Source organism: Mucilaginibacter sabulilitoris, assembly GCF_034262375.1.
Lineage (GTDB): Bacteria > Bacteroidota > Bacteroidia > Sphingobacteriales > Sphingobacteriaceae > Mucilaginibacter > Mucilaginibacter sabulilitoris.
Genome location: NZ_CP139558.1, coordinates 2,595,218 through 2,710,560 on the forward strand (window position 1 = coordinate 2,595,218; position 115,343 = coordinate 2,710,560).

85 protein-coding genes and 4 tRNA genes (2 of these 89 running past the window's edge) are annotated in these 115,343 nt (G+C 42.1%); 58 read left to right on the forward strand and 31 right to left on the reverse strand.

Translation table 11 applies throughout. The features are described from left to right. Nucleotides 1-395 carry the end of an aldose epimerase family protein gene (locus tag SNE25_RS11195; protein WP_321565189.1) on the forward strand. 667 nt of this gene lie to the left of the window's left edge, so only the last 395 of its 1,062 coding nucleotides appear in the window; its start codon lies off the left edge, out of view; it ends in the stop codon at nt 393-395. A gap of 183 nt (nt 396-578) precedes the next feature. Here the strand turns inward: SNE25_RS11195 and SNE25_RS11200 are convergent, their stop codons facing one another. Both SNE25_RS11200 and SNE25_RS11205 read right to left on the reverse strand, forming a co-directional pair. Continuing rightward, complete coding sequence (locus SNE25_RS11200; RefSeq protein WP_321565190.1) at nt 579-1,652, reverse strand: phosphotransferase enzyme family protein; 1,074 nt, start codon at nt 1,650-1,652, stop codon at nt 579-581. A gap of 156 nt (nt 1,653-1,808) precedes the next feature. Further along, nucleotides 1,809-2,846 (reverse strand): LacI family DNA-binding transcriptional regulator, encoded by a 1,038-nt coding sequence (locus SNE25_RS11205; RefSeq protein WP_321565191.1) that lies wholly within the window; start codon nt 2,844-2,846, stop codon nt 1,809-1,811. Between the two features lie 199 nt (nt 2,847-3,045). On the opposite strand from SNE25_RS11205, the gene SNE25_RS11210 reads away from it, so the two are divergent. After that, the gene (locus SNE25_RS11210) at nt 3,046-3,378 is read left to right on the forward strand and encodes a YegP family protein (protein WP_321565192.1); all 333 of its coding nucleotides are present in this window, start codon (nt 3,046-3,048) and stop codon (nt 3,376-3,378) included. A gap of 80 nt (nt 3,379-3,458) precedes the next feature. Here SNE25_RS11210 and SNE25_RS11215 read toward each other — a convergent pair whose 3' ends face one another. From SNE25_RS11215 to SNE25_RS11245, 7 genes are all read right to left on the reverse strand, one after another. After that, a complete protein-coding gene (locus SNE25_RS11215) occupies nt 3,459-4,379 on the reverse strand; it encodes a helix-turn-helix domain-containing protein (RefSeq protein WP_321565193.1) in 921 nt (306 codons plus the stop codon). 21 nt (nt 4,380-4,400) lie between these two features. Then, nucleotides 4,401-5,282 carry an NmrA family NAD(P)-binding protein gene (locus tag SNE25_RS11220; RefSeq protein WP_321565194.1) on the reverse strand — a complete coding sequence of 294 codons (882 nt, stop codon included), beginning with the start codon at nt 5,280-5,282 and terminating at the stop codon, nt 4,401-4,403. Between the two features lie 131 nt (nt 5,283-5,413). Beyond that, entirely contained in the window at nt 5,414-6,196 is a 783-nt protein-coding gene (locus SNE25_RS11225; protein ID WP_321565195.1) for a DUF2182 domain-containing protein, read from the reverse strand. Nucleotides 6,197-6,236: 40 nt separating this feature from the next. Beyond that, complete coding sequence (locus SNE25_RS11230; protein WP_321565196.1) at nt 6,237-7,076, reverse strand: DUF899 domain-containing protein; 840 nt, start codon at nt 7,074-7,076, stop codon at nt 6,237-6,239. A gap of 315 nt (nt 7,077-7,391) precedes the next feature. After that, nucleotides 7,392-7,796 carry a DUF2147 domain-containing protein gene (locus SNE25_RS11235; RefSeq protein WP_321565197.1) on the reverse strand — a complete coding sequence of 135 codons (405 nt, stop codon included), beginning with the start codon at nt 7,794-7,796 and terminating at the stop codon, nt 7,392-7,394. Nucleotides 7,797-8,052: 256 nt separating this feature from the next. Further along, nucleotides 8,053-8,751 carry a LytR/AlgR family response regulator transcription factor gene (locus SNE25_RS11240; protein ID WP_321565198.1) on the reverse strand — a complete coding sequence of 233 codons (699 nt, stop codon included), beginning with the start codon at nt 8,749-8,751 and terminating at the stop codon, nt 8,053-8,055. Then, nucleotides 8,748-10,346 carry a histidine kinase gene (locus tag SNE25_RS11245; RefSeq protein WP_321565199.1) on the reverse strand — a complete coding sequence of 533 codons (1,599 nt, stop codon included), beginning with the start codon at nt 10,344-10,346 and terminating at the stop codon, nt 8,748-8,750. The genes SNE25_RS11240 and SNE25_RS11245 overlap by 4 nt, the downstream gene beginning before the upstream one ends. Before the next feature lie 110 nt (nt 10,347-10,456). On the opposite strand from SNE25_RS11245, the gene SNE25_RS11250 reads away from it, so the two are divergent. From SNE25_RS11250 to SNE25_RS11350, 21 genes are all read left to right on the forward strand, one after another. Then, nucleotides 10,457-11,152, forward strand: a complete 696-nt coding sequence (locus tag SNE25_RS11250) for a TonB-dependent receptor (RefSeq protein WP_321565200.1) — start codon at nt 10,457-10,459, stop codon at nt 11,150-11,152. Nucleotides 11,153-11,241: 89 nt separating this feature from the next. Further along, entirely contained in the window at nt 11,242-12,804 is a 1,563-nt protein-coding gene (locus tag SNE25_RS11255) for an outer membrane beta-barrel family protein (protein ID WP_321565201.1), read from the forward strand. A gap of 511 nt (nt 12,805-13,315) precedes the next feature. After that, nucleotides 13,316-15,328, forward strand: coding sequence for an alpha-L-arabinofuranosidase C-terminal domain-containing protein (locus SNE25_RS11260; protein ID WP_321565202.1), 2,013 nt, complete (start codon nt 13,316-13,318; stop codon nt 15,326-15,328). 636 nt (nt 15,329-15,964) lie between these two features. Next, nucleotides 15,965-17,218, forward strand: a complete 1,254-nt coding sequence (locus SNE25_RS11265; RefSeq protein ID WP_321565203.1) for a glycoside hydrolase family 88 protein — start codon at nt 15,965-15,967, stop codon at nt 17,216-17,218. Then, a complete protein-coding gene (locus tag SNE25_RS11270) occupies nt 17,219-19,117 on the forward strand; it encodes a glycoside hydrolase family 97 protein (protein ID WP_321565204.1) in 1,899 nt (632 codons plus the stop codon). Between the two features lie 12 nt (nt 19,118-19,129). Then, nucleotides 19,130-20,071, forward strand: coding sequence for an ROK family protein (locus tag SNE25_RS11275; protein ID WP_321565205.1), 942 nt, complete (start codon nt 19,130-19,132; stop codon nt 20,069-20,071). Next, complete coding sequence (gene fucP / locus SNE25_RS11280; protein ID WP_321565206.1) at nt 20,068-21,303, forward strand: L-fucose:H+ symporter permease; 1,236 nt, start codon at nt 20,068-20,070, stop codon at nt 21,301-21,303. Before SNE25_RS11275 ends, fucP begins: the two co-directional genes overlap by 4 nt. Further along, nucleotides 21,303-22,409: a serine hydrolase domain-containing protein gene (locus SNE25_RS11285; protein ID WP_321565207.1), complete on the forward strand. Its 1,107-nt coding sequence runs from the start codon at nt 21,303-21,305 to the stop codon at nt 22,407-22,409. The genes fucP and SNE25_RS11285 overlap by 1 nt, the downstream gene beginning before the upstream one ends. 131 nt (nt 22,410-22,540) lie before the next feature. Further along, nucleotides 22,541-25,390 (forward strand): heparinase II/III domain-containing protein, encoded by a 2,850-nt coding sequence (locus SNE25_RS11290; RefSeq protein WP_321565208.1) that lies wholly within the window; start codon nt 22,541-22,543, stop codon nt 25,388-25,390. Between the two features lie 189 nt (nt 25,391-25,579). After that, nucleotides 25,580-26,653, forward strand: coding sequence for a LacI family DNA-binding transcriptional regulator (locus SNE25_RS11295; RefSeq protein WP_321565209.1), 1,074 nt, complete (start codon nt 25,580-25,582; stop codon nt 26,651-26,653). 280 nt (nt 26,654-26,933) lie between these two features. Continuing rightward, a complete protein-coding gene (locus SNE25_RS11300) occupies nt 26,934-30,251 on the forward strand; it encodes a SusC/RagA family TonB-linked outer membrane protein (protein WP_321565210.1) in 3,318 nt (1,105 codons plus the stop codon). 18 nt (nt 30,252-30,269) lie between these two features. After that, nucleotides 30,270-32,105 (forward strand): RagB/SusD family nutrient uptake outer membrane protein, encoded by a 1,836-nt coding sequence (locus SNE25_RS11305; protein WP_321565211.1) that lies wholly within the window; start codon nt 30,270-30,272, stop codon nt 32,103-32,105. A 260-nt stretch (nt 32,106-32,365) separates the two neighbouring features. Continuing rightward, the gene (locus tag SNE25_RS11310) at nt 32,366-36,481 is read left to right on the forward strand and encodes a hybrid sensor histidine kinase/response regulator (protein ID WP_321565212.1); all 4,116 of its coding nucleotides are present in this window, start codon (nt 32,366-32,368) and stop codon (nt 36,479-36,481) included. Between the two features lie 218 nt (nt 36,482-36,699). Then, on the forward strand, nt 36,700-38,208 hold the full coding sequence (locus SNE25_RS11315; RefSeq protein WP_321565213.1) for a glycosyl hydrolase family 28 protein: 1,509 nt from the start codon (nt 36,700-36,702) through the stop codon (nt 38,206-38,208). Next, nucleotides 38,205-39,875, forward strand: coding sequence for a hypothetical protein (locus SNE25_RS11320; protein WP_321565214.1), 1,671 nt, complete (start codon nt 38,205-38,207; stop codon nt 39,873-39,875). Before SNE25_RS11315 ends, SNE25_RS11320 begins: the two co-directional genes overlap by 4 nt. Nucleotides 39,876-40,127: 252 nt before the next feature. Next, nucleotides 40,128-40,709: an RNA polymerase sigma factor gene (locus SNE25_RS11325; protein ID WP_321565215.1), complete on the forward strand. Its 582-nt coding sequence runs from the start codon at nt 40,128-40,130 to the stop codon at nt 40,707-40,709. Nucleotides 40,710-40,789: 80 nt separating this feature from the next. Further along, complete coding sequence (locus SNE25_RS11330; RefSeq protein WP_321565216.1) at nt 40,790-41,947, forward strand: FecR family protein; 1,158 nt, start codon at nt 40,790-40,792, stop codon at nt 41,945-41,947. Between the two features lie 229 nt (nt 41,948-42,176). Next, nucleotides 42,177-45,683, forward strand: a complete 3,507-nt coding sequence (locus SNE25_RS11335) for a TonB-dependent receptor (RefSeq protein ID WP_321565217.1) — start codon at nt 42,177-42,179, stop codon at nt 45,681-45,683. A gap of 29 nt (nt 45,684-45,712) precedes the next feature. After that, a complete protein-coding gene (locus SNE25_RS11340) occupies nt 45,713-47,371 on the forward strand; it encodes a RagB/SusD family nutrient uptake outer membrane protein (protein ID WP_321565218.1) in 1,659 nt (552 codons plus the stop codon). Nucleotides 47,372-47,636: 265 nt separating this feature from the next. Continuing rightward, nucleotides 47,637-50,822 (forward strand): glycoside hydrolase family 2 TIM barrel-domain containing protein, encoded by a 3,186-nt coding sequence (locus SNE25_RS11345; RefSeq protein WP_321565219.1) that lies wholly within the window; start codon nt 47,637-47,639, stop codon nt 50,820-50,822. A 41-nt stretch (nt 50,823-50,863) separates the two neighbouring features. Continuing rightward, nucleotides 50,864-52,327: an alpha-L-fucosidase gene (locus SNE25_RS11350; RefSeq protein WP_321565220.1), complete on the forward strand. Its 1,464-nt coding sequence runs from the start codon at nt 50,864-50,866 to the stop codon at nt 52,325-52,327. A gap of 157 nt (nt 52,328-52,484) precedes the next feature. Here SNE25_RS11350 and SNE25_RS11355 read toward each other — a convergent pair. After that, nucleotides 52,485-52,569 (reverse strand) — tRNA-Leu (locus tag SNE25_RS11355). A gap of 52 nt (nt 52,570-52,621) precedes the next feature. Further along, a tRNA-Gly gene (locus SNE25_RS11360) sits at nt 52,622-52,694 on the reverse strand. A gap of 160 nt (nt 52,695-52,854) precedes the next feature. On the opposite strand from SNE25_RS11360, the gene SNE25_RS11365 reads away from it, so the two are divergent. Together SNE25_RS11365 and SNE25_RS11370 are read left to right on the forward strand one after the other, a co-directional pair. Beyond that, nucleotides 52,855-55,266: a TonB-dependent receptor gene (locus tag SNE25_RS11365; protein ID WP_321565221.1), complete on the forward strand. Its 2,412-nt coding sequence runs from the start codon at nt 52,855-52,857 to the stop codon at nt 55,264-55,266. 243 nt (nt 55,267-55,509) lie between these two features. Next, nucleotides 55,510-57,891 carry an ABC transporter permease gene (locus SNE25_RS11370; protein ID WP_321565222.1) on the forward strand — a complete coding sequence of 794 codons (2,382 nt, stop codon included), beginning with the start codon at nt 55,510-55,512 and terminating at the stop codon, nt 57,889-57,891. A 48-nt stretch (nt 57,892-57,939) separates the two neighbouring features. Here SNE25_RS11370 and SNE25_RS11375 read toward each other — a convergent pair whose 3' ends face one another. Further along, nucleotides 57,940-59,061 (reverse strand): Gfo/Idh/MocA family protein, encoded by a 1,122-nt coding sequence (locus SNE25_RS11375; RefSeq protein ID WP_321565223.1) that lies wholly within the window; start codon nt 59,059-59,061, stop codon nt 57,940-57,942. A 257-nt stretch (nt 59,062-59,318) separates the two neighbouring features. Between SNE25_RS11375 and SNE25_RS11380 the strand changes: the two genes are divergently transcribed. Then, nucleotides 59,319-61,685: an ABC transporter permease gene (locus SNE25_RS11380; protein ID WP_321565224.1), complete on the forward strand. Its 2,367-nt coding sequence runs from the start codon at nt 59,319-59,321 to the stop codon at nt 61,683-61,685. Between the two features lie 66 nt (nt 61,686-61,751). Here SNE25_RS11380 and SNE25_RS11385 read toward each other — a convergent pair whose 3' ends face one another. Next, entirely contained in the window at nt 61,752-62,213 is a 462-nt protein-coding gene (locus tag SNE25_RS11385; RefSeq protein WP_321565225.1) for an SRPBCC family protein, read from the reverse strand. A 196-nt stretch (nt 62,214-62,409) separates the two neighbouring features. Here SNE25_RS11385 and SNE25_RS11390 point away from each other — a divergent pair, with 196 nt between their 5' ends. Next, entirely contained in the window at nt 62,410-63,696 is a 1,287-nt protein-coding gene (locus tag SNE25_RS11390) for an epoxide hydrolase family protein (RefSeq protein ID WP_321565226.1), read from the forward strand. A 168-nt stretch (nt 63,697-63,864) separates the two neighbouring features. Beyond that, a complete protein-coding gene (locus SNE25_RS11395) occupies nt 63,865-64,344 on the forward strand; it encodes an organic hydroperoxide resistance protein (RefSeq protein ID WP_321565227.1) in 480 nt (159 codons plus the stop codon). Nucleotides 64,345-64,484: 140 nt separating this feature from the next. On the opposite strand, the gene SNE25_RS11400 is transcribed toward SNE25_RS11395, so the two are convergent. Together SNE25_RS11400 and SNE25_RS11405 are read right to left on the reverse strand one after the other, a co-directional pair. Continuing rightward, nucleotides 64,485-64,883, reverse strand: coding sequence for a hypothetical protein (locus tag SNE25_RS11400; protein WP_321565228.1), 399 nt, complete (start codon nt 64,881-64,883; stop codon nt 64,485-64,487). A 17-nt stretch (nt 64,884-64,900) separates the two neighbouring features. Further along, nucleotides 64,901-65,089, reverse strand: a complete 189-nt coding sequence (locus tag SNE25_RS11405; protein WP_321565229.1) for a hypothetical protein — start codon at nt 65,087-65,089, stop codon at nt 64,901-64,903. Nucleotides 65,090-65,232: 143 nt separating this feature from the next. Here SNE25_RS11405 and SNE25_RS11410 point away from each other — a divergent pair, with 143 nt between their 5' ends. The 7 genes from SNE25_RS11410 (at nt 65,233) to SNE25_RS11440 (ending at nt 70,150) form a co-directional block, all read left to right on the forward strand. Continuing rightward, nucleotides 65,233-65,820, forward strand: coding sequence for a Crp/Fnr family transcriptional regulator (locus tag SNE25_RS11410; RefSeq protein WP_321565230.1), 588 nt, complete (start codon nt 65,233-65,235; stop codon nt 65,818-65,820). Then, nucleotides 65,817-66,389, forward strand: coding sequence for a Crp/Fnr family transcriptional regulator (locus SNE25_RS11415; RefSeq protein ID WP_321565231.1), 573 nt, complete (start codon nt 65,817-65,819; stop codon nt 66,387-66,389). Before SNE25_RS11410 ends, SNE25_RS11415 begins: the two co-directional genes overlap by 4 nt. A 73-nt stretch (nt 66,390-66,462) precedes the next feature. Further along, complete coding sequence (locus SNE25_RS11420; RefSeq protein ID WP_321565232.1) at nt 66,463-67,218, forward strand: SDR family oxidoreductase; 756 nt, start codon at nt 66,463-66,465, stop codon at nt 67,216-67,218. A 210-nt stretch (nt 67,219-67,428) separates the two neighbouring features. Further along, nucleotides 67,429-67,950, forward strand: a complete 522-nt coding sequence (locus SNE25_RS11425; protein WP_321565233.1) for a dihydrofolate reductase family protein — start codon at nt 67,429-67,431, stop codon at nt 67,948-67,950. 224 nt (nt 67,951-68,174) lie between these two features. After that, nucleotides 68,175-68,675, forward strand: a complete 501-nt coding sequence (locus SNE25_RS11430; protein WP_321565234.1) for a hypothetical protein — start codon at nt 68,175-68,177, stop codon at nt 68,673-68,675. 218 nt (nt 68,676-68,893) lie between these two features. Beyond that, nucleotides 68,894-69,403 carry a VOC family protein gene (locus SNE25_RS11435; protein ID WP_321565235.1) on the forward strand — a complete coding sequence of 170 codons (510 nt, stop codon included), beginning with the start codon at nt 68,894-68,896 and terminating at the stop codon, nt 69,401-69,403. Between the two features lie 219 nt (nt 69,404-69,622). Continuing rightward, nucleotides 69,623-70,150 carry a DinB family protein gene (locus SNE25_RS11440; RefSeq protein ID WP_321565236.1) on the forward strand — a complete coding sequence of 176 codons (528 nt, stop codon included), beginning with the start codon at nt 69,623-69,625 and terminating at the stop codon, nt 70,148-70,150. Nucleotides 70,151-70,287: 137 nt separating this feature from the next. Here the strand turns inward: SNE25_RS11440 and SNE25_RS11445 are convergent, their stop codons facing one another. Together SNE25_RS11445 and SNE25_RS11450 are read right to left on the reverse strand one after the other, a co-directional pair. Continuing rightward, nucleotides 70,288-70,854, reverse strand: a complete 567-nt coding sequence (locus tag SNE25_RS11445) for a dihydrofolate reductase family protein (RefSeq protein WP_321565237.1) — start codon at nt 70,852-70,854, stop codon at nt 70,288-70,290. Between the two features lie 159 nt (nt 70,855-71,013). Further along, a complete protein-coding gene (locus SNE25_RS11450; RefSeq protein ID WP_321565238.1) occupies nt 71,014-72,828 on the reverse strand; it encodes a glycoside hydrolase family 2 protein in 1,815 nt (604 codons plus the stop codon). Between the two features lie 503 nt (nt 72,829-73,331). Here SNE25_RS11450 and SNE25_RS11455 point away from each other — a divergent pair. Next, the gene (locus tag SNE25_RS11455) at nt 73,332-74,333 is read left to right on the forward strand and encodes a nitrilase-related carbon-nitrogen hydrolase (protein WP_321565239.1); all 1,002 of its coding nucleotides are present in this window, start codon (nt 73,332-73,334) and stop codon (nt 74,331-74,333) included. 115 nt (nt 74,334-74,448) lie between these two features. On the opposite strand, the gene SNE25_RS11460 is transcribed toward SNE25_RS11455, so the two are convergent. From SNE25_RS11460 to SNE25_RS11475, 4 genes are all read right to left on the reverse strand, one after another. Then, nucleotides 74,449-75,096: an HD domain-containing protein gene (locus SNE25_RS11460; RefSeq protein ID WP_321565240.1), complete on the reverse strand. Its 648-nt coding sequence runs from the start codon at nt 75,094-75,096 to the stop codon at nt 74,449-74,451. A gap of 31 nt (nt 75,097-75,127) precedes the next feature. Continuing rightward, nucleotides 75,128-75,577: a carboxymuconolactone decarboxylase family protein gene (locus SNE25_RS11465; RefSeq protein ID WP_321565241.1), complete on the reverse strand. Its 450-nt coding sequence runs from the start codon at nt 75,575-75,577 to the stop codon at nt 75,128-75,130. A gap of 60 nt (nt 75,578-75,637) precedes the next feature. Next, nucleotides 75,638-76,222: a Crp/Fnr family transcriptional regulator gene (locus SNE25_RS11470; protein WP_321565242.1), complete on the reverse strand. Its 585-nt coding sequence runs from the start codon at nt 76,220-76,222 to the stop codon at nt 75,638-75,640. 157 nt (nt 76,223-76,379) lie between these two features. Continuing rightward, nucleotides 76,380-77,213, reverse strand: a complete 834-nt coding sequence (locus SNE25_RS11475; RefSeq protein ID WP_321565243.1) for a CPBP family intramembrane glutamic endopeptidase — start codon at nt 77,211-77,213, stop codon at nt 76,380-76,382. Between the two features lie 91 nt (nt 77,214-77,304). Between SNE25_RS11475 and SNE25_RS11480 the strand changes: the two genes are divergently transcribed. The 16 genes from SNE25_RS11480 to SNE25_RS11555 all read left to right on the forward strand — a co-directional run bounded on the left by SNE25_RS11480 (nt 77,305) and on the right by SNE25_RS11555 (nt 97,921). Next, entirely contained in the window at nt 77,305-77,712 is a 408-nt protein-coding gene (locus SNE25_RS11480; protein ID WP_321565244.1) for a helix-turn-helix domain-containing protein, read from the forward strand. 94 nt (nt 77,713-77,806) lie between these two features. After that, nucleotides 77,807-78,397, forward strand: a complete 591-nt coding sequence (locus SNE25_RS11485) for a Crp/Fnr family transcriptional regulator (RefSeq protein ID WP_321565245.1) — start codon at nt 77,807-77,809, stop codon at nt 78,395-78,397. Between the two features lie 85 nt (nt 78,398-78,482). Further along, a complete protein-coding gene (locus tag SNE25_RS11490; RefSeq protein WP_321565246.1) occupies nt 78,483-78,896 on the forward strand; it encodes a ferredoxin reductase domain-containing protein in 414 nt (137 codons plus the stop codon). 14 nt (nt 78,897-78,910) lie between these two features. After that, nucleotides 78,911-79,945, forward strand: a complete 1,035-nt coding sequence (locus SNE25_RS11495) for an efflux RND transporter periplasmic adaptor subunit (RefSeq protein ID WP_321565247.1) — start codon at nt 78,911-78,913, stop codon at nt 79,943-79,945. Nucleotides 79,946-79,957: 12 nt separating this feature from the next. After that, on the forward strand, nt 79,958-83,068 hold the full coding sequence (locus SNE25_RS11500; RefSeq protein ID WP_321565248.1) for an efflux RND transporter permease subunit: 3,111 nt from the start codon (nt 79,958-79,960) through the stop codon (nt 83,066-83,068). Nucleotides 83,069-83,072: 4 nt separating this feature from the next. Then, nucleotides 83,073-84,392 (forward strand): TolC family protein, encoded by a 1,320-nt coding sequence (locus tag SNE25_RS11505; protein ID WP_321565249.1) that lies wholly within the window; start codon nt 83,073-83,075, stop codon nt 84,390-84,392. Nucleotides 84,393-84,703: 311 nt separating this feature from the next. Next, nucleotides 84,704-85,792 carry a nickel-binding protein gene (locus tag SNE25_RS11510; protein WP_321565250.1) on the forward strand — a complete coding sequence of 363 codons (1,089 nt, stop codon included), beginning with the start codon at nt 84,704-84,706 and terminating at the stop codon, nt 85,790-85,792. 215 nt (nt 85,793-86,007) lie between these two features. Beyond that, nucleotides 86,008-87,405 (forward strand): FAD-binding oxidoreductase, encoded by a 1,398-nt coding sequence (locus SNE25_RS11515; protein ID WP_321565251.1) that lies wholly within the window; start codon nt 86,008-86,010, stop codon nt 87,403-87,405. 236 nt (nt 87,406-87,641) lie between these two features. Continuing rightward, nucleotides 87,642-88,040, forward strand: a complete 399-nt coding sequence (locus SNE25_RS11520; protein ID WP_321565252.1) for a hypothetical protein — start codon at nt 87,642-87,644, stop codon at nt 88,038-88,040. Between the two features lie 54 nt (nt 88,041-88,094). Continuing rightward, complete coding sequence (locus tag SNE25_RS11525; RefSeq protein WP_321565253.1) at nt 88,095-88,961, forward strand: helix-turn-helix domain-containing protein; 867 nt, start codon at nt 88,095-88,097, stop codon at nt 88,959-88,961. 92 nt (nt 88,962-89,053) lie between these two features. Continuing rightward, on the forward strand, nt 89,054-89,485 hold the full coding sequence (locus SNE25_RS11530; RefSeq protein ID WP_321565254.1) for a nuclear transport factor 2 family protein: 432 nt from the start codon (nt 89,054-89,056) through the stop codon (nt 89,483-89,485). A gap of 364 nt (nt 89,486-89,849) precedes the next feature. After that, on the forward strand, nt 89,850-90,920 hold the full coding sequence (locus SNE25_RS11535) for a glycoside hydrolase family 43 protein (protein ID WP_321565255.1): 1,071 nt from the start codon (nt 89,850-89,852) through the stop codon (nt 90,918-90,920). 241 nt (nt 90,921-91,161) lie between these two features. After that, entirely contained in the window at nt 91,162-91,731 is a 570-nt protein-coding gene (locus SNE25_RS11540; RefSeq protein ID WP_321565256.1) for a dihydrofolate reductase family protein, read from the forward strand. Between the two features lie 280 nt (nt 91,732-92,011). Beyond that, nucleotides 92,012-92,887: an alpha/beta fold hydrolase gene (locus SNE25_RS11545; protein ID WP_321565257.1), complete on the forward strand. Its 876-nt coding sequence runs from the start codon at nt 92,012-92,014 to the stop codon at nt 92,885-92,887. A 290-nt stretch (nt 92,888-93,177) separates the two neighbouring features. Continuing rightward, nucleotides 93,178-94,284, forward strand: coding sequence for an acyltransferase family protein (locus tag SNE25_RS11550; RefSeq protein WP_321565258.1), 1,107 nt, complete (start codon nt 93,178-93,180; stop codon nt 94,282-94,284). Between the two features lie 235 nt (nt 94,285-94,519). Next, a complete protein-coding gene (locus tag SNE25_RS11555) occupies nt 94,520-97,921 on the forward strand; it encodes an ABC transporter permease (protein WP_321565259.1) in 3,402 nt (1,133 codons plus the stop codon). A gap of 138 nt (nt 97,922-98,059) precedes the next feature. Here SNE25_RS11555 and SNE25_RS11560 read toward each other — a convergent pair whose 3' ends face one another. Then, a complete protein-coding gene (locus SNE25_RS11560) occupies nt 98,060-99,178 on the reverse strand; it encodes an alpha/beta hydrolase (RefSeq protein WP_321565260.1) in 1,119 nt (372 codons plus the stop codon). A 247-nt stretch (nt 99,179-99,425) separates the two neighbouring features. Here SNE25_RS11560 and SNE25_RS11565 point away from each other — a divergent pair, with 247 nt between their 5' ends. The 3 genes from SNE25_RS11565 to SNE25_RS11575 all read left to right on the forward strand — a co-directional run bounded on the left by SNE25_RS11565 (nt 99,426) and on the right by SNE25_RS11575 (nt 102,806). Next, on the forward strand, nt 99,426-101,060 hold the full coding sequence (locus SNE25_RS11565) for an ABC-F family ATP-binding cassette domain-containing protein (RefSeq protein WP_321565261.1): 1,635 nt from the start codon (nt 99,426-99,428) through the stop codon (nt 101,058-101,060). 413 nt (nt 101,061-101,473) lie between these two features. Further along, the gene (locus SNE25_RS11570) at nt 101,474-101,830 is read left to right on the forward strand and encodes an ISAon1 family transposase N-terminal region protein (protein WP_321560325.1); all 357 of its coding nucleotides are present in this window, start codon (nt 101,474-101,476) and stop codon (nt 101,828-101,830) included. Beyond that, nucleotides 101,823-102,806 (forward strand): ISAon1 family transposase, encoded by a 984-nt coding sequence (locus tag SNE25_RS11575; RefSeq protein ID WP_407667009.1) that lies wholly within the window; start codon nt 101,823-101,825, stop codon nt 102,804-102,806. The genes SNE25_RS11570 and SNE25_RS11575 overlap by 8 nt, the downstream gene beginning before the upstream one ends. A 106-nt stretch (nt 102,807-102,912) precedes the next feature. On the opposite strand, the gene SNE25_RS11580 is transcribed toward SNE25_RS11575, so the two are convergent. The 3 genes from SNE25_RS11580 to SNE25_RS11590 all read right to left on the reverse strand — a co-directional run bounded on the left by SNE25_RS11580 (nt 102,913) and on the right by SNE25_RS11590 (nt 103,673). After that, nucleotides 102,913-102,997: transfer RNA gene (locus SNE25_RS11580), tRNA-Leu, on the reverse strand. 52 nt (nt 102,998-103,049) lie between these two features. Then, nucleotides 103,050-103,122: transfer RNA gene (locus tag SNE25_RS11585), tRNA-Gly, on the reverse strand. Between the two features lie 68 nt (nt 103,123-103,190). Next, nucleotides 103,191-103,673, reverse strand: coding sequence for a regulatory protein RecX (locus SNE25_RS11590; RefSeq protein ID WP_321565262.1), 483 nt, complete (start codon nt 103,671-103,673; stop codon nt 103,191-103,193). Between the two features lie 59 nt (nt 103,674-103,732). Between SNE25_RS11590 and SNE25_RS11595 the strand changes: the two genes are divergently transcribed. Both SNE25_RS11595 and SNE25_RS11600 read left to right on the forward strand, forming a co-directional pair. After that, complete coding sequence (locus tag SNE25_RS11595) at nt 103,733-106,195, forward strand: bifunctional UDP-N-acetylmuramoyl-tripeptide:D-alanyl-D-alanine ligase/alanine racemase (RefSeq protein WP_321565263.1); 2,463 nt, start codon at nt 103,733-103,735, stop codon at nt 106,193-106,195. 109 nt (nt 106,196-106,304) lie between these two features. Further along, nucleotides 106,305-106,919: a DUF502 domain-containing protein gene (locus tag SNE25_RS11600; RefSeq protein WP_321565264.1), complete on the forward strand. Its 615-nt coding sequence runs from the start codon at nt 106,305-106,307 to the stop codon at nt 106,917-106,919. Here SNE25_RS11600 and SNE25_RS11605 read toward each other — a convergent pair. From SNE25_RS11605 to SNE25_RS11620, 4 genes are read right to left on the reverse strand one after another with little or no spacing between them, the layout of a single operon-like run. Next, a complete protein-coding gene (locus tag SNE25_RS11605) occupies nt 106,910-108,187 on the reverse strand; it encodes a TCR/Tet family MFS transporter (protein WP_321565265.1) in 1,278 nt (425 codons plus the stop codon). The two genes, SNE25_RS11600 and SNE25_RS11605, sit on opposite strands and share 10 nt — an antisense overlap. A 53-nt stretch (nt 108,188-108,240) precedes the next feature. Further along, nucleotides 108,241-109,461 (reverse strand): TCR/Tet family MFS transporter, encoded by a 1,221-nt coding sequence (locus tag SNE25_RS11610; protein WP_321565266.1) that lies wholly within the window; start codon nt 109,459-109,461, stop codon nt 108,241-108,243. A gap of 39 nt (nt 109,462-109,500) precedes the next feature. Beyond that, nucleotides 109,501-110,208: an LOG family protein gene (locus tag SNE25_RS11615; protein ID WP_321565267.1), complete on the reverse strand. Its 708-nt coding sequence runs from the start codon at nt 110,206-110,208 to the stop codon at nt 109,501-109,503. A gap of 22 nt (nt 110,209-110,230) precedes the next feature. Continuing rightward, complete coding sequence (locus SNE25_RS11620; protein WP_321565268.1) at nt 110,231-111,715, reverse strand: sodium:solute symporter; 1,485 nt, start codon at nt 111,713-111,715, stop codon at nt 110,231-110,233. Between the two features lie 304 nt (nt 111,716-112,019). Between SNE25_RS11620 and SNE25_RS11625 the strand changes: the two genes are divergently transcribed. Beyond that, nucleotides 112,020-113,450, forward strand: coding sequence for a glycoside hydrolase family 76 protein (locus tag SNE25_RS11625; protein ID WP_321565269.1), 1,431 nt, complete (start codon nt 112,020-112,022; stop codon nt 113,448-113,450). Between the two features lie 222 nt (nt 113,451-113,672). Here SNE25_RS11625 and SNE25_RS11630 read toward each other — a convergent pair whose 3' ends face one another. Together SNE25_RS11630 and SNE25_RS11635 are read right to left on the reverse strand one after the other, a co-directional pair. Next, nucleotides 113,673-114,680, reverse strand: coding sequence for an IS110 family RNA-guided transposase (locus tag SNE25_RS11630; RefSeq protein WP_321565270.1), 1,008 nt, complete (start codon nt 114,678-114,680; stop codon nt 113,673-113,675). 358 nt (nt 114,681-115,038) lie between these two features. Next, nucleotides 115,039-115,343, reverse strand: the final stretch of a protein-coding gene (locus tag SNE25_RS11635; RefSeq protein WP_321565271.1) for a hypothetical protein. Its footprint extends 409 nt past the window's final position; only the last 305 of its 714 coding nucleotides appear in the window; its start codon lies off the right edge, out of view; it ends in the stop codon at nt 115,039-115,041.

Here is a 115,343-nt window from a genome sequence, read left to right on the forward strand (position 1 = left end):
GTTCCCCGTTTGACTTTAGTGATCCAAAGCAAATAGGGCGTGATATTGACGCTGATGATGAACAAGTTGCTTTAGGATCAGGGTATGATCATTCCTGGGTATTAAAAAACAAGCGTTCTCCTGAACTACTGCTCGCTGCACAGGCAACCGAAAGTACCAGCGGACGTAAACTCACAGTATATACCACAGAACCGGCTTTACACATTTATACCGGTAATTTTTTAGATGGCTCGGTACAGGGAAAAGATGGATATCATTATCAGCGCCGGGATGGCTTCTGCCTCGAAACACAAAACTTCCCCGATTCGCCTAATAAACCGCATTTTCCAAGCGCTATATTAAAAGCCGGTGAACTATTTAGCAGCAAAACCATATTTGAATTTGGCCTCGTATAGCTATATTGAGCCAAATTGCTCCGGTAGGAGCTACCTGTTTGTAGTATAGCATTTCATTTTTTTTGCCTCATAGATGCTACCATCAGATGGTTGGGTTACATCTGCGGCGCAAATTCATTTTATCTGGTGTACTACAAACAGGTAGCTCCCAACGGAGCAATTGTAAGAGGTAACACAAATTTTTTATTTGGGTTGGCTTTGGGTATTGGATACAATTTGGTTGAATGTGTTTTCCGCAGCCAGGTATTTTTCAAGCAGTATAAACTGGTTTTGAGCCCTCACAAGATTATGTCCGGGATAAGTGGTATTGTAATATATATCGTTGTTTAAATAGTCTGTAAGGAAGCGTATGGCCTGCATATAGATCATTAGTTTGCCCGAATATACAAATAGGTTTCTTTCGCTCTCGGTCAGGTTAGTATTCATTTCAGAAAGGTAACCCTCAACTATTGCAGCGAAGAAATCTTCCCTGATCTCAATTTTTGAAAAATCCTGCTCTTCCTCGTTGGCGGGTGACAGATAGGTACGCATCATATCACCCACATCGCTAATATAATAGCCGGGCATTACGGTATCCAGGTCAATTACACAAAGGCCCTTGTGGTCTTCATCAAATAAAATATTGCTGATCTTAGTGTCGTGATGAACCACCCGCAGTGGAATAAGCCGGTCGTTCATAATGGCCTGGTGAACTTCGGCAATGTCCTGGTGCCTGAAAGCAGTTTCAACAGCCTCCTTTGCTTTATTTAACCTTTCGGTGCCGACTTTATTAACAACCCGTTTAAACTCTTCAAACCGGGCCGAAAGGTCATGAAACCCGGCGAGTGTATAGTTTAACCCTTCAACCTCAAAACCAGCCAGTAAATTGGTGAATTTGGAAAACTGGCGTGCAGCCTCAAAAGCTTCGTCACGTGTTTGCACAGTGTTTAAAGTGATAGAGTTTTTTACGTACGGAAACAAGCGGTAATATTCCCCGTCGGTGTGTTTAACCATGTAATCGCCGTTTGCAGCGGGCAGCGGTAATACAAATAAATAATCGGGGTAGTGCTTTGATAAATAACCGCCAACATTATTAATGTTTTCGGCTATATGTGGTGGGGTTTTAAAAACGTTTTTATTGATCTGCTGGAGAATAAATTCGTTATTGTTATCAATACCGGTTACTTTCCAGGTACGGTTAATCAGTCCTTCGCCAAATTTTTCAATATGATATTGTTGAGCTATAAGGTTAAAGGATGTTAAAATATCATTAAACATTTACTAAGTTTTTATAAGTTTTTTGTATGCTTATACCAAACCTAATTAATATAATGCTAAACTTTTCACGCAAACGTTTGCCTGTTTTTTTATTAATAATCCGTTAAGGTAACTTTAATACGAGATACCGGTGTTAAAGGTATAAAAACCGCGATTTTAGCCTCTGTTTCTTATTTTGTTTTCTACCAGTTGCGACTCTACCATCACATTATAATAAGCCTGAACTTCATCTGTCGATTGCACCTTGCGCGATAGCAGATCGAGCAAAATATCAGCCGCTTTTTGCCCCTGCAGATAAGGAAATTGTTCAACAGAGGCTACAGGGGCATAATCCATATAGTTGATAAGCGGCAAATTAGCATAGCTTACAAACTGCAGGTCTTTATCCAGATCAATTTTGAGGTTGCGGGCATGTTTTATGGCATAAAGCGAAACGTAATCATTAAAGGTAACTATAGCCGTAGGTCGGCGTTTATGCGCCAGGAGGTTGTCGAGCGCGGCCTGGGTTCCTTGCTCGGTTAAATTGCAGCTAACAATTAACGAGGGATCAAACTTCAGGCGGTTTTTAGTCATCGCCTTAATATAACCCTCTTTGCGTTCGCCGCTCGCGGCTAAAGTAGCCGGCCCATTGATCATGCCTATGCTACGGTGGCCTTTTTGCAACAGGTAGTTTACCGCTTCGGTACTACCGGTTTCCATGTTGCAGGCTACGTAATGTATGTTTTTAAGGGGTGGGATGCGGTCAAAAAATACAACGGGGATGTTGAACCGTTTCAACATATCAAAATGAGTGAAACCTGATGTAGTTTTTGCAACGGAGATGAGGAGGCCGTCGACCCTCGAATTTTTCATTTTTTCAACCAGCTGTATTTCCTTTTCCTCATCATCGTGCGACTGGGCTATCAGCACCGTGTAGTTCCTTTTATAAGCAATATCTTCAATAGCACTGATAGCTGCCGAAAAAAAAGCTTCGGACAACTCTGGAATAATAACACCAATGTTATAGGTTTTGCCTTTTTGAAAAGATATAGCATTTTGATTGGGTTCATAGCCCAGTTTGTCGGCCAGGGCCTGCACTTTTAGCTGGGTGGTAATGCCAATGGTAGGGTGCTTATGCAATGCCCTTGAAACTGTGGATACAGATACATTAAGAATTTTAGCTATTTCTTTAATCGTAGCGGGTTTTCCTGTCATTATCAGCTTTAGTAATTACTAAAAGTAATAAAATGCTTTTAAAGTGTCAATTTAAGTGCTGCTATTATAAAGCGGAGTGCAAGTGTTTAATATAACGCAAACGTTTGTTTTTTTAACACACAAGGAGGTTGATTATTTAAAGAAAAGTTAACATGGTTAACATAGACTTAGTTTACTTTTATTAAAAACCTATAAAACCATGAGCAAATTTGAAATTAAAACCAGAACCAATGGTGAATTCCAGTTTAACCTAAAGGCAGGTAACGGCGAAATTATTTTGTCAAGTGAAGGCTATTCCTCAAAAGCCGGCTGCGAAAATGGAATAGAATCTGTTAAAAAGAACTCTCCGGAGGATGAAAAATATGACAGACTCGAAGCTAAAAACGGGAAACACTATTTCAATCTGAAAGCGGGTAATGGCCAGATAATTGGAAGCAGTGAAATGTATGAGAGCAAATCTGGCCGCGAAGGTGGTATAGAATCAGTGAAGAAAAATGCGCCGGTAGCTACTATTAGCGATCTTACCGAATAAGTATTCCCGTTTTAGAAAATATACCTGAGCAGGGAATCCATAGTATCCGGAGTTAAAAACTCCGGATACTTAAGTTTTGATCAATTGAATGACAACCTGAACTCGACCGGAGATAGCTGGGTTTTTGTCTTAAACAGTTTACTGAATGACTGGGGATATTCAAATCCCAATTCATAAGCAATTTCGCTGACAGATAAACTGGTAGTAGATAATTTTTCTTTCGCTTTTTCTATCAGTTTTTCGTGGATGTGCTGCTGGGTATTTAAACCTGTCAGCGCTTTTAATAAACTACTCAAATAGTTTGGTGATAAATTTAATACTTCGGCAATGTATCCCACAGTGGGCAATCCTTTTTTTAATAAAGCATCACTATTGAAATATTCAGTAAGGATTTCTTCCAAACTATCCAGTATTTGATGATTACTTATTTTACGTGTGATAAATTGACGCTGGTAAAATCTTTCACCATATGTGAGCAGTAATTCAAGCTGGGCAATAATTACGTCCTGGCTAAATTTATCAATATTGGATCGAAGTTCCTGCGCCATGTTTTGCATAATACCGATCAGCAACACTTCTTCTTTATCCGAAAGATGCAGGGCCTCATGTACCGAATAGCTGAAATACTCATACTGCTTTATTTTTTTTACCAATGCGGTACCCCAAAGAAAATCGGGATGGACGAGTAACATCCGTCCCGTATGTTTTAATTCTTCATCGGTTTGTATTGAAAAAACCTGCCCCGGAGCTATGAAAAACATAATGCCCTCATCAAAATCATAGGCTTGCTGCCCATAGCCGAATTTTACTTTTTTATTGAAGTTTCTTTTAAGGGCGATAGAATAGAAATCAAATACAATGTTTATTGGCTCATCGCCTTTCAGGCGCCTGATTTTTTCGAAATTTATTATAGTTACAAGAGGATGTTCGGGTTTGGAAAGTCCCATCACCCTATGATAATCGCTAATTGTTTTAATGCGGAGTGGTTGCGTACTTGCCATAATCCAATTTAGCTATTTAGTTTAAAAAGCGGCGGCAAATTCCTTTGCAAAATCTTCTAACTTTATTTTACCCATATTTTCGGGCTTATTCAGATCGTAATCTTCATTCAATAAACCATGATGGCAGGCGCCGAACATTTCAACAAAACGAGCAGCAACCGGTGCAGGTACACCATTTGCTTCCATACCGTTTTGCATTTGCTCGTCGGTAATCGTTACCCATTTTAAATCGGGTTTGCCTATAGCCTTTCCTAAAACCCGAGCAATTTCATTACAGGTACGTTCGTCACTGGCCACATACTTTATTTTTTTACCAGTGGTATTAGCCTCTATTTCTTCAACAGACGCGGCGGCAATATCCTTTGGAGATACCAATACCACCCTGTCATCATCACCATAATTTGCACTGATAACGCCAGTAGTTTTTATCATATTTACATAAGCATATAAATTATAGTAAATAAAAGTGACGCGAAGATGGGTGATGGTTTCCAGCCCAGATAATCGGTTCAACGCATTTTCAATATGATGATGACCAACAATCAGGCCAGTACCTTTGTTTAACTGCGCACCATAACTGCTTACATAAACCACGCGTTTTACCCCCGATTGGTCAATGGCTTGTGCAAGGCAGTTCCCTAAGTTGATATGACGCGCCATAGGGTCGGGTACCGAATTTTTTGGCGGTATCATGGCATACACCACATCGGCCCCGGTAAAAGCAGATGTTAAAAAATCAACGTTTTCAATCAAACCTATGGCGGCGGCGGCACCAAGTGCTTCAATGTCTTTTTGTCTTTTAGGATTACTGCTGATAACTGTAACCGAATGTCCCTTTTGTACCAACGTTAATGTGAGTGGTTTTCCGATATTTCCTAAAGATCCTAATACTGTAATTTTCATTTTGCTGTATTTTTATACTTCAAAGTTCCGCTACAATAAAACAGGAGGCATAACCAAAACCGCTGTTGTTGTATCCAAAACCAAGGTGGTTCAAGGAAGCATAAAAAAGCGACATGCCAGGTGAATAGTTACTAATAAATATGAATGAAAAAAATGCTTGCTAAGCCAAGAACGATTGTCGCAAATCCAATAATTCGGGCAGTTATTTTAGGCCGGGGGAGAAGCTTTTCCGCAGTAATGATCATAGCAACGATGATCATTACCAGCGGATTCATGATTCCCAGGGCCAGTTGAATTGTCATTGGAACGGTGCAGCAAATGCAACAAGCTGCGCCTTGTCTGCAACCAAGCCGAAAACTTTTTTCATCTTGAAGAAATGAAATATCGCACCCTAATGACGAACGGCACCGGAGTAGTTGAGACATTTTCCAGGGTGTAAATTGCATTATACCTGCGAGGATCAACAGGAGGCCCAAAAGCAGGGGGATAGCACGGCTCAATAATTCTGACTGCATTGCAAAAGTTGCTAATGTTACCCCGATGGCATAAAGAGCAATACCAACTGCCAGCCAAACAGTAAAGTAACCGAATGCCATGTAACAAAGGGAAACCCAATTTCGTTGTGTTTTTAGAAACATCGGCAATGCAGAAGGCATCATCATGGATACCATCATGGCCAGCCACATGATCAGGAAACCCGCAACTGAGGCAAGCCAGGTCTGGTCGGGCATTCGCATCCACATCATCGACATCGTCCAACCGCCGGGCATTTCCATATCACAGCACATCGAGTTACAAAAATAAGCTGTTGCTAATACGCCAGAGAAGAACGTCAAAATACAAATCGCGATAAATGCAGTCGGCAATGTGAATTTGCCGCCAGGTAAGCTTTTACGTTGCAGTTGATGCGCCATATAACACCGCAGATGGTAAACTATTTAGTTGCCTGAGCATTCAATGGCAGCAGTCTTTTGAGTTGTCTTTGTCCTGGGATTCGCGGTTATACTCATCATGGCGTTTCCACCAGATGCCTGTCTCGTTCCGTCCATAGGGAGCCCGGTCGAGCCATTGATACATGCCCCATAGTCCGTCAAGCCCGCGTGCGTAGGTGGAATAGGTGTGGTAAACTATGCCATCATCCAGCACAAATGTGCTCATGCCTGGCCTTTCACGGTGGAAAGTAGCCACGTCTGTTCCGCACATTGCAGCAAAATTAGCCTCTGCGTCCTGGCCACCGCCTTCTTGGCCTGGTCGCCACTCAAACACCGATTCGCGCTGGTAGTTGTATTCAAATGTACCTTCCCGTTGTTGCTTCTCGGTCATGGCAACGCCAAAATCAAAGTTAAAGTCGCTGTCATATGAAGATGCCCACGGAAAACTCCAGCCCAGGCGGTGCTTGTACTCCTGTAGCTTTACGAGTGGAGCCCGAGACACAGCGCTGAGCATTACGTCGTGGTTAGCCAGGTGCACTGCAAAACCATCGAACCCGTCTGCAATTGCTGAGCAAGAAGGACATCCGGCCTTATAATCCGGTCCAAACATGAAGTGGTAAATGAGTAGTTGTGAACGTCCGCAAAAAAGATCTGCAAGTGATGCCTTTCCCGTGTCGGTCTCAAAAATATATTCTTTATCAACCCGAACCCACGGCAGTTGCTGGCGTAGCTGTGCTACCTTGTCGCTCTGTTTTGTAAGTTCCTTTTCGGCTTTTAACAGCTCAATTCGGTCTGCCAGCCATTCATTTTCTGAAACAAGCTTATGGCTTTTATTTTCTGCTGCTTCTTTATGTTTTTCCACAATCTCCTCCTTTATTTATTAAATTGTCAATATCTCTTTTTAAGAGATATTTCACTATTAACATATTAAGATTTAACTACTTACTGTTACAATATTTAATAACTGATAGCACGTGTTATTGTTTAACAGTTAGTTCAAAAAAAGAAAGGAAATCATCTGGTCTACTTAATAAAATTCAGAAATACGTAGACTCAACGCTGCTTAACGGGAATTTTATAAAGGCAATATCCACCCTTAGGCAAGGCAACTAAAATCTTACCGAAAAAAAATGAAAAGATATAGTAAATAGTATCCGTTAGGCTGGTTTTATACTATTTACTTTTCCAAGGTTACCACTTCGGTGTCAATCCGGGTCTTACCTTTCTTTACTTTACGCTCAGTTTTGGTCAATATTAATCTTTTGTCGCTGACCGACAGTACATAAGGCTGTTTGTTCTTTTCCGGCTTACCGATGAACAACTGGTTACTTTGAACGCGGAGCGGTAATTTTTCTGAGTGTTTACCAAAGCCCTGGGTAATTGTTACGGTTGTGGCAGTAAAGGTATAGGTCTTTTCCCTGGTTTTGTACATTTCTTTATCTAAACCTGTCACCGTTCCTGCGGTTGTTTTGGTTTCAACTTTTGAAAGGGCTTTCCAGGTACCGGTAATATCAGGAATAGCCTGTTGGCAAAAGGCAGCTCCGGGCAGTAATAACGCCACGCAAAATAGTATGAATTTCATGTTATAAATAGGTTGATGATATGAATGTACCGATGATAGACGAGATAAGCAAACCTTATTTCTTTTCAAATCTTCTAATTCAGATTATGATCGGTATTATTACCATATCTACTATAATGTAACCAGTGACCGAAGTCTCTGACCTCGGGTGTATCATGCCCATCATCTCAGGATTGAGCATGGAATTGTATGGTTAGGGAGCTTCAAATGTCCGCTCTCAGATTTAATGTTTATCTGTTATTATAAACAAAGTTGATCAAATCATTTTGCTGCGCAGTTGTTTGTACCGTGACCGGCCCACCGGCAGTAACCGGCCATCTGTCAGGTGAACAGCATATTTACCACCCGGTTCGATCATCAGTTTTTTTACTTGTTTCAGGCTAACGATATACGAGCGATGGATCCGGACAAACTCCCCGGACGGCAGGAGTTGTTCCAACGCGTCAAGGCTTTTGTTATGTAATTCCTGATTTCCGTCCTGCAGGTGAAGTTCGCTGTAAATACCGGCCCCTTTAATGTAGTTTAGTTGTAGAGCCTCTATCATTTTGATCACACCGCCTTTTCTGACAGCTAAGTATTTTAGCCCACTGTCTGATATTTTGCTTTTGGTGTTCAGCCGTCCGAAAGCCTGGAACAACCGGCCCTCGTCAAATGGCTTGGGCACAAAATCTAATACGCCATAAGAAAAAGCGGTAATAGCTTTGTCTGTATAAGCCGAAACAATAATGGTATGGAATGGCCGGGCTACCATTGCCTCCAGCACTTCAAACCCATCTTCACCATTCAGGTTCAAATCCAGCAACAGCACATCAACGGACGAATGCTCAATGAATGCCAGGCCTTTGGACAGTGTGTCACACACGGTCAGCGTTAGTTGTTGCTCAAAATATACCCTGGCCATGCGGGCCAGCCGTTTAGCTATCCGCGCCTCGTCCTCTATGATCAAAATCTTCATAAGTCAATGCGGATTATACTTCGCCAGCCTCCGGCAAAAGGTTCCGAAGTAAAGTTCCACCGGTCGCCGTAGCTTTCTTTTAAACGCGCTTCAATATAACGAAAGCCGTTGCCGCTTTTGCGCCCGCTTCTTACGCGGTTCTCTGCAAACACCTCAAAGGTATATTGCTTATGGGTATCCGCGTGCAAAAATGTAAGCAGGAAACGTATGCTGCTGCCATTGGATGGAATACCATGCGTAATGCCATTTTCCAGCAGGGTATGAATAATTGCCGGCGGTATCACTTCGTCATCCTGTATGCCCGCGTCTTCCCATATATACGTAACCTCCTTACGGAACTGCATAACAGACAAATGATGCCTGCAGAGGTTGATCTCCTGCCGGATAGGGATAAGCGAACGTTCGGCGATCTCGTTCATCACGTCAAATTCCTGCGAGAGCGCCTGGATGAACAGAACACCCTGCGCAGGCGATTCTTCCACCCAGTCCATAAGGGAGGTGAGGGTATTACGTAAAAAGTGTGGCTGAATATTTTTTTTGATAAGTTCCAGTTGCAGGCGAGAAGACAACAGTAACGATGCATGGTGCGCTTCCTCCAGTTGTTTTGCTCCGAGGGTTTGCAGGTAAAGGATGCAAAGCAGGATCAGCGTGAAAGCGATATACAAGCCGAAATCGTAAAACATATACTGGTTAATGACCATAGAGACTGCAAAGCCGCACAGTACCAATACGCTTCCCCGCTGTTTTTTGATCAAGGCGTATAGCAAGATCAATACCGATGCGATCCATAGCGCCAGACTGTACAAATGAGCTGTCAGGTCATAGTGGCCGTACTTAAGAATATATATAGATACCAAAGCAGCAAGCAATATGCCTATAAACGGCAGCTTGTGCGGTACATCAAAATGAACTGCGAAATACACAGGGATGAGAACGGCTATGGCAAAGGTTAGCCAGCCGACAATGATTAGGCGGGTATAAAACTGTGTATAGGGAATATCAATATAATATTTCAGGTATTCCATGGCCAGCAGGGTGAAGAATAGAAAGCAAATCTGTGCAAAGAGCAAGGTTGTACGTTGCTTGTGCCTGCTGTTGGCAAATAAAAACGTGTAGTAGATAGCGGCGATAAGAAAGGCACCTGCCATCAGGTTGACCAGGGATAGTTCAATAAGCGGCTGACGCAGCATTTTCAGATAGCTTTCCGGTTTGGCCATCACGTTGCGCTCGGTTTCCAGTAGGTATTTTTGGGTGCCCCTGATCATTACGTTATGTTTGCCGAGACCCGAAAGTTTATCTGGAATCTGGTAATAGCTTGTTTCCGTGCCCGGTACTTCAGGCTGCCCCGTAGTAGCCGGCACCCCATTCTGCCCAACCCTAATGCCATCCCAGTATACCACAAAGGCGCCAAAACTATGTACCTGCAAGCCCAGGGACGAACTGAATTTTTTTTCCAGCAGATCAATCTGCACGCTGGCAGTGAAAGCGGTATCTGGCTGGCTGATTACTGCATCCGATGCATCGTACCGGATATCCCGGTGGCAGGCGGCAAGAACAATAAGTTGCAGGAACAGGAAAATACGCCATTTTTGCATACGATAAAGGTAGGCAATCGCCTTTTACTTTTTAGTGCAGCAGGAAAGCCCCTGGTGCCATTCGCATGTTTTTTTGAGCCATACCCGCTGTCGCTCTTTAATCTTGTGGCATGAGAACGATCCTGATCCTTTTCCTTTTTATTTGGCTGAACGGGCCCGGTGCTAAAGCCCAGATCCTTAGCGGAACATTAGCCGACAGCAATACACATCACCCGGTTGCCTATGCCACAGTAAGCCTGCTGAATACGGAGGGCAAACCGGCTTTAGGCACTATGACCGATGAAAAAGGCAAATTCATACTAAAGCTAAATAAGGCAGGCGTTTTTGTGCTGAATTGCAGCTTTGTTGGATACCAGTTGCTTACCCGGAGTGTAACCCTTGCCGCAGGTGAAACCGATCTGGGCACCCTGTTGCTGATACCCCGCGCGCGCCAGCTAAGTGAAGTAACGGTTTCCGGTCAGCAGCTTGCATTGCGATTACAGCCTGATAAAAAAGTGTTTGAAGTAGGCAAGGATGTTCTTTCGCAAAACGGCTCTGTCAGCGATGCGCTGAACGGTATTCCCTCCGTTGCTGTCAGCCCGCAGGGCGAAGTTAGTTTACGAGGCAATACAGGTGTTACAGTATTGGTGAATGGGCGGCGTTCGGGGCTCACGCAGGGCAACGCTTTAGAGCAATTGCAAGCCGACCAGGTAGAGCGTATCGAAGTGATCACCAGCCCCTCGGCGCGTTATGATGCTTCGGGCAGTGCAGGTATTATTAATATTGTTCTGAAAAAAAATAAAAAGTCGGATTTAACGGACAGCTGAAGGTAGTAGCAGGGGTGCCCAATGATACCCGAATTAATCCCAGCCTGAACTACAAGTCGGATAAGTTTAACTTTTTTTCCACGCTGGGTATGCGCAAGTCGGATTACAAGGGAATCTATACCACCGACCAGGTTACCGGCACAAGCAGTTTAACGATGCGGCAGGACGAGAAAAGGCATGACGACGGAAAGATGCTCTACCTCGGTGCCGATTATTTTATTAACGATAAGCGTACCATGACCGCAGCTTATCTCTGGAACGGGACACATGATCACGACAAAACAATACTGAACTATGATTATCGCAGTATAGCCCCCGACAGCGCCCTGCAACGGAACGGCGAATCATGGGAACAGCGAAACTACAACCAATTGGAATATAATTATACCCAGCTGTTTTCCCTTGCCAAACAAAAATGGACGGTTGACCTTCAATACGATTGGTGGGACAGTAACAAGGACTGGGCCCTGGCTACCCAAAAGATTTATCCAGTATCTTTTGGCTATCCAAACATCCGTACGAATACCCGGGATGCAAACCGCGACCTGCTGGTACAATCGGATTGGGCGCAGCCCATGGGCAAAGAGGCCTTGCTTGAACTGGGTATTAAGACCGAGAACCGTCATGTGCAGTACGATTTCTTTGCCCAACAGCAGGCCGGAGACGATTATCTGATCTATAAAGGCCTCAATAACGGATTGGATTATAGCGAGCGCATCCAAAGCGGGTATGCTCAACTGGGCAGCAAAGTAGGAAAGCTCAGCTATCTTGGCGGGGTTCGCCTGGAAATCACCGGCATCCGGACATCCGGCCGGGACGGGCAATATCAAAACCGTAAAGACTATGTACGTCTGTTCCCGACACTGCACCTGGATTATTCTCTGAGCACAGTTTCAACATTGCAGGTACATTACAGCCGTCGCATCAGTCGCCCATCGCTCTACCAGCTTTCTCCTTACATGGAATTGACGGATCTTAACGCACAAAATACCGGCAACCCCGATCTGAACCCTGCCTATTCAAACCTCTATGAGTCCGGGTTCCTGTACAGGAGCGGCACGCTAACAATTAACCCGTCCCTATACGTTCAGGATTCTGAGGCCCCTATAACAGATTACACCTTTCGTAATTCAGAAGGTACGTTTATTACGCTTCCTGTTAATATAACCCGTGAGATCCGGCAAGGTTTTGAGCTGAATGTAATGTATAATCCGGCGAATGTACTGCAACTCAATGCTGATCTTAACTTGTATCACTTCCGGCAATCGGGGATTTATCGTGACTTTGATTTTGGTTTTTCCGGCGGTTCTTCCTCAGGAAGGTTCAGCGCACAATGGAAGCTGGGTAAAGCGCTGAGCGCCCAGGGACGGTATTATTACAACGGCCCTTCGGCAACCGCGCAGAGTCGAAACCGGGCAACGCAATGGGTTGACTTCGGTATCAGTAAAAACCTGCTTGCTGACCGGCTTTCTTTTATAGCCGATGTAACCAACATCTTTGATTCCCGCCGTTACCACACCACAACCACGGGGCCGGGGTATGTATTTTCTACCATGAGCCGCTTTAATGGTGCCCGTTACCGCTTGAGTATAGTTTATAAATTCAAGGGCAATTCCACAGTACGCGAAGCCAAAACCGGTAACCGGGATTGATAACATAACAGGCAATTTGTTTATAAATGCACTTAAGGAAACAGCAAAGCAATGTACCCTTTGTGCATAAATAATATTACATGAAATATTAATATTTGTGAGTGGGTAGAAAATAGGTTCACTACTAAATCAATTTTCTATCATATTCTCAGCTATTGGATTCTGATAGATCATTGTTTCAATACAATAATTGTTAAATAAACAATTATTGTATTGAAATTTTATGAGATATTTGTGTGTTTTTTACGCATTATATCTCATGAATTTTTTTAATATTTAATAAAAATTATAATTGTTGTTAGTACATTTATAGAATAAACCAAAACGCACTAAGGCAAATTAATGCGAGTGTATTGTTAAAACAATCATAGGTGAAAAATGCTTTTCGACCGGGTAGTAACAAAGTCCGGGACGCGATATTGGTATATGTAAGCCGTGGTTTTGAACCGAACTTATAAAGCCGGATGCGACAATAGCTTATAACACCTTTTAAAAAAGTGATACCGTTAAAATGAGAAAACAACTTATTTACTCCCTTAGTGCAATAGTATATGTATTGCTGGTACTAAGCTGGACTTCAGGTAGAGGTAACAATCAAAAAAAACAGCTCATATTTCCCGGAGATTCATCTTCTGGCAAGAAAGCTTTAACTGGAAAAGCCATTAGTCGGGATTTGTTTGGGGTATTTTTTGAAGACCTGAGTTATGCTGCTGATGGAGGTCTTTATGCCGAGTTGATACAAAATAGATCGTTTGAATACAGTCCGGCTGACAGGAAAGGCTGGAACCCGCTTACTGCCTGGGAGTACACCACTCAGGGATATGGCTATGGAACGATCTCGGTAGAAACAATATCACCGATATCCGTAAATAATCCGCATTATGTGGTGTTGAACGTGGAAGAAGAAGGCAAGGAAGGGGTGGGTTTAATCAATTCTGGTTTTGATGGTATTGTAGTGAAAGCCGGTGAGAAATATGATTTTTCAGTTTTTTTAAAGCAGCTTTCTAACAAATCGATTCCGGTTCAGGTTAAGCTGCAAGGTAAAAAAGGAGTAGTATATGGCGAGGTTACTTTTGCTGGCCAAACTAATAATTGGAAAAAATATACCGCGGCGATTAGTGTAAACCAAAGCGATGACAGCGCCCGCCTGGTGATTGTTGCCAAAGCTAAAGGAAAACTGGCCCTGGATATGGTATCGCTTTTTCCTCAAAAAACTTTCAGAAATAGAGCTAACGGACTTAGGCCTGATATTGCCCAGGCCATTGCCGATTTGAAACCTAAGTTTATGCGTTTTCCTGGAGGTTGCCTGGTCCATGGTGATGGACTTGGAAATATATATCGTTGGAAAAACACTATAGGACCGGTTGAGCAACGTATTGAGCAACGGAATATATGGAATTACCATCAGAGTGTAGGTTTGGGTTATTATGAATACTTCCAGTTTTGTGAAGATATCGGAGCTAAACCCGTACCTGTTTTAGCCGCAGCGGTAAGCTGTCAAAATTCGGGTGGTACATGGCGCATAGGCGGAACCGGACAAAGGGGGTTACCTTTGGAGGAGATGAAAGGGTATATTCAGGATATTTTGGATTTGGTTGAATACGCTAATGGGCCTGTTACATCGACATGGGGAGCCAAAAGGGCCGCGGCAGGACATCCAAAACCATTTAATCTGGAGTATTTGGGTATAGGAAATGAAGATAAGATAACACCCGAATTCAAGGAACGGTTTAAGATGATCTATGATGTTGTTAGAATCAAATATCCCCAAATTACATTGATAGGCACTGTTGGCCCTGCGCCTTCGGGTGATGATTATGAACGGGGTTGGAAATTTGCCAATCAATTGGCTGTGCCTGTAGTTGATGAGCATTATTATGAAAAACCCGAATGGTTTCTGCGCAATAATCTTCGCTATGATGCTTATGATCGTTCAAAATCAAAAGTTTACCTGGGGGAGTACGCTTCCCAGGGTAATAAATTGTTCAATGCGCTTGCAGAAGCGGTTTATATGACTGGTCTTGAACGTAATGGAGATGTAGTGAAAATGGCCTCTTACGCTCCGCTTATTGCACGCCAGAACCATACATCCTGGAATCCCAACCTGATCTATTTTTCTAATACAGCTGTAGCGCCAACTGTTAACTATTATGTGCAGCAGCTGTTTTCTACCAATCAGGGCGATCGTTATTATTCAAATATTGTTTCATTTCCCGATCAAAAAGGGAGCCGGGATTCAACACAGGCGGCATCCTTGGTGAAAGATAGCAAAACAGGTGATTTTATTCTCAAACTGGTGAATGCGGGTTCTGCAATTACACGGGCAAAGGTAAATCTAAATGGTTTAGGGTCGGTTAATCCTAAAGCAAACTATACCATTCTGACGGGTGCGCCGGGGGCAGAAAATACTTTCTCAAATCAGGATAATATTGTTCCCAAGACATCGAATTTTGAAGTAAAGAGATCTTTTCTCTATGATGTGCCACCCTATTCACTCATTATAATCAGAATGAAATCAAGGTGATCATGAAGTGTCTTGTTAGAGCATTAACCTAAGTTTGTATGTGTTAATTAAATATGAGTTATTCAGTAACAACTGGAAGATTTTATTCATTGTACCGCAACAACCTGTAGCGGCCAGTACGCTACTAATATATGGCCCAAAGGTGGTGGTGGCGATTATGGTCCAATCAGTGGAGGGTAAGACCAGTTAGGATTTGAAACATTAATCCATTCTTGTAGGAGCACAGCCAATGGCACTTATAAATTGATCAATCGCGCCGGTAAATGCCTGGATTCAGGAGGCGGAACTACCATGTGATTCTGGCCAGGTGGTCCAGTAAAGCATTGCGCCATGATATACCTGTCACTTTAATGAAAACTATATTTAACTAAACAAAAACGGCGTGAGTATATAACTCATCCGTTTTTGTTTAAACCATCCCCCCCATTTGACCCATTAAACCCCCTTGTGAGTTGTTGTTTTGCTCTACTTTCGACACACAGTTATAAGCGATTTTCCAAATATGTTTTGCACATATCATTAAATCAATTTAGTAATTATTAACCCCTTTATTTTTATAAGACAACGTCTTATTAAGATAATGAAATAATTGTAGGTGAAGAAACATTGCAAGGCATGAAGAAACGATAATAAATTATGAAAGACAATTATTTGAAAATCTGTTCTAATAGTATAAGGTTGGTTATAGCATTAATTTTTGTGATCCTGCTAAATGCAGCATTTCAGGCGGATGCACAAAGTAATGTGCGGATACTGTCCAATATAAATTATTGTGCTGCACAGGCCCAAAAAACATTAAACACCACTCCTGCAGGCAGTAATAATCTTCCCCGTAATATAGATAAAGGCAAAACAGACTGGCGTTATATAAATTATAAGGATTGGTGTAGTGGTTTCTGGCCCGGAATATTATGGTATTTATATGAAGGTACTCATGATCAAAAATGGAAAACAGCTGCAGATAAATTCACGCAGGAGTTAAAGCCGCTTTCGGAGCATAGCGGGTTTGATCATGACCTTGGTTTTATGGTATTTAACAGCTTTGGCAACGGTTACCGGTTAAATAAAAATCCGGGATATAAGCAGGTGTTGCTAAGATCGGCAGATTCATTGGCTACATTATTTAACCCGAAGGTGGGTACTATTTTATCATGGCCGGGAATGGTGAAAAAAATGAACTGGCCCCACAATACCATTATTGACAATATGATTAACCTGGAATTGTTATTCTGGGCTTCAAAAAATGGGGGCAGCCGGAATTTATATGATATAGCGGTTAAACATGCGGAAACTACCATGCATAATCATTTCAGACCTGATTATACTTCTTATCATGTAGTGGTGTATGATACGATCACCGGGAAAAAAATAAAAGGAGTGACCCATCAAGGTTATGCGGATAGCAGTATGTGGGCAAGGGGGCAATCATGGGCTATATATGGTTTTACCATGTGCTACCGCGAAACCCGGAAATCGGAATTTTTAGATTTTGCACAAAAAGTAGCCGACGTATATTTAAGCCGTTTACCTGCAGATCTGATACCTTACTGGGATTTTGATGATCCGGCTATACCAAATGCAACTAAAGATGCTTCGGCTGCATGTGTAACCGCTTCTGCATTGCTGGAATTATCAACTTTAATAAAGGATAAACCGAAGGCCCTGGTTTATCGGCAGAAGGCAGAAACCATGCTGCAAACGCTTTCTACCTTTGCATATCAAAGTCGTAATGTTAACAATGCTTTTTTGCTGCATTCTACCGGGCATTATCCTGCGGGAACGGAGATAGATGCATCAATTATTTATGCCGACTATTATTACCTGGAAGCTCTACTGCGTCTGCAGAAATTACAACAATTAAAAGTTTATAATCATCCTAAATCGCGTTAAATGAAGTATTTTCTATTGGTTATCGTTTCATTTATCGTTTTAGCTGCTAAAGGGCAAAACACGGTAAAAGGCTCTTCTATTAATTTACAGTCACCAGATCAAAACCTCACACTTAAATTTTATCAAAAATCATTTAGTGATCATAAAAGAATGATGTATTACGAAGTGAGTTATAAGGGTAAGGATGTAATAAAAGAATCGGCCCTGGGTATACAGATGGATAACCAGCTTTCAGAAAAGGCAATGGCCTTAAAAATAGATCAGCATAAAGACTGGTGTGAGAACCTGGAGATAAAGGGGATCAAAACAGTAACTCATGATACCATCTGGAAGCCGGTAAATGGCGAAAGCAGCCAAATAAGGGATCACTATAATGAAACAGATATCACATTGATAAAAGACGATAACCCGATATATGTGATGCATGTGCAGCTTCGGGTTTATAATGAAGGTGTGGCAATACGCTACTTCTTCCCGGAAAATGTAAAGGGAACCTATTATAATATAACCGCAGAAAATACAGAATTTAGCTTGCCCGCAGGCACACAAGCCTGGTTTGCCAACTGGGCGCAGGCACCTTATTATAAACTACCGTTAGTTAACTGGCCCGGAGAAAGCGAACGCCCCTTAACGTTAGAGTTGCCAAACGGTTTGTTTGCAACGCTCGCCGAAGCGCAAATGGTAGATTATGCCCGTACCAAATTTAAGTTAAGCACCACTAAGCTCAATACCATTATGACATCAACGTTTGGCGAAGCTCAACTGATATCGCCAGTATATACCCCCTGGCGGGTAATTATGGTGGCTGAAAAACCTGGTGATTTGATTGAGCATGATTATTTGATACTTAATCTGAATGAGCAAAGCAAAATACCCGGTAATACCGATTGGATAAAGCCAGGCAAAATTATACGTGTGATGACGCAAACCACTGCGGCGGCAAAAGCTAATATAGATTTTGCTGCCCGGCAAAACCTACAGTATATATTATTTGACTGGAAATGGTATGGACCGGCTTTCAGCTTTAATTCTGATGCCACAAAGGTTGCCATTCCTGATTTTGATTTACCAGGTATTATTCAATATGGTAAAGATAAAGGTATAGGGGTTTGGCTTTATGTTAACCAGCAGGCGCTGCTGGCTCAAAGCGACAGCCTGTTTTCGGTATATAGTAAATGGGGAGTAAAAGGAGTCAAGTTTGGTTTTGTACAGGTAGGGTCACACCGGTGGACTACCTGGGTAGAAAAGGCTATACAACAGGCAGCAGCCAGTCAGATGATGGTTAATATTCATGATGACTGGCGCCTTACCGGCGAACAGCGTACCTGGCCAAACCTGATGACGGCCGAAGGTATCCGCGGTAACGAAGAAATGCCGGATGCAACACACAATACTATTTTGCCCTTTACCCGGTACATAGCTGGCCCAGCTGATTATACGATTTGCTATTTCGATAGCAGGATAAAAACCACTCATGCCCATCAATTGGCCCTGGCTGCTATTTATTACAGCCCCATTCAAACCTTATTTTGGTACGATAGCCCATCGCAATACCATCAGGAGCCCGAACTGGCGTTCTGGAGCAAAATCCCCACCACCTGGGATGAAACAAGGGTGATACAGGGTAAGCCAGGCGAGTATATTACCACTGCGAGGCGGAAAGGAACAACATGGTTTGTAGGAAGCATCACTAATAATGAGGCAAGATCGCTTCAAGTGGCGCTTACATTTTTAGCACCGGGCAAAAGATATTCAGCTAAAATATATAGCGATGATCCTCAAATCGCTACAAGCACTCATGTGCATGTAACCAGCCGTATCGTCACTGATAAAACGGTTTTAATCACGCGTCTGCAGCCGTCGGGAGGTGAGGCTATATACCTGGAAGAAATTAAATAGGAATGCTCAACAATGGATTTTAAAGTAAAAGAGAATTTTGAGATGCCGATTAAAAATATATTTACTCCTTATATTTTAAGTGTTGACATCGGTGGTTCACATATAACTGCTGCGGTTTGTAATTATAAAACCAATACGATCATGGAACAAAGTCAGGTCAGGATTGACATCAATAGCCAGGGTTCCGCAGAAGATATTTTATTAGCCTGGAGTAATGTATTAAAGCAGGTGCGGGAAAAAACCAGCGTTCATATATCGGGTTTGTCCCTGGCTATACCGGGGCCTTTTGACTATGAAAATGGAATCTCCTATATCAAAGGCCTCAATAAATATGAATCCATTTATGGCGCTAACATTAAATACTACCTGGCTCATGCGCTGCAAATTCATCATAACCACATTAAATTCAGAAACGACGCGGAGGCAACTATAGCAGGTGAATGTATAGTGGGCGCAGGAAAGGAATATAGTAATGTAATTGGCGTTACCCTTGGAACAGGTTTTGGTTCAGCCCATTTTATAGATCGGGAAACCTGGGACTTAAATTTAGGCAGTTTGCCGTTTAAAGAAACTATTGCCGATGATTATTTATCAACAAGAGGATTGGTAAGACGATATTATGAACTATCTGGTAAAGTAATTGAAAATGTAAAGAAACTTGCTTCCATCGCTATTGATAAGGATCCGGTAGCTAAACAGGTATTTGAAGAATTCGCCGAAAACCTGAGCAATTTCCTGAAACCCCATATCCATAAGATATCTCCGGATTGTTTGATCTTATGCGGAAACATCGCGCTGGCTGCTGATCTTTTTTTACCATTCTTAAAGAATTGTTTAAATGAAATAAAAATAGAACTGGCACAGATGGGAGAGCATGCAGCACTCTTTGGAGCTGCTGATCTTTTCAAACCATTTGGTCAAACTATGGCTTCAGCAAAAAATAAAACCCGATGATCAATAAACCAGCATTTACCGAGAAGAAATTTATCGTGACCTTTGTTTTCGTCACCTCTCTTTTTTTAATGTGGGGATTGCTCCATTCCATGAGCGATGTGTTGAACAAACATTTCCAGAATGTATTGAGCGTTTCCAAATCGCAATCGGGACTGATACAGCTATCTGTTTTTGGCGCCTATTTTGTCATGAGTATCCCGGCCGGGTATTTCTTAAAAAAGTTTGGTTATAAACCAGGGGTTATTTTGGGCCTGATCCTTTTTGCTACCGGTACTTTTTTATTTGTGCCTGCGGCAAATGCGGCTTCGTTTAGCTTTTTTCGAATAGCATTGTTCATTCTGGGCTGCGGTATGGCTACGCTCGAAACCGTAGCACACCCTTTTGCAGCATCTTTAGGTGATCAGCGAACCAGTGATCAGCGTATCAACTTTTCGCAGTCATTTAATGCGGTAGGCACTATCATTGGCCCGGCGCTTGGCTCATATTTTCTGCTGCGTACCGCAGGTGAACACTCTACCGATCTGGCCTCTGTCAAATCGTTATATGTTGGCATTGGTTGTGTAATTGTATGCATAGCTGTCGCTTTTCTGTTTTTAAAAGTTCCGGTGTTAACAGATCCGCATGTTGCCCTATCAAAAACGGATGACGCCGATGCCATAAATGTAGATGTTGCACCAACAAAAAAACTATATGGGCATAAGCACTTTGTATGGGCAGTAGTGGCCCAGTTTTTTAACGTAGCAGCACAAGGAGGAACCTGGGCCTATTTTATTAATTATGGGCACGATGTGATGGGCTTTAGTAACGAAACTGCCGGTGGGTATATGAGCGTTTTTATGGCCATGATGGCTACGGGACGTTTTACAGGTACTTATCTCATGAGGTTTATAGCTCCTAATAAATTATTAGCCACATTTGCTTTAGGAAGCGTAGTTATGTGTGTTATTGTTGCCCAGAGCTGGGGATGGACGTCATATGCCGCCTTAATGATGATCAACTTTTTCTTCAGTATCATGTTCCCGACCATATTTAGTTTGGGTCTGAAAAATATGGGTGGACATACCCAACAGGCGTCTTCATTTATTTCTATGGGAGTAGTTGGCGGTGCATTCTTCCCGCTGCTGATGGGGCAAATAGCAAACCATGATGTGGCCAAAGCCTATTACCTGCCAATTGTTTGTTACGTGGTAATCTTTTTGTTTGGCGCTAAGTTTTATAAAGTGAAGCACTGATGCGGTTCCCATTTTACATATTAAGCTTAAGTCTGATTTTAAGTTGTCAGTTTGCCTGGGCGCAACAGGTCATTGTTAAACCTGTATATGATTTTTCCAGACTGGACATAAAAATTACCAGTTGGGTGGATAGCGGTTACTATAAAGGAGCATCTGTTATTGTAGTTAAAAACGGGCAGGTCATACATCAGAAATATTTTGGGAGTTTTACACCCGACGCAGTTGCTTATATTGCATCAGCCGGCAAGTGGCTGGCAGCGGCAACCATTGCGGCTGTAGTTGATGAAGGTAAACTTTCCTGGGATGATCAGGTGAACAAGTGGCTGCCCGAGTTTAAGGATGTCAAGGGCAAGGCGACATTGCGTCAATTATTGTCACATACGGCTGGTTATCCTGATTATCAGTCTGCAGGTAGTCATGTAGATAATTATCAAACACTAAAAGAATCAGTTGCTCATATTGTGGATTTACCAGCAGATACTTTACCGGGAACAAAATTTAAATATGGCGGTCTGGCTATGCAGGTAGCCGGTCGTATGGCCGAACTGGCAACCGGAAAAGATTGGGAAACCATATTTCAGGAAAAGATAGCCCAACCCTTAAAGATGAAATTAACTCATTTTACCCCGGTGAGCGATGTTGATGGGCAAAGCCCCATGCTGGGCGGTGGAGCGAGGACGGGATTACAGGATTATGCTAATTTCCTGAACATGATCAGTCATGATGGGATGTTTGAAGGGAAGTATATATTATCTGAAAAATCGATACAAGAAATGCAGGCCAATCAGGTTGGTGAAGCAAAAGTATCTCCGGGTGAATTTGTTGAAAAGGTACGCGCGACATTTCGCAGAGATATTTATGGTTTAGGTGAGTGGCGCGAGGAAGTGGACAACAAAGGAAATCCGGTGCTCATCAGCAGTCCAAGTTGGGCCGGTGCATACCCTTGGATAGATAAAAAATATCATGTTTATGGCTTTTTTCTGGCCCGTGTTGCAGAAATGAAAAACGGCTTTAATCCATTTTTATCCAGTCCGGTATTACCACTGCTGGTAAGAAATATACTGGAAACCTCCAGCCCGACCATAAGACATCAGCATAAACCTTAAAATGAGAAATGTAAAATATTTAGCGGTTATTACATCCGGGGGGGGGTAACTCTGTAAACTGTTTTAAAAATGACAAAGCAACACAAATTACAACACCGGGGTGGTGTATTGATTAATGAAATATAATATTGATGAACATAAAAACATTATTGCTGATAGGCACATTAAGCTTTTCAATTATCGCCTCAAATGCACAGGATATTAAAATTCCTGATCATATTGATCAGATGCATCCCCGTTTATTGACCAATGCTAAGACCGGCAAACAGGATTTAAAAGCATTGATTAATAAAGAAAGCTGGGCCAAAAGTACTTATGATGCGATTGAGAAAAATACAACCACCTATGTTATCCGTCATCAAACCGATAGTGCATGGATCGTGTCCAGATTACAGATGTACTGGAAGGAGCACTCTACCGATATATATATCAAAAATGGAGTCTATGCTTATGCAACGGGAAAAGCCCCGGTTCCAACAGTTCGTTTTACCGGTACAAGGGATGTTGCAACAGCCTATCTTACGCCAAAGCTGGAGGACGTTAAACCCTATATGGATGAGGAGGGTAAGATATACCTTCAAAACAAAACAGCGCCTGGCAAACCATGGGAATGGGTGGAGCAGTCAAAAACTGGTCGTATCATCGAATCTATCAATATCGGTATACTTAATAAAGCGAGGGATGCCGCAATGATCTATTGGTATACCGGCGATGAAAAGTATGGCAAATTCGCTTATGATATTTTCAATACTTATTTAACAGGTATGTATTACCGGAATGAACCGGTAGACCTGAATCACGGGCACGATCAAACACTGGTTGGCTTGTCTGCATTTGAAGTTATACATGAGGATGTGCTGGAACCGCTTACAGCCTGTTATGACTTTCTGTATGCGTATATTGACAAATACCATAACATCCGGAAAAGTATTTATGCCGATGCTTTTAAAAAATGGGCAGATATTATTATCAGAAATGGCGTCCCGTTTAACAATTGGGATTTAATAGAGGCACGCTTTGTATCAAATATCGCCCTGGTGCTGGATGACAATAAATTATATAAAGATGGCCACGGTTGCCAATACTATCTTGACCAGATATTGAATAAAACTCATACCCGCCAATGGGCATTAACAGATCTGCTGCGAAAAGGTTATGATCCTAATACAGCCATATGGTCTGAATGCCCTGGTTATTCGGTGAATGTTTTGGGAGATTTTACCGGTTTTGTTAATTTATTCGATAGAACCCTGAAAATAGATTTGCTGCCACAAATGCCGATTTTGCCTAAGGCGGTTTTAGCACAGGCTCAATACCTGTACCCCAATGGTTATAGCGTTGGTTTTGGCGATACGCATTATGGGCGTCTGCCTACCCGTGGCATGGAGGATATGATTCGTAACGCGCGGCTATATCACAAAACAGTACAGGAAGAAACATACACCCAGATGCTGAAAACGATACTGGGCATTGGGTATGAAAAGGGCCGGGGTGAGGTGAAATCTGCAGGTTTTAATTCATTATTTGGTAACCCTCCTTTAAAACTTTCGGAAAATGTAAAGCCAGGTAAAGTGAATGATTATTTAACGGCTACGTTCTGGTCGCCCAATGTAAGCTGGTTTGTACAGCGTAATGGGGTAGATGTAAAAAATGGATTAATGGTTTCCCAGGCGGGTTCATCCGGCAATCACGCACATGCCAATGGTATAGCTATGGAACTTTATGGTAAAGGTGTTATACTGGCACCTGAGGGTGGAATAGGTGGGAGTTATTTTCAAACCGATTATGCTGAGTATTACTCTCAGTTTCCGGCACATAATACTGTTGTGGTTGATGGCATTTCATCATATCCAACCATGAAGAGTAACCATTCGCTGCAATTAAAAGCCTGTTATCCCCAATCGGGTCGTTTAGATGGGTACTTTCCGGGTGTTACCTTTTCTGATGTTTATTTCCTGGAACCAGAAACCAATGCCGACCAGAACCGGTTGATGAGCATCATTCGTACCAGTGATACTTCCGGTTATTATGTAGATATTTTCCGTTCCAAAAAGAAGAGCGGCGGAGATAAGTACCACGATTATATTTATCATAACCTGGGCCAGCAGGTAATGCTTACCGATGCTTCAAATAAACTTTTAAAGTTAAAACCTACAGACAAGCTCACCTTTGCCAATCAGGAATTGATGGGTTATGATTATTGGTGGGATAAAATGTCTGTCAGATCAGATAATGATTTTAAGGCCAGGTTTGATCTTCAAATTCCCGGGAAACCTGAAATTATTATGAATATGTGGATGAAAGGTTATCCTGGACGGGAAATATTCAGCGTAAAAGCGCCGCCATCGCGTTCCTGGCGCAGTAATGAAATGATACCGGACAGTATAGCTAATATGCCCCTGCCAACTATCGTTGTACGTCAGGATGGCGAGGCCTGGAACCGGCCGTTCGCAGCCGTTTATGAACCAGCTAATGATATAAGCGGCAGTTCAGTAAATAATATCACTTCTTTTCAACCAGCGGGTAGTGATAGCACATTTGTAGGGATACAGGTACAAAGTAAAAATGGGTTCAATGATTACATCATAAGTGATGAAACAGATAAAACAACAACATATCGTGACCTGAAATTTAAGGGCTTATATGCAATAATCCGGGAAAATAATGGAAGACTTGACTATTTATTTTTAGGGAACGGGTATAAACTACAGAAAAGGGGGTATGGTTTAGAAGGTGATAATTCATCCTGTTCGGCGGCATTCTCAATCCAGTCGGGACAATTATTTTTCACTTCCAATCAAAAAATAAAACTCCAGGTCCCGGATGTTTATCCATCAAATCACTCGGTATCCCTTAAAATAAAGATTGATGGTATAACAAAGGTTATCGATGGAAACAGAAAAACAGTAGACGGAAACCCCGAAATTGAATTTAATATGCCAGAATCTCCAATAACATCAATTACCATTACAAGTAAATAGGCTGCAAATTGTTGATGAGTATTGACTTTTCTTACAGTATCAGATATTTGTATGTTCAAGCTAAACCGCAAGGTGAACTCGCGTCCCCCATCCCCCTTATTTGACCCCGCACACCCCCTTTTTTCCGTGGGTTGAAGTTTAATTTAGTCCAAATGATATTATCCGGTCGCTTATCTAAATCCAGGCGTAATGAAGAAAAGGAAAATCACCATTAATGACATTGCCAAAGAACTGAATATTTCTAAAACCTCCGTATCATTTGTTATCAACGGCAAAGCGCGCGAAAAAAATATAAGTATAAGCTTAGAGAAAAAAGTATTAGCCTACATTGATGAGATTGGCTATCGTCCCAATCATTTTGCACAGGGCTTACGTACCGGTAAAACAAAAATGATCGGGATGCTGGTGGAAGACATATCAGATCCCTTTTTTTCTGCCATTGCTCGCATGATGGAAGAAATAGCTTATAAAAAAGGCTACAAGATACTTTACAGCAGCACCGAAAATGATACGCAAAAAGCTAAAGATCTGATCGAGATGTATCGTATCCGCCATGTTGATGGTTATATCATTGCGCCTCCGCCGGGTATTGAATCGGAATTAAAGGAGTTGACAGATGATGGTTTTTTTGTACTGTTATTTGATAGAACATTGCCTGGATTGGAGATCAGCAGTGTGGTGGTTGACAATTTGGAAAGCAGTTATAAAGCGGTTAAACATTTAATTCATAATGGCTATAAAAATATAGCGATGATCACTTTGTTATCTGATCAAACCCAAATGCTTGACAGAAAATTGGGTTATATGCAAGCATTGGATGAAGTGGAAAAACCTTATTTGTTGAAAAAAATAGCTTATCATGATAAAAGAGAAAATTGTATCAAGGAAATTCAGGATTTCTTAATTGGCAATCAGGAAACCGACGCATTGTTTTTTGCTACCAATTACCTTGCTGAAAGTGGGTTGGAAACGTTAAGACTTTTAAAACGCCGCATCCCTGAAGATATAGGAATTGTAGTGTTTGATGACCATTATCTTTTTAAATTATTTACCCCATCTATTACTGTTATAGCTCAACCGATAAAGGAGATTGCAGAACAGGTAATTCATTTGATGTTAAAAAGTATTTCCGGACCCAAGGTTAAAAAAACAATTAAAACGGTGGTTATTCCCACATCACTTATGATCAGGGACTCTTCTTTATCTCAAACAAAAATAAGTAACAACTCCTGGATAAAAAGGCTGGTCAAAAATAAGTTCTGAGTGAAGAAATATCGAAAAAAAACACCTGCTGTTTTTCTTATAAAAGCTCCTTCAAGCTGATTTTTTCGAAGAAACAAGGTCAAATATCTATTATTCGATCATTCGGTGAAAAAGAGGATGTTTTTATTGATTTACCCCCGCTGTTTGACCCCGTACACCCCTTTTTATTTTTTTTCTACACTATACATTAGCTGCCGAATTATAAACAACTATAGATATCAGTACCTCTTGTACTGGTAATAAATCAATTTAGTAACCAATTTTTAATTTAAACTAATTTATGATGGAAAATTTTACTTTGCTATCAAGGTACAAAGCTTCGACGATTACCCTTTTTCTTTCCTTGCTGTTCTGCCTTAACTCTATGGCGCAGGACAAGACGGTAACAGGGAAGTTGATCGATGCCAAAACCCATGAAACTATTATCGGGGCAAGTATAAAAATCAAAGGAACCCAAGCGGGGACGGTGACCGATGTAACAGGTACTTTTAAGCTTAACGCTACACCCGGAGCAGTTTTGCAGATCAGTTATATTGGTTATCTGAGTAAGGAGGTAACAGTTGATCTGGACAAGCCTATGACTATTAGCTTAATGGCCAATAACAGTGATTTAAGTGAGGTAGTTGTAGTTGGTTATGGCACACAGAGAAAGGCTACACTCACGGGGGCGGTAGCTACTGTGTCATCTAAAGTTTTTGAAGACAGGGGGCCAATTAACAATCCGCTGTCGGCTTTACAGGGGCAGGTACCGGGAGTGGTTGTAACCCGTACTTCAGCACAGCCGGGAAGAGAAAACTGGAATTTTCAAATCAGGGGAGCAACATCTACTAACGGGCAGGATCCCTTGATCATATTAGACGGGGTAGCTTTGTCCAGTAATGCCGAATTAAATTCCATCAATCCAAATGATATTGACAATATCTCAGTTTTGAAAGATGCTTCTGCATCCATATATGGAGCCAGAGCGGCTTTTGGGGTGGTTCTTATTACCACTAAAAAAGCAAAGGCTGGTAAAATGGTAGTCCAATATGATGGCTCTGTTTCCAAAAAGATACTTGGTTTACAGCCTACGCTTATCAATGATAAACAATGGGGCGAAGGGCTAATGCAGGCATTAACGAATGATAATTATGGTGTGGCGCCCACCAGTTACCTATGGTACCAATTAGCAGCTCTGGCTGCTAATCCACCTGCTTCGGGTTATATTGATATTACCAAGCTACCTGGTTATGCCGGTTCCGCCAACGGCGTATTATACAATGGCGTGCCACTACCTTCTTTTGGAGATGTTAAGGATTTTACCTTTTTTGATACCAACCAGCAAAAGATTTTATGGCAGAATGCAACTTCGACCCAACATAACCTAAGTTTTTCTGGCAGGACCGAAAAGGAGGGCTATCGGGTATCATTGGGTTATTTAAATGATGGAAGTCAGCTGCGGTGGGGAACAAACGGGAACCAGCGATATAATTTGAGGTTTAATAATGATTATACCTTTAGTGATAAGGTTAAGCTGGAAACTAATATATCACTGGAAAGAAACAGCATACAACAACCATCCCTGTATAGTTATAATGGTTATAGTGCGCTTAGTGAATACGCGCAACCCGGTATGCCGGCCTTTACTTCACAAGGCCAGCCTTATGCCTGGGGAACTGTTTTTAGTGCAGCGGGGGCAGCCAGGGATGGAGGGGCTAATTTAGAGGTTAATACCAGGGCGTTGCTTAACAGTACACTCACCTATAATTTTGCCAAACACTTAACCTTTACCGGTGTAGCCGGTTATAACACCTGGTTTCAGGATAGCAGGATACAACAAAAACAGGTTCAGTATTATAATTATGCCGGTAATATCCTGGTGCAAACCTTACCGTCCTCTGGCGGAAATGATAATGTTAATAATACCTGGTATCAAAGGATGAATACAACCGAGCCTTTTTATAACCTGATTGGCAGGGTTGCGTACAATAATACCTTTAACAAAATACATGATGTAGGTTTAATGATCGGAAGCTCTTATGAAAGGGATGAATTTAACTCTTTTGTAACCAGGACTTATAACCTGAGCAACGATGCTATTCCTTCGTTGGGACTTGGTTTAAGTAATGGAACGGCTGGTTATGTAACCAATGGGGAAACTCAGAACCATTATGCATTGGGATCATATTTTGGCAGGGCAACTTACGCCTATAAAGGCAAATATTTATTAGAGGCCATAGGACGGTACGATGGGTCTTCTAAATTTATAGCAGACAACAGATGGAAATTTTTTGGTAGCGTACAAGGTGGCTGGCGAATCATTGACGAAGGTTTTATGAAAAACCAGAAGGTTGTTGATGAACTAAAATTGCGGGTTTCTTATGGAACAACTGGTAACCAGGGAGGGATAGGATTATATGACTATATCCAATCGTTAGCGGTTAATTCAACCGGAGCTTTGCTTGGATCAGGGCCAGCAACTACGGTAACCACATCAGGAAACCTGGTATCCTTAAACAGAACCTGGGAAACTGTAAAAAAGAAAAATATAGGCCTGGATTTTGGTTTCCTGCATAATCAATTAATGGGGAGTTTTGATATATATCGAAATGAAAATATTAATATGCTGCTGGGACAAACCTATCCTGGTGCTTTGGGAGCCGGTGCGCCTGCCTCTAATATCGGTGACTTGAAATCATGGGGCTATGAAGGTAGCCTTACCTGGAAATCAAAAATTGGAAGTGTTTCCTATAGTATTACCGGAACAATAACAGATAACCAGAACAAACTGGTTCACTATGGCGGAGCCAATGTACTGAGTGCCGGCTTTAATCCAACTGTAGAAGGATACCCGCTGAACTCTTATTTTGGATTAAAATACGATGGCCGCCTGCAAACCCAGGCACAGGTTGACGCCTACAATGCAAAATATGCGCCATCAGGCAGTACCAACAATATAAATTTGCCTGTTCCAAGTCCTTTAGCCAATCCCGCTGGTCAGGTTTCTGGTCTTCGGCCAGGTGATAACACTTTCAAAGATGTAAACGGCGATGGTAAATTAAGCATAGGTACAAGTACTACTGATCCTGGCGACCTGGTGTATCTGGGCAGCAACGATCCGAGATATAGTTTTGGTTTGAATTTGGGATTGCAGTGGAAAGGATTTGACTTTTACACCATTTTTCAGGGAGTTGCCAAAAGAACGATCTTCCGGTCAGGTAATATGCGGATTCCTTATAAGTCCATTTACCAGGGACAAAGTGATGAATACGTAGGTAATACATGGTCACCCGCTACTCCGGATGCTTATTATCCCAATTTACATTCGGCGCAGAATAATGGTATCAATACTTACAATTTCCAGATATCTTCCTGGTCGGTTGAGAATGGCGCCTACATACGTTTAAAGAACCTGGTAGTTGGGTATACGCTCCCCAAACAATGGCTTGAAAAGAGCGGGGCTATCAGGGGACTTCGGATTTACTTTTCAGGAAGTGACTTATGGGAGCTAACGAAAATTCATGACGGTTGGGACCCCGAAGTAACAAGAACAGTTAGTGGTAATGAGAGATTCCCTTTTTACCGGTATGTAACGCTTGGAGCTAATGTTACTTTCTAAATTTAATTATCAACGAAAATGAAAAAGAATAGCAAAAAAAATATATTGGTATTGATAGCGATACTCTTTACCGTATGCCAATATGGCTGTAATAAGTCCCTGAATTTAAAGCCTCTTGACCAGCTTAATGATCCGGCATTTTTTAAAACACCTACTGATTTTAAAACCTTCGCCAATCAGTATTATGGCTACCTCAAAAACTTTACAACATTGCTGGGCGTTACTGATGCCCCGCATTCCGATGGCCGTTCTGACTTAACTGGTGGCGGCGGGAGTTTTGGTGCAGGTACGAATAGCGTGCCGGCTACCGAAGCAGGTCAGGGTAATGCCGGTAACTGGACAACAGATTACGCCAGGATCAGGGCAACCAATTATCTGCTCACAAAAGCCACAGCCTATGCAGATCAGGCTGGTATTGCACAGTTTGTAGCTGAGGCAAAATTTTTCAGGGCCTATGTTTATTTTGATCTGTTACAACAATATGGAGGGGTGCCTATTGTAACAACGCTACTTGACCCCACATCGCCTGAATTATATGGAGCAAGGGCAACCAGAGACGCTGTAGCTGATTTAATTATAGCCGATCTTCAGGCTGCTATACCCAATTTGCCAGCATCTATAGCTGCAAATTCTGCCGATTATGGCAGGGTTACACAAATGGCGGCACAAGCCTTTTTGTCAAGGGTATGCCTTTATGAAGGTACCTGGCAAAAATTCAGGGGCGGAGATGCCACAAGATATAATGGGCTACTTGATAAAGCGGTCACCACAGCCAATGCTGTTATTGCCAGTAACCAGTATGCACTGTTTGGAACCCCGGCATCTAACGCTTTAGGAGGGAACAGTACCATCTTAGGTGATTCGGCCCAGAAGTACTTGTTTATTTTAGAGAATCCAAAATCTAACCCTGCCGGTGTTACAAAAGCTGCGAATCATGAATATGTATTGGCGGTAAGGTATGATGATGTTATAAAGGTAGCAGGGGTAAACATTAGCCGTTCTGCACGTAACGGCACCGGAGTAAACAGAAAGTTTGCCAACATGTTCTTATGTACTGATGGCTTGCCTATAGAGAAGTCGCCACTGTTTAAGGGATATCAAACGTACACTTCGGAGTACCAGAACCGGGATAGCCGGATGCGCTATACAATTAAAGTGCCTTATCAATACTACTGGTTTGGTTTGCTAAATGGCAGGGTTAACTGGACCAATGATGCTGCTGACCGGGCAACTGCTGAGCAGGTGGTAAGACCTGCTGGTTATGGAGGCCAAAAATGGATTTCAGAGCGCCCGGTAGCTGATAAGTTTGAGTCGGAAGATTATCCAGTGATCAGGTATGCCGAGGTATTGCTGAATTATGCAGAAGCAGTTTATGAACGTAATGGGACCATTAGTGATGCCGATTTAAATAAATCATTGAACCTGGTTCGTTTGCGTGTTAATAATAGCATGCCTCCATTAAGCAATAGTTTTGCAGGTATGAATGGCCTTGACATGAGAACGGAGATCAGGCGGGAACGTGCGATTGAGCTGTTTGACGAAGATTTCAGGTTTGATGATATCAAACGCTGGCATAGCGCTGCTATTGATCTGGTGAGCAATATAGGCGGTACAGCTTACGGAAATCTGGCCGAATTTGTTAGCCCATGGCCTCTGGGGATTAAATATACCGGTACGCAAGCCCAACTCGGACCAGATCCTATAAACCCTGCACCTACCAATCCCAAAGATGCTAATGGTTGCCTGATCACCGATCAGACGGCAAGGCAGTTTAGTGAGAAAAATTATCTTTATCCTATACCAGCGCAACAAATATCATTAAACCCCAAATTGGTACAAAACCCCGGCTGGTAACAGCAAGCAAAGCTATAATAGCTGCCTTTAGGTAGTTATTATAGCTTTTAAAGTGAATTCATAATAATACAATAACCATGTCTGATGGTTTATAGTTATCTTTTATCAACGGAGGTTATTGATGTTGTTACTCAATTTATTTATCTTTAAGCCAAACCCGTAATCAATAATCATTCCTGGTAGCTTAATTGAAATGTTAAAATTATTCAGGTTTATTTGCGTAACCAATTAAGTGTACTAAGAACAATCATTTTTGCAAAATGAAGTATAACAAACTGTTAATACTGTTTTTTTTTATTTTATATAATGCGAAGATAGCAAGGTGTCAGCCATTGTCTTACATTGGTATTGACCAGGGTTTATCCAATAATTCTGTTAGGTGTATTTACCAGGATCACAAAGGGTTTTTATGGTTCGGGACTTATGATGGCCTCAACAGATATGATGGGTACAGTTTTAAGATTTTCAGGAATAAATTTAAAGACACCGGCTCACTGATCAATAATTATATATTTTCAATAACCGAAGATGAGCAATCCAATATGTGGATAGGCACCCATGGAGGGGTATGCATATACAATAACCTTTCAGGTAAATTTTCAACGGTTAGTTATATACCCAGAGCGGGTGGCCAAAGCAAACAAATAAATGTTGGGGTTAGGGTTATTAAACCTGATCAAAAAGGCAACATGTTGTTGGGGACATTGGGTATCGGTCTGCTTTTTAAAGACAAATCGGCACAACCGGCTGTGGAGATCCCTATTAATAAAGGTAAGGAACAGCTATGGGATTATGATGTTCAGGCTATTAAACCGGATAATAAGGGAAGGATGTGGGTATTTATACCGCAAGTTGGACTTTGCAGGCTTAGCAATGACAGGCACAAATTAGTTATAGTCAGTTCATCAGTCCGGAATGCTTACTGTATTGAACCGGACCTTGAAGGTAATGTCTGGATCGGAACAGGTGAAGGCTTGTTTTTTTATCAGGATAAATCGGGGCTAATGACTAAAGTGCTTGATCAGGGTAAAGGAAAACTGACCTTTAGTAAAGTATCAGACATGGTATTGGATAATAAAGGACAGTTATGGATGACCATTAACGGCGGAGGAGTAAACATTTATAATACGTTAACACAGCGCGTTAATTATTTAAGAACGGATAATGGAATTAGTCCGCTTTCAAATGATGCTGCCTATACCATATATCAGGATAAAGATAACAGGTTTTGGATCGGTACTCTTAATGGAGGTGTTAATGTCATCGACCCACAGAAAGGACGGTTTAAAACCCTTAGTCATGACGCTGCAGATCAAAACTCCCTACCTAAAAAAGCAATATATGCACTTTATGAGGATATTAATGACGATTTGTGGATAGGCACTGAGGGGGCGGGTATCGCGATATGGAACCGTAAAACAAATGTTTTCAGTCAGCTTAAAAATGAAACGGAAAACATACGGTCGCTTAGTGACAATTTTGTAACCAATATCATTCGGGACGAGAAGAAAAACATCTGGGTTGGTACCTTTTTTAACGGGATAAACAGATATAACAGATCATCACGTACTTTTAAGCGTTATAAATGCATAAATCCGTTATCCAATACCGAGAACCGGGTTGTTTCTACGATGTGTGAGGATCAGGACAAACATATTTGGGTTGGGACATTAAAGGGGGATGGTATTAACGGCGCCCTTTACACTTTTGATGAAAAAGAAAACCGTTTTATCGCATTTGATACTAATCTTTCCGATCTGTGGAGCCTTACGCCCGATAATGAAGGAAGGCTTTGGGCAGGAACGCTTACCAAATTGGTTCAAATAGACAGGAATACCAAAAAACATCAATTTTTTGAGCTCGGATATTATTTACGCAACATTTATGAAGACCGCAGGCATAATTTCTGGATCGGGACAGAAGGAGGAGGATTGGTACTGTTTGATCGTGCAAAGTCTGCAATAATTGCGCGCTATACCACCGAAGATGGGTTATGTAATAATTCTGTGTTGAATATACTGGAAGATAAGGAGGGAGAGCTTTGGTTAAGCACATTTAATGGCTTGTCTAAGTTTAATCCGCGTACCAAAACCTTTAAAAATTATTATAAAAACGACGGACTGCAAAGTAATCAGTTTCATTACAATTCAAAAGCTGTTTTACATACCGGCGAACTGGTGTTTGGCGGCATAGATGGCGTCAATGTATTCTACCCTGAAAAAGTTACTGATATTAGCAGTACGCCAAAGCTGGTGTTGTCAGCAATAGCTGTCAATAATATTGAGTTAGAGAAAAATGCAGACTGGGTACGGAACATTTCTGCTGATGCCGTTAAAAAAATAGAAGTGCCTTATGATAAAGCTGTCTTCGCTTTTGATTTCACAGCATTAGAGTATACTGCGCCCGATAAAATTAAATATGCCTATTATATGGAAGGGTGGGACCGCGGCTGGACCTATTCCGAACATGTACGCTCTGCCAATTATACCCATTTGAACGAAGGAAACTACACTTTTAGAGTGAAGTGTACTAATGCCGAAGGTAGCTGGATGTCGGAACAAATTTCGTTGAATATACATGTGCTACCCCCCTGGTATCGGTCCTGGTGGGCTTATGGTTTGTACCTAATAGGTATCATAGGGGCAATTTATGGATATCTTTTTTATCAAAAAAAGCAAACTCAATTGCAATATGAAGTGAAATTTGTTAAGGAATTGAATGAAAAGAAAATTGCCTTTTTTACCAATATATCTCATGAACTGAGAACCCCGCTTACGCTCATAGTTAATCCGATCAAAGATTTATTGCATAACAACGGAACTAATATTGATTTAATAGATATCAGCGCGGTATACCGCAATTCACGCCGTTTGTTGAGTTTAGTTGACCAGTTGTTATTATTCAGAAGCTCTGAAAACGAAGTAGCTGACCTGAATCCGGTGTTACTAAACCTGAAAGACGTCTGTTATGAAGTTTTTCTTTGTTTTAATAATCAGGTAAAAGCTAAGAAAATTGATTACCAATTTCTTTGCAATGACTGTAATATTAAGATTAATGCAGATAGGGAGAAGCTCGAGATCGTGCTGTTTAATCTTTTATCGAATGCTATAAAGTATACACCAGAATATGGCTCAGTGAGCATCGAGGTTAATAATGGCGATGAATTTATTGAAATATTGGTAAAAGATACCGGTTACGGAATTCCTGAGAAAACAGGTGAAAAGTTATTTGAAAAATTTTACCGGCTGAATCAGGAAGCGGACAAAGTAAAGGAAAGCGGTTTTGGGGTCGGTCTTTTCCTGGCAAAAACATATTTAGAACTGCATCATGGTAAATTATCCTATACCAGTGTACTGGGAAAAGGGACAACATTCAAAATATCTTTACCTAAAATAGATGATCAAATATTAACTGATATTGATGGGGAGCCGGAAAACCAAAGTACAGTTACCTATCCGCTGTTACTGGAACTCATTACAGAGCCTCATGAAACGAGTGACAGCTACCTGATGACATCTGCCACACACATTGATGAAATTATGAATGATGTGGTCAATAAAAAGTCTATCATTTTGCTGATTGATGATGATATAGAAGTAAGGCGTTATATCAAACACTTATTACAGGATGAATTTATTATTCATGAGGCTGGGAATACAGAAGCCGGGTTTAAAACCGTTTTGGAATGTGAACCGGATATTATAGTTTGTGATGTGATCATGAATGGTGTAAATGGCGTTGAGTTTTGCTCAAAAATGAAAGAATCACCTTCATTTAGCCATATTCCTATTATATTATTAACGGGGAGTTCGTCGCCTGAAATCAAACTTAAAGGTATAGAATGCGGGGCAGATGATTATATTACTAAACCTTTTGAAAGCGACTTACTGATTGCCCGCATAAAAAGTATGTTGAAGGGCCGGAGTACGCTAAAAAATTATTTCTTTAATGAGATTACACTTAAAAATAACAGCTTAAAAATTCCAGTTGAATATAGCGAGTTTCTTGCTAAATGCATCCGGATTATTGAAAGCCATTTGGAAGATGAAAGCTTTTCTTTAAAAGCCTTTACCGATGAAATTGGTATGAGCAGGTCTAAATTATTCAGGAAGATCAAATCGATTTCAGGCTTGTCCAGTACAGAGTTTATCAGATATATCAGGTTGAGAAAGGGTGCTGAGTTAATGATCCAAACCGATTTACAGATCAAGGAGATCGCATTCAAGATTGGATTTCAGGATATCAAATACTTCAGGGAACAGTTTAATAGGCTTTTTGAAATGAACCCGTCTGACTTTATACGTAAATACAGAAAGACTTTTATCAACAAAGACAATTTAAACACCAGTATTTCCTATTCAAGAAATAAGCATTAGTGCGCCATACACAAAATAGCATTGTTTTATGCTATATACACCCCTTTGTTTGACCCCGTAACCACCCTCTTCCGGCTTTTTTTCAAAGCAATTTAGTACTTGAAGTATTCCGGAAGTATGGGGGTAACTATTATGAACTATTTGCCCAACCCTAAAGTGTGTGAGGTAAATAAACTTTTGTCGGAATTGCCAAAATTTATCTTTTATATAATCAACTAATGAAGAAAATCTTTCTGTTTGTTTTAATGATTTTTAATGTTTGCCTGTACGCTAACGCGGAACTGATTACGTACAAATCTCCGCAAGGTGTTGTTTTGAATAAAGATTTTAAGATCGCGGTAAAGGAGCCCGATCATCCAGAGCAATCTGTACCGGCTTATAATGCATCTGTGACAGAAGTGGTTGATGTCAGTAATAAAAGACAAAACACTTCTTTTGGTTATTTCGATTTTTCAGGTAAAGTTGAAGTAACTATTACCTTTCAAAACGCACCGATTCAGCACGTTAAAATAAGACCGTCTACTTATGGAATTATTCCGAGGATTGTAGGAAATACAATTGTTTTTTCCTTAAATGAGCCTCGTAATATTTCGATTGAAGTAAATCACGATATTTTTCATAACCTCCAATTGTTTACCAATCCTATTGCGACAGAAAAACCGTTAAAGGTCGATCCGAATGTTATTTATTACGGCCCCGGATTTCATCAAATTGGTATATTAAAAGTCCCCTCTAATAAAACAGTTTATATTGACGGCGGGGCAATTGTTCAGGGGCAATTACTGATCAGCAGGGTAGAGAATGTTCATGTCATAGGCCGTGGCATATTAACGCAGTTATCATTAATAAATTCAGCAGATGAACAGGTATCCAAAAAAGACCCCCGCCAACGTAATGACCAGATCACCATCGAGTATGCTAAGAATGTAGATATAAATGGACTTATAATATTACCTCATAAGTATAGCATACTTATAGGGCAATCATCGGGCGTAACGGTAAGTAATATTAAATCATTTAGTTCGGAAGGAAACGCCGACGGGATAGACGTCTTTTGTAGTTCCGATGTTCTTATTGACAAAGTATATATGCGCAATTCAGATGATTGTGTGGCTATATACGGGCACCGTTGGGAATACTATGGAAATACAAAAAATGTTACTGTTCAAAACTCAACCCTTTGGGCAGATATAGCCCACCCTGTGCTTATAGGTACCCATGGGGATACACTCCACCCGGACACGTTAGAGAAAATTAAATTTCTAAATGTTGATATACTTGATCAGCATGAAAACCAAATAGACTATCAGGGCTGTATGGCTTTAAACGCGGGTGACAGTAATTTATTGAGGGATATTACTTTTAACAACATCCGTGTTGATGATATCCGGAAAGGCCAGTTAGTGAATATACGTGTTATGTATAATCAAAAGTACAATACTTCCCCGGGCAGAGGAATTGAAAATATATATTTTAAAGATGTAACCTACCGTGGTGACAAAGCTTCGCTCTCAGTCATTGCGGGGTATGACGAAACGCGGAGTATTAAAAATGTACTTTTTGAGAACCTTAAGATTAATGGGAAGGTAATCGCAGATAATATGCCCGGTAAGCCTGGTTTTTATAAAACCGGCGATATGGCTAATATATGGGTAGGTGAACATGTTGAAGGCCTCAGGTTTATTCAAACTCCAGGGAATTCTGTTGATAGCCCCGGTTCAAAATGAAAAGGTATCACCTATATGTCGTCCTAAGCATCTCGCATATTTATTTATTATTCAATACTGTTGCTATTGCTCAAAATGCGGTATGGCAATGGTCGGTACCTATAAAAAGCGCTAAATACAATGATGGGAAAGCAAGGGCATTTTTGTGGATACCGCCTGATTGCAAAAAGGTAAAAGCATTTCTCTTTGCACAAAATAATATGGAAGAACAATCCATATTGGAGAATGAAAATTTCAGAAAGGAGATGGGTAAACTTGGTTTTGCTGAAGTTTGGGTAAGTCCCGCATATGATCCTTTATTTCATTTCGATCAGGGCGCGGGCGAAACTTTTAATAATATCATGCAAGAACTGGCTTCGGTATCTGGTTATTCTGAACTTGCTTATATTCCGTTTGTCGGTATGGGGCATTCTGCGGCGGCAAGTAGCCCCTATTATATGGCAGCGTGGAATCCTGAAAGGGCTTTGGCGGCGATCTCGGTAAGCGGACAATGGCCCTATTTCAGGCATGATTCTTTTGCTCCGGATATATGGGGAAATAAAAATGTTGATTATATCCCTTGCCTGGAAACTATGGGTGAATATGAGGCTGCCGACAGCTGGTCGGCAGAAGGATTAAAGGAAAGGCAAGACCATCCTTTGATGCCATTGAGCATGCTGGCTTGTCCGGCGGAGTTTCATTTTGCAAGTACTGACAGCAAGGCGGCTTATATTGCACTTTATTTAAAAAAAGCATCGCAATATCGAATGCCCAAAAGAGCTCCTGAAGGACAGGCGTTTAAATTAATACCAATTGACCCCACAAAAACGGGCTGGCTGATTGATAAATGGCGCTTTGATCAGATTCCTGTTGAAAAGCCTGCATCCGTTGATCAATATCAGGGAGATCGTACACAAGCTTTTTGGTATTTTGATAAGGAACTGGCCAATGCAACTATAGCTTACCAGGCCCGACATCGTAATCAAAAGCCACAACTGATTGGTTATGTGCAACAGGGAAAGTTATTGGAGCAGCATAATGTTCATCAGCAGTTTAACCTGAAGTTTGAACCAGAAGCCGACGGTATTACTTTTAAAGTGCATACTGCTTTCTATGATACGGTTCCAGATGGTAGTCCAAGACCCGCCGCATGGACTCATATGCCGGTTGGCTCATGTATTAGCCATACAAAATACAATTTGCCTATAACAGTTGATCGCATCACGGGGCCATTCATTAAGGTTAATGATTCCACATTCAGGGTGCATCCACAAAAAGGATTTTACGAATCTCCTCATAGTTATGAATTATGGTTTTCGGCCACTCATCCTGGTGACGATGAATATAAACCAGCAGTTCAGCAAGCCCTAATGTCTATACCACCCAGGAATACGCAAGGGAAAGAACAACATATTACTTTTTCGGCTATACCAAATCAGCAGACCAATAAAAAGGGAATAAAACTAAACGCTATTTCAGATGCCAGCGTTCCGGTTAGCTTTTATGTACTGGATGGGCCTGCTAAAATAGTAGATGAGCATGTAAACCTGACAGCCATACCGCCACGCAGCAAGTTTCCCGTGAAAGTAACGGTAGTAGCCTGGCAATACGGCAACAGTAATGAACCGAAGCTACAGACAGCAGAGCCTGTAGAACGTGTGTTCTGGATTCTAAAAATGCTACCGTAACCAGTTACGGTCTCACTACCGTAGCTATATTTATCGCTCATATTGCCGATTAAATAATAAGCGGCATATAGTTTTTCCTGATTCCCTTCTTGATGAAAGTGTTTAGTAACACTTTTGCGGCTGTAATTAATGTTTGGTTGCCTTAGATTAACCGCATCTTCATATTCTTATGCGCCTTTTATTATGAAGCAGAAAGAATCTGTATTTTAATTTTATATTAAATTATCGCTACATTCGCTTTATAAACCCATTATGTCCCCTAAATGGCTAATTGTTGATCAGGAATTAGTTGCACTTTTAAGAGAAGGCAATAAGGAAGCGTTTGCCGAAATTTATCGGCGTTACTGGACAGTAATGTATATGCACGCACTAAAAATGCTCAAAAGCGAAGATGATGCCCGCGATGTAGTGCAGGAAATATTCACCTCGTTATGGCTAAAAAGTCAATCTATAAATCCTGATGTTAATTTAGCCGGATACCTTTTTATCTCCACAAAAAACAGGGTGCTTGACCTGATAGCGCAAAAGCGGGTCCGGACGGACTATTTGGGTTCATTAGCAGCCTTTGCGGAAGCGCATAATAATGAGACATTAGCGGATATTGAGGAAAAAGAATTAATGCAAGCCCTGCAAAGGGAAATTGAGCAATTGCCAGCCAAAATGAGGCAGATATTTGAAATGCGTATTCATCAGCACTGTACTTATAAGGAAATTGCCGATGAGCTGAACCTATCCGACAAAACTGTCAAAAAACAAATCAGTAATGCAATTAAGATAATCCGGCCCAAGCTCCACCATCTCTCAACAATTGTTTTGATTTTATCAGGTTTATAAAATCCTTAATTTTTTTTAAAATTTTATCTACTACTTCCCCTCCCGGTAGCCGTTTACCTTAAATAACAGCTAATAAAACCATGACCCGGGAACAAGCACAGGAATTACTGACTAAATATCAACTTGGTAAATGCACATCTGAGGAGAAGATACTTTTGGATCGTTGGTATTTAAATGAAGCCGCTAAACAGCCGGTTCCAGATGCCCCACATGATCCTTTAAAAGAAGAGCAGCTGATCTGGAACAGGATACTACAGGAAATTCCTGCTGATCATAAGGTACGCTATTTAAAAAAATGGCATTCAATTGCTGCAGCCGCGGCAGTTCTCTTCTTCCTTTCTTTTGGTATCTATTTCTTATCAAAAAAAGCAGTAGTTACTAATAAATTAGTCAAAAATCAACCCTTAAAAAATGATATATCGCCGGGCGGAAATAAAGCGATTTTAACCCTTGCCAATGGCAGTCAAATTATTTTAACAGGAGCTAAAAACGGAACTATTGCACAACAAGGTTTAGTAGCTGTTGATAAAACAGCCGATGGCCAAATTGTTTATAACAATGGTCAGGGCTCATCTGGTTTGGGCGAGACTGCCGATAAAGTAGCCATGAACACCATGACCACCCCGCGCGGCGGCCAGTATTGGGTTGTACTGCCCGATGGTAGCAGGGTATTACTTAATGCAGCTTCCTCGTTAACCTATCCAACCTCATTTAGTGGGAATGAACGTAAAGTGGAGCTTACAGGCGAGGCTTATTTTGAGGTTGCGCACAACGCCGCAAAACCATTTAAAGTAAGCAGCAACGGACAAACCGTTGAGGTATTAGGAACACATTTTAATATCAATGCCTACAAAGATGAACCGGCAATTAAAACCACACTTTTAGAGGGTAAGGTTAAAGTAACTGCCAACGCCCTAAATAAAGCGCATTTTTTACAACCCGGTCAACAGAGCGTTTTCAATGCCCAGACCTTTGCTGTGAACCAGGTAGAAACCGATGGAGTAGTAGCATGGACTAACGGACAGTTTGTGTTTGAAGGTGATAATATACAGTACATTATGCGCACGGTATCAAGATGGTATGATGTTGATATAACCTATAATGGCACAGCTCCTGATGATATTTTTGGGGGCTCGGTTTCCCGGTTTAATAATATATCAGAAGTGTTAAAAATCTTACAGTTAACCGGAAAAGTTCATTTTAAAATTGAAGGAAGAAAAATTATAGTATCAAAATAAAACCAATTAGAGTTCATTCGCCAATTATAAACTTAAAAACCCAATGCTTATGAGGAAGACATTACCAACGTAGTACTAACCACAGAAAAAGGGTCTCAAAAAAAACGTGAAGATGTACCACCATCTTCACGCAAAAAGCTTGAGTTAACCCTTCCTGTCCGTCAGTCGACGGAGAGAAAAAATAATTATAGGTCAATAAAATCATGTTTAACCCAAACCATACAAAAGTATGAAAATATCTGCTTTTAATACAGGTATGCCAAAATTGTGGCTGCCTAAAAAGTTTTTATTAGTTATGAAAATAACTACGTTTTTTATTATAGTCGCCATTATGCAGGTCAGCGCCACGACCTATGCACAAAAGATAAATCTTTCTGAAAATAATGTGTCTTTAAAAAAGTTGTTTAAAGAGATCAAGAAACAGAGCGGTTATAATTTTTTGTATACTGAAGGTATGCTCAAAGACGCCAAACCCGTCAATATTCATGTAAATGACGGTACTATAGGGCAGGCACTCGACCAAGCTTTTTCAGATCAGCGGCTAACTTATACCATTACCAATAATACGGTAGTGATAAAAGAAAAGGATAAAATACAGGTTGTTACCATTGTTCCGATTACGGTGAGTGGTACGGTTACCGACGAAAAGGGAGAACCTATGCCTGGTGTTACGATAACGATCGAGGAAACAGGTAAATCAGTGTTTACTGATAATAGCGGACATTACAATATAACCGCTGATAGCAAACAAACATTACTGTTTTCTTTTATCGGCTATAAAAAAGGCAGAGTGCCTATCAATAATACCCAGCTTATCAATATAACCATGGAACCCTCATTAAAGGATCTGAGTGAGGTAGTTGTGGTAGGTTACGGTACGCAAAAAAAAGTAAATCTGACAGGGGCAATTGCGAGTGTTGGAAGCGAAAAATTAGATAGCCGCCCGATTGTAAATCTTGGTGATGGGCTAAACGGTCTTATTCCCAATTTGAATGTCAACGTCAATAACGGACAACCCGGAACCGGATCAAGCTTTAATATCAGAGGTTATACAACCATTGGCGCAAATTCGAGCTCAGCGCCATTGGTGCTGGTTGATGGAGTGCAGCGTGATCCTAACCTGATTGATCCGAATGATGTGGCAAACGTTACGGTGTTAAAGGATGCTGCATCAGCTGCTATTTACGGCGGCCGTGCGGCGTATGGAGTTATCCTGATCACCACCAAGAATGGTAAAAAAGGAGCAATGCAGGTAAGCTACTCGGGTTCATATACTACATCAAGACCCACCAAAATGCCATCTTATATTAACTCACAGGAATATATTGATATTTTTAACAGCGCACAAAGAACAGGAGCAAAAAGCGGCGGATATACCTCAAGTGAGCCATTTACAACGCAGGATTCAACCATGATCTCGGCCTATTTCAAAGATCCTGCTCATAACCCGTCGGCATACGTAGATCCGGGTAACCCGTTGCGGTACAGGTACGTAGGTAATACCGATTGGATCAAAGTACTTTACCCTGGTTGGGCCCCGCAACAGCAGCATTATCTGTCAGTTTCGGGTGGCGAGGGAAAAACAACCTACTCCGCCAACATGGGGTATTTTACACAGGATGGTTTAGAGAAAGTGGCCAATCAGGTGTACAAAAGATATACGCCAACCTTAAAGGTAAATTCAGATGTCACCAAATGGCTTACATTCAATTTGAATATGTCCATGACGCATACAGATAATAACCAAAGCGCTTACACAAATCAATCCAACCAGGGAGGCGCCTGGATTCCCACTGATCTTCGTCCGTTAATGCCGGTTTATAACCCGGATGGTCATTATTCAGGACAGGGGAATTACACCAACCCGGTAGCTGTAATCGCGCAGAACGGCAGGGACATTGAGTCGCAAAATGATTTCTGGACAACCGGTCGTGTTATTTTAAAACCTGTTGATCACTTGACCATAACGTCTGATTATACCTGGAACAGCTTTACCGCTTTTGACAGATTGCAGCTTATCCCATTTAATGAATATGGCGTTGATGGCGCTTTCCTGAACGTGTTTCCTCATACTAACCCGTCAAGAGTATCCGAATACAGGCATAATGATAACTATAATGCCTTTAATGCCTATACTACCTACGAAAATACATTTAATGCAAAACACTATTTTAAAGCACTGGCGGGTTATAATCAGGAATATTTTCACTATGTACTAAGCAATGCTACTGCCAGAAACCTCATAGACCCTACCTTACCGGCTATAGGAACCAATAACGACCCAAAACCCGTTGTAGGCGGAACAGAAACCCAATCGGCGCTGATCGGTTCCTTTTTTCGATTGAATTATATTTATGATAAAAGGTATTTATTAGAAGTGAACGGCAGATATGATGGTACTTCCCGTTTCCCGGCCGATCACCGCTATGCATTTTCACCATCGGTGTCAATGGGCTGGAACATTGCTGAAGAATCTTTTATGCAGGGATCTAAAAATATAATTAATGAGTTAAAATTAAGGGCTTCTTACGGGCAATTGCCAAATCAACAGATACAGATCCAATCGGGGAACATATCATCCGGAGCACAATATCCTTATATCGCTACACAGGGAGCCGGTACGGTAGATTATTTATTCAATAATCAGCCGGGCGTAACGGTTGGCACCCCCGGGCTAATAAGTAATAATCTTACCTGGGAAAAGGTACAAACCAAAAATATCGGGCTTGATTATGCCATGTTGAATGACAGGCTAAGTGGTAGTTTTGATTATTTTATAACCGACACTAAAAATATGCTGGTTAACGGACAGCCCTTACCAGCTGTTTTAGGAACCGGCGCCCCATTAAAGAATGCCGCCAACCTGCGTACCAAAGGCTGGGAATTAAGCGTAAGCTGGAAAGATCGCATGTTTAACAATCAGTTGTTTTATAATGTAACGCTTGGCCTGTCTGATGCTTCAAGCACTATCACCAAGTATGATCTTAATCCTAATCTTAGTATTGATGATGATACATATTATTCTGGGAAAAAAATAGGCAATATATGGGGATTTGTAACTGAAGGCTTTTATAAAACAGATGCGGAAGCGGCAAAGGTTGATAATTCGGCCATAGCAGGTTATACCTGGCTTGCCGGGGATATAAAATATGCCGACCTGAACCATGATGGAAAAATAAGCAGGGGCAGTAGCACACTTACCGATCCGGGTGACCAAAAAATCATTGGTAACAATACACCTCGGTACCGGTTTAGTTTTAATTTGAACCTGACTTACAAAAACTTTGATTTTACATCATTTATTCAGGGGGTATTAAAAGCCGATTTTGCACCAACTGATTATGTATTCTACGCATTTCAGGGGAATGAATGGAACCTGCCTTATAAGTACGCTACAGATTACTGGACGCCTCAAAACACCAATGCATATTTCGCGCGCCCCCGGTTTAATGGTTCCGGAAATCAACTGACACAAACAAAGTATTTGCAAAGTGCAGCTTATGCCAGGATCAAACAATTAACATTAGGCTATACACTTCCCAATCAACTGCTAAGCAAGTTAAGCATTAAAAAGCTAAGGGTGTATGTAACCGGTGCTAATCTTTTCACTATCACCTCCCTTTTTAAAGGGTATGATCCTGAAATTGCTACCAATGGCCAAATCAATGGTAACAATATTTTTCAAACATATCCTATAAACAAGTCAGTTTCTTTTGGCTTGCAGGCTACTTTATAAAAATATTAAAAAATATAATCATTAATAAAATGAAAACTAAACACATTATATACATGATATTTTTTGCATTGATAGCTTTTGCTTCATGCAAAAAGGATAGCTTTCTTAACCGCAGTCCGCTGAGCGATATCAGTCCGCAAAATTTCTTTAAAAACGAGAGCGACCTGCAGGTATATTGCAATCAGTATTATTCAGGTCCAAATTTGCCTGTACAAAACTTTGTGAACCAGGACGATGATTCTGATGATAAAGCCAATTTATCAATGAACTCTTTTTTGGCGGGCACTTATACCGTTCCAACAACAGGAGGTCAATGGGATTTTGGCTTTATACGTACTTGTAATTTTTTCCTGGCCAATTATTCAAGGGCAACTATAGGCGATGATATAAAAAATATATACGTTGGCGAAACACTGTTTTTCAGGGCAAATGATTTCTGGAAAAAGGTGAAAACTTTTGGTGATGTACCCTATGTAAACAAATATATTACCGATACCTCAAAAAGTGTTTTGTATGGTACCCGGATGCCGCACAAACAAGTAATGGACTCGGTACTGAAGGATCTTAACTTTGCTGTTGCGCACCTGCCGGTTGAAGCTGCCGACGGGCGCCTGAATAAATACTGTGCACTTGCCCTAAAAGCCCGTGTTTGTTTATGGGAAGGAACTTACCGCAAGTATTTTGGAGTAGGTGATGAGGCCACTTATTTACAACAGGCTACTGACGCGGCCGAGCAGATCATGAACTCAGGTCAGTTTGATATTTATAGCACCGGAAAACCGCAAACCGACTATTATAACCTGTTTATACAGGATGAGTTAAAAGGTAATCCCGAAGCTATTATGCCTATGCGGTACCTTACAACGGTATTAACAAATAATTTCGACAGGCAATTGGGCGAAGCAGGCGATGGTTACAGTAAGGACTTTGCACGGTCGTTCTTATGTACGGATGGGAAGCCAACCTCTCTTAGTCCATTATACAAAGGGGATAATACACCTGATGATGAAGCCACAAACCGCGACCCACGCTATAAACAACAGATAGCAACAAGAGGGTTCGACTTTTTGAATGGCGATCTTATAACGCTGCCACGTATCGGTACTTCGGTTACTTCAACTGGTTATCAGCCTATCAAAGGTCGTTCATCAAGTTTGGCTGCGTGGAATGCCAGTCAGTCAACATTTGATGTGTTTATTTTTAGGTATGCCGAAACATTGCTGATAGAAGCCGAAGCGAAAGCTGAATTGGGCCTATGCACCCAAACAGTATTAGATAACACTATCAATAAGCTGCGCGACAGGGTGGGTATGCCGCACATGGTCATTGCTACGCTGGTTAAGGACCCTAGATCTGATTTTCCTGCTTTGCCGGTATTGATAGATGAAATAAGGAGGGAAAGACGTATTGAATTAGGAGCTGAAGGTTTCCGTTTTGATGACCTGCACAGGTGGCACGCAGGTACACTCATCAACAATCCCGAAACAGTTTTAGGCATGAAACTTACACCGGCACTAAGGGCACAATATCCGGCGGATCAGGTGGGCAGTATAGTGGTTGATGCCAATAATTATATAAGGGTGTACCCAGGTTTTACACGTACCTGGAGCGATAAATTATACTTATATCCTTTACCTATACAGGAGCTAACGCTAAATCCCAATTTGAAACAAAACCCAGGCTGGTAATACCAACCGCTGGTTACGAGTAAAGTTAAATCTGTTTAACCCCAGCCTTACCCGTTTTAAGGTAAGGCTGGGGTTATTGAACAAGCCAATTGAAAAACTTTAACCTGATCGGAAAGCGAATCCAGCTTACATGAATGGATTTGTTAAGACCGGTGGCATCAGATCAATATTTACTTTCAAGAACCCCAATGGTTTATGTTATACCAGTACCCTCGTACAGATAATATAAACAAGCGCCATTCAATTATTAACATCATTTATTCCAATGGATTTTAAAAAAATACTGACGTTTTGTTTTGTTTTAATCGGCTTAAATAGAACTTATAGCCAAACGCCTGATTGGGAGAATGAACAGGTTTTTGGTATTAATAAAGAGGTTACACATGTAACTTACATTCCTTATGCCAGTGCGCGGCAGGCTTTAAGAAACATTCCCGAAGTATCGCCCTGGTATTTGAGCCTGGATGGACAATGGAAATTTAATTGGGTAAAACAGCCATCAGAACGGCCAATAAATTTTTATCAGCAGAGTTTTGATGATACTGCCTGGAAAACCATCCCGGTACCCTGTAATATGGAGATGCAAGGTTACGGAACGCCCATCTATACCAATATTACCTATCCGTTTAAAACAAACCCACCCAAAGTGATGAACCCTGCACCGGCCGATTGGACGGTAAGCAAAGAACCTAACCCGGTAGGATCATACCGACGCAATTTTGATATACCCGCCAATTGGGATGGGAGGCAGATATTTGTGCATTTTAACGGCGTACAAAGCGCCTTTTACATTTGGGTAAATGGGCAAAAAGTGGGTTACAGCCAAAACAGTATGAGCCCTGCCGAATTTGACATCACCAAATACGTAAAACCTGGTAAAAATCTGATCGCGGTTGAGGTGTATAAATACAGTGATGGCAGCTATCTCGAAGATCAGGATATGTTCCGCTTCAGCGGGATATTCAGGAGCGTATTTGTGTATGCTGTGCCAAAACTGCACCTCCGCGATTATTTTATGCTGTCGGATTTATCGGCGGATTTTACTTCGGCTAAATTTTCAGTAAAAGCGGCACTACACAACTACGGGAAAAAGGCTGCCGCGGGCAGCCTGGAGATGGCCATTTACCAACCCGATGGTACATTATTAAACGGATCGGCCTTTATTATGCAGGATATTGCCGCCATCAATGCCGGCGCCGAAAAAAGCTATCAATTGCAAGGCCGGATAAATAATCCTATGCTTTGGTCTGCCGAAGAGCCAAACCTGTATAAAGTAGTATTTACTCTTAAGAATAAAAGTGGGGCGATACAAGAAGTATTGTCATCGGATTTTGGTTTCCGTAAAGTGGAGATCAAGGATAGCCGCTTGTTTGTAAATGGTAAACCCATATTGCTTAAAGGCGTAAACCGGCACGAAGTACACCCCAAATATGGCAAAACCGTACCTATGGCTACCATGATCCGCGATATTGAATTGATGAAGCAATATAACATCAACACGGTACGTACCTGTCATTATCCGGACGATCCTGCATGGTACAAGCTTTGTGATGAATATGGTTTATATGTTATCGACGAAGCTAATCTCGAAACTCACGGAATGGGCGATGAGCTTACTAAAAACCCCAAATGGAAACCGGCTTATGTTGATCGTGAAGTACGCCTGGTAGAACGGGATAAAAATCATCCTTCTGTAATCATTTGGTCAATGGGGAATGAATCATGGGGAGGAGAGAATTTTGTTGCCGGCCGGGCAGCTATATTGGCACTTGACCGATCACGCCCCATTCATTACGAAGGTCAGAATGATCTGGCTGATATTGAATCGAGCATGTACCCTTCGATAAGCGATTTGACTAAGGAAGGGGAAAAAGAATCGCCCAAGCCCTTTTTTATGTGTGAATATGCTCATGCTATGGGCAATGCCATCGGCGATCTTAAAGAGTACTGGGATGCCATCGAATCGCACAAACGTTTAATAGGCGGCTGCATTTGGGAATGGGTAGACCAAGGGGTAAATAAAACCATCCCAGGGGATACATCTGGAAAAACCTTTTTTGCCTATGGCGGCGATTTTGATGATAAACCCACCGATAGTACCTTCAGTATCAAAGGGTTGATCACATCAGACAGGCAGATAAAACCCGAAATAGAAGAGGTAAAAAAGATATACCAGTATGTAAACATCAAAGCCGAAAACCTGTTGCAGGGCAAGGTGAGTATTACTAATAAATACGCCTTTATCAATTTAAATAAGTTTGACCTCACCTGGACATTGACCGAAGATGGCAAAGTGGTTCAAACAGGCACCCTGCCGGCTTTAAATCTTCCGGGAGGACAAACAGCGGTAATTGATATTCCGTATCAAAAGCCATCTCTGCTTGCAGGTGCGCAATATTGGCTAACCGTCTCTTTTAAGCTTCAGGAGGATAATTTATGGGCTAAGCAAGGGCATATAGTAGCATGGCAGCAAATGGCTATGCCTTTTGAACAGACGGTAGCTCCGGTAATCAATGCAGCTTCGCTGCCGGCCTTAATACTAACTAACAACGCTCAAAATTTAAACATTAAAGGCAAGGCCTTTGAATTAGCATTTGATAAGCAAACAGGAACGATATCTACCCTCACTTACGGTGATAAAACTATTATAAGTAAGGCTCAAAACGGCCCTGCGTTTAACCTCTATCGTGCCCGGATGGATAATGATCGCGCAAAGGAACGCGGCCCATATATTGAATGGATGAAAGCAGGCTATGACAGTTTGCGATATTCCCTGAAAAGTTTCGGATTAGATAAAACCGATGATAAGCGGGTGCAAATTACCACTGTTACCGATGCGGTAACGCGATCAGGGTTTAAGGTAACAACTACAATAACTTATACTGTTTATGGCAATGGGTTTATAAATGTAGAAGCGAAGTTTAACCCCGGTAAAAATGATCTGGATATTCCGCGCCTGGGTTTGCGGATGTTTTTAAATGAAGGTCTGGAACAGGTGGAGTGGTATGGCCGCGGCCCACATGAAAATTATTCGGACCGCAAAGAGTCGGCTGATTTTGGACAATATCAAAAGACGGTAACTGAAATGACAGAACCCTACGAACGGCCACAAGGGATGGGCAACCGCGAGGATGTACACTGGCTTAAGATAACTGATAATGAAAATACCGGTGTAGAGATAGTTGCCAATGGTAAGCTGAATTTTACCACACTGCACTACACAGATCAGGATTTAGCTAAAGCTGAACATTTATACCAGTTAAGACCACGTAAAGAAACCGTATTAAGCCTGGATTATAAACAGTTGGGCATAGGCAATGCCAGTTGTGGCCCTATATCACTGCCGCAATATTATATACCGGCCGACCCCGCAAACATTTCTTTTAGTATCAGGCCTTATACGCCAATTGAAGGCACTGCTGATGAATATGCGAGGAGTACAATAAAATGATAAAAACACATTTAATTCAATTTTCTTAATTATCAATCCATATGAAATTTAAACAAGTAATTACTGAAATAAAAAAAAGGTTTGGCTTAATTGCAATAGCCTGTATTTTAATACCTGCAGCAGTTAATGCACAAACAGCCCCGGCTCCTGTTGGCCCTGTACCCAATGCCAGGCAAATTGAATGGTATCATCGTGAGATCATCGCTTTCTTTCATTTCGGGATGAATACGTTTGCCAATGTTAACGAAGGCGACGGTACTGCAAGCCCTCAACTATTTAACCCTACAGCATTAAACTGTAACCAGTGGACGAGCGTACTTAAAGGTGCCGGAATTACGACGGCCATTTTTGTTGCCAAGCATGCTGATGGTTTTTGCAACTGGCCTACCGCACATACCAATTATTCAGTAAAAAATAGCCCCTGGAAAGGTGGTAAGGGTGATGTTGTAAGGGAATTTACCGATGCCTGTAAGGCCGCGGGGATAAAAGCGGCAATATATTTGGGCCCTCATGACAGGCACGATTCAAGATATGGAACACCCGATTATAGCGACTATTATGCAAATCAATTATCGGAACTACTACGAAACTATGGCCCTATATGGGAAATATGGTGGGATGGGGCAGGTGCAGATCAAATTACATCAACTTTTTATGATCGCTGGGCCGATACCGTACGCAAATTGCAACCCAACTGTGTTGTTTTTGGGACAAAAAACTCATACCGCTACGCCGACTGTCGCTGGATGGGCAATGAATCGGGCTTATCAGGAGATCCATGCTGGTCAACCATTAATCCGGTTTCTATCCGGGAGGAGGCAGCGCATATTACGCAACTAAACCACGGTGAAATTGATGGCTCGGCGTATGTACCCGCAGAGGTGGATGTATCCATTCGCCCAAGCTGGTTTTATCATGAAGAGGAAGATGCGCATGTTAAAAGCGTTGCTGCTTTATGGGACCTTTATTTCAACTCCGTTGGCCGCAACAGTGTGCTGTTATTAAATTTCCCGCCTGATAAACGAGGGCTGATCTCTGCCATTGATTCGGTAAGAGCCGATAGCTTGCACCGTTTAATCAATAGTACATTTAAAAACAACCTTGCAGCTGGCGCCGTTATCAAGTCGCTTCATCAGCGCGGCGGTAATTATAAACCGGGCAATATGGTTGATAATAGTGAGAGTACTTATTATGCTACAAGTGATAATGCAGCTACAGATACCATAACTTTCAGCCTTAGCAAAAAAAAGACATTTGATGTGCTGATGTTACAGGAGGTTATTGAATTAGGTCACCGTACAACAGGCTGGTCTGTGGATTATTCCTCTGACGGAAAAAACTGGACTCCTATTCCGGAGGCAACAGGGAAACAGTCCATAGGTTATAAATGGCTTATAAAATTTAAACCGGTAACAGCATCAAAAGTCAGGTTACGAATCACATCAGGCAAGGCATGTTTAGCAATCCATACTTTTGGTATTTATAAGCAGCCTTCCTTACTATGAAGTCTTTGTCAGCGCGAACATCCAATATTCGTTAATTAGTTCGTTTTTCAATCGAATTCTTTTCTCAATTTGAAAAAAAGAAAAAAACCTCTCTACATCGTTGTAAAGAGGTTTTTAAATAATTGCAGCAAAGTTCGGTATTACCTAACTTTTTCTGTACTCAGAGCGGGAATCGAACCCGCACTCCGTTTACGGGAACAGGATTTTAAGTCCTGCGTGTCTACCAGTTCCACCATCTGAGCCGGCGTTTGCCAATTTAAAAATAAAGCCCCTCTTTTTGAAGGAAGGGCTTTGAGCGAAAGACGAGATTCGAACTCGCGACCCCGACCTTGGCAAGGTCGTGCTCTACCAACTGAGCTACTTTCGCGTTGGGAGTGCAAATATAGGCAGAAAAGCATATTCTGCAAGCAGAAAAATTAATTCGTTCATAAGGACTATATAATTATCCCTTATTTAGACTGATTTAAAATAATATTGTTTAGAATCGTTTTAAATAATAATTTAGCGGCGAATTAACCCAACACACTATGATTAAAAAAATTACCTATTGTATAGCCTTGGTTTTTCTGTCAGCATCTGCAGTATTTGCACAAAACGGGAGCATTACAGGTTCCGTAAAAACAGCAGATGGGCAACCTGCCGAATTGGTTGGTATAAGCGTTAAAGGTACTGCTAAGGGGGCGCTTACCAACAAAGGCGGTAACTACCAGATTAAAAACATCACGCCCGGTTCATACACTATTGTAGCTTCCTTCATTGGGCTCGGCAAGCAGGAGCAATCAGTTGACGTGAAGCCTGGTGAAACCAAAACGGTAAATTTTGTGATGAAAGAAAACTCCGCGCAATTGCAGGAGGTTATCGTATCTACCAAAAAATCAAAAAAGATAAACACCTTTGTGGCCAAAATGCCACTTAAAAACCTGGAGAACCCACAGGTATACAACTCGGTATCTTCAGAAATAATAAAGCAGCAAGGGATTACCAGCTATGACGACGCATTGCGGAATGTTCCCGGAATTAACAGGACCTGGGAATCAACCGGCAGGGCAGGTGATGGCGGTTCTTATTTCGCGCTGCGTGGTTTTGATGCGCAGCCATCCCTCATTAATGGTTTACCCGGCTTAACCAGCGGTAACCTTGATCTGGCCGATGTAGAGGAGATACAGGTTATAAAAGGCCCATCAGCTACTTTGTTTGGCGCCAGCTTTTATGGTTACGGCGGTGTTATAAACACCATTACCAAAAAACCTTATTTTGATTTTGGCGGAGAGGTTGCCTATACCGTAGGCAGCTATGGCTTAAACAGGGTAACTGCCGATATTAACACGCCTTTAAGTAAAAAGCAAAAGATAGCATTACGGCTTAATACAGCCTATCAAACTGAAAATAGCTTTCAAAATGCAGGTTTTAAGAAGTCATTTTTCATAGCACCGGCTATAACTTACGAGGTTAACGATAAACTGTCATTCCAGGTTTTGGCGGAGGTGCTGAAAGAAAAACGGGCAGTTAACCCCATTTTCTTTCATTCCGACAGGGTGAATCCATTGCTTTATAAAAACGTTGAGGAGCTCAATCTTAATTACAGGGAGTCATTCATGAGTAATGACCTGCCAATCAAAAATCCAAGGTTTAATGTGCAGGCGCAAATGCTGTATAAAATGAGCAGTAAATGGAACTCCCAAACCGTATTTTCTGCGGGAACTGTAAAATCAGATGGATATTATACTTATATATGGGATGATGAATATGGCGACAACTATTTTAATCAGTATTTTCATAACGAGCAGCAAAGAACCCGTACCATTGATGTTCAACAAAATTTTAATGGCGATTTCCACATGGGAAAGCTTAGAAACCGTTTACTGGTGGGGCTTGATTATTTTAACCGTAACGTTGCTGATAACGGGTCTGGCTGGGCTTCCGTTCGCCACGTAACACCACAACAGGCAGAAGTGGAATATACGGATACTTCGGGCACAACACCTCCGATACATTTAACAAGATCGTTGGTTGATGATGCATTAGCCGCTACCGAGGGGACTAAAAGTAATATAAGCAATAGTATATATAGCGTTTACGTATCAGATGTTATCAATTTCACACCTGGCTTAATGGCCATGTTAAGTTTAAGAGGCGATCATTTTGTATCAAAAGGAGAAGTTAGCGATCCTACAGATGATTATCACCAAACCGCTTTTTCGCCAAAGCTTGGTCTGGTTTATCAGCCTGTGCTGGATAAGGTATCTATTTTTGCAAACTACATGAATGCCTTCGTCAACATTGCGCCATCGCAGGTATTTGATGACGAAAATAATTTTGTAGGCGTGCAGTCATTTAAACCCGAGCATGCCAACCAGTGGGAGTTTGGTGTGAAAAGCAATTTACTTTCTGATAAGCTAAACGTTACTGTATCTTATTATAACATTAAGGTAAGCGACAGGGTATATAGCACTCAAAATGGCAGCTCGGTTCAGGGTGGAGCTGTGCGGAGCAAAGGTTTTGAGATAGATGCCAATGCTAACCCAGCACCAGGCTTAAACCTGCTTGCCGGCTATAGCCACAACTCAAACAAGGTAGTTGAGGGTGATGCAACCGATTTTTATAATGAGCCGGGCCGTGCGCCGGGTGGCCAGGGTCCGCAGGACCAGGCAAACCTTTGGGCAACTTATAAGTTTGTGAAAGGTGATTTGAAGAACTTTGGTTTAGGGGTAGGAGGCAACTATGCTGGTAAATACCGGGTAATTGATAATAGCCTTACCGGTGTATTTGATTTGCCGAGCTACACCCTGCTCAACGCCAGCGTTTTTTATAATGCCGATAAATACCGGGTTACATTTAACTTAAACAATATCACCGATAAGCATTATTATATTGGTTATTGGTCGGTAAACCCGCAAAAGTTACGCAATTTTGCCCTGAGCTTTGCTTATAAATTTTAACAATAATACTGTACTAAACAAGAAAGCCATTCTGCATAGCGGAATGGCTTTCTTGTTTATGGGAACGTGCTGATATACAAGCCTCTTTGTAACTTCAAAAGCGAACGCCTATCGTTCGTTTTTGATACAATTTGAATCTATAAATTGATATTAAAATTTTGATAGTCAGTTTGTTATAAAATTGGCATTATATTGCTTATGTACTGTTAATTAAATTTTCAACCGCACATAACATATAGCTTTATGATCAGGAACTATATCAAAATTGCCTGGAGAAACCTCATTAAAAATAAGGCTTCTTCGTTAATAAATATTGGCGGGCTTGCCGCCGGAATGGCCGTTGCCATGCTGATTGGTTTATGGATATGGGACGAACTCTCGTTTGACAAGTATCACCAGAATTATGATCGCGTTGCCATGGTGATGCAGCACGAAACTTTTAATGGCTCGGTAAATACGGGGAATACCATTTCCCTGCCTCTTGATGCCGAGTTACGAAAGAGCTATGGCAGCGATTTTAAGCATATAGCCCTCTCGTCATGGGCGGAGAAACACATCTTAACCGTTGGTGAAAAAAATATAAGCTACAAGGGTAATTTTATGGGCGCCGAGGCACCTGAAATATTTTCGCTGAATATGCTGAAGGGGTCCCGCGGCGGTTTAAAGGGGCCTTCCGCATTACTCATCTCCCAATCGGTAGCTAAGGCATTGTTTGGTGACGCCGATCCCATAAACAAAATTGTGAAACTCGATAATAAGGCTTCCTTTAATATCTCGGGTGTTTATGAAGATTTGCCGGGCAATACCAGTTTGCATGAATTAGGTTTTATAGGTCCGTGGGATTATTACATTCACGCTCCGGGCAATGAAAGGTCATTGACCGACTGGGGAGATAATTCCCTGTTGATGTACGTGCAAATTGCCGACCATGCCAACATGTCTGCGCTCTCTCAAAAAATAAAGAATATAAAGCTTAACCATATGAGCCGTGAGGATATTAAATTTAAGCCGCTCATGTTTCTGCAACCCATGAGTAAGTGGCATTTATATTCGGAGTTTAAAAATGGTGTTAATACGGGGGGCGCTATTCAGTATGTTTGGCTGTTTGGTATTATAGGCATATTTGTTTTATTACTGGCCTGCATCAACTTTATGAATTTAAGTACCGCCCGCAGCGAAAAAAGAGCAAAGGAGGTTGGTATACGCAAGGCCGTTGGCTCATTAAGGGGGCAGCTGATCAGTCAGTTCTTTTGTGAGTCTTTGCTTATAGCTGTGCTGGCATTTGGGTTTTCTGTACTGCTGGTACAGCTTGCGCTGCCCTGGTTTAATCATATAGCTAGTAAGCAATTGGCTATTTTGTGGAATAACCCTTTATTCTGGATAATGAGCGTAGGATTTACCTTATTTACCGGGTTGATTGCCGGTAGCTACCCGGCTTTATACCTCTCATCATTTAACCCGGTTAAGGTACTGAAAGGAGCTTTTAAAGCAGGGCCGCTGGCTGCTATTCCGCGCAAGGTGCTGGTGGTAGTTCAGTTCACGGTATCAGTTGTTTTAATTATCGGTACCATCATTGTGTTTAAACAAATACAATTTGCACAAAACCGACCGGTAGGTTACAACCGCGACGGGCTGGTAAATATTGAAGTAACTAACGACGACCTGCACCAGCATTTTGACGCGTTTAGAACAGATTTGCTTAAATCAGGGGCTGTAACTGAGGTAACAGAGGCGTCGAGTCCCACAACTGGAGTATACAATAACAGGGGGGATGTAAACTGGAGGGGAAAAGACCCATCTATGAGCTCTTTTTTTGGCAACATCTATGTAACATCACAATATGGTCAAACAGTGGGCTGGCAGTTTACAGATGGCAGGGATTTTTCGGCAAATTTCCTTTCTGATTCCGCAGCTATAGTACTTAACCAGGCTGCCGTAAAATATATGGGCCTAAAAAACCCGGTTGGCGAAACCGTGACGATTGGTAAACGGAATATGGTGGTAATTGGTGTGGTAAAGGATATGGTGATGGAATCGCCTTATGAACCGGTTAAGCAAACTTTTTTCCGTATTGGCCAGGGACCGTTTGACGATATCATTATCAGGATTAATCCAAACGTGAGCGCTCATGAAGCGCTTAATAAAATAGCTGCTGTTTGTAAGACGTATTCGCCTGCTGTTCCGTTCGCCTATAAATTTGCCGACGATGAGTATGCCAAAAAGTTTGCTACAGAAGAACGTATTGGTAAACTTGCAAGCGGCTTTGCCACACTGGCTATCTTCATTAGCTGCCTGGGGCTGTTTGGTATGGCCTCCTTCATGGCCGAGCAACGCACCAAAGAGATTGGCGTACGTAAGGTGCTTGGTGCAACCGTGTTTGGATTATGGCGCTTAATGTCGCGTGACTTTGTGTTATTGGTAATTATTTCATTGTTTATAGCTATGCCGGTGGCATATTACTTTATGCGTGGCTGGTTACAGCATTATACTTACCGCGCCGAGCTTTCATGGTGGATATTTTCGGTAACGGCAGCAGGCGCTATCCTGATCACCTTACTTACGGTAAGTTATCAGAGTATAAAAGCGGCTTTAATAAACCCGGTAAAAAGCCTCAGGAGCGAGTAGGAGTAATATGTAAAGGGCGATAGTTTTAAACTACCGCCCTTTATGTTTTTAAGAAAGTTTGATATCTACCTTTTTTCCGGTTTTTACTGCTTGGTATATCGCGTCAATAATTTTCAAATCTTTTACAGCCTCTTCACCATCTACCGGTACAACTGGTTTCTTGTTATCAAATATGATACCCGCAAATTCATCCATTTGTACGGTTTGGTGGGTCGTAATAGGTTGAGTAAGTTCACCTTTATGTGTGCGACCTTGTATAGGGCCATAGCCTGTAGAAGGCTGTAATTCCGCAAAGCCTTTGTCACCGTCAAGGAAAAAACGGTCAAGGTTATTCATGTTATAGGTTGACAGGCACGATGCTACCGCACCACTCGGGAAGCCAAACTGGAACTGGATGGTTTCATCAACGCCTTCTTTAAATTTCTCATGATCGGTTTTAGTTTCCTGCGCGGTAACCCATATAGGCTCCTCGCCTGTCATATAACGCGAACCGTTGATGGCATAAATCCCAATATCCATCATAGCTCCACCGCCGGCCAGTTGTTTATTTAACCGCCATTGGGTAGGGTCGCCGATGGTAAAGCCGCATTGCCCCTGAAAAAACATGATCTTGCCAAACTCGCCGGCTTGCCTCATCCGGATAACCTCCAGTGTTTTGGGTTCAAAGTGCATGCGGTAGCCAACCAGCAGTTTTACACCTGCTTTTTTGCAGGCATCAACCATTTCCTGCCCCTGCTGGGCATTTACTGACATTGGTTTTTCGCTGATAGCGTGTTTGCCGGCTTTGGCTACGCGTATTACCTGGTCATGATGCAGGCCATTGGGGGTTATCACATATACCGCGTCAATATCCGGGTTGTTTTTAATGTTATCAAAGTTTTCATAATTGTAGCAGTTCTTCTCGGGGATGCCATATTTGCTTTGCCAGGCTTTAACCTTTGACGGTGTACCACTTATTACACCAACCAGCTTTGCTTTTGTACACGACTGCATGGCTTCTGCAACACGGGTTCCGTAGCTCCCAAGCCCCATAATAGCTACACGCAATACTTTGCCATCATAAGTTTTTTCGTTGTTGGTTGTGTTGTTTGCCCACCCTGCAAGTGGTGCCAGGTGCAGGGCCAGGGCCGACACACCTATTTTCTGTAAAAAGTCCCGACGTGAATTCATAAGTAAGTTTTTTGGTTTTGAATACAATTTACACATTTCTTCAGGAATGCTTAATTTCCGGTGATATTTTTTGTAATTCGCAACTCATGCATTAAACCGAAAACGAACGTCCCCTGTATCAAAACCGAACAATTAAATTGGGTTATTTGTTTATAAGTATTTGATTTTTAATTGTTTAAATATGTGGCATTTTCTTGGCTATTGTAGTGTTAAACACCTTTAATTCATTTAATCAGGCAACATTAAACTATAAAGGCATGTTAAAAACCTACTTTAAAATAGCGTACAGGAATTTAATAAAGCATAAGGCTTATTCCATCATTAATATATCGGGTTTAGCAATAGGCATGGCTGCCAGCATACTGATACTGCTTTGGGTGCAGAATGAATTAAGCTATGATAAATTTCACAAAAATGCCGGCCAGATTTACCGCGTTACCGCTGATGCCAGTGGTTTCAAAGCGGCAGTAAACCCGGCGGGTATGCCTGCAGGCCTGAAAGCATTAATGCCCGAAGTAAAAAACACAGTGAGGTTGAGCCACCAGTCTACCATTTTACTTGAGGCAGGTATCCGGAAATTTGAAGAGCGGAACGCGTTTTATGCCGATCCTTCATTTCTTCAGGTATTCTCCTTTCCTCTGGTTAAAGGCGACCGTTCTACAGCGTTAAATCGTGTAGACGGCATTCTGATTACGCAGAATATGGAAAAAAAATATTTCGGCGATGAAAACGCGATTGGTAAGGTGCTGCGTAAAGACAATGGCGATAATGTGGTGGTTACCGGTGTTATGGCCAATATCCCGTCAAACTCTCATCTTCAGTTTGATTTTATTTTACCAATGGCCGCCCTGGTTAAAACCAATAACGATTTAAAGACTGAAACCTGGGGTAATTTTAACTTTTATAGTTACTTGCTGTTAGATAAGAGCTTTATACCAACCCCGGCCGCCTTGTCAAAATTTGGCCGGCGGATGGATGACATATACAAGCCACATCAGCCTGGCTTTAAAATAGCTTTTCAACTGCAGCCGTTAACCAAAATTCACCTTGATCCCGTTTTACAGGTTGATCTGCCCGGGCACGGAAATTCGCAATATGTTACCATATTTTTTATAGTAGCTGTTTTAATATTGATAGTGGCCTGTATAAACTTTATGAATCTGGCTACGGCACGTTCTGCGCGGAGGGCCAGAGAAATTGGCCTGCGTAAGGTAGCGGGTGCTATACGCGGGCAGCTTATTATCCAGTTTCTGGGCGAATCGTTACTTATCTCTTTTTTCGCGTTACTGCTGGCGCTGGTGGTGGTATGGTTGTGCCTTCCGATGTTTAATCATCTGGCCGATAAAAAGCTTGCAATCGACTTTTTAGATGGCAGACTTTGGTTAAGCCTGCTGGGCATAGCGTTGTTAACCGGGCTCATCTCGGGCAGTTATCCGGCACTGTTTCTGTCGGGTTTTAACCCGGTTAAGGTGCTTAAGGGTAATATGAAATCAATGGGCGGTAATTTAATTTTCCGTAACGGGCTGGTGGTTACGCAATTTATTGTTTCCATACTGCTACTTGTTGGTACGGTTACCATTTACAACCAACTTAAGTTTATAAAAAACAGGAACCCCGGCTTTGTGAAAGACAACCTGCTGTATATGCCCATGACCGGCGATATGTGGGGTAAACAGCAGGCCTTGAAAACCGAACTCAAAGCAAATCCGCTTACCAGTAATTTTACAATTATTTCTGACCTACCCACCAACCTCATCAGCGGAACGATAAATATAAACTGGAAAGGAAAGGATCCGCGTTCGCAGGTGGTGATCCCGTCTATAGATGTGAATGAAGATTTTATCAAGGTTTTTCAAATAAAGGTACTGAAGGGGCGTGGGTTTTCAACTTCGTTCACGGCAGATTCAAATAACTTTGTTGTTAATGAAAAGATGCTTGCCGTTATGGGGATGGATGCCAATGCGGCCGTGGGCAAAGCACTGGAATTTCAGGGTAACAAAGGCACCATAATTGGTGTGGTAAAAGATTTTAACTTTAAACCAATACAGCAGGCTATTGAACCACTGGTTTTACGCTTTAACAAATACGGCGGAATTGTAATGGTGCGCACAAATCCGGGAAGTACCGAGCAAACCATTACGGCATTAGAGAAAATAAGCAAGCAACTCAATCCAGCCTATCCGTTTAAGTATGATTTTCTTGACCAGGATCTGGCTAATCTTTATAAAGGAGAGCAGCAAATGGGCAGTATCTTTAATTTATTCGCATGCCTGGCCATCTTTATTTCATGCCTTGGCTTATATGGCCTGTCGGCCTTTATGGCCGAGCAGCGCACCAAAGAGATTGGTGTACGCAAGGTATTAGGGGCCTCGATATTCAACGTTGTTTATTTATTATCGGCAGGTATCACCAGGTTAATAGTAATAGCCATAGTTATTGCTGTGCCGCTTTCATGGTATGCTGTTAACAGTTGGTTGAGTGGGTTCGCTTATCACATTGATGCAGGCTGGGTTGTTTTCCTGGTAGCATCCGTAGCGGCTCTGTTGATTGCCTGGATAACGGTTAGTTATGAATCACTCAAAGCAGCCATTGTTAACCCCATTAAAAGTCTGAGAACCGAATAGTATGATTTAATAATCCTTCAGAGTAGCCACTTTAATCAATTCACAAAAAGCCCTTACGTCAAAGCGTCAGGGCTTCTTTACGAGCAACTCGCACAAATTCTTCAAAATACCAAGTGTAACATTCCAATAAAAGTCAAGATGCTTGCGTATAACTTCGTCTGGGAAATTGCTTAGTGTTAACATAAGCTCGGTCTTACCTTCTGCTGATGATAACACAAACCGGATGGAGGTGTAATTGTTAGGTATATCGGGCAGGTTTGAAAGCGAACTTAAATAATTGTATTGAAAAACCTTTTCGGGTTCAAATTGCTGAATCGTACCCTTGTTTTCAAAGTTTATCCAGTGCAGGCTCCCGCGGAAAATTATCGGGTTTCCAACTTTCCAGTTTGTAATCACCTCCACTTCATCGTCGACTATCCAGCGCTTAATTAATTCGGGATTAGTCAAGGTATCCCATACTTTTGAAGCCGATGCATGAATGGTAACTGTTTTATTTATTTCGGTGTTATTTAAGTACTGCTCTGTCATTTTACCTTATTGTAATTACCGAATGGTAAAAATAAAAATTAGAGCAGGAAATAGTTTAAAAAACTGGATGAGTGTTCAGGTTTTAAAATGTCTGGTTTGGGATTCACTTAGTCTACTTGCCATATTTAGTGATAGAATAATGGCGGATGTAGGGGTAATTTTGATCAACAATAACAAACACTTAACAACTAAAGCAATGAAAAATAGACACATCCTAACCAGTAAAATCATAGCAGGCGCTTTTATCCTGTTATCAGCAACAAGCTTTGCCCAAACTGTTCCGGCTGCTAATGCTCAAACCGCTAATGTTCAGGACTCTAAAGCAATTCGTCCATTCCATGTTAATATTCCTGAAGCCGCATTAACCGACCTGCGCCAACGAATTTTGGCAACACGCTGGGCCGAAAAAGAAACAGTTACAGATCGATCTCAGGGAGCCCAATTGGAAAAAATACAGGCCCTGGTAAAATATTGGGGTAACGGTTATGACTGGCGCAAAGCAGAGGCTAAACTGAATGCATTACCCCAGTTTATAACTAATATTGATGGGCTCGACATTCACTTTATACATGTGCGCTCAAAAAATCCAAAGGCCCTGCCCATTATTATCACTCACGGCTGGCCGGGTTCCATATTTGAAATGCTGAAGATCATCGCACCGCTTACCAACCCCGAAGCTTACGGTGGCCGTGCCGAAGACGCTTTTGATGTGGTTATACCTTCAATGCCGGGCTACGGTTTTTCGGGTAAACCAACAACTACCGGCTGGAATGCCGACCATATCGCCCGTGCCTGGGATGTTTTAATGAAACGCTTGGGGTATAAAACCTATGTATCTCAAGGCGGGGACTGGGGTTCGGTAGTCGCCGACAAGATGGCCGCTCAAAAACCCGCCGGATTGTTAGGTATCCACGTTAACATGCCTGCAACTGTACCTCCAGATATTGCTAAATTATTGGCTAGCGGCAGCCCCGCACCTGCTGGTTTATCGGCTAAAGAGAGGGCCGCTTACGAATCGCTTAACAATTTATATACAAGGGGCGGTGGTTATGCCGGTATTATGGTAACCCGTCCGCAAACTATTGGCTATAGCCTGTCCGATTCGCCTGTGGGTTTAGCTTCATGGTATTATGATAAGTTTGCCGATTGGACCTACAGCGGCGGCGATCCTGAAAAGTCACTTACCAAAGATGAAATGCTTGATGATATTTCACTTTACTGGCTTACCAACACAGCTACATCAGGTGCACAACTTTATTGGGAGAACAATGCCAACAACTTTAACGCTGTAGATATTTCGATACCTGCCGCCATAACAGTTTTCCCTGGCGAAATATACCAGGCGCCTAAAACCTGGGCCGAAAAAAGCTACCACAACCTGATTTACTTTCATGAAGTAAATAAAGGAGGCCACTTTGCACAGTGGGAAGAACCTCAACTTTTTGCCGAAGAACTTAGAGCAGCGTTTAAATCATTACGCTAACCGGTAAAGGTTGATTGAACAAAAAAATGTTCGGACCGGTAAATGTCTGGTTCGGCATTAACATCGTCCACCTGGCATAGTTAGTGATTGCCCCGGGCCCGATTTAGGGGTAATTTTGATCAACAATAACAAACAACAAGTAAAACAATAATAATAAACTTTAAAAAAATGGAAACTAACACAATCGATAATTCACAAGTGAATACAATCAACGTAATCAAACAAACCAATATCAACGAGGTAGAAAAAGTATTATATACTGCCAATGTACATACTACCGGCGGCCGCGAAGGTGCAGCACAAAGCTCAGATGATCGCTTAAATATTAATCTTTCGTCTCCGGGTTCGTCACGTCCGGGTACCAATCCTGAGCAGTTGTTTGCTGCCGGCTGGTCAGCATGTTTCATTGGTGCAATGGGCATTGCAGCAGCCCAACTGAAATTAAGACTACCCGCCGACCTTGCAGTTGATGCAGAAGTAGATTTGGCCAACACTACCGACCAATATTTTCTTCAGGCTCGCTTAAATGTAAGTTTACCCGGTGTAGACAGGGAAGTAGCTAAGTCATTAATTGAAGCTGCACATCAAACTTGTCCATATTCAAAACTGACACATGGTAATATCAACGTTGCTATTAACCTGGTGTAAGTTTAAAACACTTTAACAGAAAAGACCTGCCCGAGATGAACGGGCAGGTCTTTTGTTTGATTAGATATTTATAAACAATTAAGCTCCTCTGCAAATATACAGAGGGGCTTGATTATAAAGTATACGGGGTTATTAAGCTCTTACATATTTACAGCGCTAACAACATTGATTTTTGACAGCGGAAAAAATTTACTGTAATTGTAAGGGGTATAGGTTGATTTACCAGTAAGGCTTCCTGATTCAGCAGGTGGCATGTACATGTTAAATGCTTTTACAAGTTTAACCGGTAAAATAGGATCTGTGATACTCCATTTTTCTCCATAAGGATTTAGTGGCACAACATCGGGCGAAGTTTTAAACGTCCCGGCCTGGCCGACGTGGGGCGAGGTCAAATGCCAGCCGGAGCGTATGTTTGCTTTTAGTGTCAACACTTGTTCTGTACAATTTAATTCGTTTGTGGCATTATAGCTGGTAACGGTTTGGGCATAGGCGCCAAGCGTGCAAAATGATGCTGCTGTAATTAAAAGTAATTTTTTCATGGTTGATCATTAAAAAATTAAACATTTAGCAATGATGAATTATCTCCATCGGTAATGTATCCGCTTTTCTTTTTCTTTTGTACAACGCTGGTCATTTCACAATCCTGTGGATTGGTTTCAAAGGGGGCCCTGGAGAGCAGGGTCATAAAGAATAATGATATAAAACCGATCATTAATCTCCCTGGGATATATTTTGCAAGCTTCATGTTTTTTCTGGGTTGGTTTATTCAAAACTATTACAGAAGTGCATGGTTAGCTAATTAAAAGTAGCCAAGATGGGCATAATTTGAGGTGAGCCAGACCATTCTTGCCGCGAGCTGTTTATATTTGGATATTGTTTACATAAATAATGCATCCGCTTACGCAACACATTCAAAAAATCACCTTAAACCGCGAAATAGGGGACGACGCTATTTTGCCTTTTTTTGAAACAAAAACATTTAAGAAAAAGGACATTTTACAGGAAGAAGACAAACGTTGTTTGTTATATTTTTTTGTGATAAGAGGCTGCCTGCGTTTATTCTTTACAGATCATAATGGTGCAGAACAAACGCTGCAATTTGCATTGGAAAACTGGTGGATGACAGATTTAAACGCTTTCCGGTCGGGGCATAACTCAGCGTATACCATACAGGCGCTGGAGACAACAGAGGTAATGGCTATTACTGCCCGAAACTATGAGGTGATCCTGGCGAGATTTCCGGTTATTGAAAGCTATTTCAGATTGGTGTACGAGCGGGCGTTTGCAGCGTCGTTGCTTCGCGTCCGCATGATTTCAAGAATGCCCAAGGATGAATTTTATGAACTTTTTAAATCCAAATACCCGGAGTTTATACAGCGGCTACCGCAAAAAGTGCTGGCCTCTTTTTTAGGTTTTACACCAGAGTATCTGAGCGAATTGCGGAAAAAACAAAGTAAAAGGAAAAATAATTCATGACCGATCAACTATATCACCATATTCAAAAACTTGTGCCTGGTTTTACCACAGAACAGGAAAAAATAGCGCCGTTTTTCCAAACAAAAACGGTAAAAAAGGAGGAATTGCTCCTGACCGAAAGGGAAATTTGCGACACCATTTACTTTGTTAATAAAGGTTGCCTATACCTGTTTTATGAAGATAATGAAGATAAGCAGGTGATACATTTTGCACTGGAAAATTGGTGGATAACCGACTATAAAACTTTTCCCGATGGAAATCCTGCCGTTTATTCTATTGCTGCAATGGAAGACTCGGAAATTACCTGTATGTCCCGGGAAAACTACGAAACACTTCTGTTGCAATTTCCCTTATTGGCATTGTATTTCAATAAAATTCATGAGCGGGCCTATGGTGCAGCCTTGTATAAACAAAAAACGTTTGCTACCGTATCAAAAAATGATTTCTATCGCTATTTCAGAAGTACTTACCCCGAATTGATCCAAAGAATTCCCGCTCCGATTTTTGCCTCATACATGGGTGTTTCGCTGAGAACTTTGAGGGGCTTTCAGCACGCATATATTTCTTAAACCAGCTTAAGTTTTTCCGGCACCAACCATGGCCATCTTTGTATTATACAATTAACCTTAAATAATATAAGCCATGAAAATAGTTGTTATCGGCGGTACCGGCCTCATAGGTAGCCAGGTAGTAAATCAATTACAAAAAACTGAACACGAGGTAATTGCAGCTTCACCCAATAATGGTGTCAATACGCTCACCGGCGAAGGTTTAGCTGAAGTATTGCAAGGCGCGCATGTAGTGGTAGATGTATCCAACTCACCTTCTTTTGAGGATGTTGCGGTCATGAACTTTTTCAAAACCGCTAACGAACACCTGTTGCCTGCAGAAAAAGCCGCAGGGGTACAGCATCACGTTGCTTTATCAGTAGTAGGTACTCAAAAACTACAGGACAGCGGTTACTTCCGTGCTAAACAAGTTCAGGAAGATATGATCAAGGCTTCGGGGATCCCTTATACCATAGTGCATGCCACACAGTTTTTTGAATTTGCGGGAGGTATTGTTCAAATGGGTATGGTCGATGGGAAAGTTATAGTACCCGCAGCCAACATTCAACCTATTGCGAGCAAAGATGTGGCGTCTTTTATGGCCGAAACAGCATTAGGAAAACCTGCTAATAAAATCCTGGAAATAGGCGGACCCGAAAAATTCGACATGTCGGCATGGGTGAACCAATACTTGCAGGCCACCCACAAAAATTACGAGGTATCAGCTGATGCCAATGCCCTATATTCGGGAGCACTAATTACTGCTGATACTTTAGCGCCAGAAAAAGCGGTTTCCCTGGGCGAAACACTTTACGCGGATTGGATTGCAATACCTGAAAATCAGCGATAGAACACATATAAATTCGCCAGTATGTCCGAAAGTCTTTGACTTCGGACATACTATGTCTATAGTTTCAGACCGCCGGGGAAAATAAGACCCTTGATAATCTACCTCTTAAAATGTCATAAGCATCACGTTATCATGTCGTAATTATACCCTGTTATGCTACATTTGAGCATGTATCTTTGGAATATCACTTTAATTTTAAAACACATCAGCATGAGGAAATTAAAATTACAAATGAATATTCTGCTTGGCGACAAATGGGATGATGAAATGACAAATTTCAGTATTGATAACCTTAAAAGAGTAGACTCCATTGTACTTGGACGAAAGACAGCTGAGGGCTTTATTCCGTATTGGGAAAAGGTAGCCGGGAACCATAACGACGACTTTTACAACATTGGAAGACCATTGCATGATATACCCAAAATTGTTTTCTCAAAGAAATTGAAGACCAGTAAGTGGGACAATTCAATCATCGCAAAAGGCGACATTACAGATGAGATAAAAACCTTGAAGAAGAAAAAAGGCAAAGATATGATTGTTTATGGCGGTGATTCGTTCGTATCATCGTTAATTCAACATGAATTAATTGATGAATTTTATCTGCTTATAAACCCTGTAGCTATTGGAGGTGGAAAAACCATTTTCAACCCCCTCAAAAATAATGTACAACTGAAGCTTAAGAAATGCAAGCCATTTCCTTGTGGGGTGGTTTTGCTGTATTACACAAGATAAAAAATAGAGAAATCCATTACAACAAGCATCCTGCTGCAATATGAGCAGAGGTTTAAAGCCGGGCATAACCAGGCTGCGGGAAGCTTAAGTTTATTTATTTTCATAATAAAATGTGTTATTTAATAAGGGTAAAATATTATATATTCAGGATAATATCTTATATAATTCCGCTTTATTAACCGCATATATTTGGTATATAAACCAATTTAACAACACAATTTATTATGAAAATGAAAAATTTAATGATGCCTTTGGTACTGATTTTATGTGCGTTAGTATGTGGAACTGTGCAGGCAAAAGATGCGGCTCAAAAACAGGGAGCAATTACGGCTTATTATTCCTTTGAGGATATTGCACCTACTAAGGCGACAAATTTTACTGATGTTCCCTGTAACCTTACCATGTCGCAAGATTGGCGTGATACCGACTGGATAATTACTTTTAGCCAGAATGGTCATGAGGTATATAGTTTTTCGACGCCTTATTATCACTCATGGGATAATATTGACGGTTATGAAAATTTAGGAAATGTGGCTGAAGGTACTTATGATATTACATTTACAACATCAGACAGCACCTATCCTTTTCATTATTTAGTACTTCCGGATGGAACTGACAAGGATTATGCTGATTGCTACGTGAATGGTGGGGGATATACATTTCATAATGTAACTATCACCGCTGCTACCGGTTGCGAATTAATGGCAACACCTGACCTGGAATAGATTTTTTACGTTTGATACAAAGTATAAGTCCACGGAGAGTTCATATCCCGCGGACTTTTTATTTGGACTTAGCCTATGGCCGGTGTTATCACCACACCATACAATGTACCTTCCCATGCAAACAGTCGCAAAGTGCCCCTCATATTGGCGTGATTGCCCCCGATATCCGTACCTTGTTGGTTTAACTTTGTTTATCATTAAACTAATGGGAAATAATAATGAAAAGTATCAACAATACCATCGCCGGGCTTGAACTGGCCCAAATTGGCTGGGTAGTCCCGGACATCCACGTCGCCGTAAAATTTCTGTCGAACGCCCTGAGCATCGCGGGCTTTCCGGAGCCGGAGCATTTCTGTGCACAGGATTTGAACATGACCTATTATAGCAAGGTTGTGGCAGGCGATTGCCTAACTACGCAAACCTATAACGGAGGTACCTTCATTGAGCTTATTCAGCCTCTTTCCGGCCAAAGCATCTTTCATGACTACCTTGCCAAATGTCCGGCAGGCGGCATACAGCATATAGCCTTCCGTTTGCCGGTTAGCGATTTCAATCAGGTCACCAACGATCTGCGCGAACAAGGTTATGCGGTCATGAGCGAAGTGGACCACCCGATTGCACGGATGGCTTTTTTTGATACCTACCAAACGCTGGGCGTAGCTACCGAAATTATGGGTATCACGCCAGAAGGTTGGGCCGCCATAGAACAAATGCAGAAGGGTAGGTGAGGTTAAAATGGTTCGAGTGCCAATGGCAAATCCCAAATTGTTGTAATAAGATGTAAATCAGAGAACCGGTTTTTTAAAAAATACCAGGTTTTAAAAGCAAAAGCTTCACAGAAAATGTGAGGCTTTTTTATTCAATCCTAAACCGAAAAAGTTGAAAAAAGAGTAAATTTATCAAAAGCAAAAGAAAAATCTAAATACTCACTTTAAAAACCAAAAATTATGAAACTTAAAAGTTTAGCAGTTGTACTGTACCTAATCATGGGCAGTCAATTGGCCAATGCACAGGTAAAAGTAGCCGATCTGGTAAAGGAATGGGAAAGGGCGAAGGCTTACACCAAAGAATATCTGGATGCAATGCCCGATAGTGGTTATGCTTTAAAGCCTACTCCCGAAATGCGGTCTTTTGCGGAGCAATTATTGCACCTGGCAGATGCCAATTATGGTTTCACTTCGGCAGTTACAGGCATGAAAAGCCCTTTTGGTCAGGGAGAATTGGAAAAGAGCAGCGATAAATCCAAAGCTAATGTGACCAAACTGGTGCTGGGCAGCTACGACTTTGTGATCGATAACATCAAAAAGATGACAGGTGCACAACTGAATGAAAACATCAAATTGTTTGGAAACTTCGAAATGTCTAAAAACACGGCGTTGGCTAAGGCTTTTGAACATCAGACACATCATAGAGGGCAAACCACTGTATATCTTAGGCTGGCAGGCGTCAAACCACCACAAGAAAAACTATTTTAGGAATAGCGCTACTGAGTTGAATAATGCTAAAGCCCTGATAATGTCATTTATCAGGGCTTTGTATTCATAGCAGGGATTAAACTGCTGTGCTTGCGTAATTCTATCACTTTTTTGAATGGATATAAGTTGAGCCCAGCCTATACCGGTAGGTATTTATTAAGTATTTTTCCACCTTTATATGATGTAGAGCTTTCTAATTTCAGGAGTTTTTTCTCCTTAAAAATGGAAAGCCCGTTCCCGATGGCAATCGGGTTGCTGAAAATATAATATTCATCAATAAGGTTCAGGCTTATCAGCGAACTCACAAAATTGGCCCCTCCATAAACCATAATATCCTTGCCTGGTTCTGCTTTAAGCGCCTGTATTGCTGTTGCCAGATCTCCGTTTTCTACTTCCAGATTCCTGCCTTTAATGGATGTTTGTGTGCGGCTGAAAGCGATCTTGTGCATATTTACCATTCGTTGCGCCAAAGGCTGTTCCGGGCTGTCGGGTTGGGTGTCAACTACATTTTCCCAGTAATCGATGAATTCCCGTGTCATCTTGCGTCCCAGTAAAATGGTATCACAGCTGTCAGCCAGCTCAATTACTTTCTGCATACCGGCTTCGTCCGGCACGCCGGAAGCCCACATCCAATCTAACTGGCCTTCCGGCCCTGCTACAAACCCATCAAGGGTCATTTGTACCTGTAATTTTAATTTTCTCATAGTAATTGTGTTTAAAAATTGATTATGTCTCTTTCTATCACAAATATCTGCAAACCATACATGTTATGGTGGGTATGATCACGACAAAACAAGAGGTGATTTGCGCAAAAAGAAAGCAGATGAGAGGTATCCGCAACGGGATCTTTCGTCATAAACGATCTAAGGCGTCAGTTTATAACTTTCGTTGATAACGGCTTCATTGACTGCTTTAACCCTTTCCATCTCCATTTTTTCAACGGCCCTGTCATAAGTAAGCACACCATTAACTTCATGTTCTACATCGGTTGTTTGCGTGTAGATAGCCACACTCAGGCCTTTGTACTTCATCAGCTGTTCCACTTCATCCAGTAAAAATACGTACCTGTCTGTTAACCTCATTTTGGTTGGTTCATAGTCGTAAGCATTATTTGCTACGGGCCACATATGGTCACGCACAAACAAGCCTACTCCGCCAAATTCGCCTAATGATGCTGCCCGGTGTTCGTCGGGTACTGAGGCGCCATAAGGGCCCACGTAAATATGGGTGTCTACATAATCTCCATTTCCGGGGTCGCCATAGGCTTTCTGATAACTCGGGTTATTGTTAAAACCAGAATTACCATTAACAAGTCTTGACGGATCGTACTGCTTCACCCAACTGGTAATATTCTTTACATCAAACGCCCCCCAGTTTTCATTAAAAGGCACCCAGGTGATTATAGATGGAGAATTGTAATGCTGATCAATAAGGGTTTTTAGCTCTTTTCTGAATTGGGTGCGTGTTTTGGTGGTATCTTCATTTTGGTACCATATTGCCGGCATGTCCTGCCAAACTAGTAATCCCAGTTTATCGGCCCAATAATAAAACCGCTGCGGCTCAGTTTTCATATGCTTTCTGATGAGGTTGTAGCCAGCATTTTTGGTAAACTGGATATCAAACTTGAGCGCCTCTTCTGTTGGGGCGGTTAGTATACCGTCTGGCCAATAGCCCTGGTCAAGCAGCCCGAGCTGCATCATAAACTTACCATTAATCAAAGGCCGGTTAACGCCATTAACCTTGCCTAATTTAATATCCCGCATACCGAAATAGCTTTTTACCTTATCGGTAATATTGCCATGAGCATCTTCCAGGCTGATGGTAAGGTCATATAAAAAAGGATCGTCAGGCGACCAAAGCTTTGGCGACTTAATGGGCAGGTAAAAATAAGTGCCGTTTGTTGATTGTGCCTGTGAAACCAGCTTGTTTCCATCAAGCGCTGCCGCAGTTACTTTTCCTTGACCTTTGGTGCTCACCTGTACTTTTAGCCTGTTGTTAGCCAGGTCGGGCAGCAAACGGATGTTCTCGATGTACGTTTTATTTACCGGTTCTAACCATACGGTTTGCCATATTCCGGAGCAGAAGGTATAATCTCCGCGCGGGCCATTTTTACCGGATGGCACACGGCCATCATTCAGATCATAAGCCGCAACTACCAGTGTGTTTTTCCCATTTTTTAAATAGGGTGTTATGTCAAAACTGAAGGCATCATAGCTGCCAGCATGGGTGCCCGCTTTATGTCCGTTCACAAATAATGTTGCACTGTGGGCCACAGCTTCAAAGTGGATAACTACCTGCTTGTTTTTCCAGGTGGCCGGGATTTCAAAACTGCGGCGGTACCACATATTGATCTCCTGTTTACGCTGAATGCCGGATAATACCGATTCCGGGCAATACGGAACACGTATTTGTTCGGCTTTATTATCAAAAGACACCGGTTCCGCCGGATCGAGTGCGTTGGTAACATTATTTCCTCCCCGGTAATCCCATTTACCATTCAGGCACATCCAATCGCTGCGTTGTAACTGCGGCCTTGGGTATTCCGGAAAAGGTACAGGGGCATCCATCGCCGCTTTTGTCCACGTTGTGGGCAGGGCAGGCGCCTGGGCAAATAGATAAGAACAATTAACGATGAGTAATAGTAGAAAGAGTGCAGGGTTAATCCGGCTTTTATTCATAATCATTGATTTATTAGGAGGAAGCCCAAACATATCAAAAATAAATTTATACATTCTACTGAACTGACACTATAAATAACATATAATCAGGTAGGTAGTATTCAGTCCACGGTTGATGTTATCACCGCACCTTATAATATACCCCGGCGCCGGAGTTGACCTGGGAACCGGACCAGGCTCGATTTTGTATGTAATTTAAAACAGGCTGATCATTAGGATTATAATTAAATAAAGGATAAATTTAGTTCAGCAAGTCTTTCTGCCAAAAGAAAAAGAATGTATCATAACATTGGCTGCCCGTTTCGTCCCTGACTTTGTCTTGTTCAGTTATTTCGTCAGCATTTTCCGGCAGCAGCCGCAATACCTTTGCTTTAGAAGTTGAGAAATCTTGAAAGTGGCCGTCTGGAATGAATATTTAAAGATGTTTTTGTCCAATAAATAACCCGTTGGTCACTTCCTGATTAATACACAAGGAAATAGAAACTATTAAAAAATCAAAGACAATGGAAAATCTCAATAAATCAGGCAGTTCAAAAACTGTAAAGGTTGCTGCCGTACAAATCAGCCCTGTATTGTACAGCCGGCAAGGAACTGTTGAAAAGGTTATCAATAGGATTAAAGAACTGGGTGCAAAAGGAGTAGAGTTTGCTACTTTCCCCGAAACAATTATACCTTATTATCCATATTTCTCTTTTATACAGGCACCGTATGCTATGGGAAAAGAGCATCAACGCTTAATGGACGAGGCAATTGTGGTTCCTTCGGCCGAGACCCAGGCTATTGGCGAAGCTGCCAGGCAGGCCGGCATGGTAGTTTCGATTGGTGTAAACGAACGCGACGGTGGATCAATATACAATACACAGCTGCTATTTGATGCTGATGGAACTTTGATTCAGCGCAGGCGCAAGCTTACACCTACCTACCATGAAAAAATGGTATGGGGACAGGGAGATGCATCAGGTTTGCGTGCCATAGATAGCAACGTGGGCCGTATCGGACAGTTGGCATGCTGGGAGCATTACAATCCGTTATTCCGTTATGCCCTGATCGCTGATGGAGAACAAATACACTCTGCGATGTATCCCGGATCTTTCTTAGGGCCATTACACAGTGAGCAGACAGAGATCAATGTCCGCCAACACGCCCTGGAGTCGGCATGTTTTGTGGTATGCGCTACGGGGTGGCTAACCCCGGAACAACAGGCACAAATTGCCAAAGATACCGGCGGCCCGATAGGCCCTATCTCTGGTGGTTGCTTTACTGCGATTATAGGACCAGATGGGCAGATTATCGGTGAGCCTTTAAAATCAGGAGAAGGTGAAGTAATTGCCGATCTGGATTTTGCATTGATTGATGCACGCAAGCGTTTGATGGATAGCAATGGTCATTATAGCCGCCCGGAATTGCTAAGTCTGAACATTGACCGCACCCCGGCAGTTCATGTACATGATCGTATGATTAGTAGTGAAATGATTGCTAATCAGGTTCAAAATATAGCTGAGTAAACAAATAATTCATAAAAAGAGGTGCGGTGAAAATGCCGCGCCTCAAGCTGATTGCCTTGCATTGGGACTTTGAAATCCTTATTGTTATTACCTGATAATTCTGTTAGTTTGTACCTTATTCTGACCAGGGCGAGTGCAAAATCAAATCGCAATAGTCTTTTCTTTCATATCCCGGAATCATACATGCGCAAATATCTGCATTGATACTTCCGTAGGTAGTATGTGGCTTATGTTTAAACCCGTCGAAAAATGTAGTTATCATATTTTTCTTTAATCCATTTCGCGGAAATTGGTTAACAATTTCCTCACGAACATTATTCGATAACTGGTCATAGCCCCGGCCAATGACATCCAATGCTGCTCCATAGTTGAGTAATGCTACCTCAGATTCTTTGTATTCGGCAATACCGGGTGATGTATGCAGGGCAATTGCATCCCAAACCAATTGCAGTGATTGCGGTGGAACGCCATGACCGCGCAAAAAATCACGGGCGGCATTTGCCCCATCAACTTCAAACCTTTTATCGTAGCTGCGGTAGTGCGCTGTTAGTCCTAAATCATGAAACATAGTGCTAACGTACAAGAGTTCCGGATTATATTTAATGCTGTTGTGCTTGCCATTTAGGGCCGCGAAAATATAAACCCGCAGTGTATGGTTGTACAAAAGTTCGCTGCCATGTTCCCGCAATAATTCTGTTGCCTGTTTTGCCATTGCACTGTCGGGTATTTTTATACCGGCTATAGTTTTACCTGCAATTATCATCGTATTGGTTTTTAATTAATTAAAAATATTTTTAGATAGCTACCGTTTGGGTTGATATAGCTACGCGATTTAGAAAGTTCATGTGGCAGATACAGATAATGATATCTGCTATTTCCTTTTGGGTAAAATGAGATTGGAGCTTTTGGTATGCATTGTCCGAAACACCATGATTAAAGATAAATGTAATTTCTTCGGCCACCTCCAAAACCGCGCGTTCGGTTTCAGTGAACAGGGGGCTCTCCTGCCAGGCGGATAAAGCAAATATGCGGCGGGAAGTTTCTCCGTTCTTTAAGGCATCCTGCGTGTGGTAATCGATGCAATAAGCACATTTGTTGATTTGTGAAACCCTGATCTTGATAATTTCTATTAATGTTTTAGGGATAGCAGATTCATATAAGCGTTTGTCTATTCCCGATATCAGATCCCAGTATAAAGGTTCTTCTGCCCATACATCAAGACGATGTTTGATTACTTTACTCATGATAGTTCATTTATATTTTACAAAGGTGAGAAACATAAATGCCTTTCTGCTTAAACTGGTTTAAGAAAGAAATTTCTTCTTCAATTCACTCAAATATTCAGGTGTAAACCCTAAGAAAGAAGCAAGCAAATATTGAGGGATACGCTGTGTAAAAGCCCCAAAATGCTTCAGGAAATGCAGGTATAATTCTTCTTTAGAAAATTCATAAAGATACCTTAGCCGCATCTGTGACGCTGCATATGCCCGCTGGAATACCAGGTGAAAATACGCGTTCATTTCCGGAATCTGTTTAAGCAGTTCGCGTTGGGCATCTGCGCTGATACATAGCACTTCGGTATCTTCTATGGCCCGGATAGAAAATTGTGCAGGGATGCTATCCTGGAAAGCCGTAAAATCCGAAGTCCACCAGTTTTCTAAGGCAAAGTCGAGCGTTTGTTCTGCCCCGTTTGCCCTCAGGTAAAATAATTGGACACAGCCTTTAACAATAAAGAATTTTTCAAAACACCGGTGCCCCTCAGTTAACAGCAGGTCTTTTTTATGGCATATTTTATGTTCCAGAAATGAGCCGATCAAATTTGTCTTGTCTGTATCAATTGAACAAATCTTTTCTATATGGGTTAGCAGTGGTTGTATCGCGTTAATCATAATAATCACGTTGTCAATTTCTTAAGTTTAATCAATCACTTTGTGGCCGGTATTATCTTTCACTCCGGCAAGCGTTCCATTTTATGATTGAGCTAAATATTTCCTGGTTAAAGGTAATAAGTGGTGTCGCGAAAATATAACACAGGTTGAATAAGTTTTAGGCCTTAATATTGCGGTTTTTATACCAGCCGGTCAATATTAGTGCACTTATCAGCACTATGCCTTGTAACACGAGACCTATGTGATCCGGGTTTTCCATGAACGTTTTTGCACCACCCTGCGGGTAAGAAATGGTCCATAATGCTGCTTTACTGCCTTTGAGTCCTGCCAGATTTTGCAAAATATTTAAAGCCAGGTGTATACCCGTTGGCATGGCAATACCGCCTGACCATAAAGCTGCAAGCCCGAATACAAAGGCCCAAACAAACGGCCCGTAAAAGGCAATTTGTATGTTCCATCCGTTTAAAATATGGTAAACCCCGAAACAAATGGCCACAATAAACTGGCTCACCCAGATACCGCATGCACTATTTAATTTTATCTGCGGATAAGTCCTGAAACCTATCTCTTCCATCAGCGCTAACGGTACCAACGCTGCATACAATGACAATGATTGTATACTAAACGTTTTGGGGCTATACCTGATTGACAGATGGGTACAGCTTAACAGTACAAACATTATGAACATAAATATTGCCGTACCTATCAACAAGCCATAAATAAATCTTAACGGTGTTTTTCGTTCCCATTTCAAGCCAATAGCTGCTATTATCGGTAGGTTTTCCTTTTTTTGAAAAAGCCATACAGACAATAATCCCGCAATTACCCCGATGGTGCCATAAATAAATTTAGAACGGAGAAAAGGAAAGGGCGAAAGATTTTGTAAAAACGAGCCTGCAACCAATAGTATGATAAACAGAGCTATAAAAAGCATACTTTTAATAATAGCTGCAGATGGATTTTCGGAGAGAGGTGTGATCGGTTTGTTCATGCAGCAAATATATTGGGGGAATATTTAAAAGGCGGCCGCCATTTCAAAATGTCGTGTTAATGGCGTATTATAGTGTCATAAATATCAGCTAATGGAACACAAAAATGTACAGGAACTTGCTCGTCTGGTCAGGCAACATCGTTTACAAAAAAAGTTTACGCAGCAAGAGCTTGCTGAATGTACAGGTATAAGCCTGAGGTCTATACAGCGTATTGAAAATGCCGAGGTATGGCCCCGCACATATACCCTAAAAACGCTGGCTACTCAACTTGGTTTTGAGTTAGATCAGAAGGAACCCATTAAACACATTGCCGCCCGTAAGTTAAACCAACATCAAAAACTGGTACTAACATTTGGTTTGGCTTTTTTACTAATACTGCTGGCCTGTGCTTTTGTATTCCAATCGCCTACCTTCCCCGAAACTCAGTTTGAGCTTTCACTATATGTTGCCGGGGTTATAGTTGTATATACGATTTTTATGCTGATTATTTGGCGATAAATCTTTCTCCGTTCCGTCGCTGCCCGTTACCCATGGAATTTACTAATAAAATTATATTTCATATATTTATATTACATCTTCCGCAGTATTCGTAATGTATTCATTTACAGAACTATGGGCTATGGACCTGATTCAACATATCGAATCTAAGATAAAATTAAACGCAGGAGAATGTGCGGTGATCAATGCTGCATTCAAAAAGGAATTTTATCCTAAAGGCACTAATCTTGTACAGCCTGATAACAGGTCGCCGAAAATTTATTTTGTAGAAGAAGGTTTGATCCGGTTATATTACATCAATCGGGACGGAAAGGATATTACGCATTTCTTCTTTGGCGAGAACAACTTTACCATGTCTGTAGAAAACGTTTATTTTAATAACCCCGACCCCTATGGCAGGGAGGTTCTGGAGGATTCAACCTTGCGGATAATTCATTATAAAGAATTTACTGATTTGTTTGATAAAATTACAGCGTTCAGAACCTTCTCTTTTCTGGTGACTATTGATATGTTAAAACGATTTTCAGACAGGCTTTTTTCACTGCAGTTCCAAACCGCCGAGCAGCGCTATAAAATTTTTACCGACAACTATCCCAATATCCTGTTAAGAGCGCCCCTCGGGCATATTGCATCTTATTTGGGTATCACGCAGCAAACGCTGAGCGTAATAAGGGGCAAAAAATAGTTTCCCAACAAATTTCATTTTTTAAGATAGATTAAAAACGCTCTCGAGGGTTGTTACGTGCTTTGTATTATCAAATTATCAGATTATGCAAGCATTTATTTCTATTCAGGATTTTGGTGTGCATCATGTGTTTTTCGCAGATGATTTAGGTGTTGCATCCATCTTCTATGGTTTAAAAAGCAGGTTGGCCGAGGTGAAATACCAGCATATCTCCCTGTTTTATTGTTCTCTAAATAAACAGCACCTTTTTAAAAAGGAGTTTAAAATACTGCAAAAACATTTTCCCGCTCAGTTATTCGTAAGCTACCATTCAAAGGGATCTGCGGGCCACTGTAATATTCGGCAAGAGGATATTGAGGCTATCCTGAATTCAAATACCATGCAGCAAATGCAATTTACGATTTCGGGTAACGAAGCTTTTGTCGAAAAAATTAAAGCATCACTGTCTTTCCTGGGCATCGAGAAAGTACAAATACAAGAACAATTTTTTACAGAATAATAAAATCAAAAAAAATGAAACGACCCATATTTTTCCCTGCACTTGTTGTCCTGTTTCTTGCCGTTAGCTGCAAGAACCGTACAACACCGGCATCTGGCAGTACTCCTGCTGCCATTGCTGTAAAAACTGAAGAAGTTAAACCGAAACCCATTAATGCCGAAGTAGCGGTAAGCGGTAACATAGAAGGCTATACCACCGTGAATTTAGGTTTTATGGTGGCCGGCAAAATCAATTATGAATTGGCCAGGGAAGGCGAAAATATTTCAAAAGGACAATTGATCGCGAGCCTTGAACCTACCAATTATGCTATTGCCAAAGAGCTGGCCGATGTGCAGCTCGGTTCTACAACCGATGAATTTAATCGCTTAAAAATATTGCATGCAGGAAAAAGCCTCAGCGAAGCCGACTTTTCAAAAATAAGCTTCTCCCTGCAACAAGCCAGGCTGCAACAGCAACTGCAGCAAAAAAACCTGAGCGATACCAGGCTATATTCTCCCATTAGCGGTGTACTGCTAAAAAAGCAAGCTGAAGAAGGAGAGATAGTGAGTGTGGGTATGCCTTTGTTCGTGGTATCTGATATCAGGAAGGTAAAAGTGCAGGCCTATGTTCCCGAAGCGGAATTGCATGAAGTGAAACTGGGGCAAATGGCAAATGTATACGTTGCTGCCCTGGGTAAAACATTTGCGGGTAAAGTAACAGAGGTTGGTTCTGCTGCGGATGCTACGTCCAGGGCATTCGGTATTAAAATCGAAGTGGAAAACCCAGGCTTGCTGATCCGTCCAGGCATGATCGCTGATGCACGGATTGCCGGCAGCAATAAAAAGCAGGCGATCTTGTTACCGGCCGAATGTATTCAGCAGGATATGGCCAACCAAAGCTATGTTTTTGTAGTTGACAGGGCCCAGAATAAGGCCTTTAAACGCAGAGTGAGCCTTGGAAGCATGTTTGAAAACCGGATCGAAATTGTATCTGGTCTTATCGGTACAGAAACCATTGTTATAAACGGCCAGAAAAAATTATCTGATGGCTCATTAATCTCAATCAATTAAATAATTACGACAATGAATATCATAAAAACATCGCTGAAGTACAAGCACGTCACATTGTCGGTATTGTTCCTGCTGTTTGCTGTGGGTATAGATTCTTTATTAAATATGCCGCGCAGGGAAGACCCCAAAATCACCATCAGACAAGGTTTGGTAGTAGCTTATTTTCCCGGTGCAAACTCTGTGCAGGTAGAAGACCAGGTTACCAAAAAACTGGAACAATATCTTTTCCAATATGAGGAGGTAGATAAGTCTAAAACCTATTCTACCACAAAGGATGGAGAAGTAGTGGTAAACGTGGAACTCACAGAACGGGTAAAGCAGCCTGATATATTCTGGAGCAAGCTTCGTCATCAGTTGCTTACTTCAAAACAGCTCGATTTGCCCGAAGGGGTAAAAGGGCCCGTTGTTAATTCCGATTTTGGAGATACCGAAGCCCTTGTCATTGCTTTAGAAAGCAATAACGCCAGCTACCAGGAGCTAAAACAGTATGCTCAAAAGCTGGAGGACTACCTGCGTACACTGCCCGCCGCTTCTAAAATAAAACGCATAGGGGAGCAGCAAGAAGAAATTGTGGTGTCTTCTACCTCTGAAAAATTGTCTCAGCACGGCGTTAATGCACAACAGGTTGTTCAATTATTGCAGTCACAAAACAGCATCAATGCAACCGGTGAGGTAAAAACAAATAGCAACAAAGCCCCTCTTTATACCAATGGCTATTACAGTACCGAAACAGACCTGGCCAACCAGGTATTGGGAACCTCGGCGTCGGGGTCGGTAGTGAAGTTGGGTGATGTGGCCACGTTGAAAAGAGATTATAAAGAACCCCAGAGTATCATTACGGTAAATGGCAACAAGGCAATGATGCTTTCTGTTCAGATGCAGGAAGGGAATAATATTGTAAAATTCGGTGAAGAAGTTAAGCGGAAAATAGAGGAAGCCAGAAAAGTAATTCCTTCAGATGTTAAAGTCACTACTATCGTTAATCAGCCGCAGGTGGTAGACGAAAATATTTCACACTTCATCAGGGAGTTTTTTTTGGCCATAATTTCAGTAATTATTGTAGTGGTTTTGTTGTTGCCCCTGCGCATTGCAGCTGTAGCCGCAATGGCCATCCCTATGACCGTGGCAGTGACCTTTGCGGTGATGCACGCCCTTGGCATTGAATTGCATCAGGTGTCTCTGGCAGCTTTGATCCTGGTGCTGGGGATGGTAGTTGACGATGCTATTGTTATCGCCGACAATTATGTAGAACTGCTGGATGAAGGTGTTGAACGATGGACCGCCGCGTGGCGCAGCGCCAATGATCTGGTAGTGCCGGTGCTGGCGGCTACTGTCACAATCATTGCCTCATTTATGCCGATGGTTTTAATAAGCGGTACTGTGGGCGAATTTATCTTCGCATTGCCTGTTACTGTCGCTGTTGCCCTGGCCTCTTCATTTTTTGTGGCGATGGTTTTGACACCCTTGCTTTGTTATACTTTTATCAAAAAAGGTCTGCACGAAAAAGCCGATCCTGCCAGGGACAAAGCAGATCATCAGTCTCCCGGGAAGCAAAAGAAATCCTTGCTCGACTACATGCAGAATGGATATAATGCCTTGTTGGATTGGTGCGTAAAACATCCATCAATTACTATTATCGGTAGCCTGATACCTATTGTCCTGGCGGGATTACTGTTTTCAGGCGGTATAAGGCAGCAGTTTTTTCCTGCGGCAGAAAGAAGCCAGTTTGTTGTAGAATTATGGATGCCAACGGGAACAAAGCTGGAAAAAACAAATGAAGCGATTTTAAGGGCTGAAACATTGATAAAGCATGATAAGCGGATCGTGTCTTACGCCACATTTACCGGCACCGCTTCGCCCAGGTTTTATTATAATTTCTCGCCGGAGTTTGCTACAAACAATTATGCACAAATACTGATAAACACCACGACAGAGGAAACTACGGAAGAACTTGCTGAAGAACTAAGCGCCAGGGTGGGAAAGCTGATACCCGAGGGCACAACTTATGTAAAGCTGATGCAGCAAGGCTCAGCGCTGAAGGCACCTGTTGAGATCAGGATTGTTGGAGAGGATATTGACCATCTAAAAACCATTGCCGAACAGGTAAGTGATATTGTGAAGCAAGCAAGGGGCAGCCGTTTTGTAAGAAACGATTTTGCCGAAGATTATTACGGCATCGGTATAAAGTTAAAAGAAGAAGCCAGTCGCCTGGGCTATACCACACGAAGCATTTCACAATCAGTATACACCGGTTTTAGCGGAGCAGCGATTTCTACTATATATGAGGGTAATGATGCTGTAAACATTGCGTTGAGGCTTGACGAAAAAAGCAGGCAAACAACCGGCGACTTGCAGAATACATATTTGAGATCGCCCGTTACCGGAGCAAATGTTCCGTTAAGGCAAATCGCAGATTTAGTTCCCCAATGGCAAAGCGGTCGTATTATGCATCGCAATGGGATAAGAACACTCACCGTACAAAGCGAAACCACCCATGATGTTCTCCCTTCAGAATTGTTGGCTGCTATACAGCCCGCAATAAGTAACCTGCAATTGCCAAGCGGGTACCACATTGAATATGGCGGAGAGGATTTCAATAAAAAGGAATCCTTGGGTCAGTTGATTACAGCATTGCTCGTTAGCCTGGTGCTTATATTTTTCATCCTGCTGTTTCAGTTCAGGGACCTTAAAGAAACGGCTATAGTAATGTTCAGTATTCCGTTAAGCCTGTTCGGCGCCATATTGGGGCTGTTTGTTACCGGGAACTATTTCAGCTTCACTGCTTTTATCGGGCTCATCGCGTTGTCGGGAATTGTAGTACGAAACGCGATCATCCTGGTTGACCATACCAACGAGCTCATTGAACATGGCCTTGATATTAAAACAGCGGCTGTCGAATCGGGGAAAAGGCGTCTGCGGCCAATCTTCCTTACGGCAATGGCAGCGGCGATTGGTGTATTGCCGATGATCATCTCGGGGTCGCCAATGTGGGCGCCGCTTGCAAGTGTGCTGGCATTTGGCGTGGTGTGGAGTATGGCAATGGCTCTGATATCTGTACCTGTACTGTACATAAAGTGGATTAAGTCAAAACCAGGTTCAATAGAAAAATCATTAAATTCTTAATCAAATGAAACTTACAATAAAATTCGTTTTACCGCTTATGGTATATTTCATGTGGTGCACCCTATCGCTAAAGGCGCAGGATGTGCCAACTTATTCCCTGGAGCAACTGACCGATTCTGCTTTACGGAATAATCATGCGCTTGTTACTAAAATGTGGCAGATAAAAGAGAAACAGGCAAAAATTGAAGAAGATAAAATTAAAAGGTACCCTTCAACAACTTTGAGCGGGAATTATCTGCATAGTTTTAGTTTAGGAGAATTGACCATCCCTGCAGGTTTAATCGGCCAATCAAGCCCCAGTACTGATAAGAGTTTCACGGTGGGCCAGAACAATAGCTCAGTGATAGGGATAATGGCTTATCAGCCCATTACACAACAGGCAAAAATAAAAACAGGTGTAGAAGTAGCTAAAACCGATGTGCTGTTGACAGAGAAAGACCGGCTTAAAATTACGCTGCAAATAAAACAGACAGTAGAACAACTTTACTATGGAATACTGATAACACAAAAGCGTTTGGAAGAAGCTGATGCTGCATTGGCATTAGCTAAATCAAAACTTCAGGATGTTGAAAATGCTTTGCGGGCCGGTAAAACGGTTACCGCTGATAAAGCGGGGTTGCAAGCCAACATTGCCGATGAGGAGCAAAATATACTAAAATTGAACATACAGGTACAGGATTACACCGGCGATTTAATCACCATTACCGGTATTATCGCAACCGATATAAAGTTAAAAGAAATTGAACCAGACATTCCTGCTATGCAAACTGTAGAGGAATACCAAAATGCCGCTAAAAATTCAAATGTTGATTTGCAAATAGCCAACCTGAATAAGTCAAAGGCTGTGTTGAGTATAAAGTCTTCCCGGCAAAGTAATATTCCCGAACTCGGATTGATTGGAGGGTACGCGCACCAATTCGGCAATGCATTACTACCGGTCAACAATACTTATGTTGGCCTCAGCCTGAAGTGGGACCTGCAAAGTATATTTTCAAATAAGCAAATAACCAGGCAAAGGCGATTTGGCTTAAAGCAGGCAGAAGAGAATTTTATCAACACAGAACTGCAGGTAAGTAACGATATTAAAAAAGCACACAGGAAAGTAAATCAGGCGCAGGCATTAGTTGCTGCTGCGCAAAAGGCTGTGAGTTACCGGCAGGAGGAATTAAAGATACAGGATGATAAGCAGGCTGCCGGTCTCAACAAATCGGCCGATTTGCTCAACACAAAGGCATTACTGGCTAAGGCCCGTGCTGATATGTATTCGGCACAGTTATCATACCGGATGGCTGTTTCAGATCTGAAAATTTTAGCAGGGCAGTGAAAATTCTGCTTGTTAACACGCTTACAAATGATTTTTTGCTGATAATATAATTAAGTGTTCGCTTTTATGAGTATTGTTATTTAATAGTTTATCACAAAATGGTATACAATTTCATTTACATATTTTGCTGTCAAATAAAGTGCTAAAGGTAAATGTTCCTTAGAAAATCCAAATATGTTAAATGTCTGATACATAGTTTGTGATGTTGATTTTAGGTTGCGTTCCTTTATATGTTTAGCAAGCAAAAATTCTTATTTTTAATATACTTTATCTGCGAGCAGTTTGAATTCACCATTTAAAACTATTCCTGTATGCCAATTTTCATGGACCGACATGATGTTTCCGAAACGGTTACAGCAGAGAACGTAGCACAGATACACCAGGAAGATTTAAAAATTCAGGGACAATTCTTGTGCAGGGGGCTAACTTATTGGTTTGACGACCAAAGAAAAACCGCATTTTGTTTAATAGAAGCGCCGGATGCCGATGCCATTAAAAAGATGCACGCGAAAGCGCACGGGGATGTGCCGCACATGGTTATAGAAGTAGATACGAGTGTGGTTGAATCATTTTTGGGCCGCATTGGAGATCCTGTTAAAGCCCAGAATACGACATTAAATATTATAAATGACCCTGCTTTCCGAATCATCATGATCATAGGTTTAGATGGGTTTCCGGCGCTTTCCAGGTCAGACCAGTTTAAATCATTGTTAAACTATTATCACAACGCGATTGTGGAGATATTAAAGTCATTTGAAGGGAGTGTTGTTAAACAGAATGAAAAGCATTTTTTGATTTCATTTAAATCGGTTACTTACGCTTTGCATGCTGCTCAAAAAATCCAATTATTACTTAAAGAAGATCCTGATAAAACAGTAAAGAAAATTAATCTGAAAATAGGATTGAGTTCGGGAGTACCGGTGTCTGAGAAAAACCTGATTTTTGAAGATGCCATTAAGTTAGCCGAACGAATGTGCAGGGTTGTTCAGGGAGAGATCATAGCATCCTCAGAAGTTAAAGAGCTATACAATAGTGAGAATGCCAAAGCCTTAGATGAAGGTAATATATATTGCCTCACAAAACAGGATGAAAGGTTTTTAACACTGTTAATGGAATATCTCGAACTAAAGTGGAATAATACCGATTTAAAAGTTGATGATTTTAGTAAACCGGTAGGGTGCAGCAAATCTCAGCTGTACCGCAAATTAATTTTACTTACAGGCAAATCGCCTAATACTTTTATTAGAGACTATAGATTGGATGAGGCTTTAGTATTATTAAATAAAAACACCTCGAATATTTCGGAAATAGCTTTTGAAACGGGTTTTAACAGTCCGTCATATTTCTCAAAATGCTTTCACAAAAAGTATAACTATCTGCCTTCCAGCTACTCAAACTGAACAATTGTTATAGATAAGTAGAGTTTAGATAATTCATTTGAACCAAAATTGCTACTAATTGAACTAAAATTTATAGTCCTGAATTTTGTTAGCACGTAGTTTTGAAGAAAAATAAGCCTGATAAAATTACTTAAAAGAACAACCGGTTAATTGCATGTGCCTGCAAGAATTTTTATTAGGGATAATTAACTCTTTTAAACATTAAATACAAAATTATGCCAGTTTTAGTTAAAGACTTAAGTCCGTCTGTTGTTGAAAAATTCAGCGGAGAATTTAAAGGTGAAGTTACGCTTCCTCAAAACCCTAATTATGATGAGGTACGTAAAGTGTACAACGGAATGATTAATAAACGTCCCGGGGTAATTGTTAAGTGCCGCAATGTTGACGATGTTGTAAAAGCAGTGAATTTTGCCAGGGAAAATAATCTTTTGGTAGCCGTTAGGGGAGGAGGGCATAATGGCGGTGGCTTGGGTTTAGTTGATGACGGTTTGGTTATTGACCTGTCGGGAATAAAGTTTGTACACGTTAACGCAACAGACAAGACCGTTCAAGTTGGAGGTGGAAACGTGTGGACAGAAGTTGATGCCGTTACCCACCAATATGGCCTGGCTGTGCCTGCCGGCATCATATCAACAACCGGAGTGGGCGGGTTAACGCTTGGCGGTGGAATTGGATATCTTGCCAGAAAACATGGCCTTACAATTGATAATTTGCTGGAGGCCGAAATGGTATTAGCAAATGGTGAAGTAGTTACTGTAAATGCCAGCCAAAATCCCGACCTGTTTTGGGCTATCCGCGGTGGCGGCGGCAATTTTGGGATAGTTGCTTCATTTAAATTCCAGGCCCATCCGGTTAAAAATGTTTTTGGAGGGCCAACCTTATGGCCGATAGAAAAAACAGAAGAAATTATGGAATGGTACCATAATTTTATTCATAATGCTCCCAACGAGCTCAACGGGTTTATTGCCACACTTACCATTCCCGGTCCGCCATTTCCGGAAGAACTTCATCTTAAGCAATTTTGCGGAATCATCTGGTGCTACTCAGGCGATTTAGAAAAAGCCGAAGAAGCGTTTAAACCGGTGCTTGCCATGAATCCAATATTTCAACATCTTGGCGAAATGCCTTATCCGGCAATTCAGCAAATGTTTGACGGTATGCTCCCTCCGGGTTTACAATGGTATTGGAGAGCTGATTTCTATAACGATATCAATGAACAGGCGAGAGCTAAGCATTTAGAATTTGGATCGGCCATACCGACCCCGCTTTCTCAAATGCACATGTACCCGCTTAGCGGAGCTGCCGCGCGTGTTGCTAATGACGCTACACCGTGGGCTTACAGAGATGCAAAGTATGCCGGGGTAATTGTAGGAGTTGATCCTGATCCGGCGAATGCAGATAAAATAACCGATTGGTGTAAAAACTATTGGGACGCCCTGCATCCTTTTTCTGCCGGCGGCGCTTACCTGAATTTCATCATGAACGAGGGGCAGGATCGCATTAAAGCAAGTTATAAGGGTAATTACGAACGTTTGACGAAAATTAAAGGTAAATATGATCCGGATAACTTTTTCAGGGTTAATCAAAATATTTTGCCGGCTGAGAGTAACTGATGTTAAACCTGTAAAAAGATTCCCTAAGCTTTTCGAACCCTACGTCACCTCTGCATCGCAAACCCATTTCTTATCTTATTGCGATGAATACCCGTTCAGATATCGATCCCTGTAAAAGGTATCGATATCTGATATTATAACCTCAATCAATTTTCTGCCGTTCAAAAAAGATGTGGTCTGTAACGATCACTCTTTTTGAACGTGTTGTACCTGATTTAAAAACCAAATTACACAAAATGAAAGCTATAAAGATGGCTTTGGTTTCAGTGATAATTTTACTGCAATTATCATGTTCCAAAGAAAAATCTGTCAATAATCCATTATCCAACCGGGTAATCAGATTTGAATTATATGCCAAAAAAGACAACTCAGATAATAACCATAACATTACATTCTCTTTATTCATCAAAAGTCATAAGAAAGTTCTTTTCGATTCTACGCTTGCTGTAATGAAAATAAAGGACATTCCTGATTCCACACAAAAGCTGGTTTTTGAAAAAAAAGTCCCGGATGATGATGGTTCTGAATTAGCTGCCGGCTTCCGGTATGTTATCGAAGGTGTGGGTAATTCTTCGCACCTGGATGTCTGCCGGGCAGGAGAGTCGTTCAAACTCATTGAATTTCCCTTTCAGTGAGCGGAAATTAATACGGATACTTTAAGGAATATCAAAAATTTAAAATCGTTTGCGATGCTTAATATTTATAATAAAAAGGTGAATGACCCTGGAGGTTATCGCCAATTTAAATACGGGAAAAGCTTAATAACGCTGTATAACTGCCCGTTAAAATCAAAGTTACAGGAAATTTGGAGCCAGCATAACTATATCATTTATGTGATGGAGGGACGCAAGATATGGCATACCGCCCACGGTAGCTATGAATTAAATAAAGATTCTTGTGTATTTGTAAGGAAAGGGGCTTCTATTATCGAGCAATTTTTTGATGCAACATTTTGCCTGGTGATGTTTTTTTTGCCAGACGACTTTATTTGTGATGTGCTAAAAACCAAAACAATTCCGCTTTATAAATCTGGCGAAAGGTATGAACCGGTTATGCCAATTTATACTGACACGCCGGTAAAAGCTTTCTTTCAATCTATGCTATTACTTTTTGAAAGTGGCCGCGAACCCGATCCATCACTTATAGAAGTTAAATTCAGGGAACTGGTTTTAACGCTCGCCGGCAACTCCCGTAACAGCGAATTGTTGTCGTTCTTTTGCTCGCTGCTTCATGAACCACAGGCGGTATCCCTGCAAAAACTGATGGAAAATAATTATCGCTTCAATTTAAAACTGGAGGAACTTGCCGAGTTAAGTAACAGGAGTCTGTCAACTTTTAAAAGGGATTTTAAAAAACAATTTAAAAGCACTCCCGGTAAGTGGTTAATTGAAAAACGGCTTAATCATGCCATGAACTTATTAACCAATACAGACAAAACCGTTAGCGAAGTTGCTTTTGAATGCGGATTTGAAAGTCTCTCTCATTTCAGTCGTGTGTTTCATGATCGTTTTGGAATAACTCCGCGGTGTCAGAAAAAGTGGTTATTGGCTTGTTGAACTTTTAAGTCAATTTTCTGGACTTTCAGGCAAAACTCGTTCTGTTACAGTATTATACATTTGTATTGTAATTATTAAAAATATTAAAAATCATGAAAATTCTAAGAACACTAACATTGAGCCTGGTTTTATTAACCGGTTCTGTTGCACTAAAAGCCGCACCTGTTAAAACTGACGAAAAATCACTCACCATTAAAGACGTAGTTAATACTTATGTACGGGCTATGGCTCATGGCCTTATCAGTGATTTTGAATCGACAGTTGATCAAAACGCTAAATTTATTCTGCTTAGAGGTAAAAACATGCTGAGCTATTCAAAGGCCGAAATGTTAACTTCATTACTGGAAACCCAGGGTTACGATCAAAACTGTGCAGTAGATACCTCGGTTGCAAGTAATGGCGAAGAACTGGTAGTCGCAAAAATTGATATGTATTATCAGGACTTAACGCGAACCAACTATGTAACCATGGTTAATACACCAGGCGGCTGGAAAATTACCGAAGTATATTCCGTATTCAAATGAGCAACCTTAAAATGAAGCCTGTGGCTACCCACAGGCTTCATTTAATTTATGAATAATAGAGCCTGTTTATACCCAATAAACAGCTAAACAATTACTTGAGTAATAGAAGTCCAGATCATCTTTCCCGTTTTATTCCGGGCCCATATTGTTCATGTTCATGTTCACAGTCCCGTGAACGCCGTGAACAAATGTGAACACTTGATAATCAATTACTTGAATATGTTCATTTGCTGACGCGCGCTACCCTAAGCGTCCTGTTTGAGGTTATTCGCTATGTATGCGTATCAGCTTTATTACAAATTGGCCGTAGTAAAATGTTTATTTTTATTTTGCCCTGGTTTAACTACCTCATGAAGCCAATTACATGAAAACACTTATGCCTGCATTTCCGAAATCAGCAAAACTAACCGTATTGCTATTATGTACTTTGCTGACCGCCGCGTTGCAGAAGGCCCAGGCCCAAAATAAGGACATGTGGATGCTTACCTACTTTCGTCAGCGTTATCCTACCCGTATTGAGATAGACGCCCAGGGGAAAACCGTTGAGGTGCCTTTACCTGATCCTATGCTTGTAGCGCAGTTGCATATTGCCCTATCAGCAGACGGCCGCCACTGGACGCCTTTAAACGATAACAAACCGATATGGGACCGGCACATGCGCGATCAGTTTATCCATAAGGGCCCTGATGGTCTTTGGCGATTGGTAGCAACAGGTGGGGGCAAAGACGCGCCCGACCGCAAAATGTTTGGCCCGAGCTGTATTTATGCTACATCTAAAGATCTTAGGCATTGGCAGTTTAAACGATATCTGCCCCTGATGAAAGATGTACGTGACGAATCTGGCGCATTGGTAAATAATATCTGGGCGCCCGAATATTTTTACGATGAGGCCACCAGGGAGTACACCCTCATCTGGTCGTCGACCTTTAAAAGCGAGGGCTGGCAGGAGAGCCGCCTGTGGTACTGCAAAACAAGCAATTGGAAAACCTTTACCCAGGCAAAAGTACTTTTCGCGCCTCCTTATTCCGTTATAGACGGCACATTGATAAAGCATAACGGAACCTATTACCTGTTTCACAAAGAAGAAGAATTTGGCGTAAAAACAGGCGAGCGCAGGGGCATCCGTGTTGCCACCTCAAAAAACCTGGAAGGGCCATACACCGTTTACCAGGGCCCGTTAAATGATGGACAAATTGCACCAACAATTACCGAGGGCCCCAGTGTTACGCCAGATCCTATAAAACCTGAGGGATGGTTGTTGTACTATGACTACCCCATGGCCGACAAATATGGCATTTCATCATCGCCCGATTTATTACACTGGACTATTGAGAATGACATAGCACTGCCGCCCGATGCCCGGCATGGCAGCCTGTCGCGGTTAACAGCCGCTGAAGCAAAAGCGCTGCAAAACGCGTTCCCCAATAGCAAATAGCTACAATAAAGTCAAACTATCTGAAACAAGCGATGGGTTGAAACCAAACACGCGAGCAGGACGCTTGTGTGTGTAACTGTTGGCTTGATCTATAACCATTTTGATGTATCGATTATTACCATAATAATAAGCGAGTAAAATAAGAATCGTCGCAAAATGCCCCTCAATTTGTCATGATTTCCCCTTGTGCGTGTATACCGTCTCTTTTACCTTTATACAAACATTAAACCAATAAATCAAAATGAGAAAGATCAGGATATTTGAACATATCTCGCTTGACGGCGTGATTGAACATGACGGAGATTACACCTATGGCGCATGGACAACACCCTATCGAAGCCCTGCCGGGGCGGCAATGCTTTTTGAGGCATACGGACCAAATTTTGACCTGCTGCTTGCCCGCCATACCTACGATATATTTAGTGGCTTTTGGCCTAATGCCGGAGATTTCCCAATGGCAAATGCTATAAATGCTGCAACTAAATATATCGCAACCCACCGGCCCGACAGCCTGGAATGGGGCCCGGTGCGGGATTTGGGTGAGGATATTATAGGGGCGATTCGCGATCTCAAGTCAACGGATGGTCCCGACCTGATCGTTGTAGGAAGTGCGACGCTAACGTCCGTGTTGCTGGACAAGGGACTGGCCGACGAGGTTGTGCTCATTACCTACCCGGTGTTGCTTGGCCGGGGTAAACGCTTATTGGCGGACAGTATTAACGCCCGGGAACTTGCTTTTGTTGACTCGAAGACTACTTCCACGGGTTTGCTCTTAAACACTTATAAGCACGTTGGGCCGCTGAAAAAATAATCTTTCGCCGAGATGTTGGCGGTTGAGCGAACCGCGGGTCTATTATTATCGATTTGCCCCGGCTGTCTGCCATCAAAAACAAAAGCCCTGATACCAACATGTATCAGGGCTTTTGTACTGTACCACCCGTAAAACTGCAAAGCTTTATCTCCGGTAAAACGGCGGGTAATGTTTTGTCGGAATTTACCCCCAAAGTTGTCGTTTTTACACAGTATCTAATCCTAAAGCGCTTCCCATCTTTGTATTGTCAATTAAATTCAAACTAAACTTAAATACTGTTATGAAAAATTTATTCAAAACACCTAATCCCCTTAAATCGATACTGCTAATTACAATCATTCTGTTTGCAGCATCCCGATCAAACGGACAACAAATCAAACCTTCCGATAGTGGCTACGCACCTGTTAACGGCATCAAAGTTTATTACGAGGTATATGGCGAGGGCAAGCCTATAGTTTTACTGCATGGTGCCTTTATGACAATTAATATGAACTGGGGCCAATTGATCCCTGAGCTGTCAAAAACCAGGAAGGTAATTGCCATTGAATTGCAGGGACACGGACATACGCAGTTTTCAGACAGAAAATTAGACCACGCTACTCTGGCAAGTGATGTGGCAGGCGTAATGGACTACCTGAAAATTGACAGCGCCGATGTAGCAGGCTATAGCTTCGGCGGCGCTGTGGCTTACAAGTTTGCTATACAATACCCTAAACGGGTAAGAAAATTAGTGATTATTTCTTCTACTTATAAAAGTACCGGCTGGATGCCCGAAATAAATAACGCGTTTAAAGGCATGAAGCCTGAATTATTTGCAAATAGCCCTATGAAAGCAGCATACGATGCGGTAGCACCTGATAAAACAAAATGGACAAAGTTCTTAGAACAGATGATTGCTTATGCTCAGACTCCATTTGACTTCGGTGACTCCAATATTTCGAAAATTTCTGCGCCTGTATTAATCATATCCGGTGATAATGACGGACTGGATAAAATTGAATTGATAAAAACATATAAATTATTAGGAGGCGCTGTTGCTGCTGATTTGGGAACAATGCCAAAATCGCAATTGGCCATAGTTCCTGCACAGAGCCATGTAAGCCTGATGAAGCAAACACCAACAATATTGGGCTATCTGGATAGTTTTTTAAAGTAAGAAGATTCTGATAGAGGCAAAGAATAAGGCGAAAAATGAAATGAACCTGATGATATCAATAACAGAAACCGGAGTTCAGGTAGCGTACCATTTAAAACTAAAACGATCAATAGCGGCTTTATGGAATAGCCGATAAGTCAGATTAATAAAAATATAATGCATAACTGCAATAGGCAAAGCCAAGTTCGCAGGCGATTTCACTTATTGTCATGTCGGCTGGGCACCGATACATTTTCTTTTTTATAATTTGCGCCAGTTTTAATTCATAGTCTGTATATCCAATTATATTAATGAACAATAATGAGCTGGCCACCAAGCCACACTACCTTATATTAGACGGTCTTCGCGGTGTCGCAGCCATAATCGTTGTAACATTTCACCTAACCGAGCCTTTAGCCACCGGTCATTTAGATATCCTCGTCAATCACGGTTACCTGGCAGTCGACCTTTTCTTTTTATTATCAGGTTTCGTGATCGGATATGCTTATGACGACCGCTGGCATAAAATGACCGTTGGCAGTTTTTTCAAACGCCGTATAGAACGTCTTCAACCAATGGTAGTTTTAGGGATGACCCTCGGCGCTATCGGGTTCTATTTTACGGATTCTACGCTATGGCCGCTCATTCACACTGTTCCTGTCTGGAAGATGCTGCTGGTGATGCTGATCGGTTATACTATCCTGCCCGTACCATTATCGCTTGATATACGTGGCTGGGAAGAGATGCACCCCCTGAACAGCGTGGGATGGTCATTGTTCTTTGAATACATTGCCAACATTCTTTATGCTATCTGGATCAGGAAATTCTCCAAAACAGCATTAACTATTTTAGTAATCGTTTCAGCAATCGCACTTGCACACCTGGCAATCACAAATGGAGACCTCAGTGGTGGCTGGACACTAAATGTGGAACAGGTACGCATTGGGCTAACCCGTACCATGTACCCTTTCTTTGCCGGTCTGTTACTTTCACGGGTAGCGAAGCCGACCCGAATTAAAAACGCCTTTTTATGGTGCAGCCTTTTAGTAGCTATCGTACTTTACATGCCACGTATTGGCGGCGCTGAGCATGTTTGGATGAATGGGATCTATGAATCTGTTTGCATTATCATCGTTTTCCCGCTAATAGTATACCTTGGCGCCAGTGGCGTGATGCAAACTCAAAGGGAGAACAGGATATGCAAATTTTTAGGTGATATATCCTATCCGCTTTACCTGGTACATTACCCGTTGGTCTATTTTTATGTTGCCTGGATTAGCAATCATAAAGGCGTAACAATTGTGCAGGCGTGGCCCTATGCATTACTCATTTTAACAGGTACGATCATTTTAGCCTACGCTGCATTGAAATGGTATGATGAGCCGGTTCGCAAATGGTTGCGGAAAAAGCTTGGGTAGGATCAAAACAAAGGCCCTGATACGGACATGTATCAGGGCTTTTGTACTGACAGTGGGAAATTAATTGAACACCTTAATTCAAAAAGTTTTTAAAGATTTTTTTAGTTCATTCACCAATTCAAAAGCGAACAGTAACCTGTCCGCTTTTGTTGCATAAAGTAATTTTATTTTTCATAATTTTATCATAATCAGTTTGTTTCTAATTTGGAATGATGATTGAAGCTGCTGACTTTACTTGCAACTCTATTTCCCTCATATCAATCCGTATGACCTTGTCTCGCTGGGAACCCTGTTCTCGGGGATGACGGTCGCGTTGCTTTTAGGATTAGCTAAAAAGCCCGGCCAGGCAGCTAACTTGTTTTTGGGATCGGCATTAGCGGTGATCATATTAAAGGCCAGCGGGCTTATACCGTTTTTTTTACCGGCACTGGGTCCGCTACTGTATTTTTATGTAAGACAGCTAACATCCCCCGACCGGCGATTCCGCTGGAAAGATATACTGCATTTTTCCTCCTTGCTTGCAGGATACTGGCTGCCGGTATGGCTGGTTTTAATTTCGGTCATCATCTATTTGTACTTATCGCATCGGCTGATAGAGGATTTCTACCAAAGATTGCGGCCGGTGCTGATGGACAGGCCGCGCTATGCGTTCCGCCGACTGGACAGCACGTTGCTGATGCTTGGCTTGTTTTGCACAGCATCGTTATTTAATGATATTTTTTATTTGGCTGTTGCCTTTGCACTGATTGCTGTGGCCGTGGAAGCGGTGCTGAAGCCTGATAACGATGTCCGACCGACCCTGCCAATAACGGACAGATCAGATGTAAGGGAGAAGGGCCGGAGACTAAAAGAAGCAGTTGCGGCAAATCGCTTATATGAGGATGCGGAACTGATATTGACCAGGCTGGCGGTGAAACTTGCGATCCACCCTCATGACCTGTCCCGGATCATAAACCTGGGGCTGGAAAAGAACTTCAGCGATTTTATTAATGAATTCCGTGTTCGTGAAGTTGCCTGGAAAATGCAGGATCCGGCCTACGAGCGGCTCACGCTGTTGGGCATCGCTTATGAGTCTGGGTTCAATTCTCAAAGAACTTTCAACCGGGTTTTCAAAGAGATGACCGGAAAAACGCCGGCTGAATACAAAAACAGCTTAAAAAAAGAGTTGCCAATTGATAAGTTGGCCACCCCGCCACGAATACGACCGCTAATATTGCGTCTGGAAAGCCCGCCAAACTGGGCCCGCGGAACATTAAAACGGAATTTTATGTTTAAGAATTATTTAAAGATCGCCTGGCGCAATACTATCGGTAACAAAGTTTACAGTGCCCTCAATATTACCGGACTCGCAGCAGGGATCTCTGTAACGTTACTGATCGCATTATGGGCCTGGCACGAATATTCCTATGACCGTTTTTTACCCAATTACACGCAGCTTTACCAGATCAAACTGAACTTTGACCAGAATGGCGATATCCAAACGCAAAGCGGCGGTTGTCTACCTATTGCCAACGCCTTGCGCAATAATTTTCCGGAAGTAAAATACGTTGCTGAGACAGGTTGGACATCAAGACACAGTCTGATAGTCGGGGGTAAAAAGCTGTACCAGCAGGGTATGATCGTAGGGAGTGACTTTTTAAAGATGTTTCAGTTTCATTTGCTTTCAGGCAATCCCGCTACTGTGCTGAATGAACCGTTTTCTATCATCCTTACCGAATCTACTGCTAAAGCCTTGTTTGGCAATGATGATCCGATTGGTAAAGTGGTGAGGATAGATAACGGGCATGACGTTAAAGTAGCCGGTTTAATGGAAGATATACCAGACAATTCCACGTTGCAGTTCAACTACTTGCTACCGTTTAGCTATTGGGAGCAGACGGAACCCTTTGTAAAAGAAGCCAGGACGGACTGGACACATTACCCCTTTGATCAGTACGTTGAATTGCAGCCGGGCGTAACCGAAGAACAATTTGCCCCTAAGATCAAAAACCTGCTCCACGGGCACGATCCCATCCATAAAGTCTCTATCGTTTTACAGCCGGTAAAAAACTGGCGCTTGTATTCGGAGTTTAAAAACGGAAAAGCAGCCGGGGGATTTATTGTTTATGTGCGAATGTTCTGTATCATCGGCGCATTGGTGCTGCTGATCGCCTGTATCAATTTCGTTAACCTCTTTACTGCTCGTTCCGAAAAAAAAGCAAAGGAAGTTGGGGTGCGGAAAGCGATAGGTTCGAACCGGGCGAACCTGATTTTCCAGTTCCTGACCGAATCTGTTTTGGTGACCTTTATCGCGGCATTGCTGGCTATTGGCATGATTCAGTTATCCTTGCCCGCTTTTAATACTCTTACAAGCAATTCGCTTAAGATTCCTTATGCCGAGCCACTGTTTTGGGTACTGCTACTTGTGTTTGTTTTATTTACCGGCATAGTGGCCGGCAGCCGGCCGGCTTTTTACCTCTCTTCGTTTAACCCGATTAAAGTTCTGCGCGGCACGCTCCAGATGGGCAAAGCAGCGGCGCTGCCACGTAAAATACTGGTCGTGATTCAATTTACCTGTTCCATTGCGCTAATTACCGGTACGGTCATTATTTATCAACAGATCAGCCATGTTAAAAGCAGGCCCGTCGGCTATGATACCGACCGCCTGGTAATGACTACCATCTCCGGTGACCTGAACCGCAATTATACCGCCCTTAAATATGCCTTATTGCAAAGTGGTTTTGTAAGCAGTGTTACCAGGTCATCCGGCCCGGTGACTGATTTCCAGGCCGGTTGCAGCTTGTTAAACTGGCCCGGGAAAAACGCCGGTGAAACGGTCGCGATGAATACTGCATCTGTTTCAGAAGACTATTTCAAAACGGTTGGTACTAAGATGGAAGAAGGAAAGGAATTTGCCGGCACGCCCGCTGACACTCTCCATGTTATTCTCAACGAAGCAGCTGTAGCACTGCTTCGGCTAAAAGCCCCGGTCGGTCAAATGGTGACCACCGAATACTCAAAAGCGCCATTGCGGATCATTGGTGTGGTTCGGAACGCAATTATCGGCTCACCTTTTTCGGCCATTCACCCTGCCTTATTTGTTTACAATCCAAGTTGGGCCAGTACGGTGATTTACCGCCTTAAGCCTCATATAAACTTACACGATGCGGTAAGCAAACTCGCAATCATTTTTAACAAATTTAATCCTGCCTATCCATACGATTATCAATTCACCGATGCAGTTTATGACAGCAAATTCAAACAGCAGCAATTGGTTGGCAAACTCTCTGCTGTTTTCGCAGGCTTGACCATTCTGATCTCCTGTTTGGGCCTCTTCGGTCTGGCGGCCTATATGGCGGAACAACGCACAAAGGAGATCGGTATTCGTAAGGTTTTGGGTGCGTCTGTCAGCAATGTCTGGTTGTTATTATCCAAAGACTTTATTGTGCTCGTGATCATCGGTTGTGTCATTGCGTCACCCCTGGCTTTTTATTTTATGAATAGTTGGCTCCGGCAATATGATTACCGCATCACTATTGGACCATCGGTATTCATTTTATCTGCCTCAATAGCTATTGTCATCACTTTAATCACCATAAGTTTCCAGGCGATAAAAGCGGCCTTAGCCAATCCCGTAACGAGCCTTAGAAACGAATAATTTGGTTAACCTGCTAAAAGGAATTTAGGTCCTTAAGCGTAGGATCTGAAGATTTGAAATAATTGTGCTTTTAATCGCTTATAACAGCGTTTTAGGCGCAATGGTATGCATCTTATTTATTGTATCATATCTAATAGGTTAGTCTTTATTCCGGGGCTGGTAATCTTTCCAAAGCCACTCCAAAGCCTCTGGAAGCGTTTGCCGTTTTACATTATTATCGACATGTCCGGCATTGCGGGCGAAAATAAACTGGTATTGATAGTGTTTGGCGGCGAGTGCTTTGGCCATGTTTTCATTTGCAAGCACCCAGTCATGCATGCCATCGCGCATAACATTCGGATTAAAAAGGTCCCGATCGCCCACCTCCATCCATATCCTTAATGGTTTTGATTGGCTTGTCGGAATTATCTGTGCATGAAATCCCCAGGCACCCTGTGGCGTTTCGGGGTTGTAGGGCCATTGCTGGTTTATATAAGTCCCTGAATAGTTGAGTACACGGTGGTATAATTCTGGATGGTACCATGCCATGATCAGGGCGCATGATCCGCCCGAGCTGCCACCCATAGTAGCCCGACCCGCAGGGTCTTTAGTTAATTTCACCTGGCACTTTCTTTCTACAAATGGCAGTATTTCATTTTCAATAAATTCAGCATATAAACCGCTCATTGTGTCATATTCCAGGCCTCGCTCGCTGCCCTGGGCATCACCACCGCCGTTACCTATAGAGATAGCAATCATTGCCGGTACTTTGCCACCTGCAATCAGGTTATCCAATACCGTGAAAAGTAAGTTGTCTGGTCCGTCAGCACCAACTATAAATGGAGCTTTGGTGCCAGAGCGGTACTGCGTCGGAACGTATACTGCCACTTGACGGGTATAGGTGGCCGGGTGACTTGTAGTGACAATTAATTTAGCAGGATTTGCTGGGTCTGGCGTGCCAAATGTGTTTGGCTCCCGGGCTATTCCTGGATAAATTTTGCTGTCTTTCGAATCGATAGTAAAGCGGTAAACAGTTCCTTGAGGCACGCCAACCTGTACTACCGATTCTGGTGCAGGGTTATGTTTGGGCCCGATAATAAAATTCCCGTTAGAGGTGGGGGACGGGGTGGCGCCATCCGGTAATTCTGTGGCAACTACATAACCGGGTGTATGCGGATCGCGGGTTGGTATTTGAGCCATAGTTGGGTTTAAACTCCATAGCATATAAAACCAAATTGCAAAAAGGCTGGCGCGATTAATAATTTCAGTCCGTTTCATTTATTTAAATTTAAGAAAAGGTTGTTACGTCTGCGTTTTAAATTTAAGGCATATCAATACACCATCAAAATTTGATTTAAAGGAGAAATGTAGCTTGTAAGTATTTACACTCACTCAAAATAACGCTGCACAAATTATCCGGCGTTCACGGAGATTATATTTGACCAATCCAGCGATCCGATAATTCTCACCCTGCATTCCTCCATCTTTCTCTTATCTTTGCCCATAATTTCAATATTCCCATACTGTGATCAATGTAAATAACATTTCCGTTTCATTTGGCGGAACCACGCTCTTTAGCGATGTAACCTTCTCAATAAACGAGAATGACAAGATAGCCCTAATGGGTAAGAATGGTGCAGGCAAATCTACCATCCTCAAAATTATTGCCGACGTAACCAAACCTACTACGGGCAACGTAACCGGCCCTAAAGACGCGGTAATAGCTTATTTGCCGCAGCATTTGCTCACCGAAGATAAGGTTACCGTTTTCGAAGAAACCATGAAAGCTTTTGCTGAGGCAAACCAAATGGAAAAAGAGCTTGAGGAATTAAATGAACAGCTTAATATCCGTACCGATTACGAGAGTGATGATTACATGAAGCTAATTGAACGAGTATCGGAATTGAGTGAGAAAGTTTATACGGTAGAGGGCAATAATTATGACGCCGAGGTAGAGAAAGTGCTCAAAGGCCTGGGGTTTGAGCGCAAGGACTTTGGTCGTCAAACCTCGGAGTTTTCCGGCGGGTGGCGTATGCGTATTGAGTTAGCCAAAATATTGCTGAAAAAGCCAGATCTTATCTTGCTTGATGAGCCCACCAATCACATGGATATCGAGAGTATACAGTGGTTGGAAGACTTCCTGATCAATTCGGCAAAGGCGGTGATGGTAATCTCGCATGATCGTGCTTTTGTAGATAACATCACCAATCGGACTATTGAAGTTACCATGGGGCGGATATATGATTATAAAGCCAAATACAGTCATTATCTGCAATTACGTGCCGACCGCCGTGTGCACCAATTGAAAGCTTACGAGGAACAGCAGCGTTTCATCGCAGATAATCAGGAGTTTATAGATCGCTTCAGAGGAACTTACTCTAAAACCTTGCAGGTGCAATCGCGCGTAAAGATGCTGGAAAAGCTCGAAGTTATTGAGATCGACGAAGTGGATACTTCTGCCTTAAGATTGAAATTTCCACCTTCACCACGCTCTGGCCAATATCCGGTAATGGTAGAAGATTTGACCAAAACCTATGGTGACCATGTTGTGTTCAAAAATGCTTCTATGGTAATAGAGCGGGGAGAAAAAGTCGCCTTTGTAGGTAAAAATGGTGAAGGTAAATCGACCATGATCAAAGCTATCATGAACGAGATCGATTTCGAAGGAAGCTTAAAAGTTGGGCACAACGCCAAGATCGGGTACTTTGCACAGAATCAGGCTGCATTATTGGATGGGAACTTAACCGTATTTGAAACCATTGACCAGATTCCGCTAAGCGATGGTTCGGTAAAGATCAAAGATCTATTGGGCGCATTTATGTTTAGCGGCGATGACGTCACCAAAAAGGTTAAGGTGCTTTCCGGAGGAGAAAAAACTCGTCTGGCCATGATCAAGCTACTATTAGAACCTGTGAATTTGCTGATATTGGATGAGCCAACTAACCATTTGGATATGAAGACCAAAGATATTATCAAAGATGCGCTTAAAGATTTTGACGGCACTTTGATCCTCGTATCTCACGATCGGGATTTCTTAGATGGCTTAGCGAAAAAAGTATTTGAGTTTGGTAACAAGCGGGTACGCGAACACTTTGAAGATATCAAAGGATTTTTAGCCTACAAAAAAATGGATAGCTTAAAAGAGATTGAACAGAGCTAAAAAAGAGAGCTTTGCCGTTCTTAAACACCACTGTCCCTACCTTGTTCCGCTGATTTTTAAATGCTTAGCGGGACAAGGATGCTGCTGCATGAAACCGCCCCTTTTCTTAATCTGAGTTCGATATCTCAATTAATGAAACGAAGTATTTCTATTTAGATCTCCTATAACGCTGGCAAAGCGTAGAATCTTGCCAATACCCAAAACAACAAGATCCCTAAGTGGATATCGGACCGACAAAAAATACCACCGGTGGTATCTTAAATTGGGTTTTAGACTATATTTCAAAAAGGTATAACAAATATTTACGGAAAAATCGAATAGTTACTGGGAGTGGTGTAACGGATCAAGCAGAATAATTGTGGGGGAATAAAAAAAATATTTGTTTTGTATACAGATACCAAACACGATACAATTTGTCAACAGCATACGAAACACTTGTCCGCCTGATCTTGCCCGAGGGGCTTTTGGAATACTTTGAACTTACTGATGTCCGCTCCTCTGAAAGCGGCCAATTGAACATTTACCTTGAGGAAAAGAATCTTGCGCCCGCAGGCTATGACAAGCAACAACTGGAGTCAAAAGGTTTCTTACCGGAGACAGCTATCCAGGATTTTCCTATCCGGGGCCACAAAGTAGCTCTTTGCATTAAAAGACGCAGATGGGAAGTTAAAGCAAGTGGTGAGATCATCACAAGGGACTGGAACTTAGTTAGAAAAGGAGCGCGAATGACAACGGAATTCGGCACTTTTTTAAAAGGTATATTTGGATAATAATCCGATTAGCTGTCATTTGTTAGGGCGGCTATATACAGTTGATGGCAAACAGCTACAGCAGCAATACAAAGACTTTCTGAGCGATTTTCATAGCTGGGATCAAAAAGAACATGCAGATGAATGGATGCTGTTTGAACAAAATATCGGGCCATCGCTAAGCATAGATGAAACAGCATTGAGCAATGGCGAGCTCTATACCATTATCACCAATAAAGAAGCTAAAGGTGGCAAGAAAGCAATTGTAGCTATGCTAAGGGGCACACAAACGGAGCAGATCATAAAAGTTATCGAACGCATACCGCTACGTAAAAGGAACAAGGTGAAAGAAGTGACGATGGATATGGCGGCAAACATGATCAAAGCCATCCGCAGGTGTTTTAGCAATGCCAGTCGTGTGATCGACAGATTCCATGTACAAAAGTTAGCCTATGATGCCGTGCAGGAAGCTCGTATAAAATATCGTTGGGAAGCGCTGGATGCAGAAAGCAATGCTATTGAACAAGCCAGGCAAAACAAGCAATCTTATCAGCCCGAAATATTCAGCAATGGCGATACGTTAAAACAATTGCTTGCCAGAAGCCGCTACCTGTTGTTTAAACATGAGTCCAGGTGGACCATCTCACAAAAAGAAAGAGCCGGTCTGCTTTTTCCAAGATACCCGGAACTGCTCAAAGCGTATAAACTGGCCATCGGGCTGGGCAATATATTCACCATCTGCAAAAGCAAGCAGATCGCCTTTAAAAGATTGGCGCTGTGGTATAATCATGTTGAGGAATCTGGGATTGACGCCTTTAAAACCGTGGCAAGGTCCGTTCATCAACATTATGAATCTATCCTGAACTTCTTTGACAATAGAAGCACAAATGCCTCTGCCGAATCTTTTAATGCCAAGATCAAAGCTTTCAGAGCGACTTCCAGAGGCGTTAGAGACACTACTTTCTTCTTATTCAGACTCGCTAAAATCTATGCTTGACTTCTACTCCCCCCAACTTTTCGTCATGATCCGGTGTAACTATTTGATTAATATATTTTTATAGGAATAAAAAAAGGAAACAACGACCATGTGTTGTTTCCTTTTGTACTCAGAGCGGGAATCGAACCCGCACTCCGTTTACGGGAACAGGATTTTAAGTCCTGCGTGTCTACCAGTTCCACCATCTGAGCCGGCGTTTGCCAATTTAAAAATAAAGCCCTTCTTTTTGAAGGAAGGGCTTTGAGCGAAAGACGAGATTCGAACTCGCGACCCCGACCTTGGCAAGGTCGTGCTCTACCAACTGAGCTACTTTCGCGTTGGGAGTGCAAATATAGGCAGAAAAGCATATTCTGCAAGCAGAAATAATAAATTTTTTAATTTTTTTTATAAGTCGCTGTTTTTCAAAACATCAGCAATCAGGTCGGCCTCATATCCGCGGCCCATGGCATACTGCTGCAGTTTGTAACGGCGCTTCAGGGCATTTTTTTCACTCAGTGTGGCCGCCTTCTTCTCCAGTATCCTGGTCAGGGCGACTAAATAATCGTCGGCATCAATGGTTTGCAACGCTTTTTTAATCAGCACATCGGGTACCCGTTTAAATTTAAGTCCCTGTTTTATCTTGATCCGGCCCCAGGCTTTCTGGCTAAATTTACCTTTGGTATAAGCCTTTGCAAAGCGGTCTTCATTTAAAAAATTACCTTCAATCAGCTGGCTTATAATTTGTTCAACGGCATCGGGCCAAAGTCCCCATTCATATAGTTTATCGCGCACCTCCTGTTGCGAGCGTTCCTGGTAAGCACAATAATGCTCGGCCTTTGTCAGCGCAATCTTCGGGTCAGTTATTTTAATTGTTTTGGGTTGGTCCATTAAAGTCAAAATTCGTTAAAAATTCTTCTATTGTTAGATAATATAAGCAAATTCGTGCCATGCATAGCAATCAATACTCTGTAACCGAGGTAAAGCAAATTATAAACGCGGGTGGTAATATTGTAAAGGAATATACCATAAGCACCCTGTTAACTGATAGCCGCCGCATCAATAATGCGGCCGAGGGCCTGTTTTTTGCTTTAAGCGCGAGGCGTAACGGGCACGAGTTTGTTGCCGAGGCCTATGCAGCCGGTATCCGTAATTTTGTGGTGCAGCATGGCCCCGAATTTAATTTACCCGAAGCTAATTTTCTGTTGGTTGATAGTCCGTTGGCCGCCCTGCAGATTTTGGCCGCTTACCATCGCAGCCAGTTTAAGCTGCAGGTAATCGGCATCACGGGCAGCAACGGTAAAACCATAGTTAAAGAGTGGCTGTACCAACTGCTTGCTGCCGATAAAAATATTGTTCGTAACCCCAAGAGCTATAACTCGCAAATTGGTGTGCCGCTTTCGGTATGGCAGATCAACGGCCGTAACGACCTCGGTATTTTTGAAGCCGGTATATCTACCATAAACGAGATGGATAAGCTGCAGGCTATCATTAAACCGCAAATAGGAATCTTAACCCATATCGGTTCGGCCCACGACGAGGGCTTTACCAGCAGGAGAGAGAAGGTGCTGGAAAAATTGCAGCTGTTTAAAAACAGCAAGCAACTTATTTATCATTATGATGAGCTTTTAGATTACAAAAAAGATATACCTGTTAAGGAAACCTTTACCTGGAGCCGTAAGTTCAAGGTGGCCGATCTGTATGTTTTCAGTGAAACCGTGATCTCCAAAAAATATTACTTGCGGGCCTATTACCACAAAAAAGAGATCGAATGCCTTATCCCTTTTTCCGACCAGGCATCTATCGAAAACGCCATTACCTGCTGGGCTGCCATGCTGGCTTTGGGTTACAGTGCCGTTGAGGCTGACAAGCGTATTGAGCGCCTGGCCCCCGTTAGCATGCGCCTGGAATTAAAGAACGGTGTAAGCAATTGTTCTGTTATTGATGATTCCTACAACTCCGATCTGCAATCGCTGGAGATAGCGCTGAACTTTCTGGGACAGCAAAACCAGCATCAGAAAAAAACTCTGATCCTGTCAGATATATTACAATCGGGCCTGCAGCAGGATGTGTTGTACTGCCAGGTAGCCAACCTCATAGGTACACAGCGCATCGATAAATTTATTGGCGTTGGCGATGCGCTCATCAATAACCAAACGTGTTTTAACTTGCCCGAACAACATTTTTTTAAAGATACACCAGCCTTGCTGCAGCAATTAAAAACCATTGGCTTTAAGGACGAAACCATCCTCATCAAAGGATCGCGAAGCTTTGAGTTTGAGCGCATAAGCAATGCGTTAACCCAAAAGGCCCACGAAACCATCATGGAAATTAACCTGAACACTTTGCTGGGCAACCTTAACTTTTATCGGTCTAAATTAAAACCGGGTGTAAAGGTGATGGCTATGGTTAAGGCGTTCTCATACGGCAGCGGCACCTTTGAGGTGGCCAATATGCTGCAATACAATAAGGTTGATTACCTGGCGGTGGCCTATATTGACGAAGGTGTGGCCCTGCGCCAGGCGGGTATTAACCTGCCTATTATGGTGCTTAACCCCGAGGCATCGGCGTTTGATAAGCTTACCGAAAATAAACTGCAGCCGGTTATTTACAGCTTTGGCCTGCTTGATGATTTTGTTATTTACACGCAGGAGCGAGGTATTGTAAATTACCCGGTGCACCTTAAAATTGATACGGGCATGCACCGCCTGGGTTTCGAGAACCTGGATATTGAAACGCTTTGCGACATGCTGGAACAAAACAGGTATGTGCATATCCAGTCGGTATTTTCGCACCTGGTGGCGAGCGAGGCTCCGGAACATGATGAGTTTACCAAAAAGCAGATCAAGCGTTTTGAAAAGGCTTTTAAGGAGATAGAAAAAACGCTGGGTTATAAGGTGATCAAACACCTGTGCAATACGTCGGGTATTACCCGCTGGCCGTCGGCGCATTATGATATGGTACGCCTTGGCATCGGTTTGTATGGGGTCGATTCGGCTGTTCCGGCGTCGGATAACGCTTTGCAGCCCATAGCCAGCTTAAAAACAAGCGTGGCCCAGGTTAAAAAGATAGGAGCGGGCGATACCATCAGTTATGGCCGGAGCGGCAGTTTATTAAAGGATGGCAAAATAGCCACGGTACGCATAGGCTACGCCGACGGATATTTACGAGCCTTTGGCAAAGGGGTAGGTAAAATGCTGGTGAAGGGCACGCTGGTACCTACCGTGGGAAATATTACTATGGATATGTGCATGCTTGATGTAAGCGGTCTTGACGTAAACGAGGGCGATGAGGTGATTGTTTTTAACGATCAGCTGCGGATTGAGGAGTTGGCCAGGCAAATAGGCACCATCCCATATGAAATATTAACTAATGTTTCGCAAAGGGTGAAAAGAGTGTATTTTTATGAATAATGATAGACTTTAAGTATAAAGTAATTAGTATCAGGTATCAAGATTTTTAATGTTGATTTAAAAAAAATAAATTACTTGATACCAGCTACTTGATACTAAATTTGCATTTATGAACAGATTGGCCGGGGCGCTATTAAGGTATTTTGTAAAGGGACTATTGGTAGTAGTACCCATAGGTGCGGCATTTTTTTTAATTTACTGGGCGGTATCAACCATTGACAAGGCCCTGAACCTGAGCGATGTGCTTTGGGTCGATAAAAATGGTAAACACATGTATATCCCGGGGCTGGGTATTTTAAATGTGCTGGTGGTGATCATGGTAGCCGGAATACTGGTTACCAATGTAGTAACCGAACCCATTAAACGTTGGTTTAACCGCTGGCTTAATCGTTTGCCATTAATCAAGTTCCTGTATTCTTCTATCAAAGATCTTACAGAGGCTATTGTTGGCGACGAGAAAAAGTTTAATGAGCCCGTTATAGTAGAGGTGAACGAATTTGGGCTCAAGAAAATAGGTTTTATCGTTCAAAAAGATCTGACTGCTTTAAGCCTGCCCGGTGACGTAGCCGTGTACTTTCCTTATTCTTATTCCTTCGCGGGGCAGGTGGTGATCATATCGGCCGATAAAGTAAAGCCTATTGAAAAAAGCGCCGCCGACATGATGAAATTTGTAATTTCGGGCGGGGTAAGCGGTTTAGATCATAAAGGCTCAGATCATAAATGAGGTGTTTTTGTAAGCTCATCCTCACTCACCACGTGTTTCTTTATTAACGCTCCCTTTTTAAAACTCCTGATGGCTAAAAGCGCGCTGATCAGCATAAGCAATGCAGCCAGTATATAGGGTGCGCCGGGGAAATAGGTTGAGGTGTTTCTGTGTGTAAACAAGTGGAAAACCGAGCTCATGAGCAGGGGGCCAATAATAACAGCCATGCTGGTTAAACTTGTTAAGGAACCCTGCAGTTCGCCCTGTTCTTTTGGCGATACGGTACCAGTGATCAACCCCTGTAATGCCGGACCTGATATGCCACCCAGGCAATAAGGGATCATATATATGTACATGAGCCAGCCATGATTTGCGAAAGCAATGAGTGTGAGGCCAAGGGTATAAAAAAGTAAACCGGCGACAATATTTTTTTCCTGCCCGAATTTGGGTATGGTATAACGGATGAGTCCGCCTTGTATAGCCACCAGCACCACGCCTATAAATATGCCCAGTGTACCAATGCTGCTCAGCGTCCAGTTAAACTTTTCAATCAGGAAGAAGGATAAAACGTATTCCACCGCTTTTTGGGCTACGTAAACTAAAGAGAATGAAGCCACCAGGCCGGTAAGGGCAGGGTATTTCCCCAGATTACGCAAAGAGCTTATCGGGTTTGATTTTTTCCATTCAAACCTTCTCCGATTTTTTATAGGCAGCGATTCGGGGAGCACAAAATAACCGTAAGTGGCATTGACCAGAGCGAAGGCAGCTGCCGCCATAAAGGGGAGTTTCACATTTAAGTCGCCAAGATAAGCGCCTAAACCAATACCAATAATAAAGCCCAGACCCGAAGCCGCGCCCACCAACCCAAAGTTGGTAGCCCTGTTTTTCCCGGTGCTTACATCGGCAATGTATGCCGTAGCTGTGGAGTTGCTCGCCCCGGTAATACCTGCAATGGTGCGCCCTACAAAAAGCCAGCCTATGGTAGGGGCAAAGGCCATAAAAATATAATCAATACCAAAACCAAGTAGTGAGCTTAACAATACAGGCCTGCGGCCATAACGGTCGCTCAGGTTACCCAATACCGACGAAAACAGGAACTGCATGGAAGCGTAAGTAAAGGTTAAATAGCCGTTGTATTGCGTAGCGGTACTTACATCAACATTGCCCAAAGTTTCCAGCAGTTTGGGCATCACGGGTATAATAACGCCTAAACCCAGCACATCTATAAACAGCGTTACAAATATAAATCCCAGCGCCGCTGAGTGCTTTTTTTTAGGTTTGGCGGTCATTAATGATATAAAGGTTTAAACTGCGTAAAAGTTTTAGAAGGTATAGAATTGCTTTAACTCCTTTTAAAACTCCTCACCGCCAGTAATGCGCTCAGCAGCATTAATATACCGCCAATTACAAATGGAGCGCCTGGAAACTGAAAAGCGGCATCGGCCCGGGTAAAATGGTAAAAAGACCAGGTCATGAGCAGCGGGCCAAAAATGGAGCTCAGGCTCATTAAGCTGGTCAGGCCGCCCTGCAGTTCGCCTTGTTCATTGTCGGGCACGGAGGTGCTCATATAACCCTGCAAAGCCGGACCTGCAATGCCACCCAGACAATAAGGAACCAGGTACGCGAACATTTGCCAGCCTTTATCAGCAAAGGCAAATAAAAACAAACCTAAACTATAAATAAGCAGGCCAACCCAAATACTGCGCTGTTCGCCCAGTTTGGGGAGTATGAACCTGATGAGGCCGCCTTGTACCACCGCAACCAGTAAGCCTACCAGTCCCAGTGAATAGCCTATCATATCTTCGCTCCAGGCAAATTTTTTGATAGTATAAAACGTCCACACGCTTTGCACCGATTGTACGGCAAAATACACCAGGAATAAGGATACAGCCAAGCCTATAACCTCTTTATATTTACTCATTTGTACCAGCGAGCCTATAGGGTTTGCCCGTTTCCAGTCAAAATCCCTGCGCTTTTCTTTGGGTAACGACTCAGGCAAAATAAAATAGCCATATATGGCATTCAGGAAGGCAAGACCAGCAGCGGCCAGAAAAGGGTATTGTACATTGTACTTACCCAAAATGCCTCCAATTACAGGCCCTATGATAAAGCCCAGACCAAAGGCCACACCAACCAACCCAAAGTTGGCTGCCCGCTTTTCGGGCGCACTGATATCTGCAATATAGGCCGATGCAGTTGTAAAACTTGCCCCGGTAACCCCGGCTATAGTACGGCCAACAAACAGCCATGCTATTGAGGGGGCAAAGGCCAGAAAAGTATAATCAATACCAAAACCTAATAAGGAACATAGTAACACCGGGCGCCTGCCAAATTTATCGCTCAGGTTACCTATCAATGGCGAAAACACGAACTGCATACTGGCATATACCGCCGTAAGCCAGCCCGAATAGCTGGAGGCCTCGCTTACATCGCCATGTATCAGGTGTTCAATAAGTTTGGGAATAACCGGTATAATAATGGCCAGCCCCATTACGTCAATCAGTAAAGTAGCGAAGATAAAACCTAATGCTGCCTGTGGTTTTGATTTTTCGATTATGCTCATAAGCGCGAAATGATAATTTAGTACTTGATAGTGCTTTAATTAAAAGTTCGGCTTTAATACATATTTGTTATAGAAGCGGGTAATATGTTCAACGGCTTCCTCGGCGGTGTCAACAACGCGGTACAGGTTCAGGTCGTCTGGGTTAATGTTGTGCTGTTCGGAAAGCATTTTTTCTTCTACCCAGGCAAACAAACCTTTCCAGTATTCCACACCTACGAATATGATGGGGAAACGGGCAATTTTACCGGTTTGTATGAGGGTGATAGCTTCAAACGATTCGTCCATAGTACCAAAGCCTCCGGGCAGGATGATAAAGCCCTGCGAGTATTTCATGAACATTACCTTGCGGATAAAGAAATAATCAAACTCCATGATCTTATCCCTGTCGATATATTTATTATGGAATTGCTCAAAGGGCAGCTCAATGTTTAAACCAACGGATTTACCACCGGCTTCATAAGCGCCTTTATTGGCAGCTTCCATAATACCTGGTCCGCCGCCCGATATTACCCCGTAACCATGCTCGGTAAGCAGGCGGGCGGTATTTTCGGCCAGTTGGTAATATTTATTATCATTATGGGTACGTGCCGAACCGAATATGGATACACATGGACCTATTTTAGCCAGTTTTTCAAACCCGTCAACAAATTCGGCCATTATCTTGAATATCTGCCAGGAGTCGGTAACCTTAATTTCCTGCCAGTTTTTATTTTCAAATGCTTGTCTTATTTTTTCTTCGCCAGTCATATCTGTTATAAAATATAGTAAACTATAACGTTGCCACCTTTGTTTTTGATGTCGACGTTAGCCAAAGGCCCACAAATGTAATTAATCCGTTAACAATGATAAGTTCGTTGCTGAAAACATATCCGCCCAAAAATTTTGCCGATTCGGTACTTAGGAAGTAACATACCGCAGGCGATATCAGGCAAATAAAGGGCACCAGTTTGTCCCGTACCTGCCTGTTACTTACAAACAAACCGAAGGAGTATAAGCCCAGCAATGGTCCGTAAGTATAGGATGCTACTGCGAATATGGCGCTCACCACCGCATCGTTATTAATGGCATTGAATATTACAATGGTCAGGAACATGAGGCCCGAAAAGGCTACGTGTACGGTGTGCCTGATGCCCACCATTTTTTTGCTGTTGAGGTCGCCTTTTTTATTAAAGTTTAAAAAGTCGACACAAAAGGACGTAGTAAGCGCAGTAAGGGCCGAATCTGTAGTGGCAAAGGTGGCGGCCGTTAAGCCCAGCATAAATACCATGGCCGGTACTACACCCAGGTAATTAAGAGCAATGGTAGGGTACAGGTAATCGGTTTTATCAACATGGATGCCGTATTTGTTGGCATATATCCAAAGCAGGGCGCCTACGCTTAAAAAGAAGATATTGATAATCACAAACACCCCGGTAAAACTGAACATGTTTTTTTGAGCTTCCTTGATGTTTTTCAGGCTCAGGTTTTTTTGCATCAGGTCCTGGTCAAGGCCGGTCATGCCTACGGTGATAAATAATCCGCCTAAAAACGCTTTACTAAAGTGGAGTTTGCTGCTTACAAAATCGTTAAAGAAAAATATCTGTGAATAGCTGCTGTTCTTGATGGCATCGGCGGCTTCAAAAATGCTCATGTGCAGGCTCTGGCAAATAAAAAATATCGACAGAAATACCGATAATACCAGAAAAAAGGTCTGCAGGCTATCGGTTATGATAATGGTTTTTAAACCACCCTTAAATGTGTACGACCATATCAGTAGCAAACAGATCATCACTGTTACCGCAAAGGGTACGTGGTAGCTGTCGAATATAAATTTCTGCAACACAATAACCACCAGGTAAAGCCTGAACGCCGAGCCTATTACCCGGCTGATGAGGAAGATCCCTGCCGCGGTTTTGTAGCTCCAGGTGCCCAATGCACCTTCAATATAGCTGTAAATGGAGGTAAGCTTGAGCCGGTAATAAAGCGGCAATAGCACTGTAGCTATGATGATAAAACCCGCCGCATTGCCCAGTACAAACTGAAAGTAAGAAAATTCGTCGCCGGATGGTGCGCCAACCTTGCCCGGTACCGAAATAAAGGTTACGCCGCTCAGCGCCGTACCAATCATACCGAAGGCTACCAGGTACCATTTGGAGTTACGGTTAGCTACAAAAAAGGTATCGTTATCTGATGATTTTTTGGAGGTGAGCCATGATATGATGAGTAATACTAAAAAGTAACCAATGATAAAAGACAGTAATATTCCGGGCGACATATGTTTTATTTAATCCGGAAACCCGACGGTCGGGAAAGTTCCGGAAGTGTTAGTTTATACTTCATTCCGAAAGTCGGAAACTTTTTTTACAAAAGGTAATTATTGGCGTGGGTTTGTGTATTTTATTATTCGGCCAAGCAATAATATATGTTTTATACTACAGATAGCTTTTAAGCATAGGTTAATATTCAGGTTAATAAGCGGGTTAATGATTTTTTTATCGGTCTTAATCTCCATTTAAGTATTTAGCCGTCTTATCATTGTAATACAATAAACCTATAGTTAAACCTTAATACCTGAATTTATGAGCGTACAAAAATTTTTCGTTTTTGTTATTATGGGGTCGTGCATCGCTTTGTTAAGCTGCAGTAAAGCAAAATACACCCCGCCGGATACTGCCAATGCTGATGCCGTCAGTAAGGCACAGGCTGTATTACGAACCGCAACTCCATCCGACAATGACCTTGCCAATCTGGCTTATTCTTCGTTTAACGCAGCCTGCTTAAATCCAAACACTAATTTATATTATAACAATACCAACAAGGATGGTATAGCTGCCATCTGGACGCAGGCCATTTACTGGGATATGGCCATGGACGTTTATAACCGCACCAAAAAGGCATCGCAGCTTGCTTTTCTAAACGCCATGTACCAGGGCGGCTTTAACCAGTACGATGGCTATAACTGGAACAATACCACTACCTGGTTTATTTATGACGATATGATGTGGTGGATCATGGCCCTGGCCCGTGCCAACCAGCTTACCGGGAACGCTACTTATCTGCAAAAAGCCAAAGAAGGTTTCGACCATGTTTGGGCCGGCTCTTATGACCCTGCTGATGGTGGTATGTTTTGGGATTTTAACCACAGCGGTAAAAACTCGTGCATCAACTTCCCTACTGTTATAGCAGCCATGCGCTTGTATAAAGTAACAGGGGATAAAGCTTATTTAAACAAGGCACAATCTATTTACACATGGTCAAAAGCCAACCTTACGAATGCCGCTACCGGGCAGGTTTATGATAATAAGATAGGGAGTAATCCTCCGGGCGGCCAGGCTTATACCTACAATGCCGGTACGGCCATAGGGGCGGCCTACGCGCTTTATAAGCAATCAAAAAACAGCGCTTATCTGGAAGATGCAAAACGATATGCCGATTACGTAAAAAATAACTTATGCACCGACGGTATCTTGCCTGCCGAAGGCGACTTTAACGAGCAAGGCGTAATGAAAGCCATATTTGCCGATTACATGATGCAACTGATTAACGAGGGCGGACAAACCCAGTATTTAAGCTGGATCAAAGGCAATATCACTACCGGCTGGTTAAACCGCGACAGGGTCCGCAACCTTACTTATCGCAATTATGCCATAACCTGCCCTACAGGTTACATACAATCGTACGAGGCCAGCAGCCTGGTAACCTTTATGCAGCTGTATCCGGGGAAGGATTGCCTGTTCCCGGCCGGGGTAACTTTTTATGCCAATACCATGTATGGCGGCGCAAGTACAAAGCCTATACCTAAGGGGAGCTATACTTTAGCACAGTTGAAAAAATTTGGCTTTGCCGATGACTGGGCATCTTCGGCCAGCGTACCCGACGGTTGGAAGGTAACTATGTACAGCGAGGACAACTTTCAGGGTACCTCATGGCAGCTCAATGCCGATACACCGCATTTCCCCAATCTTTCGCCTACGGCTAATGATGTAGTATCGTCGGTTAAGATAGAATGATTTTTTGTAGAGTTAACAAGCCCCCGCTGCAGCGGGGGCTTGTTGGTTTTTCGGGGTTGGGATGCGGTGATACAACAATAGGTTTTCGGAAGAAAAAGGGTGTCATTTCGACAAGGTACGAGGAGAAATCCTATAGATATTGCAAATTCGTTTTGTGAGGCATATAAGATTTCTCTTTCGCACAACGCTCATACCCACCCATGCTCTCTCGATTTCTATGATTTAAGCAACTAATTTCTGATAATTTTTTTCGTAAGGTCTGTTTTGGTTGACGCAGGCGAAAAGGCGTAATATGAGTTTGTTCCTAACGGCATTAATGACACTCATTTTATTCTTTTTTTCCTGCAATACCTTTCGTTGGTAAAAGCGTTTTAGATCTTGGTTATGCTGTATAGCAACTATGGCTGCAAGATGTAGGAGCGTTTTTACTTTTTTGTTGGCCATATGCGATACCCTGGCCTTTTTAACAACCTTACCGGAGTTATCTGTAAAAGGTGCTACGCCTGAATAACAAGCGAACTTTTTAGGGTCGCTAATGTCCTTGAATTCGTTGGTAGTAACAATGACCTGAACGGCAGTTACTTTGCCAATGCCGCTTACTGAGGTTGCCAGTTTGAATATCCGGGTTAATTCTTTGTCCGCTTTAATAATTTCTTCTATAGCCCGCTCTGTCCTGGCTATGTCGCTTTCGATCGCCTTTAAGGAATGACTGCAGGCTTGTAGGTTCTGCTTGCTGGTTTTGCCGGGACTGAAAGACGCATGCTCTTTTAGTGGCACTTTCAATTGTTTTTTAACAGTTATCAACCGTAACCGGGTAGCTGCAAGATGGGCAAGTTGCTGCACAGCTTCGCGCTTAGGCTCCCATAAGCGCAGCCCTTCGCGCTCCTTATAAGCATACCAGGCGATACGCATGGCATCTACCTTGTCATTCTTGCCCCGGATATTCCCTAATGAGTTCTTGATCTGGGTAGCCGCTTCTAAGCAAATGTGTGCCTTCTTTTTATGCAGGCAAGCCAAAGCATGGTTGTTATAAATGCCGGTATGCTCCATGCAGAAAATAGCTTTGCTTAAGCTGAACCCAGGAAGTTTTCCCAACTCCTTGAGAAATGTATTGATTGCTGCCGGAGCGTTAGCAATTTCCTGGTGGAATAGAAACCGGCTGCCTTGCTGAACAGCAAAGTCCAATTCGTTTTTGGACACATCGATACCAATGAAAAATTCAAATTCCATATCTTTACCCTGTTTATGTTAGTAAACAGTTAACATGTTTTAAACTACATCAATTCCTTACTAATGAGCCTCGTAAACTCTAATTTCTATTTGATGCCACAGTTTAAAACAAGCGGTAAAGGAGTAAATCGAACGATAGGCCTACATGCCTGGAAATGACAATAATGCGCCTTTACCGCTGTTAACTTTATCCACAAAATCTAAGGTTATTAACAAAGAAAAAGAAGCAAAAAGAAAGCTTCAACAATAATAATAACCCTTATTATCTTGTTGAAGCTAATCTAAAGGAAATGACAAGATTTTTTCTTCCGAATATGTATGGTGAAAATGCTGACTATAAGATCAACTATTAAACATTTTAAGCATGTTTAAGCTGATTTAACTTTCTAAAAACCGCTGTGTGTAAAAATAAAATAGTCGCAGGTGCAAAAGCGGGGAACCAAACAAACGGAAATACGGTCACTTCCCGGAGGTTTCCATTGGCGCCGATAGTAACCGCAATCACAAGCAGATCAATAATGTCCATGATGCCGAAAATGTTCCAGGCGTAAACGGCCGGTTTGCTCCATGACTTTCCCTTTGAAACCATTTTTGCCACCGGGATTGCCAGAATCGCGGTAATGATATCTCCCAATCCGGCAAAAAAAGCAAATTTCGTGGGCA

Bases quoted from the DNA above. Each gene is read 5' to 3' on its own strand.
- SNE25_RS11200 (WP_321565190.1), bottom strand. From the start codon at position 1,652: ATGTTTAATGATATTTTAACATCCTTTAACCTTATAGCTCAACAATAT.
- SNE25_RS11205 (WP_321565191.1), bottom strand. From the start codon at position 2,846: ATGACAGGAAAACCCGCTACGATTAAAGAAATAGCTAAAATTCTTAAT.
- SNE25_RS11210 (WP_321565192.1), top strand. From the start codon at position 3,046: ATGAGCAAATTTGAAATTAAAACCAGAACCAATGGTGAATTCCAGTTT.
- SNE25_RS11215 (WP_321565193.1), bottom strand. From the start codon at position 4,379: ATGGCAAGTACGCAACCACTCCGCATTAAAACAATTAGCGATTATCAT.
- SNE25_RS11220 (WP_321565194.1), bottom strand. From the start codon at position 5,282: ATGAAAATTACAGTATTAGGATCTTTAGGAAATATCGGAAAACCACTC.
- SNE25_RS11225 (WP_321565195.1), bottom strand. From the start codon at position 6,196: ATGGCGCATCAACTGCAACGTAAAAGCTTACCTGGCGGCAAATTCACA.
- SNE25_RS11235 (WP_321565197.1), bottom strand. From the start codon at position 7,796: ATGAAATTCATACTATTTTGCGTGGCGTTATTACTGCCCGGAGCTGCC.
- SNE25_RS11240 (WP_321565198.1), bottom strand. From the start codon at position 8,751: ATGAAGATTTTGATCATAGAGGACGAGGCGCGGATAGCTAAACGGCTG.
- SNE25_RS11245 (WP_321565199.1), bottom strand. From the start codon at position 10,346: ATGCAAAAATGGCGTATTTTCCTGTTCCTGCAACTTATTGTTCTTGCC.
- SNE25_RS11250 (WP_321565200.1), top strand. From the start codon at position 10,457: ATGAGAACGATCCTGATCCTTTTCCTTTTTATTTGGCTGAACGGGCCC.
- SNE25_RS11255 (WP_321565201.1), top strand. From the start codon at position 11,242: ATGCGCAAGTCGGATTACAAGGGAATCTATACCACCGACCAGGTTACC.
- SNE25_RS11260 (WP_321565202.1), top strand. From the start codon at position 13,316: ATGAGAAAACAACTTATTTACTCCCTTAGTGCAATAGTATATGTATTG.
- SNE25_RS11265 (WP_321565203.1), top strand. From the start codon at position 15,965: ATGAAAGACAATTATTTGAAAATCTGTTCTAATAGTATAAGGTTGGTT.
- SNE25_RS11270 (WP_321565204.1), top strand. From the start codon at position 17,219: ATGAAGTATTTTCTATTGGTTATCGTTTCATTTATCGTTTTAGCTGCT.
- SNE25_RS11275 (WP_321565205.1), top strand. From the start codon at position 19,130: ATGGATTTTAAAGTAAAAGAGAATTTTGAGATGCCGATTAAAAATATA.
- fucP (WP_321565206.1), top strand. From the start codon at position 20,068: ATGATCAATAAACCAGCATTTACCGAGAAGAAATTTATCGTGACCTTT.
- SNE25_RS11285 (WP_321565207.1), top strand. From the start codon at position 21,303: ATGCGGTTCCCATTTTACATATTAAGCTTAAGTCTGATTTTAAGTTGT.
- SNE25_RS11290 (WP_321565208.1), top strand. From the start codon at position 22,541: ATGAACATAAAAACATTATTGCTGATAGGCACATTAAGCTTTTCAATT.
- SNE25_RS11295 (WP_321565209.1), top strand. From the start codon at position 25,580: ATGAAGAAAAGGAAAATCACCATTAATGACATTGCCAAAGAACTGAAT.
- SNE25_RS11300 (WP_321565210.1), top strand. From the start codon at position 26,934: ATGATGGAAAATTTTACTTTGCTATCAAGGTACAAAGCTTCGACGATT.
- SNE25_RS11305 (WP_321565211.1), top strand. From the start codon at position 30,270: ATGAAAAAGAATAGCAAAAAAAATATATTGGTATTGATAGCGATACTC.
- SNE25_RS11310 (WP_321565212.1), top strand. From the start codon at position 32,366: ATGAAGTATAACAAACTGTTAATACTGTTTTTTTTTATTTTATATAAT.
- SNE25_RS11315 (WP_321565213.1), top strand. From the start codon at position 36,700: ATGAAGAAAATCTTTCTGTTTGTTTTAATGATTTTTAATGTTTGCCTG.
- SNE25_RS11320 (WP_321565214.1), top strand. From the start codon at position 38,205: ATGAAAAGGTATCACCTATATGTCGTCCTAAGCATCTCGCATATTTAT.
- SNE25_RS11325 (WP_321565215.1), top strand. From the start codon at position 40,128: ATGTCCCCTAAATGGCTAATTGTTGATCAGGAATTAGTTGCACTTTTA.
- SNE25_RS11330 (WP_321565216.1), top strand. From the start codon at position 40,790: ATGACCCGGGAACAAGCACAGGAATTACTGACTAAATATCAACTTGGT.
- SNE25_RS11335 (WP_321565217.1), top strand. From the start codon at position 42,177: ATGAAAATATCTGCTTTTAATACAGGTATGCCAAAATTGTGGCTGCCT.
- SNE25_RS11340 (WP_321565218.1), top strand. From the start codon at position 45,713: ATGAAAACTAAACACATTATATACATGATATTTTTTGCATTGATAGCT.
- SNE25_RS11345 (WP_321565219.1), top strand. From the start codon at position 47,637: ATGGATTTTAAAAAAATACTGACGTTTTGTTTTGTTTTAATCGGCTTA.
- SNE25_RS11350 (WP_321565220.1), top strand. From the start codon at position 50,864: ATGAAATTTAAACAAGTAATTACTGAAATAAAAAAAAGGTTTGGCTTA.
- SNE25_RS11365 (WP_321565221.1), top strand. From the start codon at position 52,855: ATGATTAAAAAAATTACCTATTGTATAGCCTTGGTTTTTCTGTCAGCA.
- SNE25_RS11370 (WP_321565222.1), top strand. From the start codon at position 55,510: ATGATCAGGAACTATATCAAAATTGCCTGGAGAAACCTCATTAAAAAT.
- SNE25_RS11375 (WP_321565223.1), bottom strand. From the start codon at position 59,061: ATGAATTCACGTCGGGACTTTTTACAGAAAATAGGTGTGTCGGCCCTG.
- SNE25_RS11380 (WP_321565224.1), top strand. From the start codon at position 59,319: ATGTTAAAAACCTACTTTAAAATAGCGTACAGGAATTTAATAAAGCAT.
- SNE25_RS11385 (WP_321565225.1), bottom strand. From the start codon at position 62,213: ATGACAGAGCAGTACTTAAATAACACCGAAATAAATAAAACAGTTACC.
- SNE25_RS11390 (WP_321565226.1), top strand. From the start codon at position 62,410: ATGAAAAATAGACACATCCTAACCAGTAAAATCATAGCAGGCGCTTTT.
- SNE25_RS11395 (WP_321565227.1), top strand. From the start codon at position 63,865: ATGGAAACTAACACAATCGATAATTCACAAGTGAATACAATCAACGTA.
- SNE25_RS11400 (WP_321565228.1), bottom strand. From the start codon at position 64,883: ATGAAAAAATTACTTTTAATTACAGCAGCATCATTTTGCACGCTTGGC.
- SNE25_RS11405 (WP_321565229.1), bottom strand. From the start codon at position 65,089: ATGAAGCTTGCAAAATATATCCCAGGGAGATTAATGATCGGTTTTATA.
- SNE25_RS11410 (WP_321565230.1), top strand. From the start codon at position 65,233: ATGCATCCGCTTACGCAACACATTCAAAAAATCACCTTAAACCGCGAA.
- SNE25_RS11415 (WP_321565231.1), top strand. From the start codon at position 65,817: ATGACCGATCAACTATATCACCATATTCAAAAACTTGTGCCTGGTTTT.
- SNE25_RS11420 (WP_321565232.1), top strand. From the start codon at position 66,463: ATGAAAATAGTTGTTATCGGCGGTACCGGCCTCATAGGTAGCCAGGTA.
- SNE25_RS11425 (WP_321565233.1), top strand. From the start codon at position 67,429: ATGAGGAAATTAAAATTACAAATGAATATTCTGCTTGGCGACAAATGG.
- SNE25_RS11430 (WP_321565234.1), top strand. From the start codon at position 68,175: ATGAAAATGAAAAATTTAATGATGCCTTTGGTACTGATTTTATGTGCG.
- SNE25_RS11435 (WP_321565235.1), top strand. From the start codon at position 68,894: ATGAAAAGTATCAACAATACCATCGCCGGGCTTGAACTGGCCCAAATT.
- SNE25_RS11440 (WP_321565236.1), top strand. From the start codon at position 69,623: ATGAAACTTAAAAGTTTAGCAGTTGTACTGTACCTAATCATGGGCAGT.
- SNE25_RS11445 (WP_321565237.1), bottom strand. From the start codon at position 70,854: ATGAGAAAATTAAAATTACAGGTACAAATGACCCTTGATGGGTTTGTA.
- SNE25_RS11450 (WP_321565238.1), bottom strand. From the start codon at position 72,828: ATGAATAAAAGCCGGATTAACCCTGCACTCTTTCTACTATTACTCATC.
- SNE25_RS11455 (WP_321565239.1), top strand. From the start codon at position 73,332: ATGGAAAATCTCAATAAATCAGGCAGTTCAAAAACTGTAAAGGTTGCT.
- SNE25_RS11460 (WP_321565240.1), bottom strand. From the start codon at position 75,096: ATGATAATTGCAGGTAAAACTATAGCCGGTATAAAAATACCCGACAGT.
- SNE25_RS11465 (WP_321565241.1), bottom strand. From the start codon at position 75,577: ATGAGTAAAGTAATCAAACATCGTCTTGATGTATGGGCAGAAGAACCT.
- SNE25_RS11470 (WP_321565242.1), bottom strand. From the start codon at position 76,222: ATGATTAACGCGATACAACCACTGCTAACCCATATAGAAAAGATTTGT.
- SNE25_RS11475 (WP_321565243.1), bottom strand. From the start codon at position 77,213: ATGAACAAACCGATCACACCTCTCTCCGAAAATCCATCTGCAGCTATT.
- SNE25_RS11480 (WP_321565244.1), top strand. From the start codon at position 77,305: ATGGAACACAAAAATGTACAGGAACTTGCTCGTCTGGTCAGGCAACAT.
- SNE25_RS11485 (WP_321565245.1), top strand. From the start codon at position 77,807: ATGTATTCATTTACAGAACTATGGGCTATGGACCTGATTCAACATATC.
- SNE25_RS11490 (WP_321565246.1), top strand. From the start codon at position 78,483: ATGCAAGCATTTATTTCTATTCAGGATTTTGGTGTGCATCATGTGTTT.
- SNE25_RS11495 (WP_321565247.1), top strand. From the start codon at position 78,911: ATGAAACGACCCATATTTTTCCCTGCACTTGTTGTCCTGTTTCTTGCC.
- SNE25_RS11500 (WP_321565248.1), top strand. From the start codon at position 79,958: ATGAATATCATAAAAACATCGCTGAAGTACAAGCACGTCACATTGTCG.
- SNE25_RS11505 (WP_321565249.1), top strand. From the start codon at position 83,073: ATGAAACTTACAATAAAATTCGTTTTACCGCTTATGGTATATTTCATG.
- SNE25_RS11510 (WP_321565250.1), top strand. From the start codon at position 84,704: ATGCCAATTTTCATGGACCGACATGATGTTTCCGAAACGGTTACAGCA.
- SNE25_RS11515 (WP_321565251.1), top strand. From the start codon at position 86,008: ATGCCAGTTTTAGTTAAAGACTTAAGTCCGTCTGTTGTTGAAAAATTC.
- SNE25_RS11520 (WP_321565252.1), top strand. From the start codon at position 87,642: ATGAAAGCTATAAAGATGGCTTTGGTTTCAGTGATAATTTTACTGCAA.
- SNE25_RS11525 (WP_321565253.1), top strand. From the start codon at position 88,095: ATGCTTAATATTTATAATAAAAAGGTGAATGACCCTGGAGGTTATCGC.
- SNE25_RS11530 (WP_321565254.1), top strand. From the start codon at position 89,054: ATGAAAATTCTAAGAACACTAACATTGAGCCTGGTTTTATTAACCGGT.
- SNE25_RS11535 (WP_321565255.1), top strand. From the start codon at position 89,850: ATGAAAACACTTATGCCTGCATTTCCGAAATCAGCAAAACTAACCGTA.
- SNE25_RS11540 (WP_321565256.1), top strand. From the start codon at position 91,162: ATGAGAAAGATCAGGATATTTGAACATATCTCGCTTGACGGCGTGATT.
- SNE25_RS11545 (WP_321565257.1), top strand. From the start codon at position 92,012: ATGAAAAATTTATTCAAAACACCTAATCCCCTTAAATCGATACTGCTA.
- SNE25_RS11550 (WP_321565258.1), top strand. From the start codon at position 93,178: ATGAACAATAATGAGCTGGCCACCAAGCCACACTACCTTATATTAGAC.
- SNE25_RS11560 (WP_321565260.1), bottom strand. From the start codon at position 99,178: ATGAAACGGACTGAAATTATTAATCGCGCCAGCCTTTTTGCAATTTGG.
- SNE25_RS11590 (WP_321565262.1), bottom strand. From the start codon at position 103,673: ATGGACCAACCCAAAACAATTAAAATAACTGACCCGAAGATTGCGCTG.
- SNE25_RS11595 (WP_321565263.1), top strand. From the start codon at position 103,733: ATGCATAGCAATCAATACTCTGTAACCGAGGTAAAGCAAATTATAAAC.
- SNE25_RS11600 (WP_321565264.1), top strand. From the start codon at position 106,305: ATGAACAGATTGGCCGGGGCGCTATTAAGGTATTTTGTAAAGGGACTA.
- SNE25_RS11605 (WP_321565265.1), bottom strand. From the start codon at position 108,187: ATGACCGCCAAACCTAAAAAAAAGCACTCAGCGGCGCTGGGATTTATA.
- SNE25_RS11610 (WP_321565266.1), bottom strand. From the start codon at position 109,461: ATGAGCATAATCGAAAAATCAAAACCACAGGCAGCATTAGGTTTTATC.
- SNE25_RS11615 (WP_321565267.1), bottom strand. From the start codon at position 110,208: ATGACTGGCGAAGAAAAAATAAGACAAGCATTTGAAAATAAAAACTGG.
- SNE25_RS11620 (WP_321565268.1), bottom strand. From the start codon at position 111,715: ATGTCGCCCGGAATATTACTGTCTTTTATCATTGGTTACTTTTTAGTA.
- SNE25_RS11625 (WP_321565269.1), top strand. From the start codon at position 112,020: ATGAGCGTACAAAAATTTTTCGTTTTTGTTATTATGGGGTCGTGCATC.
- SNE25_RS11630 (WP_321565270.1), bottom strand. From the start codon at position 114,680: ATGGAATTTGAATTTTTCATTGGTATCGATGTGTCCAAAAACGAATTG.